We start from the raw sequence: 108,662 nt of genomic DNA, 5'->3' as shown, positions 1-108,662 counted from the left end.
GACAGGTGCCCGAAGGTCTTCCTCTCAGCAATCGCCATCGCAGCTCTCGTCATCTATTGGCTATGAGTCCTGACCCTAGAACCGCGCCTCTAATTGTCGAAGCTAATGCTCAGTTTATCTGAGGTAGCGATACTCTGGCAGGTTAAAATATCTCCTCGGGTGACATCGCTGTCTTCAAGGGCCATTCGAGCATGCATATGGACCTGACCTTTTGTTAGACGCGCTTTGCAGGCGCCGCATACTCCGGACTGGCAACTGAAAGGTGGTGTTAAGCCCGCCGACAATATTGCATTCAGTAGCGTTTGATCTACGGCAACAGGAACCTCGTGTGTCGCCCCGCCCAGTTCAACTTGTGCATTGGCGGCGATACCCGTCACACTGGAGGCTGTGACTGTAGCCCCGCCGAAGCTTTCCATATGAATTCGGCTCGCAGGTACGTCCAGTGCCATCAGCGCGTTGCTCACGTCCGCATTCATAGCTCCGGGTCCGCAAATCCAGTAGTGGACATCTTGCGCCACAGGTGGGGTTTCCTTCACGGCGGCTTTTATGGCATCTGCATCCACGCGACCTTTTCGCCACGAGCTGGACCAACTCCACAGCAAGGGTGCAGACAGGACATGGCGCAATGTGAACCGGACGACATGATCAGTTTTCAATATGTCTAATTCTTCGCCAAAGATGATGCTTTCGCCATCGGCGTTGCCATAAATCAGATGAGCCACTGAATGAGGTTCTTTTTCGAGGACAGAGTTGATCATTGCAAAAAGCGGCGTGATGCCACTGCCTGCGCCAAAGAAATAGTGGGTGCGGCGCTTCAACGGGTCCGGCGTCAGGGAAAATTGACCGAATGGCGGCATGACATCGACCGTATCGCCGGGCTTTAGATGGTCTCCGATATGATTGGACACCAGCCCACCGGCCACCCGTTTTACCGTGATGCGCAAAAGGGCACCCGGCGGGTTGGAAATGGTGTAGCTGCGGCGTTGCTCTTTCTCGTTGAGGTGGAATCGAAGAGTGACATGCTGACCGGCTTGCCAGCAAAAGGTTTCTGCCAGACTGGTCGGTAGATCAAAGGTCACGCTTGTGGCTTTGCCGTTGATCTCAGGCCGGATTTCAGAAATTTTCAGGGAAAAGAAATCTGGGTTCATGGTTTCCTCAACGATAATCAAACGTGGTGTCGAGAGCTCGGATTGCCAGCCGACCAGCTTGGGAGACGATGAAAAACCTATCCGTCTGGTTCATCGTTCCAGTTGTGTCGTCCCAGATGTAATCAATACTGGTCTTGGCGATGACACGCGTGCCGCCCTCGGTGGATTCCGAGGAAAACGTGGGCGCACCGCGCCTTGTTTCCCTGTATCCCTGCATCGCGTCGGCCAATGTGGTATCCTGATGCCAATCAGGAAGTGTTTCCCAATCGGCCACCGGATAGGAAAACGTCTCATCTGGCTGTCCAAGCCCGAATTTGATTGTGACAGTATGTACTGCCTTCGGGTGCCAGTCTTTCCACGTTGCGGCGATCGCTGCCTCATCTGTAGCATTGAGATAGCGCGCCGCCAGGTCCTTGGGTTCGTCTGACGGGTTGGCCAAGACCAGTCCGGTTGCCAGGATCGTACCGATCAAGGTTGCAATAATGCGTTTCATTTACTTTCCAAATTTGGCGGAGTGGATGGAAGTGTACGACCGGGCAATTGAAGGAGTGATCCGATATTGACCCAAGGCATCTGGCTAAGTTTCGGCTTCTTGTGTCGCAAGGAAGTCCAGGATTGCTTGTTGGTGTCTGACAACCGGGCTTTCTCCGTTGGCGGCAGGACCGACTTCAAAAAACGGGCTGGTCAAAGACTTTTGCTGTTGCTCACAGGCGTAAATATCTTCGGCTGTGAAATCACCTGACGCCATAGGATCATCTTCGCCGATTGCGTCGCTGTCAGGATATTTTGGGCCGCCGAAATCCTTCCAGAAACTCCAACTGCTCCATTCCTGTTTCTGAAATTCCCACCCTGAGGCATTCGCCAGTTTGGTGCGGTTTTCCACGCGCGTCAGATCAGGACCCAAGGGCGTGATAATGAAAATGTTCCAGCTATCCTCGCCCGCGCCAAGCCCGATACCGGGAAACAGCATTGGCACCCAGGCCCCAATATGGGGTTCTGGTATTGCCCGTGGTGTAGGCAGGTTTTTCTCCAAATCCTTGGCATAATCTGGCGCTGGCGGTTCCCAGAAGTGATAGTGCGGACCTTTCCAGCCGTATTCCGCCCGCGCATGATCATACATGTGCAGCGTATTCGAATGAAGATGGCTCAGGTGATAGACGTCGATATAGTTTTCAACCACGATCTTCCAGTTGGCCTTGATCTCATAGCTTTGCCGCGCATCGGAATATTCCATCAGGTCTTCCGGCTTGTGTGGCCCCAACAGCGGATCAACCGCACCAAACCATTCAGCAAGGCTTGGCGGATTCGGATCAGGATGCACAAAGAGCATACCGCGCCAGATATCCACACTGGCGGGTTTGAGGCTGAGGCAGGATTTGTCGACACCATTGGGGTATTCCTTTGCCTCATCCGGAACAGAAATCAGGTTGCCCTCCAGGTCGTATGTCCAGTCATGATAGGGGCACGTCAGCGCCTTTTGTGTTTTCCCAACGGCCCGGATCAATTGCGTGCCACGGTGACGGCAGATGTTATGAAACGCCCGCAAACGGTGATCGCGCCCCATCACGATAAAGATGTTGTTAAGCCCCGCCTGAACCGACACAAAATGACCGGGCCCTGGCACGTCTTCGGCCAACCCGGCATAGCGCCAAGTGCGCGAGAAGATCTGCCTTTGCTCGCGGTCGAACCAGTCTTGCGACGTATAGGCGTCAACTGGAAGGCGGTGGTACATTTGGGTCATGGCAACCTCTTAAACAAGCCAGATGGCGTAGGTCGGAAATAGGCTGGCCGCGATCATCATCAGGCCGAACACAGCCCAAAAGATAGCTACCGCCCAGAAAAGGATCGGATCGTGTTCGCGCGATATATCAAATACAAGTGCGGTCTGGCCGGTCATAACTGATGGCACCATCCACCACAGAAACAGCAGGCCCCAAACCCAGTAGAGCCCCAGCACAGCCGCAACCAAAATAACTGGTAATGCCATATGATTGACAAGGCGTCGGGTGCTCATACGTTCGGCTCCAAACTGGCGGCAAGGATCGTTGCAGCCTGTTTCAGCTCTTCGCGCCAGACCTCGGGCGGATTTAGCGGGGTCAGCGAATCCAGGTTCACATATGTTGCGGAAATCCCCTGCGAAACGGCACGGATCTGGGCAGGAGGGGCGTTCGGAAAGGCGCGTTTCAACACGACTTCAATCACCTCAAAGAACTGCTCCAAGCTGTCGACAAGGGGTTGTCGCATTGACGGATGATTGGCGACGGATGTGACAAGCGACTGGTAGGCCAGCATTACGCGCGGATCATTAGGGACAGATTTATCAAACAGCAGATCGATCAGATCAGCTGTTGTGCCCGTTGGTTCCAACGCGTCCCGAAGGGCGGTTGTCGCCTGCGCAAACCTGTCTACGACATGGCTTATAAGGGCCCCGGTCATCTCGTCCTTGTTGCCCAAATAATGACGCAGGATGGGTCGTTTGACACCTGCCTCAGTCGCGACGCGCTCTTGGGTAGCCCCCTCCAATCCGAAACGGGACACACATGTGAGATATGCATCAAGAATCTGTTCTGATCGCTGGTCTTTAAGACTGGGACGGGGCATCGCTTCTCTCGTTTATTGTCACATCTGACAAATAACTATTCAAAGTATATTGTCAATAATGACAATTAATAAATCTCTGCAAGAGCCGGTGCGCCCACAACCCCGAGAGGTTACTTCAATGCACTAAGGTTTCAGTGTTTGTTGTCGCTTCCGGTAGCTTTCGCCGCATTGAATCGGTGTCGACTTCAAGTTTGCCAAATAGTTTTTCGGCCCAATGGACGGCCCCGGATGTCAAAAGAAAAACCTCTGGCACCACAATCCACTCACCAATCCACACACCGCCGGAACGCTCATGCTGGTGCAAAGTCAATTCACCAATCTGCTCGGCGCGTTGACGTCCCAGTCTTCCGACAGCCTCGCCAAATTCTGACGCCCGTTGGTTCTGCTTATGCGCCATTGCAGATGAGGCACCCCGACCCGTTTCATGAGTTTCCGCGATTTCGGCAATGTCGGTTGAGGACAACAAATTCACGTTATGTGAGATTTTGCAAATGGTTGCACACAGTGCACCAAGCGCTGTCACGATGTCCGCTATTCCATCCCTCGCATTTTGCCAGTGCGGGTCGATGACGCCCAGTCCCAACGCATGTGCAACAGCACGTTTGATCTGTGACCCATCATCATTGTCATAGGCTCTCAGATCCCCAACTGGTCCTCCGATTTGAACATTCACCCCTCGCAACGCAGCGTCATCGATTGCGTTCTGTCGACGCACCAGCTCAGATTTCCAGACCTGCAGTTTGGTGGCGAAGCACATCGGAACGGCGTGCTGGCCGTTGGTGCGCCCCATCATCATCGTGCCCCCATGATGAACGATCTGCTGATCCAGCAATGTAAGGAGCCGCTGCAAGTCCAGACCGACCTCTGCGAGTCCGATCTTCATTTGCATTGCAAGAGCCGTGTCCATGATGTCTTGCGTCGTTGCACGGAAGTGAAAGTAATTCGCATGATCGCCAAGCGCTTTACGCATCTGTTGAATAAGCCCAACAATAGGTCGACCCACAATCAACATGTCCGCCTGCATTTGGTCCTTGTCGAGCATCTGCGGCGACAAAGCCTCAATCGCACGGGCTGCATCGCTGGGAATAAGACCCGCATCCGCCTGACATCGAGCCAAAGTTTGCTCAACCTTCAGCCAGGCTGAGATCGTACTGTGTTCTGACCAGATAACCCGCATGTCGAGGGTCGAGAAACAGTCGCGATAAAGACCGAAATCAAGCATCACCCAGCCCTCCCTGCGTCAGCTTTCGGTCTTTCAGGATACCCCGGACGCGGAAGGCGATCGCACCCGCGCCGATGATTATGAAAGCCAGCGCGATTGGGCGCTCGACAAAAATCAGTGCCCCCCCATCCGACATCAACAGCGATTGGCGAAAGCTCTCTTCGGCGCCTTTTGCCAGCACAAATGAGATGACAAAGGCGGCGATATTAAATTCGTGCTTTCGCATCAACCAACCAACAAACCCCGCCACGGTCATCACGGTCACGTCGAACATCGACCCGCGTGCAGAATAGGCGGCGACAAAGGCGGTCATGAAGATCATCGGATAGAGGACGTTTGTTGGAATTTTCAGGATCAACCGAGCCACTTGCGTCGCTCCGAAATAGCCGATCACGCCATACGCAATGATCCCCAGCATGCCGCAAGCGAACAGCTTATAGACCAATTCCTTATCGGTCAGGAAAAGTGTTGGTCCAACCTGAATGCCATGGATCAGGAACACACCCAGAAGGATGGCGCCAATGGTCGATCCCGGAATGCCCAACGTCAACAGGGGAGCCATAGATGGGCCGGAAACCGCATTGTTTGCTGCTTCGGGTGCTGCGACACCTTCCAATGCGCCCTTGCCCCATTGCTCGGGGTTCTTCGCCCGGCGCTTCCCTTCACCGTAGGATATGAAAGCGGCAATCGCTGAGCCCAGCCCCGGCAGGACGCCGATACCTGCCCCGATAAAGCCACCACGCAAGGCGTGCGGCAGGCAGGGTTTGTATTCCTCCCAGGTCAGATCATTGCCGTCTTGCGTGCTGTCGTTCTCTTTAGTCTCACCATGGGTTTTCCGACGTTCTTCCAATTGGGCAAATACTTCGCCTAGAACAAAGACGCCGATCATCAGGGGAACCAGTCCGATGCCATTGGACAAGTCGAAGGAGCCAAAGGTGTAGCGTTCCTCGCTCGAAATCGGGTCAAGTCCAACCATGGCGACCAGAATTCCCATCAGGGCCGAGGCCAATCCTTTGACTATGGATTTTCCGATCACCGATCCGATCACAACGAAGGCGGCAAAGTAGATTGCGAAGGTCTCTGGCGGACCCAGTTTCAATGCGATGGACGCAATGAACCCTACACCGATGACCAACAGGATATCGCCCATCAGGTCGCCAATAATCGACGAGATGGTGGCAACCTTCATCGCCTTTCCCGCCTTGCCAGCGCGCGCCAATGGATAGCCATCGATCTGTGTGGCAGCACTGGCGGCGGTGCCCGGAGTGTTGAACAGAATGGCCGCGATAGACCCACCATAGCGCCCGGATTTGCCGATCACGTAAAGAAACGCCAAGGCGAAAAGGGGCGACATATAGAAAGTGATCGGCAACAGCATTGCGATGGCGGCTGATGCGGTCAATCCGGGGGTCGCACCCACGATCATGCCAACAAACGCCGCCAATACGATCGCAAAAAGCAGCATCGGGTCAGTGATCACCGAAAGAAGAGCAGGAAAGATTTCCATAATTTGTTACCCCTGTATCCAGTTCAGCAGATCAAAGACCTCGCCATAGGGTGGGAATACGCCGAGCAGCACGAAGAAGATGATGTGAAAGACCAGCGGGCACAGAATGACTGACAGCGCCAATCCGATCCGACTACGGACGCAAAAAATATAGAGAACAAGCGGAGCAACAATCGCGGTCGGAACAAGATATCCGAACCAGCGGAAAGATTGCTGATAGATCAGCGCAATGATGAAAAGGCCGATGATCTCAAGCGTGGCCCCATTGTCGGGTTCGCCTTGTGCTTCACCTGCGTTCTGACGTGTGGCCCCGATGATCAGGAATCCGGACAGAGCAAGCAGCGCAACAGCTGCAGCAATAGGCACAATGCCAGCCCATGTATCACCGGGCGAGGCCGCTGGCACTTGCCAGGCACTCCAGATGGCAACACATGAAATGGCTGCCAGAACAAGCCCTTCGGCATAAGCACGCATAATTCCCTCCGTCACACATTGGTCGTTGAGAGAGATCGGGTGGCGATATCGCCACCTGATCCTGTCAGTCTCAGTTCGTCAGGCTATCCACCAAAGGCGCGGCGTCTTCTTTCATCGCCGAAAGTGTTGCCTTGGCATCTGCGCCGTTTTGATAGACCGGGCCGGTTCCGCGTGAGGCCAGAAGTTCGGCAAACTCAGGTTTCGCTGCGATCTGTTCCAGTGCGTCTTCCATGGCCGCAACCACCTCGGGCGGCGTGTCTTTTGGTGCGAATACAATCACCGGGGACGATACGGCAGCGAAGGGTATCCCTAGTTCACCAAATGATGGCACGTCCGACATAATCCCGTCGCGGTCCTGACTGTTGACCGCCAGCGCGCGCAGTTGATCCTCAAAACCAGCCAATTGCTGCACGCCAAGGAAACCGAAATCAGCTTGTTCGCCAATTAGTGCTGCACGGGTCGGACCACCACCTTTGAATGGTACATCCTGTGCCTCGATGCCGTTGTTGGCCAGAAAGCCCAGGCCGCCAACATGGTGAAACCCGCCGCGTCCCGAATGCGCCCAACGAAGCGATCCTGGATCAGCCTTTGCCGCGTCGATCACGTCTTGCACGCTTTGGAATGGGCTGTCCTTTGGCACCATCAGCGATGTCTGCAACTTACCGACCTGAGCGACAAAATTGAAACTTTCCAATGCGTCAATGTCGGTGTCCCGCGTCATGGTCGACAAAAGGAACGACCCACCCGACGTCATCATCATCGTGTATCCATCCGGACGCGCACCGACGACCGAGTTGGCGCCGTTCAGACCGCCCGAACCGGGCTTGTTCACGACTACAACTGGTACGTCCAATATGCCCTCGGCTGCCGCCGAGATGGCACGTGCATAAGCATCTGTACCACCACCGGCCTTGTACGGCACGATGAGGTTGATGGGGCGCTTGGGCCAGTCGGCAGCAAAGCTGGCTGTGGCTGTTGTCGCTACGGCAACGGCGGCAATGGCCGCGTTAAGTAGTGTTCTGCGTTTCATCGGGTCCTCCCATAAGCTCGACCCTAAACTATCTAAGTTTGGGTGTTGATAAAAATGCAAAGATAACATCTACTCTTGCAAAAAACGAAAGACTGGGTGAATGAACATCAAAGCTTTGCGCGCATTCAGTATCACGTTGTCCGAAGGCTCTCTGATTGCCGCCTCGGAAATATTGCACCTGAGCCAACCCGCTGTCAGCCGATTGATATCGGGATTGGAAGCAGAACTAAGGCTTACATTATTTGATCGAAGCGGCCGCAACCTTACCCCTACGCCAGAAGGGTTCGCATTCTACCGCGAGGCAGGTCGAATTCTGGAAAATCTGGATGAAGTGCCCAGGATCGCGGCGGAAATTCGTGCTGGGCGAACGGAATCACTGCGCATCGTCACGATGCCCAGAATAGCGCAAACCTTATCGGCCCGCTCAGTAGCGAGGTTTTTCAAAGAACATCCTGACATCAACATCAGCCTGGATGTCCGGGCACGGCGCGAAGCCGGAAAGTGGTTAGCAGGGCGCGAATACGACATCGGTATTGGAGCATTGCCCGTTGAACATCCGGGAATTCGCACACAACCGTTATTGAGAGTTCGGGCACAGGCGATCCTGCCTGCAGATCACAAACTTGCCAAACGACAGGAACTCTCAGCGACTGAGCTTGTGAATGAACCTATCATCCGTTTGATGCAGGGGTTGTTACTGCGAGATCAACTGGATGACATCTTTCATTCTGCTGGCGTTTCTCCTGGCCAGTCTTGCGAAGTTGCGTCTTCCCAACTGGCGTGTTCACTTGTTGCAGAAGGGGCAGGTATAACTATCGCAGATGAATTGGTCTCAGCTCAGTTTGGTCTCGAAAACTTGATCCTGGTGCCGGTTGTTCCCGAAAAATGGATGACATTCGGGTTGTTGTACCCCGTCTCGCAGGACAGAACTGAAGCTCTTTGCCGCTTTGAAACAGTTTTGCGCGATGTGGTTAGGGACTTGGCGGGTCAAAGCCCAACGTTGGAAGTGGCCATGGATTAGGACCATTCGATGATCAGATGCTCGGGGTTCAATCGCCCTTGAATGCGTCAGGCTCTACGCTGACGCAGTTGCAGAAATGATCCACATCGCAGTGTCGAGAAGGGCGACCAAGGTTTGTTCGTTTGATTGACAATGGGAGCTTAGTGAACTTATCCCCCATTTGTGGCGCGCGCAGCATTGGTAGGTGTGGGCTCTTTCAAGACCTTGGGTGCAGCGCAGCATTTCGGTTCAAGAACCACTCGCCATCAATTTGAACGGCCCATAGCCGACATCCATCAGCCCTTTGAAATACTGCGTTAGCAGCCCGCATTTCAGACATTCGCTGCGATTGCGAAAGCTAGTCTAGGTGAATTCTCACTCCGCGGTCGACAGTGGAATCGCTACCTCAGACTTGTCTCATTCATTGCTAGATTTCTATGGCTACAACAAACTCCAGCCAGCTATCGATGCCGGGGGTCAAGATCTGGGGCCAGGCACGAAAACAAATCTGAGGGCACATGCGAATTTGATTCTCTAAACCTTTTTACAATTGAATCGCGCCAATCAAACGACGTTCGTAACATCACAACCTTGTCTCGGGTTCGCCAACAAAGAATTTTAGAACCGATAAGTCGCGCCTAGCACAGGCCCCGACTGATCAAATGTAAAATCGTTGCCGTTGATTTCATGATCGAATGAGATATAGCGATAGCCACCGCGGATCAGCCACCTGTCGTTGATTGCGTAATCTGCCGTCAGCAGAATCTGCCAGGTTTCACTGTCGCTGCGGAAGCCTCCGTAGTCGACAAAACCGGAGCCCGACCACTTATCCGAGAACTGTACCCGTGCTCTGGCGCCGATGACAGGGTCGGTCCAGCTATCATCTGCTGTTGTTGTGCGCCCCGGTGCCGCGCCGGGTAGAAGGGTAAATTCCGTTTCAGTGCTGAACCACCGGAAACCCCCGGCGACGTCAACGGTGATAGTTGGCGCTTCATACACTCTGTAGCCAACATAGCCACTTAGGTATTGTGTGGTAAATGATGTCTCCAGACCCGAGCCGACAGGTCCAGGAGCGCTGTTGCTGAAAGATAAGTCTGTGTAGTTGTAATCTGCAAGTATCAGCCAACGTCCGTTGGTGGCCGAGAACGCACTCATAAAGGCAAAATCGAGGTTTTCCAACGCATCCGAAAAGCTGAGAGTACCGTCCAGAGTGCCCAAAGGTGTGTCCAATGTAGTCTCTGTTTCCGGCATGAACAGGTAGATTGTGGCCTCATATGACCAATCGGATTGTTGAGCCGAAGCCACTGTGGCCAAAGATGCAAAAAAAGCTACTCCGCAAGCGCAGCTTTTCACCCAAATTGACGAAGTCATTCTGTCCCTCCCGTCAAACAATCAAGTTTGAATAAATGGTCTTTGGTTTGTGGTTGTTTAGCCATGGGCCTCATTCTACAGCTCCTTCGGTTGCCATGGAACCGCTGCCGACACGATTAATATCTGTGTTCGGGAAGAACTCGGACCAGACATGCCAGAATGCGCCTGCGCGCAGGGTTTCGACACGTTTTAGCTGACCCTGATCTGAATGGCCCCAAAAATCGCAATGGCTCACAGGTTGACCAAAGTCGTTGTACCAAACGCCTAGGCTTTCATACTTTGGATCCAAGCTGACCACGACATCTCGTCCGCCGACATTGGAATTCACGATCCACTCGTTCTCGACGATGAAATCATCAGTCCAGCAAACCGCATCCTTACCGATCGTAATTCCCCAAACGTAGGTTTTATTTGGTAACCGATCGTCCGAACGATCCATGTTGTCCATCACGGGCGCGTCTTCCTGATGCTGGCGTCCGATGCCCCAGCCAAACGTGATCTCGGTCATCATATCCAGCAGGCGCAAAAATGGGTTCGGGGATGGCTTGTTCAGAAATACCTCACCGTCAGGATAGGCCTTCTGAAACCCGCGGAACGTCATTCGAAAGGTTGGCCAGGGCTCCATTTGCGCTTCGGGTCGAAGGGGGCAGGCAGGACCGTCGGAGTTAGGGTCGCGGTCCGCCTCGCGGAAACCATAGATGTGCTGGATCGGCTCGCCCATGTCGTTATCGCGCAGGATTAGGTTATTGCCATGCTGGGCCAAAACCTCGAGATTCAACCGTCGTCCTTCTATTCGCGGAATGTAACCCTGACCCAGATTGGCCATAGCGCAATAGGTCATGACCACGTCTTCGCCACCCAAGCCATCTACATTCCCGGCCAGATGAGGGCGCATAATCTGCGCATCCGGGTGCGCGCGGGCTTGGCCGTTGTTTTCGATGACAATGACGGGCGCAGTTGGTCCGACATATTTGCGGGCTTCTTTAATTGGAAAGTACTGTGCGTCATTGAGCTGGTTCCTTAGACCCAAATGCACCCAAACGTAGGGAAACCCATAAAGAAGAAGAGTAAGCACAGCCGCTATGAGCCAAAGCCAGAAAGGGCCACCGCCCAAAAGGAAATGCGCAAGTGTTGCCGCTGCGAACCCGCCAAGTCCGATACCGATCAGGCGATATTCATTGCGGATAAAGCGCACCATATTCTCGCGCTTTACCTTCAGCAACATTTGAGAGACGTCGCCCAGATCGCGAAAATAGACAAAGCCGATGCCGAAAGACACAATCAATCCCAGGGCGAATATTATGCTACCAATCATGCTGTGACCCTCGACCTTGATTAACACAGTCCTTCACAGGTTTATTGCGAAGGATTAGGCTTACTTCTGTGGCGACGCGCGCTTGATCATGAAAGCCTCAACTGCCTGTTGGGTTTCGGGGCGGATGTTCTCGATCCCTTCATAGGGCACGCCATAGGCGGGCGCGGTATCGGGGAATTTTTCTTTGCGGGCCATGTGGCGGCCCAAAATCCGTGCGAATTCCTGCCCTCCCCAGGCGCCAACCTCGGTCGAGACCGAGTATTCTTCGCGCGTGTCCCGATAGAGATCAAAGAACTTTGCAAGAATGGCGCTTTCGCCTGGTCCCGGCAGTTTCAGCTTTAGCTGGTCTTTCACGACCGCCTCGGGCTTGTTCACCGAATAGACGATGACGTGATCGCGGCGAGATTTGGATTCATCGGTGAACAACAAGGCGGCCGACTGGTCCACCCCATCTACAAGGCGATCCCGCGGAATATACTGATCTGCTCCGGCAAAGCGCGACAAAGTGGTATAGAGGTCCGAGACATGGATGATGCTGTTAAGCAACCCGTCAGCCTCGATCATACCGGGCCAGCGAATGAAGGCGTCAACTCGTATACCGCCTTCAGTCGTGTCACCTTTGCCGCCAGCATAGATCAGCGGGGTGAACCCGGATTGCGGCGCGTATTTGGTGAAATGGCCATTGTCACCCATGACCACAACCACAGTGTTTTCCGTCAAGCCCAACTCTTCCAGCCGCGCGAACAAGTCGCCCAACCACTGATCGAGCAACTGCATTTTGTCCACATACAGGCCACCATTAACGCTCTCTGGCCCCGACCGCCCGGCACGGGTGTTGTCCAGCGGGATCATCGGCCAGTATTGTAAGAAAAACGGGTCTTCACCACTTGCTAGGCGATCCAATTCTTCCATCGTCTTGTCCTGAAACCCCTGGTTCATCTCATCGTACTTCGCAGCGTTCCAGCGTTCGCCGGTTTCCATGCGAATTTCGCGGATGGGCCCGCCGGTTTCCCCTTCGATGACTGTCATCATCGCGGCAGAGTCCGGCCGGAACCAGCCGTCCAGCGTATATTTGTCGTCATAGTCACGGATCGCGACCGAGACCTGTTCTTTGATCGCATCATCATTGAAGATCGTCAGCTGGCCCTGTTGGTGGATGGCGTGCTGGGCATAGTCAAAACCCTGATTCATCGCCCAGCTTTCTGCGATATCGCCCATGTGCCATTTGCCGACATGGCTGGTCGCATAACCCGCCTGTTTCAGAATTTCGGCCAAGGTGACCTCGTTTTCCGGTAAGCCAAACCCGGCAATGTCCACCGTTGTGTCGCCCATACCCATGCGTACGGGCAACCGCCCGGTCATTTGTGCCACGCGGGTCGGCGTGCACGAAGGTTCAGTATACATGCGCACCATTCGCATCGCCTGATCGGAAAAGTCGTTGATATTCGGCGTTTCATAACCTCGCACAGCGTTTAGCTCGGGGATGCCCATGTCGCCGAAGCCCATATCGTCGATCAGAACGCTGACTATGTTTGGGGGCTGCCCATTGTTACCGTCACGAAAAGCGGCCAGAGCATCATCAACAGCGGTATCATCCTGTGCCCATTGTTCTGCATGTTGTGCCTGCAGAATATAGAATTCGGCATCGTGTTGAATTGGGTCTTCCTGCGCTTGCAAAGGTGGTGCCGTAACGCCTGCACAAAAAACCAGAAGCCATTGTAGTTTCATTCCGTCTCCCCCAGGTTTGAAGCCGAGCTTCGGTGTTTGATCTTTGATGCGTTAACCAATTGTAACATCGTTATATTCAGATATTTATTTAAATTTGCGACGTCACTGCCAGCTCATGAATACATCACGGGTCAGTTCAGTTTCCGGACGCAGGTTTTCGATGCCCTCATAGGGGGTACCTTTGCCGATCTCTGAATGTGGATATTTGGCGATCATCTTCTGGTGGCGCTTTATCATATCCTGAAAAGATGCACCGGCCCAAAGCGAGTAGCCAACCAACGGGTGTTCCTCACGAGGGTCCCGATAGATGTTATAGGTTGGAGCAGCCGCGCCGGGTTGACCAGGGGCAGGAAGGTGCATCTTGAATTCTTGTTTAACGACCGAGCGCAAGACAGGGCCTTCGTAGACATAGACATAGTCGCGCCGACCGTTCCCCTCGCCGTTCAACAGTAACGCCGTCTGGTCAATGCCGTCTATCACTCGGTCCCTTGGGATAAAGGCGGTGGCTCCGGCAATTCGCGCCATTGTGGTGAAGATATCTGAAACATGAACGATGTCGCCAGCTGCAGTGTTGGGTTCGATCACACCGGGCCAGCGAATGAACGCATCGGTTCTTACTCCGCCTTCAAGATGCTGAGTTTTGCCTCCGCGATAGATTAGTTGGTTCAGGCCGGATGAGCCTTCATAATGATACATCAGACCATTATCTGCCATCAGAACAACAATTGTGTTGTCCGCCGTGCCGGTTTCTTCAAGCTTGGCCAAGAGATCTCCAATCCATCCATCAAGCAGTTGCAGCTTGTCAGCATGAAACCCGCCATTTCGTGAAATTGCCTGATCCGGGTAGACGAAGTTCAACGGGTACAGCGGCCAGTATTGCAAGAAGAACGGCGCATCCTCGGAGGCTACACGTTCGAGTTGCTCCAGCGCCTGCCGTTGATATCGTTCGTTCATCTCTTCATATTTGGCCTGCGTCCAAACCTCACCGGCTGACATGTCTACTTCCAGGGCGGGCCCACCGGCTTCGGCCTCGACACCGGTGACAAGACCATATGGCTTGAAGCGCTCATCCAGCAGGAACTGATTGTTCTGCCCCTCGGGCACGTAACCGAGCATGGCGTTGGACCTCATTGCCTCGGGGATCATGAGGCTCAGCTGCACTTGCTGGTGTAGTGGAAATGCGGCCCAATCGAATCCTTGATTGTGTGGGTACGATTGCTCAATGTCACCTTGGTGCCATTTGCCGATATGCGCCGTATTGTAGCCGACTTGTTTCAGTATCTCCGGCAGTGTCACTTCGCTGGTCGGAAGACCTTCTCCGACCAAAGCCACTTTGACCTCTTCGACACCGGCGCGTATCGGGTGGCGCCCTGTCAGCATGGCGGTACGTGTGGGAGTACAAGAGGGTTCGGTATACATGCGCATCAGCGACATGCCTTCGGTAGCCAACTGATTGATGCTGGGTGTCTCGATCCCCATGACGTAATTCATCTTGCGGTCACCCATCTGACCAAAGCTTACATCATCGATCAAGATGTAGAGGAAATTAGGAGGTTTGCCGCCATTGGCCGCACGAATTTCGGTCAGCTTTGCGTCGACTTCAACGTCTTGCGCATCCCATGCCTCACCAAACTGCGCGCGAAGGAATTCGAACTCGCCGTCATGAACAATCGGGGTTTCCTGAGCAAGCGCGGAGCCGGCACCAATCAACAACGCAGGCAAAATGTATCTAAGTCTCATGTCAAACCTCCAAATCTTTGTTCCGTACCGATTCCGAATCAAGGCCATGCGCCTGCAGCCGTCCGTCAATACTGCTGCGCAGGTCCGAAAGGCTTTCTGCCAGATCGGCGAGATAGCGCATCTGAAGAACAGACTGCGACCTTGGCGGCACCGCCAGTTCGGCGAAGACCTCTTTGTAGTCGCGGCAAATTCGATCAAACTCTTGGTCTTTTGCCCGCAGGTCCCGCAGCAGGCGACCCGCTTCGGGAAATTGGGATTCAAAGAACTCATCATCCGTCATTGGCAGCGCCCTTCAGGCATTCGTTTGCCAAGCATGCACCCAACAGAAAATGTATTGAACGTATAAAGCCGCATGCTACCGTAGCACCATGGCGACAAACCCTTATTGCGAAAGGATAGTTCTTTGACCGTCAGCATGGACGATCAGGAACAGAATGACATTCAACAGTTCTCGGCCGAGCAGGTGCGCGATGCGTTGGATAGGGTTCAGAAGTCAGATGAATTCAAAGGGTCCGCCCGCATGCGGTCTTTTCTGTCTTATGTTGTGATGGAATCGCTCGAGGGTCGTTCCGAACAGATACGCGCCAAAACCATTGCGATGGATGTTTATGGATACGACGCGGATGAGCTATTGAAACGCGAAGGCGTCGTACGCGTGGATGCGGGACGTGTTCGGCGAAAACTCCAAGCTTATTATGAAAGTAAGGGGATTGCTGACGAATTGGTAATCTCATTGCCTGTCGGGAGTTACGCACCCGAGTTTTTGCCAGGCTCCAATCGACGCAGCCAACCATTACGCGGAAGGCGGCAGGCTTACGCAGCCGTTATCTCGCTTTCACTTCTAGTAGCCGGTATTCTAGTCGGTGTTCTGATCGGCCGCGGTTCGCAATCTGTTGCTCCAATAACTGGCAAAGCTGCGATCTACGACGTGTCGCCAGCCCGCGTCGAAGCAATGAACCTAAGCAACGCAGGCCGGGATCTGATTTTTCCGGTTACAGATTTGGCAGGCCTTCAACCAGCGTTGTTGATATTTCAAACAGCAACTGAACGAGATCCGTTTTATTACGGGGGGTATGCTGGCGCTTCTCAGGTCGAAACCATGTTCGCCATCATGAAATCTGGCGATCCCGGTTCTGATGAGTTTTTGCACGCGGCCGACAAGAATAGTGCTTATGCTTTGGAATTGGCTCCGGATGCAGCATGGCCGCTTTCAGCGCGAGCCTGGTTTGAATTTGGGGTGGGCAATTACGATAGCGCAGTTCGATTATCCCAACGGGCCGTAGGTTTGGCACCCGATGATTCACATGTTGCTGAATTCGATGCCTTGATTTCCCTTTATACATCTGATTTTGAACGAGTTTTGTCTCAATCAGCGCGATATAGAGTCCTGGCCTCACAAGGAGGGGGACTTGTATTTGACAATGCATTGGGTGCGGCTCAGTTCCATACGGGAGACTATGCTGCCGCAATCAGGACGTTTGATGAAACAATATCGCGTGGTGGGCCGTTCGGACCAATTTCCGCAGCTTACCTTATGGCAGCCCACTGGAGGAACGGAGAACAAGCAGAGGCACAGCGGCTTGCAAAAGTATTTTCGGACACTTGGCCAAGCTTCCCTCTCGAAGCACTGAAGGCTCGAGTGTTTGTAGACCCGCAGCCAGTTCAAGAGCTGATCAGTGCAATGAAGGCTGCGGGTTGGTCAGGAACCGTCAGGCCCTGATTCTACGCAGTAGGATGTGTCACAATCAATTTGCTTAGATTGGAATGACATAAAGACCAGCGTAAAAATGCCAGCGCCATGCCGCGAAGTAGAGTTTGTTTGCGCCGCCCTCGGACAGCACAGGTGTATCGGTAATAGTCATTTAGTGGCCTCCAAGCACAATCGCGCCGCATCCAGCGGGATACGGGCATCTTTGATTTCAATAGAAGGTAATGAAATCAGGCGTGAGGCAGGTCGCGGGTCAAACGCGCGGGATCGAGATCATTGCGCTCGGCAACGCGCTTGGCGATAAATTCGAAAGTTCGCGTTGCTGTGGTCTGTACGAAGCGTGGACGACTGTCTTGAATCAGAACGGACGTGTTGCTGATGCGGCAAGCTTCGCAATCAACGGTCACTGGTGCGCTGTCGCCATCTATATTTCCGCAGATGCCGCTCAACTGCCCGCCTGCCGCAATATAGGCGGTGAGTTCCGGGGTCGTAGGCATGGGAGCTGTCCGATGCGCAAAGCTCAGCATTCGTGACTTTGGGCTCAGAGCTGACCTCAGATGCGGCGCGGCATCTGCCAGTTTCGCAGAACTAGCATCGTGGCAGAACGGCCCATAAGAGACATTCTACAACCGAGCGGATTACTGAAATACAGCGTTGCAAACCGGCGTTTGCTGCCAGTGCATACCCATTCGCAGCAATATCTACACTATCCGGGAAAGACCGGAATTGGTCACGACAGCGGTCGTTCTAACATTTTGGCTGCAGACAAGCTGTCAGGCGGTACAAAAATCTCGCAGTATCGAATTAAAGAGCCCCGGCTTCTCTAAATGCGTCGCGTGAGCACATCCAGGTATCACGGCGAGGTTGGCGTCGGGAATTGATTGCCACAATTGTTCGGTTTGGCTCCATGGATAGGTCCGATCCCGGTCACCCCAAATCACCAACGTACGGGTCATGATATCCGCCAAATGTTTGGCGCCGCTCCAACTTTCCATTGCGTCGAGCCCAATTAGCATGGTTTGCAGGCTGCATTGTTCTGCAATCATAGCACAGTCCTCATAGGCCGCAGCTTTTCCCCGATCAAGAAACCAGGTTGCCGCAATACGTCTGGCCGTGGCTCTTGGTCCTTCTGTATTGGCCCGGCGCTTTGAAGTGTCGATCGTCTCAAACCGGCCGGGTAAAATGCCAATCGTTCCGGTGCCGTAAAGCACCAACCGGTCGATACGTTCGGGTGCGCGGGTAACCATTTCTTGGACGATCATCCCGCCCATTGAATGGCCGATCAGGATAAATCGCTCAATTCCCCGCCCGGTTAATTCGCACAGCGCCCACTCGGCAAATCCAGCAATACTGGTAGGGGCCTCGAGATGCGCATTCTCACCAAATCCCGGTAAGTCCAAGGCTACGACGTTGAAACCGGCCAGGGCTTCGACTTGCCCTAACCATTGTCGACTGCCGCCCAAAAATCCATGGACGAATACGACAGGTGTCATTTGCGCCCACCCTGTACAATGCGATCAAGGATCATGGCGCAGAAAAGGATCGCAAACCCGGCGAGGATGCCTTGGCCCACATTGGCATATTGCAATGCTTCCAGCACGTCCTCACCCAGCCCCTTGGCGCCAATAAGCGAGGCCACGACGACCATCGCCAGCGACAACATAATCGTCTGGTTGATCCCCGCGCGGATCGATGGGCTTGCTAATGGAAGATCTACCTTAGTGAGCAAGTACCACTTATTGGCACCGAAACTAATAGCTGCTTCGCGCACGCTTTCTGGTACACCACGCAGACCAAGAACGGTCAATCGTACCACCGGTGTGCCGCCAAAAATCATCGTGACCACAACCGCCGCTGGCTTTCCAACGCCGAAGAACGCAATCACAGGCACCATGAACACGAAGGCTGGCATGGTTTGCATAAAATCCATGATCGGCTGGATAAACGCATAGAACCGTGGGCGACGGGCAGCAAACATGCCGAGCGGAATTCCGATAACAATCGAGAGACACGCCGCTGTCCCCAACAAGGCCAGCGTCGTCATGGCACCTTCCCAGAAACCCAGCAGGCCCATATAGGCCAGAAATGCGCCCGAATAGATCGCCGTGCTGATGCCCGCTGTCAGCCAGGTCAGCAAAATAATCAAGCTCGCAATCACGATCCATGGCGTCTGAACCAGTATGACCTCTAGCGCATCCAACAGAGTGCGGATGCCGAATGTCAGCCCATCAAAGAAGGTCTCGCTGTTGCGTACGCACCAGGCGATGAAATCTTCTACCCAAGTGATACTGGTCAGGCGGATGTTTGGGTCTGTCGGAAAATGGCTAAGCAGTGAAAAGCGCCCTGGGAAGCTGTAATGCAACATTGCCGCGGCGACGATCAACGCCATGAAGATTGCGCTGAACACGATCTGCGACACCGGCATGGCCGAACGGATCGAACGATCCGATAGCCACTCCGAGAAACGCGCCTCAAGCGCCCAGTTCGCCACCTGTGACTGTATGAATTTGACGATGATCAGTATGATCAGGCCGGTTAGAATGATGTAAGGACCTTCAGCTGCCATCGCTTCGGCCTCGGCACGGATACCTCCTATGTTTTCTTCAAGCGAGTCCACCGTTCGCTGATAGACATCGATCTTGTCCGAGTTGTTTTCGATAGCCGCCGCCAATTGCTGACGGCGCAGTTCAAGCGTCCCTTCAATCGATGCAATACGCTCCATTGCCTCGGCTGCCAGATCGCCGAACAACCCTCGCGCAATCTGCACAAAGGCTATAGTTTCGAGGATCAGAAATGGTAACGCCCATGACCACAGACCTCGCGCACCGAACCAGACCGGACCAAACAATCCGGCCATCAGATTGAAAGTTGGTGTAAAGCGGGACGATGCACCAATCTTGTCGAAATTACGGATGTAGTAGTCAGGGCTGGTGCGCACAAATGTGCGAATGTTTTCACGCCGCTCTTCGGCATAGGCAAGGGCCGCTTCGCTTTCGGTATCTTCCAGCGGGTTCACATCAGAAATGCTCATGACACTTCGGTCCCTTCGATCACGGTGCGCAACAGATCGGCACGGGTTATGACGCCAACATCCACGCCGCCGTCCTCCACAAGGATTGCGCTGCTGTTGTCGATCGCCAGATTGATCAGCGTGCTCAGATTTTCGTCTTCATTCACGCGCGGGGCATCCGCCGATAGCCGCCCATGGGCCGCAATATGTTCTGGAATTGGCCGCATGACCGCATGGGCGCGCACAACTTTGAGGCGTGAAATACCCGCAACGAAATCAGCCACATAGTCATCAGCGGGGTTCATCACGATGTCTTCGGCTGTCCCGATCTGCACCACCTTGCCGTCCCGCATGATGGCGATCCGATTGCCGATGCGGACGGCTTCATCAAGGTCATGGGTAATGAAGATCGTAGTCTTCTTGAGAATCTTGCTCAGCCGGATGAATTCATCCTGCAATTGTCGCCGGATCAGCGGATCAAGGGCCGAAAACGGTTCATCCATCAAAAGCACGTCGGGGTTGGCGGCCAAGGCGCGGGCCAGACCCACACGTTGTTGCATGCCACCGGACAGCTCGTGTGCGAACTTTGACCCCCAGGCGCCCAGTTCGACAATATCGAGAATAGCAGCAGCCTGACGCATGCGTTCATTCTTGCTGACCTGTCGGATTTCCAGTGGCATTGCCACGTTATCCAACACCGACCGATGCGGCATCAGCGCAAAGTTCTGAAACACCATACCGATTTTGTTGTTGCGAAACTGCTGAAGCTCTTTTGGCCCCAAGGCCATGACATCAGTGCCTTCGATTTCGATCTTACCAGCTGTCGGCTCCAGCAATCGGTTGAAATGGCGAACCAGGGTGGATTTACCGCTGCCTGACAGACCCATGATGCAAAAAATCTCACCCCGGTTTACCGACAGGCTGACATCAGCGACGCCGACAACACAGTTGTATTCGGCCAGCACTTGGGACTTGTCCAACCCACGGTCGCGGATCGCCCGCAGCGCCACTTCGGGCCTGCCTCCGAAAATTTTCCAGACATTCGAAATTTCGATAACGGTGTCGTCGCTCATAGGTCCTCCAGAGATCTGCTTTTGGGTGGCGCCAGCAGATGCCGCCACCCTGTTTCTGGAAGTGGGATCAGAGACCCAGCCAAGCGTCGACGCGATCCGGGTTCGCTTCGACCCATTCGCGGGCAACCTCTGCCGGATCGCGACCTTTGCCGCTGATCTCATAGGCGAAACCGCTGACATCATCTGCAGTCAATGCGAAATTCGCGAAGAAATCAGCAATCGCAGGTGAGCGGTCTGGCAACGTATTGGACCATGCGATCTGGACGTTCTTCAGGGCGTCTTTGGTGGCAACACTGGATTTGCTATACCAATCCGGATCGTCCGATGGCTGCACCATCACGTATTTTGCCGGGTCGAACGTCGGCTCGCTCAGCATTTGAACGTCGAACATGTACCAGACCGCGTGTGGCTTGTAGCAATAGAAGGCATAGCCCTCGCCTTTGGCGATGCTGTCTTTGATACGCGCGGTCTTCACGCTTTCTTCTGCACGCACGGGCTCGATGAAATCAAGCAGACCGTAGTCGCGCGTTTTCACCTCGTTCACATTGGCCGAAGCCCAGCCGGGGGCGCCAATCCACATCTCACCCTTGCCGTTGCCATCGCTGTCCATCAGGGCGGCGACATCAGGGCGGCCCAGATCAGCTATGTCGGTGATATTGTTAGCCTCACCAAAGTCCTTGCTGACGCAAAAACCCTGATTGCCTTCGTAGGGGTTCGAGGACAATGTTACCGTACCGGCCTCGTCGACATATTTCTTGGTAAAGCTCTCCTGATTGGGCAGCCACACATCTGGATGCACGTCGATGTCACCTTTGCCCTGATCCATGGCTTGAAAGATGGTTGCATTGTTACCGGGCACATATTCAACCGTCCCGCCGATGCGCGTTTCAACAACGGCACCCAGAAGATGAGCGATTGCCTGCGCCCCGGTCCAAGACGGCACACCGATTTTAACCTCTTCCGCCGCGAATGCGGGCATCGCATAGATACCTACCGCCGCTGCCATACCAAATGCCTTTAGCTTGTTTCTCATGATAGTCTCCTCTGTTGAATTGCGCCGTATTTTGGCGTCGTTTTTTTAGTCAATCTCATTCCCATCGCTCGGCGGTGTCGTACAAAGTCGTCTCGGGCTGCGACTTCGGACAGAAGGGGAAAAGGGGGACAAACCGCCAGGCCCTAGCTTAAAGTCTAGAGCATGAGGTTTTCTGAGGGCCAATTCGAACATTTCATCAAACTATTCCCGCAATGCATAGTTTTGAGTATGCTCGACCAATGCTTCCTTGGAAATGCAGGTACACACATTGGATTTGAACTGGCTGCGCGACTTTGAATGCCTCGCCCGGACACTGAACTTCACCCGAGCCTCCGATGAACGCAACATCACACAATCCGCATTCAGTCGTAGAATCAAAGCGTTGGAGAGCTGGGTCGGGCTGCCTCTGGTCAATCGCGCCACCTATCCTGTTCAATTGACAGAAGCAGGTCAACAATTCTTGCCGGTCGCTTTAGCGGCGATCTCACAACTGTCAGAATCCCGTCAATCGCTGCGGGATGCCGATCGTGGGGATAGCCGTTTCATCCGGTTTTCGGTCCTCCACACGATCGCGGTTAATTTTTTGGCAAGTCGCATCGAAGAGTTGCAGATGCAAATTCCCGATCTGCGCACTCGAGTATTGTCCGATTCCCTAAGCACCTGCTGTGACCTGTTGGTCGAGGGCGCAGTGGACATTCTCTTGTGTTACAATCACCACTCGGTTTCACCGATGATTGATGAAACCGCATTTGAGCGAAAAGACCTGTTAAAGGATCGTCTGGTGCCAGTGGCTACAGCTGATTCAGCGCGTGCCATGGGTTGGAGTCTCGCAGAGCAGGATGGCCCACCCATCCCCTATCTGGCATATGATCGTTCTTCGTTTTTAGGCATGGTTGTAGAAAATACCATAGACCGCAAACCCCTGAACGCCGAGACGATTTATGTTGATAGTCTGGTTGAGACAATCAAGAGACGCCTGATTACCGGAAGCGGCTTTGCCTGGATGCCCGAAACCGCGATTTCGCCAGAGCTGGACGCAGGATTGCTGGTGCCAATCGGCGATGACGCGTGGTGTGCCACCTTGACGATTTCCGCATTTGCCAATCCGGCGACCTTTGATCAGACAGCGCAACAGCTTTGGGACCAATTATGAACAAAGGTATCTGTTGACTTGCAGATTGCCTCCGAACGCTGTGGCGCACTTATTTAATCGCCTAAACTTGCCCTGCGTGGGAAAATTCGACAATCGCCTGGACAAGCAGGTCAATCGTATCAATGGCATTGACCTCGGCCGCAACACTATCAGCGATGAGCGAGAATTCTGAGCAAGCCACAAGCTGCAGGTCGGCCCCTGCGGCAACAAGTTCTTTCGAGGCAACTCTTAGTGTTTCGCGCGCCTCTTCGCACGGACCGTCCGTCTTAATTTTCCGGATCGCTGCAAGCATCTTTTCATCACCTGCGGACCAAACCACCGACAGCCCGCGCCTGTGCAACGCTGTCTCGAATAGCTGCGTATGTCGTACGGCAGGCGAGGCAAGCATCCCGACACATCCCCCTGATCCAAGCCTTCCAGCGGCATGATCAGCCGTCAGTTCGACCACGTTCAGCAAGGGGATGTCCACGGCGTCGGTAATCGCTTTGGCATAGTAATGGGCGGTGTTGCACGGCATCGCCAGCGCCAAGGCTCCGGCATCCTCAAGGCGACGCGCCATCGCTGCAAGCGTCGGCCCTGGATCCTCGCCGACGCCCTCGATCAAATGACTGATCCGCGACGGCACCTGCGGGTTCATATCGATCAACAAAGGGATGTGATCCTGGTCATCGGTTGAGGGTACCGCCCCCACCAGCTTGCGCTGGAGGAGGATGGTTGCCTCGGGGCCCATACCGCCAAGAATTCCGACCGGGCGCAGTGTCATGGCCTAGACAGTCACCCAGCGGTTTTGATGATCAAAGGCAAAATCATATCCGCCAAGAGCTGCCGCCCCCCCGGTGTGCAGGAAAACAATCCGTTCGCCGTTGAACTCACCCTTGCGCGCAAGATCAATCAGACCGGCTGCGCCCTTGGCCGAATAGCACGGGTCGAGAAGGATACCTTCGAGCTCTGCAAACATCCGGATCGCCTCAATGCCGCTTTTGGTCGGCAGGCCATAGCCCTCGCCGACATAGTCAGTATTGGCCTTCACGTCTTCGCGCTTGACTACACCAGCACAGCCCAGTTTTTCAGCGGTTTTGCAGGCGAGGTCAAAAACCATCTGTTCTTGCTTGGGCTGAGGCGCCCTTGTGCCGATGCCCAGAACGGGCACCTGCGCATTCATAGCACACATGCCCGTCACCAATCCGGCCTGCGTTCCTGAAGAACCGGTTGCATGCACCAATCTGTCAATTTGCAAACCACTGTTATTTGCTTGTGCCAACAGTTCGAAGGCCGCGTTAACATAGCCAAGTGCGCCGGTCGGGTTCGATCCGCCGCCAGGAATGACATAGACATTGTGCCCTTCCGCGCGCTTCTTTTCGGCTGCTTTTTCCATCTCACCCGGCATGTCGTGGCCGCCGGGAAACTTCTCGGTAGTTGCGCCATGCAAATGTTCTAGAAGGACGTTACCGTTCGTATTGTAGTTTCCATTTTGGTAACCGGTGCGATCCTCCAAAAGGATGTGACAGGCAAGCCCCAGCTTGGCGGCAAATGCAGCCGTCTGCCGACCGTGGTTGGTTTGCGTGGCCCCTTGGGTCATCACCATGTCGGCACCCTGCGCCTCGGCCTCAGCCATTAGGAATTCAAGCTTGCGGGTCTTGTTGCCACCGGTCGACATACCAGTGCAATCATCGCGTTTGATCCATATTTCGACCCCCAGCTCTTTTGACAATCGAGTCATGGGTTCAAGCGGTGTTGGAAGATGTGCAAGATGCAGGCGGGGAAAACGGGCAAGGTGCATGTCGTGGTTCCTAATATTTGCTTTTGTCAACTTACTGCGCGCTGAAGCACATTCCTAATTCGAATTTCGGTACATAAATTGCAGGAATTGCATGTTGTCACGAACTGCACTATCGATCCGCCATGCGTCTTGAGTGGATCGATGATATATTGGCCGTGCTTGATAGCGGCTCTCTCGCCCGCGCCGCTGAAAAGCGATTGCTGACGCAATCTGCGTTTACTCGGCGGGTGCGGCTTATCGAAGACAACATCGGCGCAACGCTGTTTGATCGCCGCCGCAAGCCAGTCTCTTTGATGCCAGGCGTGCGGGAACTGGAATTTGAATTACGTGAACTCAGCACCCGGCTGCAGAGGCTTCGACACACCTTAAAGACAGCGAGTGATCAGACAGGCAAATCGCTGTCTTTTGTTTGCCAACACGCGCTCACCACGACAATTTCGCCCGAAATTGTTCGTGTTTTAACTGAAGGTGGCGAAATCTCGGTTCGCGTGCGGTCAGGAAATCAAGACGAGTGCCTGATGCATCTGATTTCAAAAGAAGTTGATTTTGCCATCATGTATGCGGTGCCCGATGACAGTATTCAAGAACCCGCTAACGCGTTTGAAACCAAAACGCTCGGGATGGATACTTTGATTCCGGTCTGTGCGCCCACTGTGCGCACGCAAGTGACGGAAGACGTAATTCCTACAATCAGCTACCCGCCCGAAGTCTTTCTCGGGCAGGTCTATTCCAGGATGATTGCGCCGCGATTACCTGAAGGTAAAACCGCAGTACCCAGAGCTGAAACCGCACTTACGTTGGCCATACTACAATACGCCTTGAATGAAATCGGCATCGCGTGGTTGCCCCACTCTCTAGTGGCGACCCACCTTTCTGAGGGCGCGCTTGTGTGCATTGACGATGTGCTGCCCACACAGCTTCTGGCAATCAGGATGGTCCGCTTGGCAGAATCTCAGCCAGATCATGCAGAGCAAATATGGAAACAACTTGAAGACATTTTCAGTTTCTAGTTTTCCCGCAGCACCCTCTATCCCAAATGGCAAGCCGCCCCTAATCAGAAGGGCTTGATTTTCCCTTACACACCCTTCGCCAGACCGAAAAAAACAAAGCCCACACGCAAAACGCTTCGTTATCGCAAAAAACTGCTACATCCTAAGCACCTGATCCTGGCAGCAGTCGTCTCTCGAACGTGCCCAGCTGCCAAAGATCCGGCGAATGACGGCATCGAATGGCACAGCCACTGGGTTGTGTTGACCCCGACCGAAGCGTGCGGACCCGACGCGCTTGCCGTACGTGACATCCCCGAGGGTTCCTCGCCCAAGCTACCTGCGACATGGCCTGGGTTCTCGATCTTTCTGGACAGCCCTGGGTTTACGCCTTTGTTCGACGGGCCCGAAATCTCGGTGAATGCCGGCTTTGCCAGCAAAGTAGAACTGGATTGTGTCGCTTTCCGGACTTTCACGTTACCCTCACGATGCTGCGTTCACTGCCCACATATGCGGCGACCAAGGCGAAAGCGGCCTTTTCGGCCAAGGTCGAAGCGTTGGGACGCATGCCGACTGCCGTTTTCGTGAACTCCACAATCACGCTGGAAGGTGTGTTCGACTGGCTGGCGCAGAACGAGAGTTCGGCGCTGGACACGATCCTTTTTGGCAGTTTCGACTGGGACCCGTTTGCCCAGTACATGGCCCAAAACCTCTTTTCGGTTCGCCAGGACGTCGGGGCCATGCTGGAAGCCATGTTCCGAGTGATCGACAGCGAGCGCACCCATCCGCCAGAAGTCATCCAGATCCCGCCGATCGTGTTGGCCGAAGGCAAAGGCCGCAGAATACCGACTGGTTAGGGCCGAACCTCGACCAAAGCCACAGAGATCGCGAACCACATCCTGATACACCAAAGAACGGATAGGATTATTTCCCGACAAAAGGTTAGTCGCATTGGCAATCGCAGACGCAATTGAAACATGGACAAGTCGACCTGCTGCTGGAAACGGCCCATAGCCGACTTTGAGCGCTTCGTTGGATTTCGCAGCCGCAGCCCGCATACCGGTCATTCGCTGCATTTGCAAAATTCAGCCCAGCTGGAACTAACAGATCTCGAACAAAGTGAGCTTTCGTTTCTGCTGCGCAAAGATTTGTTCTTGACGCGACCGCAGAACCAGCCCCAACGATGCCGGTTTGTCAGTTTGGCATGGTTATGTTGATCTACTACCGATATGCAGGGGTGGGAGGAACAGTGTGGAGCGCCAACTTGCAGCAATTCTGGCAGCTGACATGGTCGGCTACACGAGTAGGATGGAACAGGACGAAGCTGGCACTCTTTCCGCTTTTTCCGCCTATTTTGATGGCACAATAACTCCGCTAATCGATCGTCACCGTGGGCACATCGTCAAACTCATGGGCGATGGTCTTCTGGCAAGTTTCAGCAGCGCTGCCGATGCGGTGGCCTGTGCAGTCGAGTGGCAACAGACACCGGCAAAAACACCAGATCCGATGCAGTTCCGGATCGGCATCAATCTTGGCGATATTATCATGCAAGATGGGGATGTCTTTGGGTCTGGCGTTAACCTTGCGTCGCGTCTAGAGCAGCTGGCGCCACCCGGAGGTGTGCTCGTGTCCGACGCTGTTTATCGCGTGGTCGGCAACCGTATCCCGGTGATATGGAAAGACGCTGGAACGCACTCTATTAAAAACGTTGTAGAGCCGGTACGCGCGTGGCGCATTGGGGGAGAAAGACAAACTCAACCCGAACCGCCGCAGCGAAAAACAACACGCAAGGCGACTATAGCTGTTCTTCCTCTGCACAGCATGAGCGACGACCCCGAGCAGACGTTTTTTAGCGATGGAATCGCGGAAGACATTATTACTGGATTGTCGCGCTTCCGTACGCTTCAGGTCATTTCCAGAAACGCGTCTTTTCGGTTCCGAGCACAAGACAAGGATCCTGCGGAAATTGCCGAGGCGTTGGGCGCCGACTATCTTGTTGAAGGAAGCGTTCGTAAGGCTGGAAGTCGGGTTAGGATTTCTGTGCAGCTCGCCGAAGCCGCTGGTGGGACGCAGTTGTGGTCGGAACGCTTTGACCGCGAATTGGAAGACATCCTATCCGTTCAGGATGAGGTCACCCGCAGCATCGTAGCGGTCCTCCCAGGCCGTGTGCAGCATGACTTCGTCGACCGCTCAGCGCAGAAACCGGCAGATGAGATGAAGGCCTATGAACTGATGCTGAGAAGCAAGGCGCTCCGCGACGGCCTGAATGCCAGAGATACGGCCAAAGCGCGGGCTTTGCTGGAGCGCGCGGTGACACTGGATCCGTCCATCGCTCGATCGTACATGTACCTCTCTGACACCTATGTTATTGACCTCTGGCTGGGACTGGCTGACCCGGACGCTCCTGACCACGCGCTGCATATTGCGCGCAAGGGCGCGGCGCTGGACAACCGGGACCCCTACATTCAAGACCAGTTGGGGTTTGCCTATCTCTGTGCAAGGCTTTGGGACGAAACCGACACACAGTTCGAAAAGACAATTTCTCTGATCGAAAACGAAGCTGAATCTATGGCTTGGTGTGGCTACGGGTTTCTATTGCTCGGACGTCATGAAAAGGCACGAGAAGTGGTCTCTGAGGCGATGCGGTTGGACCCATTGCACCCACCTGCCATTGACTGGATTATGGGCCAGGTCGAATTCTTCTGCCGAAACTTCGATGCTGCACTCGGCTTGTTGATTGGAGAGGCGCGGCTTAACTCTTTGGCTGCGGCATTCGTGGCCGCCTCCTATGCGCATCTTGGCAGGCAATCGGAGGCGGCGACAGCCTTGCAGAATTTTATCGCGGAACGTCGAGATGAGTTTGGTAGCCGGGGCATTGAGGTGACCGAAGAGAACATCTCGTGCCTTGCGCGCGGATTCAAAAGCATGTGGCGCCGACCGGAAGATTTCGAAGTCCTGACGACGGGTCTGCGGACAGCTGGTTTGCCCGCCTGACTCATTTTATCAAGGGCCCGTGCAGCGCATTATGCCAGTCGATTGCGGTTTCTGACAGACCGGATTCTCTTCGTTCAACCCTGCTCATTCGCGTAGGATCGTTGCGTTTTGTGCAAAAAGCACTGAGCATACCTTTGATCTTTTCCTGGATGGCGAAGGGTTGTTCCGAGCCGGAAACCCTGGTCTTCTGTTGTGATGTAAACTCGCTTGGTTCTGCGTATATCATGGCTCTCTCCTGTTTTCAGGCGTAAACCTAAAATCGGGATCATTATGCAATTCTGCAAACTCAGTTTCTTGACATCTATTGTTCCAAAAAGTCACAATATATGATGCCAAGACTGTTACCTCCGTTAAATCCCCTGCGCGCTTTCGAGGCTGCCGGACGGTTGGGCAGCTTTACCCGGGCAGCGGAAGAGCTGAACGTCTCGCATTCTGCAATTTCCCGCCACATTCGCGGGTTGGAAAAACGACTGAATGTGCATCTCTTCCGGACGCAAAAATCTGGTGTTACCCTTACCGAACATGGGCAAACTTATTTGGCGCAGATTACGCCTGCCTTAGACCAAATTGCCTTCGCTACCGAAGCATTGACCCGTGCGCCCGAAGGCGTCGTCACCATGACGACAGAAAGTGCTGTCGCGCAAAAATGGCTGGTGCCGCGGCTCCCACGACTGAAAGCGGCGCATCCCGAGATAGACTTGCGTCTTTCGATAACAACAGATGTCATGGACATTGAGGCGCACGATTTCGATCTGGGTCTGAGGTATCTGCGAAATCAAAAAGACAATGGATATGACCTGCTGTTTCCGTGTCGGGTCAGAGCTTTTGCTGCCCCAGGTTTTGCGCCAATCTCTGGCTCAAAAGTCGACCTTGCGTCTCTGGCGTCACGACCATTGATAGAAGAGGCCACATTCCGCCTTTGGCCGGACTGGTTCTTGAAATCCGGTCTGAAAGAGGTTCCCGCGCTTGAACTTCCTCATCCACTGGGAGCGCTACTGTCAATTCAATCGGCTGTGGCTGGCTTGGGTGCAGTTCTGATGGATGAGCATCTCTGTCAAATTGAGGTTGAAACGGGTGCCTTGGAACGTATCAATGACGTAGAACTTCGTTTTGGCGGATATTACCTCGCCACGAACCAACGCGCAGGACGGGGTCGAGCCGTTCGTTGTGTGAAAGACTGGTTGCAACAGGAGGCGCAACTTGATGAAGAACCCCCCGTTGATTAGCCGTGCTGGGATAGCAGCACCAAACAGAATGTAACACTTTGCGGCTTCTGGCTCACTGCAGAAGACTCTTGTGCCGTGCATGAATTACTACAATTCGGAGTGAAGCCGCCGACAACTCATGGCGTAACGGCCAGAAACTTGTCTGGCCTTTCGCTGCAATTGGTTCTGATGGTTTGAGGACTGAGCACCGTGACCGAACGCGGTCATTCAGTAGCTGCGCAGCATTAAGCATTTTGGGCTCGAACCAGACATCGGAGGCGGCACAGGATCCTGAGTGGGAGATGGTCTTCAGACCACCACTCACGGCCCAGACCTGCCGTTGACCTACTGGTCAAGTTGCTGCAATCGCAGCCCGCTTAGCAGTCATTCGCTGCAAGCGCGAAATCCGGGCGTCGTCGAACTCACACATCGCGGGACTTTCCGGCTGTTCGCTGCGGGTGCATTGTGAACCGCCCGGCACGGCTGATACGCGCAGAAAGCGGCCTTTGCAAAGTTTAACGAACGGCCCAAAGCGTGGTAGGCCTGTTGCGTTGAGAACCGCTGAAATCAACCCAAAGCGGACGACGAAAAGATGGCCAATCGGCAAAGGTTTTTTGCGTTTTCCTAACAGCGGCTACTCAATTGCCTTGCGAAATGTCTCCGTCAGCCGTTTGTTCAAACCGTGATGAGGTTCGGCTGAAGAACCGTAGTGCAACTCCGCCAAAGCAGCGATGTCATTGAAAATGACTACGGAGCCGCCTTCTTCATTCGCGTAAACCAATAGTTTTTGGCAAAAGGCATCCAAACCAATTGCCGGAAAGTCCGCCATAGCCACACCACCGGGCGCTGGTCCGCCGAATAGCAAGAGAACAGCATCCGGCAGCTCCGTCCCCAGTTGGGACGCTTCGGCCGCAAAATCGATCTCCCCAAACCAGACTGTATCGTCCTGTCCCATCACAGCTGTCCTGACACGTTCCACTGCCTCTAGAACGCTGAGCTCAGATCGCAATTCGATGATGCCATGGTTTGCAACTAATCCTTTGGTCGGCGCTGGTGCTGCATCCAAGTCGTTCAGGACTTCGAGCAACTTGTTCTCAAATGCATTCAACGCTTGGGTATTGATTAGACCATGCCGAACTTTGAGAAACTGAGAGTCTGTGTATTCGATCTGCGGTCGACCATCCTGATCGAATGAAAGAACGCGAAAAGGAAGGTCCAGACCTGCACGTACGTTCTCCTCCAGTATAGGTGTGTTTACCTCTGGATCAGAGAAAACGAGTACACGAGATGCTGGCATTTCGACGCCTTCGGCCTTGGCCAGGCGCGCGTGATCTATCGATGCGATTGGAGCAGCTCCCGCTTCGGAAACGGCAGTCTCAAGCTCTAAGAAGTTTTCGTCCACCGCGGTCTGGACAGATGAAGATTGTGCAAAAGCGGATGCCGAAACTGATAAAGTTGCGATCATCGAGAAAACAAAGCCAGACCTCACCATTTTACCACTTCCTGTTTCCTCGTACTTTTTTCAGAGAAACCGCCGCCAGAGCTGCAAAAGCTATCTCGGCTGCAAGATAAAAGAGAAGTACCCCGTTCGGAACTCCATCGATAAGGATGCTTAGTATGCGCCCAACGGCCAGTCCTGACATAAACAAAAATAGAACCCACAGCGCGGGGCGTTGTAACTCTGGTTTCGAAGCAGCCGCCAACCAAAACAGAGCGTTTGCCATGTAAAGACCCATAATCGCTCGGAAAACATGCGTCAGGTTCGTCCCTTCCACTGGAAATCCCAGCAAAACTGGGATCGAACGGCCGGGCATCAGACCGTATGACAACGCAATTGGCACGAGGCCGACGGCAGCAAGCAGAAGGACTAATCTAGCACTCATGGAGGACTCCTTCTCGTAGAGGTTTCGCTTTTTGCGAAATTCCTAGTCGGTTATTTTGGGCATCCGATGATCCGAGCCGGATGCCCACGCTGCGGTGGGAAAGGCGTATTGGTTGCCTCGCTTCCTCTACTGAGAGATGCCGCCTTCGGTTGATGTTTGTTCTTCAACATGGTCTTGATTGGCGACCGGCTTCCCGCGCGGAGGGAACTCCTCGAAAGTAGCGAGATGTGCCTGCACTAACCGGGCGGCTGGGCCGAATGCCCACATTTTCTCACCCATCCAGCGGACGTACATACCGCTTTCCTCCGCAGCTTTTTCGTAGGGATCGCGGCGGAGGTTGAAAAGCAAGGGGGCGACCAATTCTTCCTTCGGGCCTGACCAGCCGTGGTTTTGAACGACAAAGTGCGCTTTCCAATCGTTGTAGCGTACTGCTTGGAGGTCTGTACCCTGATAGTAAATCAGCTCGCGGCGATTGCTCTCTTCATCCTCACCCGTCAGGTAAGATAGTTGATTGTAGCCATCGAGATGCACTTTATAGCCTTCATATCCCTCTAGGAGCTTTTCTCTTAGATCTGTCGGACCTCCAGCCGCAGCTACAAATGTTGGCATCCAGTCCATTCCGCTGAAGATGCCATTCAAGACTTGACCTTCTGGAATTTTGCCCGGCCAGCGAATAATCGCAGGAACTCTAAAGCCACCTTCCCAAGTAGTACCCTTTTCCCCATGAAACGGTGTCGTACCACCATCAGGCCACGTCAGTGTTTCCGGGCCATTGTCTGCGGTGAACATCACTATGGTATTATCGGCGACTCCCAGATCCTCAAGGTGGCTGAGAACGTTACCAACGTTGTTGTCCAACTCCTTCATGACAACATCCTGAAGTCCGCGCCCATTGCCCAACATAGCTTCGTATTCGGGGCTGAGGTGGGTCCAGACGTGTGCACGGGCTGGAGCCATCCAGACAAAAAACGGAGTGTCCGACTCTACTGCACGAGAAATGAAGTCCTTCGTGTAAGATGTCACTTCGTCATCCAAAGTCTTTTGGCGCTCAGGAGGCGCAGGCCCGTCATCAATAATGCGCTGCTTCCCGACTTTTCCAAATCGCGGGTCGACTGTTTCGTCTACCTCCTCTGTTGCAAATGAATGAATGATGTTGCGAGGCGCAAATTGCGCGTTGAATTCTGGGTCGTCTGGCCAATCCGGATCAGACGTATATTCCATAGCATTCAAGTGATAGAGCCAACCCCAATACTCGTCGAAACCTTTTGCAGTCGGTAGGAACTCATTGAGGTCGCCTAGATGGTTTTTTCCGAACTGCCCCGTCGTATACCCCAACTTTTTCAGGAACATCGGAAGCGTTGGGTCATCTGGGTTTAAACCTACCGGATCTCCCGGCAGTCCAACCGTGTGCATACCAGTCCGTATTGGCAATTGTCCGGTCATGAAAGCTGATCGACCGGCAGTACAACTTGGCTCGGCATAATAATCTGTGAGACGAGCACCCTCAGAGGAGAGGCGATCCAAGTTCGGCGTCTCGATGCTTTTGACACCTCCGTGGTAAACGCCGACGCTCGCCCAACCTACGTCATCTGCCATGATGACAAGAATGTTGGGCGGGGTATGTTCGTCGGCCCAAGCTCCAGTGAAAGCAAAGCAGACGGCACCCGTTACTGAGATAAGCTTGTTCATTAAGACCTCCCGACTTGGTACTTCTTACCAACCATAGGAAAAACATCGGCTTAGAGGAACGGTCTGATTTGTTAACTTTTTGGGCTCAGCACCTTGGTGCAAGAAATTTCTTCGACCAAAAAGCCCGCCAAGCCGGAATTGCAAAGTCCTGGGTTGAATGTCCGGTTTGGGCTGAGTGCGGTCGAATGCGCTTGCAGCATTAAGGTTGTCTCACTGGGGCTGCAACGGGCTCTTCGCGGCCATTGGTGAGCGCGCGGCATCTCAGTGCTATTCTTAAAGGTAAGGTTTGAAGGACGGCCCATACCCGACATCCAACATAGTCCGCCGATGCTGCGGTCGCAGCCCGCATTGCCGACATTCGCTGCAAGTGCAAAGTCTGATGCGGGTTGAACTCACATTCTGCGGACAATTCCGCCGTTAGCTACAACAAATTCCGATGACCGCTTTCGGCGTACATTAACACTACCAAGATATGTTCTCTTGTGTTGGCGGTAAAACACACATTACGCAAATGTGCCTGTTTCCAGCCATGGCTCGAAAAGGAATATCTTAAAACCGCCATCCCGCATCTGTTAAGGCTGAAATCACTTCGTCCGATAGATTTGGACTGGAATAAAATGCTGCTAGAACAAGATCTGGCCTGAACTCTGGCCACGACTGTTTCAGTTGATTCAAGGTTGCATGTGCGTCTTTGGCTTCGCCCAACCTTTGATAGGAAGCCGCCAAAAATACCAAAGACAGTGCACTGACGGGGTCACCATTGTCACTCGCAAATTTCAAGGACGCGATTGCTTCCCTAAACTCACCGATGTGAAAACTGGCAACCGCGTGAATGTTCCTGTGGGCAAACCGATGACTTCCCATCTCTCTGGGGTGGCTTGGGTCGCTGACGTCATACGCTTCTTCAAAGCGACCCATAACCAGTAGTATCACGCCGCGAAAGTCCAGAACGTTTCCGTCATTGGGTCGAAGCGACTGGGCGAGTGCTGAATAGTCCAATGCGCTGTCATAGTCGCCAGAAACGTAAGACACCCATGCCATTGCCGATTGGCTCCAGCCGTTTGAGGGCGCAATATCCACAGCTTTCTGTGCCATTTTTCCTGAATTCAGTATCAGCGCGTCACGCTCTTCCTCGCCTCGCGTTAGTAGAGCCTGGGTTCCCAGACTATGGGCCAATCCGGCATATCCACAGTAAAAATCGGGAGCCTCATTTATTGCCATTCTAAAAATGTCGCTGGCCAGGATCTGGTTATCGATAGTTGCGATTGGAAAGAGCAGGCCCCGAGCTTGATCGCAGTAATTTGACGCCTGTACTGCAGCGGGTGATTTAGCGGATAGAGCCTTTCGCTCAAGTGAGCGCGCAGATGTCTTTGGGTTGAGATCAACAACCTGTTCCATGCGCCCGCCCAAGACGTAAGCAAGAGCAATGATCGCTATGGTGACAGCAGGGATGCCAATCCGCCAGGGTAATCCTGGCCTGAATGGCGTATGATCGACATTGCTCTGAATTGTACCAGAGCGGTCCTCGAACCAAGGTGCGTAGCCGCCGCTATCAATGTGAATGCGCAGATCGTCTCCAGCACCTGCCGTTTCATAGTACTGCTGAAGTTTCCGCCGTAACCGCCCCGCATCCACACGAACAACGTTGATGTGGCCGTCATCACTGGCAAAACTCTTGAAGTAAACATCCTGAGCGATTGTTTTGCCAAGAATAGCCTCGGATCTACCCGCAATGGCTTCTTCGACAACGTAGCTCAGAAAATTCCGAAGGCGTTCCGCCTTGCCAAATATGTCACTCGCCAATACCTGGTCCAGCGCGTACTTCACACGGGTCGCGTGACGTTCCGGATCAAGGGTCAATTCTCTGTCGGGCATCTGAAACTTCAAGTTTCTCTGTATTTTCAACTCTATACTGTCAAATGAATATTTGAATGTCACCCTAATTTCACGGTGTAACCCTTCCGCGTCGCGCGATGTGCCCTCAGCCTAGTGCCCAGAGATGGACTAGGCGCCAGGGCAATGACGGACATCAACTTACTAGAGCTCGCTTTTCCGGACCAAATCAGCCGCATCCGCGTCATGCGAAAGAACCATCGTGGATTCGAGGCACTTTGCGGTGACTTCGAGTTGCTCTCAACCGAGTTGGAGAGGGTCCGGAAGGTCAATGAGCAGACGTCACCATGTCTGATCGATCCTGTCACCGAAAGCCTAGACGGGCTGGCCGAGGAAATCGCCGAGCATCTCTCTCGATTCACTAATTCAGAGATTGTCCCGAAAGCCATCTCAGAAGTGGCTCCCATATTCACCCAGGCTCGAACAAAGGACTGAAAATATGCTGCAAGACAGACAGAGGAAGTCAATTAAGTCACTCAGCGCACTCGCCGTCGCAGCGACATTGTTCGCCACAAATGCGTTCGGTCAGGCTCCTCCGGTACAGGAGCCCTCATCCCAAGAAGATATTGAGGCTGCACTGACTGGCGGCGTCCCAATGGGACGTTGGAAAGAGGGTCTGACCTTTGAGGGCATCTCTCCTCAACCGTGGTTGAAAAGTGCGGCGAACTGGTTCCCACGCACAGAAGATGTACAGCCCAACGAGATGAGAATTATCTTCATGGGATCTGCCCCGTTCATTCGCCCTGGGCAAATGAACACAGCGATTCTTGTTGAGCTGGGTAACGGTAAGATTTTCATGTTTGACATTGGTGAGGGCTCACCAGCGAACATCATTGCCAGTGGATATGCACTGAATGAAATTACCGATGTATTCATCACGCACCTGCACGTGGACCACTTTGGTGGGCTGCCGTACCTGTGGATGTTCGGAACCTGGGCAGGTGGATGGCACGAGCAGTTGACGGTCCACGGCCCATCCGGCCGCACCAAGGAGTACGGCACCGCAACGATGGTAGAAGGCATGAAAATGATGACCGGCTGGCACCGGGATGCGTTCAGCGTCTTTCCCGTTGGCAAAGGTTGGGACATCGAAGTCAACGAATTTGATTTCCGTGACAATGGTGGCGTGATCTATGATGAAGACGGGGTCAAAGTCACACACTGGCAAAGAAGCCATGCCAAGGACGGTGCGTCCGGATACCGGATGGACTGGAATGGCATGTGCTTCATCTGGACAGGTGACGGTCGACCCAACATGATCGACATTCCTTTCGCCAAAGGCTGCGATGTCTTCGTAACGGAACAGCAACAGGAAATCATCGAAATCTCATCCGGAGTTCAAGGCGTGCCGCCTTTCCTCGGGCGGTATACCGTCGACACCCATCACACGCCCAGCTATGCGGCCGGCTACATTGCCAATCTGGTGCAACCCAGGCTTCTGATGAACACTCACATGAGCTATGACCCCTATCAGATCGAGGAAACCGTAGCGGAGATCCGAGAGCACTGGAAAGGCCCCTATCACTTTGGAGCGCCTGACGGGATCGTTGTGAACGTCACCAAAGATCAGATATGGGTTCGCGAAGGCATATTGCCCGAGTTTCCAAACTCACGAGCGCCGCAGTTTGACTTTAGCAATGGTCAGTTGATCGTGCCGAAGCCGCCCCACCGGCGCGAAGACATTCAAGAACCCTACGTGCGGGATATGGAGATCGATCCTAAGCTGTACTATCCCGAGGGATATCATCCTGAGCTGCTGACAGAGTGGCCAGTTGATGACGACCTTGTTGTTCCTCTGGAAGCGCTTCCCGAAAATCTGAAAGAGAGTATGGGCGCGGCATGGCGCCATCGTGAAGCCAACCGCAAAGTGTTGGAAGAGCAAGGTGACAACTAAGTCATCATGACAAACAGGGCGATCACTCGTAAGTTTGGGTGGTCGTTCGAACTTTCCGGAAACATCACGAAGGAATGAAGTCTTGTTAATCGTACTTGGCCTCTACTTTGGAATAGTCTGGCTGGTCTTTTCCAAGTTTCACCTTCTCCCCTGGAATGGATTCTGGAAAACTCTGGTTTACTGTGTAGCCGGTGTTATCGCTCTGGTGGTCATCGGTGCGCTGAACCACACAACTCCGACTGGCCCGGTATCCATTCAGGGTGTTTCGACGAATATTGCTCCGAACGTGGCGGGCACGGTTACAGAAGTCGTTGTGGAGCCAAACCAGGAAGTTGCAATTGGCGAGACCCTATTCCGGATAGATAATGAGGTTTTCAAAGCCGAGGTTTCCCGGCTCGAAGCTGTCTTGGAAACTGCAAAGTCATTTGCCGATCAACTGTTATCAGATTTATCAGCTGCCGAGGCCGAGATTGAATCCCTGACTGCTCAGCTGATTTTCGGAATTCAGCGTCGTGATGACATCATCCGTTTGGAAGAACGCGGGGCATCAACCACGTTCCAACTGCAAGAGGCTGTCTCAACCATCGACCAGTTGACCGCGAATATCCGCGCAGCAGAAGCCCGGAAGACAAGCCTTGAGCGGCGTATCGCCGCGAAGATCGACGGGCGTGACGCAGGTGTTGTGGAGGCCGAACAGACACTTGCGCAAGCTCTTTGGGATTTAGAGCAAACAGTTGTAAAAGCGCCGGGAAACGGCGTTGTCACGGCTGTATCACTACGACCAGGTAACCGCGCCACTCCGCTACAAGGGGCAATAACTTTTGTCGAACCCGGAGACTTTGCAGTAATTGCTACTCTGCCCCAATCCAGTCGTGCCAATGTTTCGGTCGGTGACGAAATCCGGCTTGCATTTAGAACGGAACCCGGCGGAGAAATTACCGGCCGTATTTCCGATTTTCCGGTCGGAACTGTCGAAGGTACTGTTGATCTAAGGTCAGGCCTTCCCTCATTGCGCGAACTAACCGGGATATCCAGCTACATCGTATTGGTTGAACTACCTGCAGATGCAGACATAAATTACTTGCAATTTGGAACGTCAGGAACAGCTTTGGTCAAGACAGACGAGGCCGGAGCCATTGGTGTTTTGGCAGAGATCCTTTTCTGGGTCACCAAGAAGCTCAATTATCTTTGAAAAACCAAGCCAAAGCATCTGTGTCATCAATGAAAACTGTAGAGCTCAAATCCTTGGTGTTTCGGTGGCCCGGTCAACCTGACCCGGTTCTCTCAGTCGCTAGCTTCGATCTTGAGGCCGGGGAAAGTGTGTTTATGAAAGGCCCCAGTGGCAGCGGAAAGACCACATTGCTTTCGGCAATTGCTGGCGTGATCGATGTACCGCAAAGCGCGGTTCGCGTTGCAGGCACGGATGTCGGGGCTTTGGCCGGAGGTGATCGTGACCGTTTTCGTGTGGATCATTTGGGGATTGTTTTCCAGGTCTTCAATCTCTTGCCTTGGCTCAGTGCGCTTGAAAACACGTTGCTGCCCTGCCGGTTTTCAGCGCGACGTCGCAATCGGTCGGGGCCAGACCCCAAGGCTACCGCCACACGGTTGCTAAGTGAGCTGGGTCTTGAGGATACTGAGCTCATCAATCGACCTGCCAGCGCACTGAGTGTTGGGCAGCAACAACGCGTTGCGGCGGCGCGTGCTCTGATAGGGGCGCCTGAAGTAGTTTTGGCGGATGAACCCACCTCGGCTTTGGATGAGGAAGCGAAAGACACGTTTGTCCAGTTGTTGTTGAAGGAATGCAAAGCATCAGGGGCAAGTTTGTTATTTGTCAGCCATGATCGCAGCCTGGAAAAACACTTCGATCGGAGCGTTGACTTGCCGATGCTGAACGCGGGCAAAACGTGATGTTCAATCTTTGTTATAAAAGCCTTCTCAATCGCCGCTTTATCGCTGCGTTGACTGTTCTTAGCATTGCCTTGAGCGTGGCTTTGATTGTTGGGGTTGAACGACTGCGAACAGAGGCACGAGCGGGTTTTGCCAATTCTGCATCAGGGATCGACCTGATCATTGCGGCACGCGGAAACGATGTGCAGATCCTGATGGCAACGGTTTTTGGTGTCGGCACAACTGGCGCTGGTATCAGCTGGGACAGCTACGAGATGATCGAAGATCTGCCCCAGATAAGCTGGACAGTGCCAATCATGATGGGTGACAACCACCGAGGATATCCCGTGATCGGAACGTCCGAGCAATATTTTGACCACTTTCGTCATAGTGGCGGCCGGCAACTGATATTTGCTGAAGGTGTTCCGTTTAAATCTCCAGATGGCGCAGTGATTGGAGCAAAAGTTGCTCAGGCTTTCGGGTACACGTCAGGTACTGAAATCGTGAATGCCCATGGCTCAGGGGAAGTCGCCTTTGATGTGCACGACGAAGCGCCATTCACAGTGACCGGCGTGCTGGGGCATACCGGGACGGCCGTCGACAGAATGGTTTTTGTCTCACTCGAGGGTTTTGACGCCTTGCACGAAGAACCTGCATCAGAGGTTGCGGACCCATTCGTTTTGATCGAAGCACCAGAAGTCGCCGGAGAACACGAAGACCATGACCATGTGGAGTTAGACGAGCCTGACGAGCACGAAGAAGGGCATCAGGAACATGACGACCGTCATGCTCACGGAAGCGGCCATGAAGACGAGGGGCAAACTGTCACGACCTCTGACGGGCACGATCACGATGGCCATGATCATGAACCGGGGACCATCAACGCGATTTTTGCCGGGCTGGAGGAAAAAACGGCGGTGCTTTCAGTTCAACGGCAACTGGCAGACCATCGCGACGAGGCACTGACCGCCGTTCTTCCTAATGTTGCGCTGTTGCAGCTTTGGTCGATTACCAGTACGGCCGAGACTGCGCTGCGTCTGATGGCAGGCGCTGTGGCAGTGGCTGGAATGATCGGCATGGTGGTCATGTTGTCTGCTTCACTCGACAACCGGCGGCGTGAATTTGCGATCCTTCGATCCGTGGGCGCAACACCTGCCGGCGTCTTTTCCCTGATCTTGCTTGAAGCCGTTTTATTGTTGTCGGCCGGTATCGTGCTTGGAGTAATCGCGCTCAGCGCTCTCACGCGCGTGATAGATCCGATTCTTGCCGCAAATTTTGGGCTTCGCATCGGTGTTGGCCTGCCGAGTTTTCGCGAGGTTCTTCTCATAGCCATCGTTTTCTGCTCTGGTCTTCTTGCCAGTATTATACCTGCGTTAAGGGTGTACCGTATGACGCTATCAGACGGACTGTTGGTGCGGCTTTGAATAAGAGGATCCGCTGAAATGAAAACCATTGCGCATTTTCTGAATATCTTATTCGCCCTTGCGATTGCGGGGCCTCTTCTAGCAGCGGATCCGCGCAACATAAGTTGGCAGGATCTCCTTCCTGAAGAGCGGCCCTACCACGATCCTTTTGCCACCCTAGAATATTCTCAGGTCAATGCGTTGGCCATGCTTTATCGGATTGAGGTTCTGCATGCGGACACTGCGGATGACGAGAAGCGCGCAGAAGCGTTTCAGATCCGCGAAGGACTCGTATCTCAAGGCCTTGACCCAGATTGGTTGTTTGAACAACGCGAAATTGTGATGAACCAACGGTTGATTGCCGCGCGCGAACCGAACCTTGACCTTTTGGGAGAGAACGTGCGCCTTCCCGGCTATCTCCTTCCCCTGGATATTGTCGACCAGAAGGCGGTCGAATTCCTTCTGGTTCCGACAGTTGGAGCCTGCATTCACACACCAGCACCTCCAGCCAATCAGATGGTTTACGTGCGATACGAACAAGGCTTCGAAATCGATGAGTTATATAAGCCGGTTTGGATAAGCGGGGAAATGCGGGCACTGAGCAGGTCCCAGTCACTCAATTACGTGGACGGCCAGGCAAATATCGAAACCTCATATGCGATGGATGCGCTGTCGGTAGAAATCTATGACTGATCAGTCAGACTAGAGGTCTGTTCTATGGCTTCACCGGGATAAATCTTTGCACCGCACCCCTGTATCAGGATCTTTGGTTCGTGCAGATGTGACGCTGCAAATCTCCTCTGAAGCTCCTTGATGATCAATAGGGCGATTTTTTTTCACGATCCGCCATTTCGTGACCACACCATTCCACGCGTACGGGTTTTACAAGTACACCCGGCAACCCTCGCTGGTTAATCAGCTTATTATAAGTAGCAAGAACTCTTTTTCATTGCTCTTGATCGATCATGTTGTCTCTTTGACCTATTGATCAGTGTTCTTAATCGCATCGCATACCGCGCTTGTAAGCCGCCTTTCGTGCGTGTCGCAGCATCCGTTAGTTTGGGCTCACCGCCGACCTCGGAGGCAGCGCAGCATTCACAAGAAAACGTTGTCTGTACACTTCACTAGCGGCCCAAAGCCGACATTGCTGATGTAACTTTAGCTGCGCTGCAGCGTGCCTAAAGCAGACACCAAGACTCGCGAAGACGCATCACCGGTCCAACTTCAAGATTCCGGAACAACGGGGAGCGGCTCAACTCGATACATTTCAAGGGCAAGTCTTTGGTCCTCATCAGGCATATCAAGCGGTCAGTCAACTACTGAGAAATGCATGGGTATTAGTTTGCTTTCAGTACGCATTTCTCAGATCGGCGACGGTTGAGAATACTCTTCCGGGCCTTTTGCTTGAAAACTCGTAGCTTCCGTCTGCGTGGGATTTTACCAGACCCAAAGGACCGAGTCCGCCGTCAGCCGTGTAGCACTCTAGAAGTTTACGAGCGATTACGGGTATCATCTTGCTTTGGGGACCAAAGTGTTTCGCGTCGTGTGCGCTGAGCTTCATCACCAATCCATTGCGAAGGTCGGCAAGCGAGAATTGCGAGCTTGTGGCTCGGAACTCGCCCATGAAGTAGTTCCACGCCTCCGCACGCTCCGAATCAGCTGTCAGTTGCTGGTGAAAAAACCAAAGTGTTGGCTCTTTGCGGAACCCTGGGTCCTTCTCACGAAGCACCTCTCCGAAGGGTGTCGGGGTGATCGGAAACCGCAGTTCAATCACCCCAGATTTATGCAACCAGGAACGGTATGCCGCGGAAAACGGTGCGCCATACCCAAAGGGTTTCGCGAGGTCCTTGTCGCGATGTGCCGGGTGATCCAAGGCGCTGGCAAACACGCGAGACATGCGCTTTCTATTCAATCCAAAGTTGCCATGAAAGAACACAGTCACCCGTTGTTCCCTCCTATGATGCCCGATGACAATGGACGGTTGCGGACGCAGGGCCATCGCACGGAAGTTTCGACACCACGACAATAGTCAAAAGGATGCTGAAATGACAGATGAGCGCAGTTGAGCGGGTTCCGAGCGACGTTCAGGCCTTACACAGAACCATGAAACCAACCCATCGCGGCTAGGCCCGGTGGCGGCAAATTCGAGTGGGAAATCCACTTGCGAAACAGCCCGAAATTTTTCAAAGGAATCGAACCACCTCTTTGAACCGGTGGACTATCGAATTGTAACAGTTCACTTGGTCCTGCATGGTGTCAGTCAGAAACGTGCAACTCCAAAAAAGACTGTTGAATGAACGCGAAGCTAGAAAGAAATACTGGAGAAATCCAAAAGATCGCCTGCGAACAAAACTACGAAACGTTTCGATCGTTGAATCAGCAAATGTGGCAGATTCCTATCATATCGATGACTTTGACGGGCGGATTGTGGTTTGGCGTGTCAGGTGCTTCGGATTTTCCAGTGTTTCAGGTCGCCCTTTTGGTTTTGGCTTTCGTCGGAAATTTAGCGCTTGCTGTCATTATCGTGCGGTTGCGATACGTCATGGACAAACACTTGGATTGGCTGAACTTGAACCTTGGTGAAGACTTCGTCGAAGCGAAGGGCCCGGAGTGGTACAATCGACAGTTCGTAGTCCGCACAGCATTTCAGGTGGTGCTGCTCTTGGCAGCGGCTGTAAGTAGCGTGCTGTTGATCTTTACCGTCAGACAAACAGATTGGGGCAGGGAGTTTGCTAACATGACTGACAATCCCGCCCTTAGCTACTACCAAGATCATGCGGTACGTTTGGCGGACCAGTATGAAGTGGTTGACCCGATGGAGGCGCATCCGGAGCTCAATGCATACTTGGCCGCCCTCCCTGAAGGAACTCAATTGCGAGTTCTCGATGTGGGCGCCGGTTCTGGAAGAGACGCAGCGTGGTTGTCTAGGCTCGGTCACGATGTAACAGCGGTTGAGCCTTCCAGCGCAATGAGACGGATCGCTCAGCACTTGCACCCGGCAATGGCGATCAGATGGCTGCCGGATGAATTGCCAAGACTGACTCAAGTTGGTTCAGACAGTTTTGACTTGATTGTCCTGAGTGCTGTATGGATGCATGTCGACCCTGAAGATCAAGCTGCGGCACTGCAACGCCTTTCTGATCTTCTCGCAACGAATGGACGGATATATGTCACTTTGCGTCTAGGTCCGGCGGAGCCAGATCGAGGAATACTTTCAGTCAGTCTTGAAGGTCTCAGACTAGTTGCGGAACCCTTGGGTCTAGACGTTCAAGTGCTGGGGGAACAAGATGATCTGCTGGGCCGCAGCTCTGTTAAGTGGGTTTCAGTGATGCTGAGCGCCGCATAGTTGGCCGCCCTACGCATGCAGTTCATTGACCTTCAAGTGACCTGCGGCCGTAGTACCCTTTCTCATAACCGCCAAACGTGCTCCTGTTCTCTTCAACAAGCTGTAAAAGGCTCTCTCTGCTGATGCCCGACTGTCCTCCAAGAGCAAACACAATCTCGATAATATCTGCGAGGTTGGCCTTGCGCAGGTGATCTTCCTTTGTCTGCATCAGGTTAAGGTAGTCGATTTCTAGCTTCTCATAGAGCGCGGAAATTAAAGCTTGTCCCTCAAGTACTTTGAGTTCTGCTTCGTTGCCAGCGCCTTGATGATACGCTGGTACGCCGTCACGGACCACGGTTTCACGGCGCCTGAAATCTGTGTTGTCTTGGTTTCGTTTGGCTCGGTTACAGGAAAAGCAGAGCGCTTGCAGGTTTTCAGGATCGTTGACATCAATCAATTTTCCATGAAGCCGCACTTTACCTTCTTTGTTGGTCTTTGAGCGGGGAACAATATGGTCAATATCAATCGGGCGAACCTGAGAAGAGATCCCGCATAGTTGGCACTTTCCACCCGCCAACCTTAGTATTTCATAGCGGACCGAAGCACCTGCTTCTGGTGCCTTTTCTCGCGTCTTTTTCTTCTCGATCCAGTCAATGATCTTTTCTTCGCAAATGGCCAATGCTCGGTCTAGAGCTTGTTGGTTCGTTGGATAGGTTACGAGCCGAAACTTCGAGCCCTTACGCTCATACTCCACCATGCCATGCTTTGTCAGAGTGGATTTTGGCCACCGCATTACGATCCGTTCGTAATACTCTTGGACAGAAATGTCATAACCAGCCAAGGCCGTCGCCAGTTGTGCTTTTGTCCGTACCCCGTTGTTGAGTAGTAGTTCTTTAAGGACAACTGGCTGATAAACATCAGTCATTGACATTCTATCGCATAAGAATTCAAGCAGTAAATCTTTGGTCATGAATGCAACCTGAACCGTTTTTTTTTACCTTCTGATGTTTGGTATCTTTGCTTGCCTTGTACCCGTCACGTTTCTGTGCCGCCGCAAGTGTGCGCCTCAGCGCTCTCTACTTTGTGCACAAATCAACATAGGTTTGATGCTTGCTAGATCTGAAAGATCCTAAATAATTTTGACACCACGTCACCACGGCGATTTTGAAAATTGTTGATATCCCATGTTTCGTTGAGTGAAATATCCCTGTTGATCGCTAGGTCCGATTGCGCAAAAGCTGCTCGCTTTGCTGCAAACTCTCTATTGGCTACGGCATCGTTCTCCCCTTGGCTCATTATGGTCAAGTTGCCAATCGAGTTAATAAAAGGCCTAAGCTCAGGATCCATATTATCTGCGTTTTGTGCCTCTATGTGCTCTAGCGTAACCGTCTTAAAATCCACAACGCGCGTAGGATCCCGACATACAGGTCTCCCCTGGGCTCCATCGTCAAACCAGCGTTTCATGAGCTCCATCATGACTAGTGCGTAGCGAATGGCTTTGTTTTTATCTTGTCCATACTCCAAAGCCCTGAGTCGCTCTTGAAAGACATCGTCTCCAGCAAAATCGGAGAGTAAGGATGCCAGGTCACTCCTAAGATCGCCGACACCAAACTGATCGGGCGTTTCCCTTATGATTTGGATATGTTTCTCGAATATTACGCTGACTGGATAGATAGGCGCTTTGACCACCACACCGTATCGAAACGCAAAACGCTCTACGATGTCGGCGACCTGCACAAAGGTGCCGGGGCTTAGCAGCGACGCGGCATGCAGCATGGGAAAGCAATATTCTTGACAAAGGACTTTGGTGATAGCTTCAAAGCGCGATTTAAAAACCGGGGTGAAACTTGGGTGTTCCGCAACACAAATTTCACCACCGGCGATCTTTTGAATCGCAACCACGTCTTGCTCTAGTTGTTGAACAGCTTGCAAGACACTCTTGGCTTCACCTTCCGTCGCTTTTTCGTCGCCTTGAACGCTTGAAAACAGAACTTCTTCTATCTGGTCGACAGGCTGGTGTCGCTTCCGATGGATCCCCGTTCGAGATGTAAACGCAGCTTCAAGGGCGTCATCAGGTTTCAGGTTTCCGCCTGACAGGACATTGTCCCATGCCTGTTCCATTGACCCGACTTCGCCACTATCCAGTCTGGGCGACGCAAATTCCAGGGTAGACGCTCTTAGGAGGTCACAGTTGGATACAGGAACGCCCCGGCTGTTCAGAACTCTGTAGATGTGGTTGGCTTGGCTACTGGATCCAGCGGATAAATGAACAATGATGAGATCATTCAGGAACACCGAATACAGTGTTTCCAGAATTCTATGGGCATCTTGATTGTCCTGAGCCCGCTCAAAAAGGCTTTGCAGATACTCTACGATTGCAGCGTTTGCCTGCTCCAGCCTATGATGAGAAACCCTTGATGCTTCGCGGTCTTGTCCCGCCAATAGACGCTCGAAATATGGGTCGTCCACTTTGTTTAGCAGAAGCTTTCGGATCGACTTCTGTGACTTGAACTCGATATCACTAGTTTGTTCGAATGTTTGAATCAGGTTTTCGGCTCTTGCACCGAAAAAGTCTGCAAACTCTTGTGCATCGCCGAGCGCCGCAGCATTCCTAGCAGTCTCTTGATATTTTGTCCTCAATGCACAGAGGAACATATAAACAGTTGCAAGGCGTTGTTGTCCATCAATGACGATTTGATGCGGGCGTGAAGTGCCGGGAATCTCACCTGGCGATGTTACAATTGCTCCAAGAAAGTGAGGTCTGGGTGCTGCTGTAACCCGTTTCCTTCTACATTGGTCAACATCTCCCAAAAAAAGAGATACTGCGGCTTTGTCCCAAGCATAGTCTCGCTGAAAATGTGGCACCGCCAAGGTGCAGAAGCCTCCGAGAAACGAGGAAACCGTTGTTTGTGCCGAACGAAGGTTGAGAGAATCCTGCATTAAATCCGCCGATCTTGCCGTCAAACTGACACTCGCCGACCCCACATTTCGTGGAATCGTAGGAGGAAATCTTGCACACTGGTGGGCTTTGGTTGGAGGTGCTCTTCAAGATAATCAAAACCGCCTGCTGCATACAGGTTCGCCTTGTCCACCCCAGCAGTTTCACTCAGCCGAGTTGGCGAGTTCACATCGAGCAGTTTTGCAATCTCGCGCTCAAAATCTCGGCTGGTATAGTGCTCTGTGTCCAGTCGTCGTAGCTCAGCTTCTACGACGAGACCCGCGATGAACTCTTTGGATTCGCGAAATACTTCTGGGTAGCCACCCGGGAAAAAGGTGCTTCCTTCCAAATCGTCTTCACGACCCATTCCGGAAATACATGTGCCAACCATAAGGCACGCATAGAATGCATCGAACAGCAAGAAATCGCGACCCCTATCGTCATCCCGAGGGGTGTTTGAGAACATCTTCTGGTCTCGGTAACCAAAATACGACCTAACGCCCTTGTGTAACAAAAAACTCATCCTTTAGCTCCTACAGTCGCGTGGAACTTCTGGAATGCATCAATGCCATTCTCAACTTTTGGGCGGCCAGTAATCCCATCAATCGATATTGTGATATACTCAACATCGTCTCTTTCGAAGAAAGTATCGGAAAAACCTTCACGCTCGCTCGAGATGACAAAGATGATCATCTGCTCGAACAGTGGAGGTATCAGTTCACCGACTGTTCTGCGAATTTCGATGTCCAAGGAAACAGCAGGTGAATCTACGACAAAGGGTAGCTTGTGTGGTGCTTGAGCAAGCAAGGCCGTAAGAAAAGCATAAGACACTGCAAGTTTCTGACCTTCACTCACTGAAGTCTTGACCTGAACAGAGTCCGTCGTCAGGCGTAGGCTTCCTTCAATCGAAGAAACTCGTAGCTGTTCATTCGGAAGTATGCTCTCGAGGTTCTTGTTGGTCTTGTCTCTGATCCGTGTTCTTAGTCTCTTGACCGCACCAAGTTCAGTACTCTTAACCAAAGCCTTGAGTGCTTCAGTTTTTTGCATAAAATCATACGTACCTGAGACAGTATCTAGTTTCCTTTGGCGTGAATGGCGCTCTCGTTTGCAGGCCGGAATATTGTTCTGCCATGCCGTATCGGTTGAGCCAAGATAGTCCGCTGTGAGCTTTTCAATGGATTCATCCACCGTCTCAAGCCGACTCATAATCCTTGCTCGTTCAGCTTTGCACTTCTCGATTTCTTCAAATCGGGGTGCATTGGGGTCTGCTTCAATTCTTAGCTTTCTTTGACTAGCTAACTGCAGCGCGTCTCGCGCCATACTAAGCTGACCCAAAGCTTCTCCTAGCGAGGTCCTTTCTCGGTCAACGTCTCGCAGCGCCAGCTTCATCTGGTTTATGACGGCAATTTGGTCATTGCCCAGATAGTCTTTCGCTGTTGAGAGAATGGTTTGACGTTCTTCTTCTCCAATTGTCGATCCACAAACACATTTTTCTTGTTCGGCGAGTTGAAGGAAAAACTCTTCTGACATGGTGCGCGGAAGTTTGAGTGTTTGCATGGTCCCGCCAAGAGATTCCAGCCGATGGAATACAGTCTCATGGAGCAAAGGTGGTGATCTGAATAACTCGATCGACTGCGCTGTCAGGTCTGAAATGAGGTTGCTAGAACGTAGAATCTCACCCTCGATCTCCTTCAGCTCATCTGCATACTGGGTGTTTTGTCCGGTAAGTTCATCGATCCGCCGGTCCAGTTCATCAACTGCCCGTTCGCTTTCCTTCTTCTCAGATTTCAGACTTCGTTCGTCGCGCTCAAGTTGAGCTAAAGTGTTAAGAACCTCTTCGAGTTCATTTGTGAAACGCTCAATGGAGTTCTTGGTCGCTGCGGAGGAGATGGATGCTGCGCTTCGTTGGCGCTTCTTGGCTAGCGCATCTATTTCAAGTTCAAGCTCTCGTAGCTGGTCGAGCTTGTAGAGTGCTCTGATGGAGCTATCCGCACGATCTGCTCCCTGCTCAATTATTTCTGATGCTAGTTCGCCATCAAAAACGAACAGCTGAGTTGTCTTGTCTTCAAGAGTGTCGCGTAACACTGGAGGCAAGCGATGCCCGGGTTTATCCCCGCCTGCAACATCGCTCACGGATGTTGTAGTGAAGGTGCATCGACCGTTTCGAAAGTCGAAGTCCATTCGAACCCTCCAAGGATCATCATCAATCCTTAGCGCTAGTTCGAAAAACCCAGATTCGACACTATCGTCAACTTTTAGGGAATTGATATCTGTCGTCGTCAGGCTCTTACCTGTTAGGGCATCTCGGAAAAGACGCATGGTTGTCGTTTTCCCCGTGCCGTTCGGCATTTGGAGAAGAGTCCAGCGCTTAGGATGGCTAGAAAAATCGATATCAACATCTCTAAGGTAGCCACGAAGGTTTTTGGCACGCCAGCCAGTGATCTGAACTCTCATCCGGCTCGGCCCTACTCTTTGCTCGGCATATCATTGATTAAATCGAGTAGATCAGATTCGTGGAATTGACCGATCAGCTTATTCACAATGCGCTTTTCGAACTTTCGTGCATAGGGCGTATCTTCCAGCCCGCGCTTGCGAAGGGCGTCTGCAATGGCATCCAAGACCTCCGGGTCGATAGCGTTCTCATTATTCATTCTATTTCGTCCTGTTCCGGAACAACGTTTGAGAGTTGTGTGAACCAATTGTATCGGTCTACGTCGGCAGAGCCGTCGACCGCATCTTGGTTGGTGAAGTCAACAAAGTCCAACACATGTGCTCTCTTGGATGGATTTTCTGGGTCGGTCCTAAGGCATCGGCCAAGTCTTTGAATTGTCTCGAGTTTGGCTCGGGATGACGAGAACAAAACGATGTTCTGGACGGACTGAATGTCAATTCCTTCTGATAGGCGGTGACAACTTACCAAACATTCTAGTTTGCCTTCTGCAAAACGCTCTAAGTTAGCACTTTCATCGGACTGAAAGTAAGTATGGTACGGTATGCGAGCCTCCATGAGAAGTGATTGAACATCTCTGCCAAAAGCTGCGGTTTCGACAAAAATGAGGCATCTCTTGAATAGTTCTGGTTGCTCGCTGAGGAAGTCGTTGAAAGGCCTGATTTTCTCTTTTGTGGTTTTTCGGACGCGAGCAATATCACGGTAAAGAGCCTCGTCGCTCACAGCTTCACCCGCAGCTTGTTTGGCATGGTGTCGCTTGATTATTTGACGGATTTCAGCCTTGTCTTCGTCGGACAGTGTATAGCTCAGCGCGGTGTACTCGAAACCACAGAGGATCCCCTTTCTGATTGCATCTTCGAGCCCAAACTCGAAAATAACAGGCCCAATCTCGGCCGAAATGAAATCGTTGCCCTCACTATCATACTCTCTTTCGGGTGTGGCACTCAATCCAAGCCGATACTTGAATCTTCTCAGCTGTCCAGTCAAGTCGCGCACCATCGAAGGTGAACCCATTCCATGAACTTCATCGCAGACAAGTAGCGCCTTATTAACGTCTTCATTTTCAAGGAAAGGTAAGACGTTGCTGAGTTGTTGGCGTGCGATAATTAGCACTTTTGGCAATCGACAAGACAGAAAGGAAGAGGCTTCCTTCCATCTTCCAAAATGCCGGAACACGGCCAAGTCCGAACTCATGATCGCTGACTTGTGCCATTGTGTAAGCAAGTCTGTACCGGACATTGTTATCACGACCGAGTTTATTGCGCACCGCTCTGTGAGTTCGTCGATTATTTTGAAGGCCGTCCTCGTTTTTCCAGTTCCGGTCGCCATTTCCAAGACGCCATTTTTCTTCTCTAGAAACGTCTCTACGGCTGTGTCTTGGTGAACCCACTTATTTGATTTTTTGCTGACTTTTGGGGCTTTGGGTGCGTTGTAGGGTCTACCAAGAGTGCTTGTGAATTGGATCAAATTCTTCTTTATGGCGTCCGGCAACTGAAATACGCGTACATTCGGATCTTGGTTGTTCCAAAGTTTGTCAAATCGATTCTGGTGTTCTGCAACTCTTTCAGCTTCTCGTCCGTCTATCCAAGAATAAAACACACTAATGGATTCATAGTTTCGGAAAGCCTTGGCGCTATCATTTTGCGACCCATGGAAAGCGATACTATCACTAAGCTCATCGGAGAATATTCCGAATTTATCGTGAAAATCGCCGTCCAGGTCTCCTCTGGGCAATGCAATGCGTATGTCCAACAGACCGTCGGCTATCATCCATGACAGCGCCGCAAGCGTTTGGGTTTCAAGCGCGCTCGGAAGGTCGTCGATAACGCTCCTTAAGCTCTCATAAAGCAGCTGGTTTGATTTTGCTTGATCGCCTTGATTGAGTGCAGCCCAATCTTCTGCCCCCATGTATGGACTTACTACAAACCTCGCTCTTCCCCCGCTGCCGGCAAAGACCGCCAGACCTGACGCAGCCAGGCGTAACCAGTTTGATGTAAAGTATCCTACGCCGCGGTCATATTGATTTGATGCAGCCAGAGCTGGTCCATAGAATTCCGAAATCATCCCGTTCGTTGAAGTGTTTAGTGACGGAAGGGTAGGTAACTCTCGGAGGGGCATACTGGTTTGATTTTTCGATAAAAAGGTTCGTGGAGCGGCGGCCTAGTTACCGCTATTTGTAGCAGCAACAATGGGGTCAAGGAAGCTGGTAAGGAAAGAAAAGCAGCGAAACCCAGGAAGACCTTTGCCATGAAAATCATAAGGACCTGAAACAGTTGTCCAGTATGACCCGCCGCACGCTCGACGTGCTCAATCGAGATTTGCCTAACCGGTCTACGCAGTAGCCAACAACAGCAATTCAGCCGACGCATTGATGAAGAATTTGGCGATCATCGACATATCTTCACGGTCCGTTTGCCGACCCAGACCTAGCCGGAAGGCATTACGCGCTCTAGGAGTGTCGCCGAACATGGCGAGCAGAACGTGAGAGGTTTCAACATGTTCTGTGGCGCAGGCGCTCGATGCGGAAAAGCAGATGTCGTTTCTTAGCTTCTGCATCAGCGCTTGTGGTACAACGCCATCGATTGTGAGAGACATCGTGTTTGGCAACCGCGCCTCTGTGTTGCCATTGACCTGCACCGCTAAGGTATCTTTGAGTTCCCTTTCAAGCTGGTCTCGCAAGGCACCAATCCGATCCCGGTCATGGTCTATGTTTTTTGAGATGAGTTCAAATGCATGTCCAAGGCCCGCAATACCAGGCGTGTTCAGGGTCCCTGCCCTCAAACCCTTTTCCTGACCGCCACCAAACATCACTGGCGCTAGGTTGACACGCGGCTTTCGAATCGACCGGTAAAGGGCCCCTACCCCTTTCGGTCCATAGGCCTTGTGTCCTGAAAAGCTCGCCAGATGGATGGGGGCTTTCTTGAGATCAATTGGCACAAAAGCCGAAGCTTGCGAGAAGTCCGTGTGAAACAGCGCCCCAGCCTCCTCGGCAAGCTGGCCGGCTTCCAAGATGGGTTGTAAAACGCCCGTCTCATTGTTGGCGGCCATGATGGAAACCAATCCGGTCTCATCTGTCAAAGACTGGGCCAGCTCATCGAGGGAAATTTGTCCACCTTCATCAACACCCAGACGCGTTACCCGCGCGCCTTGGGTTTCGAGAATGTCGAAACAGGCTAGAACAGAAGGGTGCTCGATCTTGCTGGTGATCAGATGCGTGCGACCTGCCTCCTTGAGCCGAGGGAACGCTCCAAGGATCGCAAGATTGTTGGCTTCCGTGGACCCGGCTGTGAAGACGAGCTCGGTTTCCTTGCAATTGAGATGGCCCGCAATCTGCGCGCGCGCAGTCTCGACAACCCGAGCAGCTGCTGAACCTTGGCTATGCTCAACACTTGATGGATTCGCATATATGTCCCGACTGACACGTATGACCGTCTCCAAGACCTCCGGATCAATCGGAGTAGAAGCGTTGTGGTCCAGGTAAATTGGTGCCGACATTGCGTTACGTACTCCCCGCGATCAGCTCGGCCGCATCCGCCGGGGATTTAAGCCGGACCGAGAGTTGCCGCACACCACGATCAATGTGCAATCGCAAGCGCGCCAGCAAATCACTGTCGTCGGTTTCGATCTCCTCAGCTCCAAACTCGACGTATTTCAGAAGGTCGATGAAGAGAGGCTGGAAGTCCCCAAAGAGCGTATAGGCATTGAATTCTTGACCCTCGCCAGCGTCATCCGCGGCGCCGGATATGGGCCCGGCTTCAAAGGATGACAGCATGGCCATGCGGCAAACGAGGTTGGGTGTCAGACCTGATCTTTGTGAAATGATCCGCACCTGGCCGGTCGCCGTCGATGAGATTCGAAACTTGTTAATGTGCATCGGTTGTCTCCAGAACCTGTGCATCCGCTTCAGCACTCAACACCGTGATCTCCGTGCGTTGTCCACCACCCACAGCACCAATCTCAAAACGTCGGCTCACGTAAGGGCTGATGATTTTCGACAAATCCGGGGTCAACTCGGTGTCGGTGCACAGCATGACGACCTGCGCCGAGCTGCGCGGCACGTAATTTGCCATCAAGTTTGTACGGTGCTTCCGATCCAGACGTGACAAAGGCGTGTCGATGATCATCGGTAATTCGCGCCCACTTGTTCGGCCAAGCGCCCATAGCATCGAGATCGCAAAGAGCTGCCGCTCGCCGGCGGAGAGTTCGGACGGCGTAATCTCTCTGCCCTCTTTGCCCATGAGCTTCAGCTGAAAGCTGTTGGGGTCGACGATGACGTCATGCACGAGCGACTTCCGCGTAACCAGGCCGCTGAATGCTTCGATGAAATGCTTGGACAGCGAGGCGAGGCGCAGCTGAACAATCCGCTCCTCATACTCGTTGAGCGCGGCCTGTGCTCGCGTCGCCAGGTCTCGTTTCTCTTCGGCCCTTGCAAGTGCGAAGACGGCGTCCTGGGACTTACGCAACTCGCGCTCCAGCCGTTCGATCAGTGCACGTGCCTGGGTCGCCTCGCCTTGCTTGCGATTAAGCTCCGTTTCGACGGCGCCGAGTTCGAACTCTGCTTTTTTCAACTCCTCAAACGCGCCGGAGGCAGCACCGGGACGGAAGTTCTTCAACTGATCCTTCAAGGTTGCGCGTTGCTTTTGCAGCTCGGCCAGTTGCGCAGCCAATGTGGCCACCTTCACCCGTTCGTCCGCAACCTGCGAAAGTTTCGCCAAGACCCAGTCCGGTTCCGTGCTCAGAGCCACTTTCGGCCCGGTGCTTTGGCGGTCCCGGGCGAAGTCTTTGAGCTGCGCAAAATGCGTCTTCGTCCATGTCTTGTCGTCGTTGCCCACGGATGCCTGAAAACTCGAGACAAAGGCTTCGATTGCTGTCACGCTTTGCTGCCCGCGCGCCTTCTCCAGGTCTGCTGAGAACCGTTCGAGAAGTTTTGGAGCCAGGGCAAAAGGCGCGACGCCGTTTACAAGTGACTTTAACGCGTTGGTTTGTTTGGTTAGGTCAGCTTCGACCCGCTTTAGCTCCTCTGAAAGGGTGTCCCGGCTGAGCGCGATGCTTCCCCCCTCTTGTTGAAAGACTTTCTGTGACGCTTCGCTTCGCCGCGCAAGCTGGGTGCGCTTTGCTGATAGCGATCCAATCGCCTCTTCCGCCAAGACCAGATCAGACTTTGCGATCTCTAGGTCACGTCGGAGACCTTCTAAGTCGGTGTCACCGTCCCGGTCCATGCTGCGTGATTTGTAGAGGGCGAGATCGCCCCGAAGCTGATCGAGAATATCGATCCCCAGCAAGGATTTGATTGCATCTGTCAGCCCAGTGCTTTCCTGATCGTCAGCAATGTCTTGGATCTTCTCGCCATCGAAAAAGAAAAGCTGCGACACCCCAGCTGGAATGATGTCTTCAAGATAGTGGTTCCAATCCTCTCTTGGGATATCCTCCACCGGTACGCCATTGCGTTCAAACTCAAGGCTTTCAATGACGCTGGCACCGCGGGCCGCCCAAGAACGCCGCACGGTGTAGAGGTCCTCATTGCCGAGATGTTGGCTTTTGAAGGCCAGTTCGACAGAGGCTCTGCGGTCCTTGGCGAAGTTGTTGATCCGTTTAAGGAGATGCCGCTCATATTCGGCCTGCCCAACACGCGCACCGAGGGCGCGTTTGCCGTATAGCGCCAGACGTACGGACTCCAAGAACGTTGTCTTCCCGGCACCATTATGGCCAACAACCAAAACCACGGGTTTTTGCCCGTCTGGCTCGGGTGCAAGATCAAAGCGGTGCTCACCGCCATAAAGACCAAAATTCACGAGGCGTAGAGACTGCAAGATCATGATTCAGTCTCAAACAGAGGGTCAGACGAAGATGCCTCACGCTCTTTCAATCGCGCTTTGCGCTCGTTCAGGACTGTTGTTTCGTCTCGCCACTCTTGCTCAAGGATCGAAGCGATCTTTCGATGAATAAGTGTCCGGCGCTTCAGACCCCGCACAGAACGCTCTGCCTCCAGAAGCTGGGCCAAGAGACGTGGTGGCAAATCATGCGCGGCGCAGACATCTGCCAAGACCTTTGCGTCATCGGCTTGGAATTCAAATCCGTCGGTCGCATCGGCTGGGAGTTCTTTGCCCGTCACAGCTTTGAGGGTCTCTGAAACAGCATCGCCCCAGTCACCCTGTTCGCTCCGCCAGATTCTACGGATTTCCCGGAGTTCTTCGACCTGAATAAGGTCGGTCTTCTCGCCGGGTGGCGCATTGGCATTTACCTGCTCTTGCGCCTCCAGAAGTTTTCTCAAGAGCTCTTTGCGGTATTCAAAAAGATAGGGCCCCGGAATGGATGTCTCTGCATCGCCAACAAAGGTCACAGAGCCGTCCCGTCTGCGAAAATCCCGAAACTCTCGCTTCCGCTCGGGGTTTTGTGTTTCAGCCAGCTCGTCACGGAGATCAAGCAAAGGCTCTAGCCATTCCTCGCCATTCTCAACAAGCGCCTCCATGGCCTTGTCTTTTGTCACAACCGTGCACACCCAACAGCCAAAGCGGGAATTCCCGCAGCTTTCGGTTTGCTTATCGACCACAAGTGGGCACTCGCCAGCTTGCGCGTTTCGATACATCGCAAGCAAATCGCGGCTGTCCGATCCCCAAGGTGACTGGTTTTGCAGCAAGAAAGCCCAGACATCATCCACACTGAAAGTCTCGATCGGCGTGAAGACGAAAGCGCCGGGTAAGGTCGAATGGCGAGACAAAGCCGTCCCGTCGATCTTGTGCAGCGACATCACTTGCGCGCGTGTCGCGCTTTCCGAGGACCGAACGCCCAGAACCATGACCACCTCGCCATATTCGGCAACGCGGTTCTTGATGAAAGCATTGGCCGGATCGATCTTCAGCCGCTCCGTGCACCAGCGAAAGCGCTTTGACGGTGCAGGATATCCGCGGCCAATCAGGTTCACCCAGAAGCTATCTGAGATCTCCGGCACCACCTTTTGTGCGGTGATTGGCATGTTCTGGTCTGCCGCTGCCGCGTTGATCGCAGCCAAGGTCTCGTCGATGTAGTTTACGATCACGGGCGTTTCGACAAGCGTGTCGGAACTCAGGACGAAGATAGGCTTGCGTCGCTCGCCTTCCGGGAGCGCACGAATGGCACTCCAGATCAGCTGCAAGGCACAGGTTGAATCCTTTCCGCCGCTATACCCGATTACCCAAGGCCGGTCGTCTGCCGTGTAGACCGCGCGGATATGTTCCTGCAGAGCGACAACATCGAGCCCTGCCCGCTTTGTTTGGTCGGTATCCTTATTTGATGTCATGCGATGACTTTCTCCTCAGCCAATGACGCCAGGTAGTCGTCTTCATTCGCTTGTTCTTTTTCATTGAGCGGCAAGCCTACTGCCCCAATTAGGACGTTGGCCGCCAGATGTACGGATTTCACACTGCCATCCATGCCGCGCGCACCCATGACGCGTGGACGCCAGAGTTGTGCATTGCGCTTGCTCCAATTGATCTCCGTGAGCGGAGCCAGGCTTTCCGCCCACCCATCAGGTTTAGCTCCAATCAGTCTTGCCCCCAGGACACCAAACGCCTGCAACATGACGCCATGCGCATGAACAGTTTCTTTGCGCAAATCACCTGCCGTTGTCGCGCCGCGCATCAGTTTCTGCCAGTCCGGGATGACCTCAGAAACCTGACGCCAATATGCGATCACGGTACTTTCAGTGTTTTCACCGAACCGGTTTGCATCTTGTCCTGCGAGCCATTTGTTGGCTTGATTCAGGCTGGACAAGGTGAAGAGGTTTTTGGCCCGGTTTGAAAGAGATGTCTTTTCGAGCTCGGTGAATTCTTGGAAAAACGGAATCTCCTCTAGCACGCGCGTGCTCAGACGTGCCAAAGGATTTCTGCGGTCATAGAGGACGTTCAACGACCCGGATGGACGTACCGCATTCTTGTTGAGGTCTGCGAACATTTGCTGGCAGCGCTCGAGCCCTTCATCCACGAAAAGCACAACCGAAATGGTTTCGTTTTCGAGCTTGGGTCGCGTCTTGAGTGCTTCTTCGATTGCGGCGCGACGATGCTGTCCATCGTTTAGAATGATGCGCGCTGTCATTGAAAGCCGTAGCTCGCCTACATTACGGAACTGAAGACTATCGCTGGCTGGGGTAAACTCAAGATCACCATCCACGGACGCGCAGAGTGACGAGAGCGTATATTCCTCGAAGTTTTCCGAGAGGTAGGATGCGATTTGCGGAACGCGGACATTTGACAATACGCGTTGAGCGCGCAGGTCTGCCGGCAATTCCTGACTGTCGAACTCGAAGATCTTTGGCACCATTCTAAGAGGCACCATGATCACATAGTATTCGGTTCCAGCCTGAACGCCGCGTATAGCTGCAAAATTATAGAAGTAACCACTCATAAGACCCCCTGCCGTCACTATGGAAGTCTATGGAAGTCTGTCGGGAAGTCAACTCTCAAGGGGATACGATACGGCTTTGTCTCGTTGAATTGTGTCTTGGACGGATAACCCAGTTCGAAAACGAAAACGAGGACATTCGCATTGTGCAGAAAGATAGACGAGACAATTAGCAATCTTTTGTGTCCTCGTTCGTCAAGAATAACGTGGTTCCTCGCAGCTGCAGCGAAGGTCGGCTTCCCGCCCTCCCAGCAGGTTACTGTGCACAGGCAGCAGGTTTTTCGCGTGTGCAGCAAAAGTCCGCTTGGTGGCCCCTATTGCTTTTTGTAGTTTGACAGAATGGTACAATCGCAAATGGCGACGGGCCCTCTTTCCCCTTACTTTCCCTTCGTGGGCCAGCGGCAATTGGACATGCCAAACGCCCCTGGCCGTCAGGGTGAGGGCGCTGCCCTCCCCCTCGGGCAACCCTTTTAGACAGGGCCGTGTCCTCGGCTTTGCCTGCGGGCCGCACCACCCCTGTCGAATAACGTTGCCTCGCCCCCTCCCGCGTTCGCCACGTGGCAGATTAGCAGGAACAGGCAGCTTCGCTGTCTGACCTACAAATCAGCTCTGATTTTCCGAAAGGGAAGTCAGAACAAATCAAACTGCGTGCGGGAGCATTAAATGGGGGCGGTGTGTTAGTTGAAGGCGCAAAGGTCAAATTCAACTGATGTCCAACGTTGGGGGCGCCTTCTGATGTCGAACGTTCGCTGATTGTCTGGTCCAACTATGACGGTTGGGTCAGGTTCGTGTGACGTTCAACAGGAAACCAGTGGCGGACCGAGGAGGATTCGAACCCCCGACCCCTTGATTCGTAGTCAAGTACTCTATCCAGCTGAGCTATCGGTCCGCGTTGGTGAGGCGCTATGTAGACCCGGTATTCGGGACGTGCAAGTCGATTCTGTAAAAATAATTCAAAAAGCCCCATCGCCCCGCGGGAGGCGAATTTCAAAGGTGGTACCTGTTGACCCTGTCTCGGTCAGAACAAGGTCACCCCCATGGCCCCGCAACAGTTCCTGTGAGATCGCCAAGCCCAGACCCGACCCGCCTTTGCGGACGCCACCCTGAAAGGGTGTGAACAGATTTTCACGCGCTTTGGCCGGCAGGCCCGGCCCTGTGTCGCTGATCTGAATACACCAGTTGGCGTCCTGCTCTTGCCCGGACAAGGTGATCCGACCGGGCTTTCCTGATGCAACCAGCGCCTGACGGGCATTTCGAACGAGGTTCATCATGACACGGAAAATCTGTTCAGGATCAGCTCTTACGACCAACTCTTCCGGCACATCATTGATGATCTCGATACAGGCATCGGCAACGGCAAGTTTCTCGCTCGCAACCACATCCTCGGCCACAATGCGGAGCGGAACCAGTGTAAGCGACGGTGCAGGTTCTTCAGCGCGGCCAAATGCCAATGTGCTTTCGCACAGGGTTACCGCTCGGGTGATCGAGTTCACCAGCTTAGGGGCCATGCGACGCACCAATGGGTCTTCGCTGGATTCGATCCGGTCGGTAAACAGCTGGGCCGAGGTCAGAATGTTGCGCAGATCGTGGCTTACCTTGGCCACAGCCCCGCCCAGCTGCGCCAGACGCTCGCGCTGTTTCAGGGCCTGGGTCAGTTCGGTTTGCAACTGTTTCAGCGCCTCTTCGGCCTCGCGCAGCTCGGTCACTTTGGAATCCGGTGAGATGATTCCACGGGCATCTTCGGGGGCGCTGGCATAGCGCTGCATATATCCGACAACGCTTTTGATGGGCTTTACCAGAACCACCCGAACCGCAAGAAACAGGAAAAAAGCCGTGATGATCGAAATCACAAATGACAGGCCCAGAATGCGTAACCCATAATCCGTCATCGCCATACGCAACGGCATGCTGTCAGTCGTCACCTCAATCAGCAGACCTGCGCCTTTCACAGGCTCGCCAATAACACGGATGACTTCATTTTCCGGCGTGAACAACCGCACGACAGCATCCCGGATCAAAACCCATGGTCGCGCGTCACGCAGGTCATAGGTCTTGCTGATCTGCCCTGGAATAGGAGAGGACAGCATCAACTGGCGCATCTCGTCTCGCCGCAGAACCACGTTATAGACGCCCGCATTGGCCAGCAGTTCAGCCTCAAGGTCCTCGGCCAGCATATCATCGGCCAACAAAGCGAGCGAGGCGATCTGAGCGCGCTCCAGCCGGTTCAGCAGGAAATCTTCGCGGAATCGCGCAATCGAAGGGACAAAAATCAGAACCTCGGCCAACATCACGAAGACCGTCGTCAGGATCAGAAATCGGCCTGACAGCGAGTTCACATTGCTCTCCCTTCCAGGTCAGGGCATCCAGCGCTGGACGAACCTGACCACACGTTTAACCGTTTGATTCTCAAACAGCCTTGGTGAGAAATAGGCGCCCGCCACCCGTTTGTTAAGCTCTCCAATCGTCGGATAGGGCGAAACCATGGCGGCAACCTTCCCCATCTTCAGATTATTGGCCAGCGCCAGCGACCACAAGCTGATCAGCTCACCCGCCTGATGGCCAACAATTGTGGCACCCACAGGTCGGCCTTTGACGACCATGACCTTGATGAAACCATTCGTTTTACGCTCGGAAATGGCGCGGTCGTTGTGGTGATAGTCAAACCGCGCAATTTCCATCTTATCGCCATGCTCGGCGCGCGCCTGCACCTCGGTCAGGCCAACCTGCGCCAGCTCGGGGTCGGTGTAGGTCGCCCAGGGGATATGTGCGGTTTTCGCCTTGGAGGGCAGCCCAAACAGCGCCGAACGAATGATAATCCCCGCGTGATAGCCCGCCACATGAGTGAATTGCAGCCCACCCGCGACATCTCCGATCGCATAGACCCTGCGGTTCGTGGTGCGCAGGGTGTCGTCGACCTTGATGCCGGTTCGGGTGGGCTCGATCCCGGCAGCGGCAAGGTTGAGGCGGTCGGTATTGGCCTTTCGCCCCGCAGAGAGCAGCAGATGCGTGCCCAAGAAGATCTCGCCGTTCTCGGTCACCACTTCAACCGCGCCATCGGAGCCGCGAATCTGTGCCACCATCGCCTGTTCATGGATCGCAACGCCCTCGGCGCGCAAACTGTCCAGCACGACCTCTGCCGCCTCGGGGTCATCCTTGCCCAGCGCCTTTTGCCCTTCGATGACTGTGACCTTGCAACCGAGCCGAATATGCGCCTGCGCCATCTCCATCCCGATGGGGCCACCGCCGATGATCAGCAGATGATCGGGCTTGTCGCGCAGATCAAAGATAGTCTCGTTGGTATAATACGTCACCTTGTCCAAACCGGGGATCGACGGAATCAGTGGTGAAGAGCCTGTTGCAATCACAACCCGCCTCGCGGTGATCAGATGATCCCCCGCCTGAACCTGTGTCGGAGAGACAAAGCGGCCATATTCCCGGATCACCTTGACACCAAAGCTTTCGAACCGCTCTTGGCTGTCCATCGGCTCAATCTGCGCAATCACACCATGCACGTGGTCTTTGGCGGCGGCGTAATCCACCTGTGGCACCACATCCGCCACACCCAGCGCCGAGGCATGCGCCTGCCCATAGGCGGCCTTGCCGCTGGCAATCAGGGCCTTGGACGGGACGCAGCCGAAATTCAGACAATCGCCGCCCATCTTGTGACCTTCCAGCAGGATCACATCCGCACCCATCTGGCTCGCCCCCGCGGCGACCGACAGCCCACCTGACCCGGCCCCGATCACCAGGATATCGGATTTCAGTTCTTGCATGATCAGCTGTCCTTTTGGCCGCGCAGCGTTTTGATCAGAATGGGCAGAGCCGCCAGCACACACAAGCCGATGATGGGGCCGATGACAAAAGGCTCCCACAGCAGTGAGACATCCGGCGTTTCACCTCGGTCGAATACACCGCCCAGTCCGACGCCGATCCAAGTATAAACGATGCCACCGGGAATGATGCCCAGCGCCGTGGTGAACAGAAAATTGCGGAACTTCACCCCCACCAGCGCCGGCACCAGATTGGCCACAAAGAACGGAACCACCGGGACAAGGCGCAGCAGGAACAGGACCGAGATCTCATTCTCGCGCAGGCCGTCCTTCAGCTTTTTGATCGTGCCTTCCGAGGCCTCAAGACGCGCCGTCAAGGACGCCCCCAACCCCCAGCGCGCCGCCAGAAAGATCGCCGAGGCGCCGATGGTTGCTGCAAAAATGTTGAAGACCGTGCCTGCGAAAAGGCCAAACAGGAACCCTCCGGTCATCGAGGCCACCGCAGCGCCGGGCAGCGAGAACGCAACGATGGCAATGTAAATCGCTATGAACGCACCTGCCATTGCCCAGTAATTGGCATCACGCCAACCCAAAAGGGCCTCTCGGTTGTCGCGCAGGGTTTCAAAAGTCAGGTATTCACCCAGTGTAAAGTAACCCACTGCGGCTACGGCAAGAATCACCAGCAAAGGAATATGTCGCGCAAGCCCGCTGCGCGGGGCCTGAGTTGTATCGCTCATAATGGTGTCCGGTTTTGTGCGTCTCATTCTGGCCTCAACATGCGACGTCACGCGCCCGGGCAACAGGGGCCTCACGCTGCCTTGATCTTTTCGACAGTGAATGTGAGGGTTTTGTGCCTAAAATCCGTATTTTTGAAATCTTTTACCGCGCGGGATTATAGAATTGTTGCAAAAGGCTGCAAAACCCCCACCAAGGGGTTTGACTTACCCCCCGCTTGGCAGTAGAGGACGGGCTTCGAACACCACGGGCAGGCGAATCCGCGCTGCACCCGACCGAATAGATTGGAGACGGAGCGATGAAACGCACCTATCAGCCTTCGAACCTGGTTCGCAAACGCCGCCACGGTTTCCGCGCGCGCATGGCCACCAAGGCCGGCCGCAAGATCCTGAACTCGCGCCGCGCACGTGGCCGCAAGTCGCTGAGCGCATAAACCGCTCACCGATCAGGTTATGAACATGACGCCGCCGGAGGCCCCTGAGGATGGTAACTGCCAACCCGGGGATACGCCCCCGGCGGCGTCCGTTTGCGCATCCAAAACATTGATCATCCTCAGGAAACGATCCGATTTCCTGAACGCCGCGCGTGCGCGTCGGCAGGGCACATCATCAATGATGGTGCAGGCGCGCAAACGCGCCGAGGGCGAGGCGGACGGGATTCGCGTCGGTTTCACCTGTTCCAAAAAGGTCGGCAATGCCGTGGCTCGCAACCGGGCCAAGCGACGCCTGCGCGAAGCTGCGCGCGCGGTACTGCCTGAGAAGGGGCAGGACGGCTGGGATTACGTGCTAATCGGTCGCGCCGATGTCACAGCCGGACGCCCCTATGCAGCGCTGCTGGATGATTTGCGCTATGCTCTGCGTAAAGTCCATGCTGCGCGGAAATGACATTGCTCTCGCATATCCTTGCCTTACCCATTCGGGCGTACCGGTTGCTGTTCAGCCCTTGGGTCGGGTTCAACTGCCGCTATCAGCCTACATGCTCGGCCTATGCGTTGGAGGCACTGGAAAAACACGGTGCCATCAAAGGCACATGGCTGGCCGCACGACGGATTGGGCGCTGCCACCCTTTGGGTGGTGACGGGTATGATCCGGTTCCGGACCGTGAAGATCCCTCCTGACCCGTCGTCGGACTTGACCGGAGCGCACCTTCGCTGAACAGTTGTGCTGTTCAATTCGAGGGCCAGATGACATCTGACGCGCGCCATTCCCTACCCATGCATGACGTTCTGAACCAGCCGCCTGTGCGCGGAGATTTAGACCTTTGGGCCTCTGACCCAGTACTGCAAAATGTGGCAGGCGCGCGAAGCTCTATTCTTCGCAACTATGGTGCAGACCTTGGGCGTGCTGCAGTCAGAGACATGGCGCGCGAGGCCAATTTCCACTCCCCAGAACTTGTTCTGTTTGACCAAGGTGGACGCCGCCTGGATGAAGTGCGTTTCACTCATTCATACCATCACCTGATGCAACTCAGCCAATCATCCGGATACGCAGCCGTTGCCTGGTCTGACCTACCGAATGGTCACGCGACCCACGCCGCCATGGTCTACCTTGCCAGTCAGGTCGAACCCGGACATTGCTGCCCGCTGACCATGACTTACGCAGCCGTTCCAGCACTTGCGGCGAATGAAGAGATTGCCTCGATCTGGGTTCCCAGATTGACGGAATGGAACCACGATTCCTCTATCGCTCCTATCGCCTCCAAAAAAAGCGCCACGCTGGGCATGGCGATGACTGAGAAACAGGGCGGCTCGGACATTCGCGCCACTACAACGACGGCCACACGCGACGGAGATCACTGGCGGCTGCATGGGCATAAATGGTTCTGCTCGGCCCCGATGTCCGACGGTTTCCTGACACTTGCCCAGACCCCCGGCGGTCTGACCTGTTTCCTTGTGCCCCGCTGGCTGGACGGCGAACGCAATGCAATCCACCTGATGCGGCTGAAGAACAAGCTGGGCAATCGGTCCAACGCCTCGGCCGAGATTGAATACCATGATGCGCTGGCCTATCAGCTTGGAGATGAGGGCGCGGGTGTGCGCACAATCCTGGAGATGGTGCATCACACACGGCTCGACACTGCAATGGCCCCGGCAGGTCTGATGCGGGCGGCCCTCAGCGAAGCGCATTACTGGGTCAGCCATCGCAGCGCCTTTCAGCGCCGGTTGATTGACCAACCCCTGATGCGCATCGTTCTGGCCGATCTCGTGCTGGACTGGGAGGGGGCGCTGACACTGGGAATGCGTGTAGCCCGCGCCTTTGACGGAGACACCGCCGAAGACCGCGCCTTTGCCCGGATCGGGGTGGCGCTGGCCAAGTTCGTGTCGAACAAACGCTGCCCGGTCGTGGCGGTCGAGGCGATGGAGGTGCTGGGCGGCATGGGCTATGTCGAAGACACGCCGATGCCGATGATCTATCGCGAAGCGCCCCTGAACGGCATTTGGGAGGGGTCGGGCAACGTGATCTGCCTGGACATTCTGCGCAGCCTTGCGCGCGACCTGCTGGCCGCCCAGACCTTGCAGGCCGAACTGGACGCGGCAACCGGAGCCGACCGCCGTTATGACGCTGCCCTGAAGGCGCATCGCGACCGCTGGTCCACCCTGCCCCCCGAGGCCGAGGCCCGCTGGTTCGCCGAGGCCACCGCGCATCTGCTGACCGCCGCGCTGCTGCTGCGCCATGCGCCCGGTGCGGTGGCCGATGGATATATTGCCACGCGGGTTCTGGGCGAAAGCGGGCGCATACCCGGATCGGTCTCGGGGCTAGACACCGACGTCCTGCTGGGCCGGCTGTCCGGCTAGGCGGGCCTTGCCCGGTCGGCGCATCTGCGGTAGGGGCTGCGCATGTTCGACGAAGCTGACGATATCCATCCGCTGTTTGCCGGTGCGCCCTCGACCACCGAGTTCAAGAAGCTGCGCAAACGCATCGTGCGCCAGACGCGCGAAGTGATCGAGCAATACGGCATGGTTGACCCGTCGGCCCACGACAAGGACGGCAAGCCGCCGCGCTGGCTGGTCTGCCTGTCAGGCGGTAAGGACAGCTATACCTTGCTAGCGGTTCTGTACGAGCTGAAATGGCGCGGCCTACTACCGGTCGATCTGCTGGCTTGCAATCTGGATCAGGGCCAACCGGGTTTTCCCGCTACCGTCCTACCCGAGTTTCTGGAACGCATGGGTGTACCGCACCGCATCGAATATCAGGACACTTACTCGGTCGTCATGGACAAGGTTCCCCAAGGCCGCACCTTTTGCGCGCTATGTTCGCGCCTGCGCCGGGGCAACCTGTACCGCATCGCGCGGGAAGAGGGCTGCTCGGCCGTGGTGCTGGGTCATCACCGTGACGACATCCTTGAGACGTTTTTCATGAACCTGTTCCACGGCGGCCGTCTAGCAACGATGCCGCCAAAGCTGGTGAACGAAGAAGGCGACCTGTTCGTCTTTCGCCCCCTTGCCCATGTCGCCGAGGCGGATTGCGAGAAATTTGCCAATGCGATGAACTACCCGATCATTCCTTGTGACCTGTGCGGCAGCCAGGACGGGTTACAACGCCAACAGGTCAAACAGATTCTCGATCAGTGGGAAAAAAACAGCCCCGGACGGCGGCAAGTGATGTTCCGCGCCTTAACCAATGCGCGCCCTTCGCACCTTTTGGACCCGAAATTGTTTGATTTTGTTAATCTTTCCATCAATTCGAGCGAAAAAACTGAAAAAACGGATGATATTCCACAGCTGCGTTAACGAGTGACTCAGACTGATTTTTTACGGTTTGACCTGAGCGCAAGATGCTCAGGGTAAAGGCGAAGACGAACCGATGAGGAAATCTGTTTCCGTTGATCAATTTCTCGATACTCTCACCACGTATCTGAGTGGCCCGCCGGTGCTGGCCTTTGCTCCCGCCATTTCGCTTGCGGCTTTCTGGGTCGGTGGAGAACGTGCGCTTGTCGTTGTGGCACTAAGCCTTCCGTTGCTGATCGTCGCCTTCGCCTCAGTCAGACGCACGCAAACTGCACGCATCTCTCCACTGCACCATCACGGAAGACTCGCGCCAACGGATAAGTTTGCCGCCGAACTTGAAAATTTCTTTGACCGTACCGATCACAATAACATGGGATCGGCTTGTATGATCATAGCCTTAGACGGGTTCACAGAATTTGTTGACCTGCACGGAAATGCGGCCGCGACTCATCTGTCCAGCCAATTTTGTGACCGCATCTTCTCAGTCATTCGAACCGGCGATATTGCGACACGATTAGACGAGTGCAAAATAGCCATCGGCCTGCGCCCGTCACAGCATCTCGATCTCGAAGCCTGTATTCAGATGTCGGGCCGCATCCAATCCGCCGTTGAAGAGCCGATCACCCTAAACGGCACCACTGCCTATGTCTCGTGTTCAATCGGTTTTTGCCTGCAATCCGCAATTCGCGGATCCTGGTTTGAAAATTGGATTGATGCCGCATCTGCTGCGCTATGCGAAGCTCAGCGTAATGGACCCTCAACGATCCGCGCCTTTTCAAACGAAACCCGCCGTAGATCCAATATCAGGGCCAACCTTCGCAAAGAGTTCGAGGCTGCGCTGGACAACGGACAAATCCGCCCCTGGTTTCAGCCTCAGGTTTCCACAGATACAGGGCGGGTTACGGGGTTTGAAGCCCTGGCCCGCTGGGAGCACCCGGAAAAAGGCATCTTGAACCCACAGATATTTCTGCCTTTTGCCCAACAGGCCGAGCTTATGGAGAGGCTTGGCCAAACGATGCGGCATCATGCATTTTCCGCGATGTGCTGCTGGGACCGGAACGGGATTCACGTCCCACGAATCGGAATCAACTTTTCTTCGGACGAGCTACGAGACCCCGCTCTGCTGGACCGATTGAAATGGGAACTGGACCAAAACGACCTGACGCCCGACCGACTGGCTGTCGAAATTCTGGAAACCGTGTTTTCGCGACGTCCGGACGATGTGATTACCCGCAACGTGACCAGCCTTGCAGCACTTGGTTGTTGTATTGATTTGGATGATTTCGGCACTGGACATGCCTCGATCGCCTCGATCAAACGGTTTGATGTGACGCGGATCAAGATAGACCGAACTTTTGTGGCCAAGGCGGACAGTGATGCATCGCAACAACAATTGGTCAGTGCAATTCTCACTATGGCCGAAAGGTTGAATGTGGAAACACTCGCCGAGGGTGTTGAAACCACCGGTGAGCACGCGTTGATGGCACAGCTAGGTTGTGACCACGTTCAAGGCTTTGGCATTGGCAAGCCCATGCCGTTCGAAAAGACCATGGATTGGATCTCGGCCCATCAGAACAAAGTCAAAGGCATTCCCAAGATTGGACGGCAAGCGGGTTCTTGATCGCAGGTTTTCACCACAAAAGCCCAATCTGGAACCATAAGGCGGGCGAATCCGCTTGACCTTTGGGGCTGCACTCTGTTGAACCCACCGGGTGTGTTTCACTGCTTAAGGTGGCTGTCCCAGATGGACGATCAGAACAAGAATCTCATCCTCGCAACCGCGCTCAGCTTTGTCGTGATCCTGGTTTGGTTCGTGCTGTTTCCACCGCCCGAGCAAACCACCATTACAGATCAGGCTGAAATCAGCGCCATCGAAAGCGATGAGGTTCAGACCCCCAGCGCCTCTAGCGCGGGTACCGTAGGCGAAGCCACGGCGAGCGCAGAAGAAACGCTGCCCGGGTCCGAGGCCGCGCGGATCAAGATCGACACGCCCCGCCTTGAGGGCAGCCTGTCGTTGTCCGGTGGCCGCATCGATGAATTGTACCTGAAGGATTATAAAGTCTCGATTCAGGACAACGCACCGATTGTCGAACTGTTCTCTCCGGTCGGATCTGAATCTGCATATTATGCGCTCTACGGATGGGCACCTGGCGCTGGTGTCACCGGCACGGACGTACCCGGGCCGAACACGGTCTGGATGGTCGAAAATGGTGAAACACTTGGGGTGAACGCTCCAGTTACGTTGAAGTGGGAGAATGGCAATGGCCTGACCTTCCGCCGTACCATCTCGGTAGACGAGAACTATATGTTCGAAGTCACACAAGCGGTGGAAAACAACACACAAGCCGAGGTCGGCATGGCGCCATATGGCATCCTCGCCCGCCATGGCATCGGCGAAGATGGCGACCTGCCCGGACTTAAGAATTTCTTCATCCTGCATGAAGGCGTGATGGTCATGGCCGACGGTGTTCTGGATGAAATCGACTACGGCGATGTGCGCGACTTTGACATTGATCCGAACGAACGGGCGCAAGCCGAGGTCTTTCAGGTCAAAGACGGTGGCTGGGTCGGCTTTACTGATCACTATTGGATGACCACCCTGATCCCGGCTGAGGGCACGACCTTCAAGGCAGCAGCCAAATACGATGCCCGTCGCAAGATCTATCAGACGGAAACTGTACTGCCGACATTGCTTATCGCACCTGGGGCTACTGAAGAGGTCACAACCCAGCTGTTTGCCGGTGCCAAGGAATGGGAAACCATTCGTGAATATCAGGCCGAAGGCGTTCAAAAGTTCATCGACAGCATCGACTGGGGCTGGTTCTATTTCCTGACCAAGCCGATCTTCTGGCTGCTGCACAACATTAACGCCCAGATCGGCAACATGGGCTGGTCGATCATCGGCCTGACCCTGATCATCAAGGCGATCTTGTTCCCGCTGGCGTTCAAGTCCTATGTCTCGATGGCGAAGATGAAGGAACTGCAGCCGCAGATGGAGGCCCTGAAAGAGGCCGCTGGTGACGATCGTCAGAAAATGCAGCAAGGTATGATGGAACTGTACAAGAAGGAAAAGGTTAACCCCGCCGCGGGCTGTTTGCCGATCCTGATGCAGATCCCGATCTTCTTCTCGCTGTATAAGGTGATCTTTGTCACCATCGAACTGCGTCAAGCACCGTGGTTTGGCCCGTTTCAGGATCTCAGCGCACCGGATCCAACGTCAATCATGAACTTCTTCGGCTGGCTGCCTTGGGCCGGGCCGCAACCTGACACCCTTATGGCGCTGATCTTCATCGGCATCCTGCCACTGTTGCTGGGGATTTCGATGTGGCTGCAGCAAAAGCTGAACCCGGCACCAACAGACGCGACACAGGCAATGATCTTTGCCTGGATGCCCTGGGTCTTCATGTTCATGCTCGGTGGGTTTGCCAGCGGCCTTGTGGTGTACTGGATCGCGAACAACACGATCACCTTTACCCAACAGTATCTGATCATGCGCAGCCAGGGTTATAAACCGGATGTATTTGGCAACATCAAATCCGGTTTCAAGCGCGCCGCTAAGACGGATGACAAATGACGGCTGAAGTCACCCATATTTGGCGGCATCCTATGAAAAGCCACGGCCACGAAGCCGTGCAGACCGTGACAGTGACCCCCGGGCAGACAATGCCCGGGGATCGCGTTTGGGCAGTTGCGCACGAAGCGTCAAAAGCCGATGGCACGAAATGGGTACCCTGCGTCAATTTCAGCCGAGGGTCAAAAGCCCCAAACCTGATGGCCATTTCCGCCAATCTGGACGCGAATCTGCTGACCCTGACCCATCCCGATCGCCCCGATCTAACCTTTGACCCGGATCGGGAACAGGACGTTTTTCTGGATTGGGTGCGCCCGCTGATGCCCGCGGACAGGGCGGCATCTGCCCGGATCGTTCGGATACCAGGGCGTGGGATGACAGACAGCGATTTCCCGTCAATCAGCCTGTGCAACATGGCCTCTCACCGGGCGGTTGAACAAAAATTGGGGCAAGACCTGTCAATCAAACGCTGGCGCGGTAACATCTGGTTCGATGGTCTGCCCCTGTGGGAAGAATTCGACTGGCTCGACCGCGAGTTGCAAATCGGTGAGGCCGTGTTCCGCGTCCGCGAGCGGATTGTGCGCTGTTTGGCGACCACTGCGAACCCGGATACCGGCGACCGCGATGCCGACACTTTGGGCGCGCTGAACAGCTGGGGCCATCAGGATTTCGGCATCTATACCGAAGTGGTCCGCGGCGGGGTAATCTCGGTCGGTGACAAGGTGATACCGTTATGAGCACCCTACCCTTCCCTCTGGCCCAAGATCCCGATGAATTCTCGTTGGAGCGCGGGCGCAAGCTGTTTGCTGGCCCGTCCGAGTTTGTCAAAGGTGTCGTCGCCATGAGTGGGCTGCCCGACCCTGACCGCCTTGAGGTCTGCTTTGCGGGCCGCTCCAATGTTGGCAAGTCCAGCCTGATCAACGCGCTGACCGGCACCAAGGGGCTGGCGCGCGCGTCGAACACGCCGGGTCGAACGCAGGAAATCAACTTTTTCACTCAGGGCCCAGAGCTATATCTGGTCGACCTTCCCGGCTATGGCTATGCCAATGCGCCGGTTAAAGTGGTGGAAAAGTGGCAGCGGTTGCTGAAACAATATCTCAGTGGCCGACAGACCCTGCGCCGGGCCTTTGTCCTGGTTGACGCGCGCCATGGGGTAAAGCCTGTTGATGCCGAGATTATGAAGCTGCTGGACACTAGTGCCGTAACCTTTCAATGCGTGCTGACCAAGGCAGACAAGGTCAAGGCCAATGAACGCGAAAAGGTTCTGAACCAGGTCCGCTCGGCCCTGTCAAAACACCCCGCCGCTTTCCCCGAAATCGTGCTGACGTCGTCCGAAAAAGGGGATGGTATCCCAACGTTGCGCTCGATCATCACGCATCTGGAATAGCTTGGCCCTTGGCAGCACCTTTCAAAGGCCCTAACACGGTGGGCCAGAGGGACCTTAGCCATGAAGACAAGAGATATGAACCGGGATTGGATCGCCACCGCCGCCACATTGAACAGCGCACTGCCCTATCTGCAGCGCTATGACGGGGCCATTGTCGTCATCAAGCTGGGCGGGCACGCCATGGGCAGCGATGAAGCGATGGAAAGCTTTGCCCGTGACGTGGTTCTGATGCGCCAGGTGGGCATCAACCCGGTTGTGGTACATGGCGGCGGTCCCATGATCAACGCGATGCTGGACAAGCTCGATATCCAATCCGATTTCGTGAACGGTAAGCGTGTGACGGACAAGGCGACTGTCGAAGTGGTCGAGATGGTGCTCTCGGGCCTCGTGAACAAACGCATTGTTCAGGCCATCAACGGACAGGGAGGGACTGCGGTTGGCCTGTCGGGCAAGGACGCCAACTTGATGATCTGTGATCAAACCGATGCCTCGCTGGGGTTTGTTGGCTCTCCTTCCGAGATGAAACCCGAAATCCTGCACGATCTGTTTACGCATGACGTGATCCCGGTAATTGCGCCTCTGGGCGCCGGGCGCGAAGGTGAGACGTTCAACGTCAACGGTGACACCGCCGCCGGTGCCATCGCCTCGGCCTTGAAGGCAGACCGTCTTCTGTTGCTGACCGACGTATCAGGCGTCAAGAACGCTGCCGGAGAGGTCGTGACCGAGCTAAAAGCCGGTCAGATCCGCGAGATGACCCTGGACGGGACCATCGCAGGCGGAATGATCCCCAAGACCGAAACGGCGCTGGACGCACTGCATAGTGGGGTGCGGGCCGTAGTCATTCTGGATGGGCGCGCGCCCAATGCGGTGCTACTGGAACTGTTCACCGAACACGGAGCTGGGTCGCTGATCCGACCCGATTGATCGACTGCGACGGAGGTGACATGACAGTTCAAACCGCACCTTCCCCGAACATTTATCAACGTGTCGACAGCGCGGCTGCTGAGGTTGGGCTTATCGTGATGGGTGCGTTACATCCTGGGCGCGCTAATGCCAAGCAATTGGACAGCGGCACCCTGATCCTGCTAGGTGCAGGGCCCACGTTCTGGCCTGTTTTGAAATCAGCCCCTGAATGGCAAGGTCCCGACCCTGTTGACCGGTGGTCGTACCGCGTCGTCAATCAGATGGCGCAGGATTTGGGGGCGCAAGCCTATTTCCCATTCGGTGGCCCACCCTATGTGCCGTTTATCGACTGGGCGCTGAAATCGGGGCGTACATTCAGCAGCCCGGTTGGCGCCTTGGTGCATGACACGGTCGGTATGATGATCTCGTATCGCGGCGCGCTGCATTTTGATCAGGAATTCGAGATTCCCGGTGCCCATAATTCATCGCCCTGTGTTACATGCGATGCCCCTTGCGCTCAGACCTGCCCAGTCGGGGCCCTGAACACCCACAGCTTCTATGACGTTGAGGCCTGCCACGGGCATCTGAACACAGAGCAGGGCCAAACCTGCATGACCGGTGGCTGCCTTGCGCGCCTGGCCTGCCCTCTCAGCCCCGGGGCCGGGCGGGACCCAGAACAATCCGCCCACCACATGAGGTCTTTTCACCCGTCATGACTCGCACCCTGATCCTGACCCGCCATGCCAAATCCAGTTGGGATGAGCCGACGCTCAGCGATCATGATCGGCCACTGAACAAACGTGGACGCTGCTCCGCACCTGCTGTGTCCGGCTGGCTACTCAGGAATGGCTGGCTACCGAATGAGGTGCTCAGCTCTACCGCCCTCAGAACCCGCGAGACGTGGGATCGAATGGGGCTGCAGGCTGATCTGATCCAGTTCGAACGCGCGCTGTATCTGGCCGGTCCCGATCTCATGATGCGGACCCTATCACAGGCTTCTGGCCAAACCGTGCTGATGCTGGGCCACAACCCCGGGATCGCTGAATTCGCCAGACAACTTGTGCGGCAAGCGCCAGATCACGGCCGTTTCGATGACTACCCGACCTGCGCAACAACAGTCATACAGTTCGAGATCAACTCCTGGGCCGCGCTTCGGTGGCACAGTGGGGATGTCTTGGGGTTCGTCATTCCACGCGAGTTGCCGGAATAAAAAAGGCGGGGCAAAAACCCCGCCTTTCAAGGTTCTTCCGATCGGGATCAATGGCCCAGAATCTGGCTCAGGAACAGCTTGGTCCGCTCGCTTTGTGGGTTGTTGAAGAACTCTTCTGGTTCGTTCTGTTCCACAATCTGACCGGCATCCATAAAGATCACGCGGTTGGCGACCTGACGGGCAAAACCCATCTCGTGGGTCACACAAAGCATGGTCATGCCTTCTTCGGCCAGCTCGATCATAGTGTCGAGCACCTCTTTGATCATCTCAGGGTCCAGCGCCGATGTAGGTTCATCGAACAACATGATCCGCGGCATCATGCAGAGCGAACGGGCAATCGCAACACGCTGCTGCTGACCACCCGAAAGCTGGCCAGGATACTTGTCGGCCTGTTCTGGGATTTTCACCTTCTCTAGGAAGTGCATCGCACGCTCTTCAGCCTCTTTCCTGGGCGTCTTGCGCACCCAGATCGGGGCCAGCGTACAGTTTTCCAGAATGGTCAGATGCGGGAAGAGGTTGAAGTGCTGGAACACCATCCCGACCTCGGACCGGATCTTGTCGATGTTTTTCAGGTCATTCGACAGTTCCGTCCCATCCACCATGATCGTGCCTTGCTGGTGTTCCTCCAGCGCGTTCAGACAGCGGATCAGGGTGGACTTACCCGACCCTGACGGCCCCGCGATAACAATCCTCTCGCCCTGATTGACGGTCAAATTGATGTCGCGCAGCACATGGAAAGACCCATACCACTTGTTCATGTTGTTGATTTCGATGGCGACCTCGTCGCTCACCTGCATCTTGGATCGGTCGATTTCGCGGTCTATTGCAAGTTCAGACATGTGTTGAACTCCTTAACGATGGCCAGTCTGAAGCTTGCGCTCCAGATACATGGAATAACGGGACATGGAGAAGCAGACGACGAAGAACAGCGCCGCAATGAATGCGAACAGTTCCCAGTAGATGCCGTTCCAGGCGGTGTCGGCGCGGATAGCGGATGCCAGTCCGATAACGTCGAACAGTCCGATGATCGACACCAGCGTCGTATCCTTAAAGATCCCGATGAATGTGCTCACGATGCCCGGAATTGAGATTTTCAGGGCTTGCGGCATGATGATCAGTCGCTGTGCCTGCCAGTAGTTCAGGCCCAAACTGTCGGCGCCTTCGTACTGACCGCGTGGCAATGCAGCCAGGCCACCCCGGATCACTTCGGCCATATAGGCGGCTGAGAACAGGGTCATCATGATCATCACCCGCAAGATGATGTCAAAGTTTGTACCCGGCGGCAGGAACAGGTTCAGCAGCAGCGAAGCAACGAACAACAAGGTGATCAGCGGCACTCCGCGAATGAACTCGATAAAGCCCACACACAGGTATTTGACGATCAGCAGGTCGGACTGGCGGCCAAGCGCCAGCACAACACCGATCGGCAGCGAGACACCAATGGCCACAACACCCAGCAGGATCGCCAGCATGAAGCCCCCGAACTGACGACTTTGCACCGCCTCAATGCCAATGGGCAGGATCGAATCCATTGCACCGGTGAAATAGCTGGACAGTACCAGCCACCAAATCACCGCGGCGACGGCACCACCAATCATCCCGATCAACTCACTCATTTCTTTACTGAGGACTTGGTAAACGCCCCAAGCGGCGACAAATCCTAACGCAGCTGAAATCGGTCCCCAGATGGTGCCACCCCACATCAGGAACGGCATCAGGAAGGGGTAAGCAGCAGTCAGGATCAACAGCTTTTTCGGTACACGCTCTGAGTACAGAATCGGTGCTAACGCAACTAGCAACAGGATCAGCGATACAATCGGGCGCCAATACAGGTGGCTCGGATAGAACCCAAATAGCAGTTGCAGCCAACGGTCGTTGATTACGCCCCAGCACGCGTGCCCGTGGGTAGAACCCCAGTTGGCCAACATGATCTCGCGGCACTCGTTCAGCGAGTTGGCATTCCAGACAGACTGAAACACCCACGCCAAGACACCCGAAAGCACATACCAAACCGCATAAAGCGATACCAAGGTCAGGATCGAGTTGAACCAGCCGGAAAACAGGTTGTGTTTAACCCAACCAATGACACCAACTTCGGACGCTGGTGGCGCTTTCTCCGGCAACATTTCCGCGCGGACAAATGAAACATCACTCATATTACCGCTCCACCAATTTGACACTATTGTTGTACCAGTTCATCACTGCCGAGATGCTCAGCGAGATGCACAGATAGACCAGCATCAGCAGTAGAACGCATTCCAGCTCGCGGCCGGTTTGGTTCATGGTGATGCCACCTAGGGTACCTGTGATATCCATATATCCCACCGCAATCGCCAGAGACGAGTTCTTGGTCAGGTTCAGGTAGTTCGAGATCATTGGCGGGATGATCACGCGCAACGCTTGCGGCAGGATCACCAGACGCATAATCCGGCTCGGGCGTATACCCAGCGCGGCGGCGGCCTCGGTCTGCCCCTTGGAAATGGCGAGAATTCCGGCCCGCACGATCTCAGCGATGAAAGCTGCAGTGTAAAGGGACAGGGCCAACCACAATGCGATAAGCGAGTTCCGCAAATGGGTGCCGCCTTTGAAGTTGAACCCTTTCAGTTCCGGGTATCCCAAATGGAATCCCAACGCAGTCAGCAGGATCAACATCGGCACAAACAGTATACCCAACTGAATGTGCCAGATGGTTGGGCGATCACCAGTTGCTTCCTGTTTTGCAGCGGCATTAGCGGATACTTTGCGCATCACAAAAATGCTGCCCACCAAAACGACCAGAAAGGCGACCAGATCCAATGAAATGTCGAAGCGTAAGCTGGACGCACCAAACAAGTGGATATCGCCAAGACTGCGTGAAAACAGGAGCTCTGGGATATAGACACCGCGATTGGTGACGGCGACAGAGTTGAAAAAATCCATCGTGGCCGTCGGGGTTTCGCCTCGGAATGCATTGGGTGCCGGTAAACCTTCGATCAGAATGGCCATAGCCAGAACGATCCAAAGCAGCACAGGCACGTTACGGAACATCTCGACATAAACAGTCATGATCCGCGCGATCAACCAGTTGTTGGAAAGTCGTAATACACCAACGAAAACACCGATAATTGTCGCCGTGATACAGCCGAGAACTGCAACAACAAGTGTGTTAAGCAATCCGATAAACCCAGCACGCAAGTGGCTGTCTCGAGAATCGTATTCCAGCAGGCGTTGGTTGATATCGTAACTTGCAGGTTCGCCGAAGAACCCGAATTCTACGGGTTTACCAAGTGCTTCGAGGTTCTGAATGGTGTTGGAAATGATCCAGGCTGCCAAAAGCATGAAACCGATCATTGCAATGACCTGGATGGTCGCAGATCGGTACCGCGTATCGTAAAGGAGCATGGACAGCCGGAACTGCTCCTTTGGCGGGTCAGTGAGAGTCGACATGACCTATGTATATCCCCGTGTCATCCCGTTATTCGCAGACAGAGTTGATCTCTGTTCAATCTAACCGGGACTGTTTCTTATGGATTGAAAAAGGGCGCAGGATGAACTGCGCCCTCTTCAATGGATATTAGCGGAACGGCGGCGAGTACAGCAGGCCGCCATCGGTCCACTGACCGTTCAGGCCGCGTGCCAGACCGATTGGCGTTTCTTCACCGATGTTCTTGGCAAAGACCTCACCATAGTTACCACCCGCCTTGATAGCGCGCATTGCCCACTGTGCGTCCAGACCCAGCATCTCACCCAGAGTGCCTTCGCTGCCCAGCAGACGGTTCACTTCGGGGTTGTCGGTGCCAGCAGACATCTCGTCGATGTTCGCCGAGGTCACACCCAGCTCTTCAGCCGAAACCAGTGCGTTCAGTGTCCAGCGAACAACGTCGCCCCACTCGTGGTCGCCATGACGGACCAGCGGGCCCAGCGGCTCTTTCGAGATGATTTCGGGCAGCAGGATGTGATCACCGGGGTTTTCGAACGTGGCGCGAGTTGCGGCCAGGCCCGATGCGTCGGTGGTGTAGACGTCACATGCGCCAGCCAGATACTGCTGCTGCGCTTCTGCGTTGGTTTCGATCGGAACCGGCTCGTAGCTGATGTTGTTCGAGCGGAAGAAATCCGCCAGGTTCAGCTCGGTGGTGGTGCCGGTCTGGATGCAGACAGTCGCGCCGTCCAGTTCCTTGGCCGAGCTTACGCCCAGCGCTTTGGGAACCATAAAGCCCTGACCGTCGTAATAGTTTACACCGACGAATTCGAACTTCAGATCTACGTCGCGGCTGAAGGTCCAGGTGGTGTTCCGGGCCAGCATGTCGATTTCGCCCGAAGCCAGCGCGGTAAAGCGTGTCTTACCTGTGGTCGGAACGAATTCAACGGCGCTTGCGTCACCCAGAACCGCAGCGGCAACGGCGCGGCACAACGAAACGTCAAAGCCCTGCCATTCACCATTTGCGTCGGGCGCGGCAAAGCCGACCAGACCGGTGGTCACACCGCAGTTCAGCTTACCGCGCGCCTTGACGTCGTCCACGGTTCCCGCCATGGCTGCGCCTGCGGCCAGACCGGCAACTGTGGCCGCGCCCAAGATTACGGATTTTTTCATTTTTACCTCTTCCTGATTGTCCATCCCGTTCAGGGACGGTTCTATCCGGCACCTCAGGTACCAGAAAGGTTTCCCCAAAGGTGTCTCCCCTTTAGTGCGCACGAGTTTGGTCGCATTCATAAACAAACGTCAAGGGTCGGATCAGGGAAAACGATGGATCAACTCACAGATGTCCAACAGAGCGGTAAAAATTCAGAAATCTAAGATCAATCAGAGACGTCGTAGAAGCGTTTAGCGTGTAAAAAGGCAGAACGTTTGACTTCGGCTGCTTCATGCGCCTCGTCGTCATGGCCCCATTGTTCGATTTGCCACTGCTCGTCCAACCGCGAAATCCGCCAGATCTCTTGCGCATCACACCAATCGGAAGTGGCCGCAAACCCAAGGATCAACGAGCCCGAAAGGCTGACCAGATCGTGGAAGGCAGCCAGTTGGAAGTTGTTGAAATCATGCACTCGCCGGCGCAACTGATCCAGCGCCGCCACGTCTTGCGGCTGATGCAGGATACCTGTGACGGGCTGCAGGCGAACCGACATGGCTTCCGCGGCCCAGTCCAACACCGGGTCCCACTGCTCAGCTTGCCGCTGCTGCAACTCTTGCGGGTGAGCGGCGCGATAGCACAGCAAATCCGAATCGCCATAATCGGCCAGCATGTCTGCAACTTCGGCGTGCTGAATCAGTACCTTGTCGATGGCTGCATTGGCCGAACGCGTGTAGGGCATCGTCCCTGGGTCAACCTGTTCTTCCTGCGCGTCCCATTCGGCCGCAACGGCCTGAGCCATCGGCAAGGTCGGCAGGATCAGTCCGGCCCGCGCAGGTGTTTTGACCCGACGACCGTCCAGTTCGACCGTAAATCCGCCATCGGCCTCGACCACCTGACATGCAGTCCAAAATCGTTTCGGTTTCCAGTCACTCATGTCTTCAGGTCCAGATATCGTCCAGTGCGCCCGGCAACTGGTCAAACGTTTCGATAATACGAGAGGCAGCGGCCAGGGCAGGCCGTTCGTGATACCCCCAGGTGACGCCAATTCCCGTGACACCGGCGGCGGCGGCCATATCCATGTCGAATCGGGTATCCCCGATCATGACAGTATCAACCGCATCGACGCAGGTTTCGGCCCTAGCCGTGTCGATCATCGAAGGATGCGGTTTTGACGGGTGGTGATCTGCGACCTGCCGGGTCACGAAATAGCCTTGCAGACCGTGACCTTCGATCAAAGCATCCAGACCACGTTGCGATTTGCCTGTCGCCACGCCCAGCAACATCTCGGGGATTGCATGCAGTGCCTCGATAACCTCACGGGCTCCGGGGTAGAGCGGCGAACTGGCCATTCCCTGTTCCAGCCGATGTGCGTGATAGGCCTGTTTATAGCCCTCTACCAACCGCGCCTGATCCACAGCAGAACACTCGGGCACCAACTGTGCCATGGCTTGTGGCAGAGATAATCCGACTATGGACAAGATCCCCGCCCTATCCGGTACCGGAAGAGACAAGGCATCAAAGCTGGCGGTCATGGCCGCGATAATGCTGCCCTGGCTATCGACCAGGGTACCGTCCACATCAAATAGTACCAGACGCAAGGGTCTGCTCATTGCAAAGACTCGAACGGATCATCCGCAGCCAGGTCTTCGGCCCATCCGAATGTGTCCCAGCTGTGTTTCATATGATCGGGCAAGGGTGCGGTGACCGTGATCTTCTTACGCGTCACCGGGTGCTGAAACGAAGCCTGCCGCGCATGCAGGTGCAGCTTTTTGCTGATCACACCGCCCAACTGCGCACCCCAGCCATCGCCAAGGTTCTCTTGACCCGAACCGCCGTATTTTCCATCCCCGATGATTGGATGCCCAATCGCTGCCATATGCGCACGCAACTGATGAGTGCGGCCGGTGATCGGCTCCATCGCGACCCAGGCGGCGCGTCCGGCCACGCGGTATAGCGTAGCGTAAAGTGTATGGGCCCGCTTCGCGCCTGGCGTATCGTTGATTTCGTTAAGATGAACGGGGATCATCTTTTCGCCCTCGCCCTGGCTGCCATGGCCCGGGGCCTTGACCAAACCGGTCTTGATCTCGCCCAGATAAGGGGTCGGCACCCCAGCGACCAGGGCCCAATATATCTTGCGCGTGTCCCGGTGGCGGAAAGCGGCGGTCAGTGCTTTGGCGGCCTCGCGTGTGCGGGCCAGCAACAGCACGCCCGAGGTATCCTTGTCCAGACGGTGCACCAGTCGCGGGTTTTCGTCATATCCAAAGCGCAGCGCCTCGGACAGGCCGTCCACATGCCGGGTCTGGCCGCTGCCGCCTTGCACCGGCAAGCCTTGCGGTTTGTTCAGCGCGATCACGTGATCATCGCGATAAATCACGCAAGCCTGCATCATCTCGGCATCCGCATCTGTGATCCGCGGTTTCACCTCGACCGGTTTGTGGTCCGCATCCGGCAGAGGTGGCACGCGTACAACCTGGCCGACCTCAAGCCGGGTCGAGGCCTTGGCCCGTCCGCCATCCACACGCAGTTCGCCCTTGCGGCACATTTTCTCGATGCGCCCCTGGCTGACATGCGGAAACAGACGCCGCAGCCAGCGGTCCACCCGCTGATCGCCATCCCCATCCGCAACCGTAATCATCTGCACGCCACTCATGCCATTGCCCCTTGCGCCGCGCGGCAGACCCGCCCGGACCACGCTGTAAACATTGTCCCAGAAAACATGCGCGTCTGTCGCGCGCATCGGCCAAAGAGTCAAGCCGGTGCTAGTCTGGTTTCCGTTGCGAACGCAGCTTGGCAAAGTAGTCCAACCGTTTCTTCAGCTCACGTTCAAACCCACGCTCGACAGGTTGATAGAGAACAGGGCGCGATATGGACTCGGGAAAGTAGTTCTGCCCAGAAAACCCATCCTCGGCATCGTGATCATAAGCATAGCCCGCACCATAACCCTGATCTTTCATCAAAGAGGTTGGTGCATTCAGAATATGTTTGGGCGGCGGCTCACTTCCTGATTGCTTGGCCAGGCGCATCGCTGCCTTGTAGCCCACATAGGCCCCGTTCGATTTCGGAGCCAGAGCCAGATAGACCAGCGCCTGCGCCAAAGCCAACTCGCCTTCGGGACTGCCCAGCCGCTCATAGGTTTCCCAGGACTGCATACAGATCGCCTGAGCCTGCGGATCAGCCAGACCAATGTCCTCGACCGCCATTCGCGTGATCCGGCGCGCCAAATACCTTGGGTCCTCGCCTCCTGTCAGCATTCGCGCGAACCAGTACAGGGCTGCATCGGGGTCGGATCCTCGCACCGATTTGTGCAAGGCCGAGATCAGGTTGTAATGCTCATCCCCCGACTTGTCGTATTTCGCAGCACGGCGCATGAGCCGGGTCGACAAAGCGTCAGTGTCTAGCGGGCCATCCACTTTCCACGCGGCCACCTGTTCGATCAGGTTTAACAGCGCGCGCCCGTCGCCATCGGCCATTTCCTGCAGCGCACCTCGGGCCGCAGAGTCCAGTGGCAACCCACGGTCCAGTTCCTGCTCAGCGCGTTGCGTCAGGCGTTCTAGATCGGCAGGGCTGAGCCTTTCCAACACCAACACCTGCGCCCGGCTGAGCACAGCAGCGTTCAGCTCGAACGATGGATTTTCCGTGGTCGCCCCGACCAGGAGGATCGTACCATCCTCCATATGCGGCAGAAACCCGTCCTGCTGCGCCTTGTTGAAGCGATGGATTTCGTCAACAAACAGCAACGTCCCCTGCCCGTTCTGACGCCGGATCTTCGCAGCTTCGAACACTTTCTTCAGGTCGGGAACACCAGTAAAGATGGCACTGATCTGCACAAAATGCAGGTCCGTCTCTTGCGCCAAAAGCCGCGCGATCGTGGTCTTGCCGACGCCGGGCGGCCCCCAGAATATCAGGCTCGACAGACTGCCCGAGGCCAGCATCACGCCCAAAGGCGCATCCGGGCCCAACACCTGTTCCTGCCCGATCACCTCGGCCAGCGTTTGCGGGCGCAATCTGTCGGCCAGCGGGCGATGTACAGGTGGCGCAGGGTCAGGTGACCCGGTATCGAAAAGGTCACTCATCCGGTCACAGCCTGAACCGCAAGGAAACCGGCCGGCCGCCCCTGAGGATATCCAGATTGATCCGACGCCCCGGATCGGTCAGCGCCTTCACGACATCAGCAGGTCGCTCGACCCGCGCGCCGTTTATCCCATCGACCACATCGCCCGGACGCAGCCCGGACCGACCGCCATAGCGGCCCGCGTCGACCACAACCACCCCCGTCTGCGACAGCAAAAGCCCCAGCCGCGCGATAACAGCAGGGTTGATCCGCGACACGGTCAGGCCTGGCATCACGGTTTCATCGTTAAGCGTCGTCACTTCCGCTGCCGGAACCTCGGGCGCTTTGACCAAAGCGACCTCAAGTTCAGCTCGGTCCTCGCCGCGCAGTCGCGTCACCACCGACGTGCCGCCCACACCGGCCACTGACATGCGGAATTTCATCTCTGCCGGCGAGTTCACCTCATCCCCGTCGACATGGGTCACGACGTCCCCAACCTGCAACCCTGCCTCGGCCAACGGGCTGAGCGCATGGAGATCCGAAATCACCACACCCTGCGGGATGACCAAGCCCAGAGACTCAGCGATATCCGCACTCATGTGCTGCCCGGCCATTCCGGCCCAGGGGCTGACAAAACTGTCATTGCCGGCTTGCGCTTGCCGCAGGAATTCGGCAACCAGATTGGCAGGGATGGCAAAGCCGATCCCGTTCGATCCGCCAGAACGTGTCAGGATCGAGGTGTTGATGCCAATCAGATCACCGTTTACATCGATCAGCGCCCCGCCCGAATTGCCGGGATTGATCGCCGCGTCCGTCTGAATGAAATAGCCCCGCGCATTGCCCGTCGCCGTACCGGTCCGCGCCAGCCCCGAGATAATGCCCGATGATACTGTCTGCCCGACGCCGAACGGGTTGCCGATGGCCAGAGCCAATTCACCCACCTCAACCAAATCGGAATCCCGCATGTCGATCGAAGGCAACGCCTCGGCATCTTTCAGACGCAGAATGGCGATGTCGCTTTCCTGATCGCCCAGAACCACCTCGGCCGAAAACTCGCGCCGGTCCGTCGTGACGACCCGTATTTCGGTCGCCGAACCCACGACATGGTAGTTTGAGACCACATAACCGTCATCCGTCAGGATCACACCCGACCCCAGCGAATTCTGAACGCGCGGTCGCGGTTCGCCAAAGCCGCCGCCAAAGAAATCCTGAAAGAACGGGTCAGAGAACAGTGAATTCGAGCGCCCTTCGCGCACGATCTTGGCGTAGATATTCACCACAGCCGGCGCGGCTTGCTTCACCACGGGCGCAAATCCAAGGCTGATTTCGACCTGCGTTTGAGGTACTTTTGTTTCGGCCTTGGCTGAAACCGCAGCAACAGTCAGCAAGAGTGAACACAAGACTTTCCGCATGATCCATCCGTCTATTGGGCGCCCTTCGGATATGCGAGGCCCGCGCAGGGATTGCAAGCATCTTAAGGCACTGGGCGCGTTGACTTGGGGCGGAATGGCTGGGAATGTCCGACGAACACAAAGTGCATTTGAAGGAAATATTGTTTTGAGGTCATTCACTCTGAAATGCCTGTCGCGCGGGCGGCTTTTCTCGCTCGCGTTGATCACAACCCTTGGGATAGTCGCCCCGGCGGTACAGGCGGATACCAAACTGGCCATGGGAACCGGAGCGAAAACTGGGTACTATTTCAGCGTCGGCAATCTGCTGTGCAAGTCATTTGTCAAAGCGATGAGCGGTAATAAATGCAGAGCTCGAACCACGGACGGCGCGCTGGAAAACCTAGCAAAGCTGCGCCGCGGCAAATATGACATCGTCGTTGTTCGGTCTGACTGGGCGCTAAATGCACGGGATGGATCGGGTTTTTTCGAAAACAAGAAGCCGGACGCTGCCTTACGCTCGCTTTTCTCAACTCACAGCGTACCCTTGACCGTTATTGCGCGCACGGGGTCAGGGATTACGTCCCTCAAAGACCTGAATGGCAAACGTGTACGTTTGGGCGGGTCGGCATCCCGCTTGGCCAGAAAGCTCCCCTATGCCGAAAGCTGGGATATCTCGGGATTTTGCACAATCAGTTTCGGAGAGATGGACGACCAGCGCAAGGCGTTGTGTAAGGGCGAGATTGACGCCGTCGCCAGTGTCGTCGGCTATCCGTCAAGTCTGATTCAAAAAACAGCCCAGACATGTGCGATTCAACTGGTTGAACTTTCCGGGCGCGATATCGACCGTCTGGTTTCCGGCTCCGACGCGCTCAGCGAAGTGACCATTCCTGCCAATACGTATAAAGGGGTGACGTCACCAACCAAAACTTTTGGCTATAAGGCCATTCTTCTAAGCAGTGCCAACGTGCCCGATGACGATGTCTATGCCTTTGTGAAATCCACCTTTGAAAACCTGCCGCAACTGACGGCCGGCCACCCGGCGCTGAAAGGTTTGCAACCAGCTGATATGATCCGCGATGGCTTGCCAGCGCCACTGCATCCAGGGGCGGCCCGATATTATCGAGAGCGCGGCTGGATCAACTAGGCCAGAGATAGAGTTGTGAAAAAGAAAAACCCCCGCGTCCGAGACACGGGGGTTTTCACATGAAAGCCAGGCTTTCTTATTCTTCGTCTGCGGCCTCTTCGGCGGCGGTACGCGCTTTGTCTGCAGCGCCTTTGGCGTCCAGATCGCGGTCAACGAATTCGATGATCGCCATCGGGGCCATGTCGCCATAGCGGAAGCCTGCTTTCAGGATCCGGACATAACCGCCCTGACGCTCGGCGTAACGGGGCCCCAGGATTTCAAACAGCTTTGCGACGTCTTTGTCTTCTTTCAGCTGCGATGCGGCCTGACGACGGGCGTGCAGGTCGCCGCGCTTGCCCAGAGTGATCAGTTTTTCAACGATCGGGCGCAGTTCTTTTGCCTTGGGCAGAGTTGTCTTGATCTGCTCATGTTCGATGAGCGAGCCAGCCATGTTCGCAAACAGAGCCTTGCGGTGCTCATGAGTACGGTTCAGGCGGCGGTAACCACGTGCGTGACGCATTTTCTAGTTCCTTCTTTAGCGTTTTGCTTTGTCTGGCCGGCGATGCGTGTCACCGACTCTCCTTGGGGCAAGATCGCCCTTGATTCCCCGGCAGCCCGGGCATTGGGGAAGACGCGCTTAAAACGCGTCTTCGAATTTCTTCGCCAGATCTTCGATGTTGTCGGGCGGCCAATCCTCGACATCCATGCCAAGGTGCAGACCCATGCCGGACAGCACTTCTTTGATCTCGTTCAGCGACTTGCGGCCGAAGTTCGGGGTGCGCAGCATCTCGGCTTCGGTCTTCTGGATCAGGTCGCCAATGTAGACGATGTTGTCGTTCTTCAGACAGTTTGCCGAACGGACCGACAGTTCCAACTCATCTACTTTCTTCAGCAGCAGCGGGTTGAACTCCAGACCATCATCCTCGTCCTGACGACCAGCCGCTTCCGGCTCATCGAAATTGACGAAGATCGACAGCTGATCCTGCAGGATTCGCGCAGCATAGGCCAACGCGTCCTCGGGGGTGATCGAACCGTCAGTCTCAATCTTCAGGGTCAGCTTGTCATAGTCCAGAACCTGACCTTCACGCGTCGGCTGAACATCATAGGCGACCTTTTTAACCGGCGAATAGATCGCGTCGATCGGGATCAGGCCGATAGGCGCATCTTCTGGCTTGTTCTTTTCAGCCGAGACATAGCCCTTACCGGTGTTGACGGTCAGTTCCATGAACAGGTCGGCACCATCATCCAGGTGACAGATGACGTGATCGCGGTTCAGAACTTCGATGCCAGCGCTTTCGCTGATGTCCCCTGCGGTGACGATTGCCGGGCCTTTAGCATTGATCGACAGACGCTTGGGGCCTTCGACCTCCATGCGCAGGGCGACTTGCTTAAGATTCAAAATGATGTCGGTGACGTCTTCACGCACGCCCGCGACCGAGCTGAACTCGTGCAGGACGTTGTCGATCTGAACGCTGGTGATGGCCGCACCTTGCAGCGAGCTCATCAGAACGCGGCGCAGTGCGTTGCCCAGAGTCAGACCAAAGCCACGCTCCAGCGGTTCTGCAACCAGCGTTGCCTGGCGCGCAGGGTCGTTGCCCGGCTTGCTTTCCAGCTGGGTTGGCTTGATCAATTCTGCCCAATTCTTGTGGATCATGTAATCCCTCCATTCCTGTCCGCGCCCCATGACCAACAAGGTGCAGACGCCCGAGGTTCAAAATGACGTGCTGGGGCCGTGCGAAAATGCGGGCCCCAGCTCAATTCTAATTCGCTTAGACGCGGCGGCGCTTCGGCGGACGGCAACCATTGTGAGCGATCGGGGTCACGTCACGGATCGACGTGATGTTGAAGCCCACTGCAGCCAGTGCGCGCAGAGCCGATTCACGACCCGAACCGGGGCCCTGAACTTCGACTTCCAGCGTCTTGACGCCGTGATCCTGTGCTTTCTTGCCTGCGTCTTCCGCAGCCATCTGAGCAGCATACGGAGTAGATTTACGCGACCCTTTGAAACCCATGGTCCCGGCCGACGACCATGCAATGGCGTTGCCTTGCACGTCCGAGATCAGGATCTTGGTGTTGTTGAAGGTCGAATTCACATGGGCGACGCCCGATGCGATATTCTTGCGCTCTTTTTTCTTGGTACGAGTCTTTTCGCGTGCCATCGGTCAGACCCCCCTTATTTCTTCTTACCGGCAATGGCCTTTGCGGGGCCTTTGCGGGTACGAGCGTTGGTGTGAGTACGCTGACCGCGAACGGGCAGGTTACGACGATGGCGCAGACCGCGATAGCAGCCCAGATCCATCAGGCGCTTGACGTTCATCTGAACTTCACGACGCAGGTCACCTTCAACGGTGAAGTTAGCGTCGATATGTTCACGGATGGCCAGAACTTCGGAATCCGACAGCTCATTGACGCGACGGTGCGCTTCAATGCCTACGGCTTCGCAGATGGCCTGCGCCGAGGTGTTGCCGATACCGGTGATATATGTGAGGGCGATAGGTACCCGCTTTGCAGTCGGGATGTTTACGCCGGCAATACGTGCCACGTGTCACTTTCCTTTTTGTTGCGGTTCCGTAGCTCCGGAACCTTTTTTCACAACACTTGACCGTGGCAGTGACGCCAGAGGGCCCAGTATTATTCGAGGTGGTCGGGGCAGTTAGGACGAATCCTGCCTGCGATCTTGATTCCCTTTAGGGATGGGGGTCGATATGGGCTTTTGCGCTTGGCGTCAAGGCCATATTGGAGCTAGCCGAGTACGGCCTCGATCGACGCAGTCACTTCCTTGATATCGGCCAACCCATTGACCGGGCGAAGATCGCCTTTGGCGTAGTAATAACCAATCAGCGGCGACGTCTTTTTGTAGTACTCCATCAACCGCGTGCGCAGGCTGTCTTCGTTGTCGTCGGCGCGACGCGTGAACTCTTTTTGCTCACCACAGTTGGTGCAGCGACCATCTGCCGGGATCGGCTTGGTCTTGTCATTATAAACTTCGCCACAGCCCGAACAGGTCGAACGTGCGGTGATCCGATCCACCAGGGCATCGTCATCCACCCGCATCTCGATCACAGTGTGCAGTGACTGGCCCAGCTTGGTCAGCAAAGCCGCCAATGCGTCGGCTTGTGCCAATGTGCGGGGGAAACCGTCAAAGATGAAACCGGCACCGGTTTCGGTGGTCAGCTTCTCTTCGATCAGGCCGATGACAATCTCATCGGTGACCAGCTTGCCGGCATCCATGATGGCTGCGACCTTCAGGCCCATCTCGGTGCCCGAGGTTTTGGCTTCGCGCAGCATATCTCCGGTGCTCAACTGCACCATGCCGCGTGTTTCAACAAGATGACGCGCTTGCGTTCCTTTACCCGCCCCCGGGGGGCCCAGAAGAATGATGTTCATCGACGAGCGGGTCCCTTCCTGCCGCGTTTCTTACCCTTCCCGCGCAGTTGGGACTTTTCGATAAGCCCTTCGTATTGATGCGCCAGCAGGTGGCTCTGAACCTGTTGGATCGTATCCATGGTCACAGAGACGATAATCAGAACCGAAGTACCACCGAAATAGAACGGAATGGCAAACTGGCCCCGCAGGATTTCAGGCAGCAGACAAACCGCCGCCAGATAAGCCGAACCCAGAACCAGAACGCGGTTGACCACGTATTCCAGATACTCGGCGGTTTTCTTACCCGGACGGATACCCGGCACAAAACCGTTCTGCTTTTTCAGGTTATCCGCCACGTCATCCGGTTTGAACGAGACGTTGAACGTGTAGAAATAGGCAAAGAACACGATCATCGACGCGAAGAACAGCAGGTACAGCGGCTGACCCGGACCAAAGTTGGCCAGCAGCCAGGACATGATCGGCCCGTTGGTCGCACCCGATGAGAAGGTTGAGATCGTCACCGGCAGCAATAGCAAAGAGCTGGCAAAGATCGCCGGGATAACGCCAGCCGGGTTCACTTTGACCGGCAAGTGGCTCGAGCCGCCTTCATAGATCTTCATACCGGCCTGACGGCGCGGGTATTGAATATGGATCTTGCGCAAAGCGCGCTCCATGAACACCACAAAGGTGATCACGGCGATGACCATGACGATCACCCCGATGATTACTGCGGGGCTGATTGCGCCGCTGCGGCCACTTGCGAAGAACTGAGCCAACGCTGCCGGAACCTCGGCGATGATGCCAACGAAAATAATCAGAGAGATACCGTTGCCGATGCCGCGCGCGGTGATCTGCTCACCCAGCCACATCAGGAACATGGTGCCGCCAACCAGTGTAATCATAGTCGACAGACGGAAATAGAGGCCCGGATCAGTCGCCAGATCGCCCGACTCCAGCGAAACGGCCAAGCCATAGGCCTGAACGGTGGCCAGCGCCACGGTGCCGAAACGGGTATATTGGTTGATCTTCTTACGACCCTGCTCGCCCTCTTTCTTGAGCTGTTCGAGCGCGGGAACCATCGAGGTCAGCAGCTGAATGATGATCGAGGCCGAGATGTAAGGCATGATGCCGAGGGCAAAGATACCCATCCGCCCAAGCGCCCCGCCGGTGAACATCGAAACCATACCGCCGATGCCCTGCCCCGCTTGCTCCATGAACTCACGCAGGGCCTGTCCGTCGATCCCCGGCACCGGTATAAAAGTGCCCAGGCGATAGACGATCAACAAACCCAGTGTGAACAGGATGCGGTTGCGCAGATCGGTGGCTTTGCCCAAAGCAGCCCAGCTAGTGTTGGCTGCCATTTGTTCTGCTGCTGATACCATAAATCGGTCTCTCTTATGAAAACACCGCCCGGAACCGTTTTCCGGCTCGGGCGGCGTCTTGGAAAACTCTGAGGTCTATGTAAGCGGGTCTTGGCCCGCTCACAAGCGCTTACTCTGCCGCAGCGGCTTTTGTGACCGTCAGTGAACCGCCCGCTTTTTCGACTGCCTCAACGGCAGCTTTCGAAGCACCAGTTACTTCCAGGGTCACCTTGGCGCTGATTTCGCCTTTGGCCAGAACGCGGATACCGTCCAGTTTACGGCGAACCAGACCGGATGCAACCAGTGCGTCCTCGGTGATCGCGGCTTTGGCGTCCAGCTTACCGGCGTCGACGAATTTCTGGATCAGGCCCAGGTTGATAACGGCAAACGCCTTGCGGTTCGGCTTGTTAAAGCCACGCTTGGGCAGGCGTTGGTACAGCGGCATCTGGCCACCTTCGTAGCCATTGATGGCCACACCCGAACGGGATTTCTGACCTTTGATACCACGGCCACCCATTTTACCTTTACCGGAACCGGGACCACGGCCGACGCGGGTCCGTTTCGGTGTGGCGCCTGGGTTGTCGCGCAATTCATTCAGTTTCATTTCGCTTCTCCTTCGCCGGAAATGACCCCGAAGCGTGATGGGTCAAACACGGCATTTCTTGGTTTTGATTCTTGCGGCGCAGTACGCCACCGGAGCCCGATACAGCTTTGTGGCTGAGGATGCAAGTTTTGAAGTGAACAACACCCAAACTGTCTAGCCTTCAGCATTTTGGATTGGCGCGTCCAGTGGATTAATCCGGTGTTTGGCCAGAAGCTTACCCACCAGGCTGTCTGGATCTGGCAGGCCATTATACCTGTTCCTCAGGATCGAACGCATCCGGCGACCATAAAAGTGAATTGAAACTGTGTCCTCGTGGAAGAACCTGGATAAATCGGCGTTTGGGCGTGCCAAAGCGCGCCGTCTGGTAAAGTTCACCGGATAGAACACATGCTCAGGCAGAACAAATTGGTGTTCGCCGGTTTGCCGTAAAGCCCAGGCAAAGGCTGACGGACCCCATGCGCCCCAATATTGCGCGGGCACATTGATCGGATCACCTGCATCCTGTGCCGCACGAAGGGGTTCCTGATATCGTTTGGGCAGCCATGGCGGAATCCGATATGGGTCCGTTGTATATTCGATGAGCAGATCCAGCGCCGGGCTGTCTGACGGAATGCCCAATACGCCGATCGCAATCTCTCCTTCGAGCATTCCGTAAAAATGCCCGGTCTCCGTTGTGAATGGACGCATGCAATAGGCGTCCGTATCCGCCCATATCAAATCGGGCTCCTGCGCCAACATGCGGAATCGGAACTTGTCCGAATGCGGCGCCGGGCTACCAGTACGGCTATGCGCAATGAATTCTGTGCCAGGCATCACATCGCGCGCATCGCGGGTATCCACACCTTCAGGTATCCCTGAGACATTCCCATGGGTGTAGAGGCGAACGGATTGACCGGCATCCAGATAGGATTTGATGCAGAGCTGCTCGAGAAAGCACAGCGGGCCATCCACCCACAACATGCCGATCTGGTAGTCTCGCACTGTGTCAGCCTCGTCATCGCGTTATTGGGACATAGCCTCCTCTAATAATTCTCATGGAAAATTTCCAAACGATCCACAATGCAGAGCGACCAATTTCACCGTGCTTGTGCCTTTCAAGCATGCAGAATCAAAAGAGGCGCCAAATGGCGCCTCGGTGTTGTTCATCCTGCCAGGTTCTCAGCAGTAGACGTGCTTATGCGCAATATCACTTATATCGCACCGGCGGATACCAATGTCGTTCAGTTCACGATCAGTCAGGTTCTGAAGCTCTGAATAGGTGCGGCCGAATTCGGCGCGCAGGGCATAGGCCTCTTTCACGCGGGCAATCAGAGTTGCGATGCGGGCGGTCAGACCAAAGCCTTCGCGGGAAAAAGTTGCTGTGTTTGCCATTTCTATATTCCTTTCTAAACCGGAGCGTATTCTCCAGATTTCGTTTGCGTTCCTATTTTGGACAAAGCTCAAATAAGAACGCCAGATAACGCTAACAACAGAAGATTCGGTCTGGCCGGTATGCATTGGGGGAATGGCAGTGAAAACACTGTTTAGACATCCCACTACAGGCTTTCGTTGAAATAGTCCTTTGGATTTCTCGGCTAAAGATAAGATTTATCAAATTTATATATTTTAATATCTTTTTTCTTTTACGGACCCATATTTTCACTATTCTATCACGTATCCGTGAACTATCGGGCTATTTCGGCCTGTTTTACCATTTTCGCCTCGCACGTTTAGGGCGTCCTCGGCTTCATGAATGAGGATACTCCATGCCTTTGGTTTCAAGCGTTATTAGAAGGTTGCGCTGGATTCAGCGCCGTCCTTCCTTGAAGCAATCGGCAAACCTGTTGCGCAACATTCGGGGCTATCTTCTTCACTCTCAACAAGCCGCCCCGCTGCCGTCTTTGGTGAAAATTGATATTTCGCCGCTGTGCTCACTAGCCTGTCCACATTGCGTCCATGCGAATCCGGCAGGTCGTGACCGACCCTTGCTCAGCGATCAGAAGTTCGGGAAACAGGACAAACTCAGCATTCAGCAGTACCGGCATATCATTGACCAGATCAAAGATCGCGCGCTTGGTGTAAGCCTGTTCTACTATGGCGATCCTCTGGCACACCCGGACCTCACCGACATGATCCGGGCCACGACCGCAGCCGGTTTGGAAAGCCATATCACCACCCATTTCAGCTATCGGCTAAAAGCCGAGAGGATTCATGACCTGGTCGATGCCGGGCTTAGGCATATCACAATCTCTGTTGATGGCGCGACGCAGGAAAGCTTTCAGGTTACCCGTGTTCGCGGACGCCTGGATTTCGTTCTGAACAACCTGCGACTACTGGCTGGCTATAAAAAGAGGAAGGGTCTGAAATCTCCGTTCATAGAAATACAGCATATCTCTTTCCCCCATCACGCCGAGGATGAACTGGATCAGGTGAAGGCCATCGTAGACGAGATTGGTATCGACGCCTTTACCACGTTTGAAGGGCTACGGTTCGATGCAAATGGAGATCTGTACAACGTCGTAGACGACGATCCCGATCGGATTGAAAATGGCCCGCCCCTGTCATCATCCCTCACCCCAAGGTGCCATTGGCCCCACAGCAGCACGGTCATTCGCTTTGATGGCGATGTGATTCCCTGCTGTCTCTGGCGATCCGGCCGCCAATATGTTTCCGACAAGAACCGTGATCCGCATGTGTTGGGAAATGTTTTCGACGAACCACTTGAAACCATCTGGAACAACGAAAAATACAAAGCTCTGCGCCGGCAGGTCTGGAACCCGCGTGCTCATTCCAAACGCGAAGCAGCAGCCAGTTTTTGCGATGGATGCCCCAGGCTGTACGAAAAACCAGGCAGAGAACCCCCGTTGCGCCATGAAGTCGACATTGAGTTTGCAGAAAAAAAGGCGCTCGGGTCATAGCCGAGTTTGCGCCGAGGCACTGAACAGCACCATAAGACGAGCCGGAAAAAAAACGACCGGCCAAACAAGAAAACGCCCCCGATCAGATCGGAGGCGTTCTTAAGTCTTCAAAGAACTCGCGATTAGCCGCGTTCTTCGATGATCTCTACCAGATGCGGGATCTTGTTGACCATGCCGCGGACCGAAGGAGTATCCTCCAGCTCACGGGTTTTGTGCATCTTGTTCAAGCCCAGACCGATCAGGGTCGCGCGCTGTTCGGCGGGGCGGCGGATCGGGGAACCGATCTGCTTGACGACGATGGTTTTTGCCATGGGTCGCTCTCCTTATGCTTCTGCTTCAGCAGCAACAGGCGCTTCGTCCCGCTTGGGCAGGATGTCAGCAACTTTCTTGCCGCGACGCTGTGCAACCGAACGCGGGCTCTGCTCTTTTTGCAGGCCGTTGATGGTGGCGCGGATCATGTTGTACGGGTTCTGCGAGCCCAACGACTTGGACACAACGTCCTTGACGCCCAGCATTTCGAACACAGCACGCATCGGACCACCGGCGATGATACCAGTACCTTCAGGTGCCGAGCGCATAACCACTTTACCGGCGCCGTGACGGCCTTCAATATCGTGGTGCAGGGTCCGACCTTCGCGCAGCTGCACGCGGATCATCTGACGCTTGGCTTGTTCAGTCGCCTTACGGATGGCCTCGGGTACTTCTTTTGCTTTACCCTTGCCAAAGCCGACGCGGCCCTTCTGATCGCCGACAACCACCAGAGCGGCGAAGCCAAAGCGCTTACCACCTTTTACGGTTTTCGACACGCGGTTGATCGCGACCAGACGGTCTGCGAATTCCGGAGTTTCGTCGCGGTCGCGGCCACGGCCCCGACGGTTTTCACGTTCTGCCATTTGGCATCCCTTTTCTCATGTGGCGCATTACGGCGCCGTTGTTTCAATCCAAGTGAGCCTCGACTATTGCCGAGGCCCCCGGATCATCGGGGCAGCTGAGGCGCTGCCCGCAAGTCTTAGATCTTCAGACCACCTTCACGCGCAGCGTCGGCGACAGCCTTCACTTTGCCGTGGAACAGGAAGCCGCCACGATCGAAATAAGCCTCTTCGACGCCTGCCTTCTTGGCACGCTCGGCGATGGCTGCGCCCACTTTCGTAGCCGCTTCGACGTTGTTTGTGCCAACTACACCCAGATCTTTTTCCAGGGTCGAGGCCGAGGCCAGGGTCACACCACGAACGTCGTCGATCAGCTGAGCGCTGATGTTCTTGTTCGAACGGTGAACCGACAGGCGCACACGACCTGCATTGACCTTGCGAAGTTTGTTCCGAACGCGCAGGCGGCGCTTCAGAAACAGGGTTCTTTTGCTGTTTGCCATTGTTTGCGTCCTTACTTCTTCTTGCCTTCTTTGCGGAAGATGAATTCGCCCTTATAGCGGATACCCTTGCCTTTATACGGCTCGGGACGGCGCCATTCGCGGATTTTCGCCGCGACTTCGCCCACCTGCTGCTGGTCGTTACCTTCCACAATGATCACGGTCTGCTTCGGTGCGGTGATGGTGACACCTTCCGGAGCAACGAAATCAACGTCGTGGCTGTAGCCCAGGTTCAGCTTCAGGGTGTTCCCCTGCATCTGAGCCCGGTAACCAACACCCTGGATCTCCAGCTCTTTTTTGAAGCCTTCGGTCACACCGGTTACCAGATTGGCAACCATGGTGCGGCTCATGCCCCATTGCTGGCGGGCACGTTTGGACATGCCACGCGGGTTGATTTGAACCACATTGTCTTCGACCGACAGCGTAACGTCATCAGTCGCAGTGAAGCTACGGGCACCTTTCGGGCCTTTGACTTCGATGGTCTGGCCGGAAACCGAGGCGGTTACACCGCTAGGCAGTTCGACCGGACGTTTACCAATACGAGACATTGACAGACCTCCTTAGAAGACGGTGCAGAGCACTTCGCCGCCAACATTGTTGGAGCGTGCATTCTGGTCCGACATCACACCTTTCGGAGTGCTGACAATCGACACACCCAGACCCTGACGGACCTGCGGGATGTCATTGACGCCCATGTATACGCGACGACCGGGCTTGGAGACCCGCTTCAACTCGCGAATGACAGGGGTGCCTTCGTAGTATTTCAGGCTGATTTCGATGGCCGGATGACCGTTTTCACCGGTCATCTTTTCGTAGCCACGGATGTAACCTTCGTCCGCCAGCACGTCCAGAACCCAGGCGCGCAGTTTCGACGCCGGAGTGTTTACAGTGGACTTGCCGCGCATTTGCGCGTTGCGGATACGGGTGAGCATATCGCCGATAGGATCGTTCATATCTATGTCTCCCTTACCAGCTCGATTTCACCATGCCGGGGATCTGACCTGCAGAACCCAGCTCGCGCAGCATGATACGGCTGACCTTCAGCTTACGATAGTAAGCATGAGGACGACCTGTCAGCTGACAGCGGTTGTGAAGACGAGTTGCCGAGCTGTTGCGCGGCAGTTTCGCCAGTTTCAGACGCGCTTTGAAACGCTCTTCCATCGGCTTGCTCTCGTCATTCGCGATTTCTTTCAGCTCGGCACGCTTTGCGGCATATTTGGCCACCAGGCGTTCGCGCTTCTTCTCGCGTTCGATCATTGCTTTTTTAGCCATGTCTCAATCCTCCCGGCGCTTAAGCGTTGAACGGCATGTTGAACGCTTTCAACAGGCTTTTCGCTTCAGCGTCGGTTTTCGCTGTGGTGGCAATTACGATATCCAGGCCCCAGACCTCGTCGACCTTGTCGAAGTCGATTTCCGGGAACACGATGTGCTCTTTCATGCCCATGGCAAAGTTGCCACGACCATCGAAAGAAGGCTTAACACCGCGGAAGTCACGAACGCGCGGCAGCGCGATGGTGATCAGACGATCCAGGAATTCATACATCCGGTCACCGCGCAGGGTAACTTTCGCACCCAGCGGCATGTCTTCACGGACGCGGAAACCCGCGATCGACTTCTTCGCCAGTGTTGCAACAGCCTTTTGGCCTGCAATCGCGGTCAGATCTTCAACAGCGGCTTTCGCCTTCTTCGAGTCTCTGACGGCCTCTGCACCACAACCGATGTTCAGAACGATCTTTTCCAGCTTGGGCAGCTGCATATCGCTCTTGTAACCGAACTCTTCTTTCAGAGCGGCACGGATGGTTTCAGCGTACTGAGCTTTCAGACGCGGGGTGTAGGTTGCGGTATCAAGCATCGATCACGTCCCCCGTGGTCTTGGCAAAACGAACTTTCTTGTCACCTTCCATGCGGAAGCCAACGCGGGTTGCTTTACCGTTTTTGTCCAGCAGAGCCAGGTTCGACAGCTCAATCGGGTTTGCCTGAGGCAGGCGACCACCTTGCGAGGTCTGCGACTGGCGGGTGTGGCGAATGGCGATGTTCACGCCATCAACAACGGCTTTACCGGCTTTCGGGTCGACCGAGGTGATAGTTCCCTCTTTGCCCTTGTCCTTGCCAGCCAGCACGACGACCTTGTCGCCTTTGCGGAGTTTAGCAGCCATGATTACAGCACCTCCGGAGCAAGCGAGATGATTTTCATGAAGTTTTTCGCGCGCAGTTCACGAACAACAGGGCCAAAGATACGGGTACCTACGGGCTCGTTGTTGTTGTTCAGAATGACGGCGGCGTTGCGATCGAAACGGATCGCGGTGCCGTCTTCGCGACGGACTTCTTTGGCGGTGCGTACGACGACGGCCTTACGGACGTCACCTTTCTTTACGCGGCCGCGTGGGATGGCTTCCTTCACCGAGACGACAATGATGTCGCCTACAGAGGCGTATTTACGCTTGGAACCACCCAGGACCTTGATGCACTGAACTCGGCGTGCGCCGGAGTTGTCAGCGACATCCAGATTGGTCTGCATCTGGATCATGTGGTTTCTCCCGACCTGTGGGGGCTGGTCTTGTTAGATCCCCCAGGGTTTCGACAAATGGGAAAATCCCGGAGGCTTACGCTTCCAGAACTTCCCAACGTTTCGTCTTCGATTTCGGCGCGCATTCGATGATGCGAACTGTATCGCCGACCTTGAAGGCGTTCTTTTCATCGTGAGCCCGGTATTTCTTGGACTTACGGATGGTTTTCTTCAGAACCGGATGCGTAAAGCGGCGCTCGACGGATACGGTTACAGTCTGTGCGTTGGCATCGCTGGTTACGGTGCCGGACAGGATACGCTTAGGCATAGGATTACTCCTCCGATGCCGCAGCAGCGGCCTTTTCGTTCAGGATGGTTTTAACGCGGGCGGCGTTGCGGCGGGCCGCTTTGATGCCAGCGGTGCTTTCCATCTGACCGGTTGCCTGTTGAAAGCGCAGGTTAAAGCTTTCTTTCTTCAGGTTGGCCAGTTCCTCGCGGAGCTGGTCAGGGGTCTTGTCACGCAGTTCTTGGGCGTTCATCGCCTTTTCCTTTGCTCAAAACACCAGAAGGCCCCTATGCAGGGTCACCTTTGACCTGGTGGATGAATGATAGACATACGAATCCCCCGACTCGGCCGGGGGAACGCAAGATGCCGCTCTATAGGGGGTTCAGGAGTGGGTGGCAAGGGAAACTTTGGGAAGACACAAGCAGCTACTCTAAGCACGCTATTCCTTGCTTACTTAACTAAGCCCAAATGTCGTGCGATGGTGGCGCTGTCGTAATAGTCTCTTCCCTCAACAACCATGCCACCTTTCACCCGCATCACCGAGCAATAACGCACTTCGTATCGCTTTCCGGTCGGTTCGAATTCACCAAGGCTTGAATGCAGCACACCTGTATGAGTGCCGGTGTTGTGGAACTCGACGATAGCCCATTCACCGCAATCGCTGACGATCACATTGTCAACGATGCATTCTCCATCTGGGAATGCCAGTCGCCAGCGCTCGTAGTCCTCTTTGTATGCTAACTTGCCATGTTGTTTTTCTTCACGAGCAACATCCTCAAACTGGCAATCTTCGGCAATTACCTCGGCTCCGCGATCAGGATCGCGCATACCCCAACTCTCGTGGAATTGGCGAACCACTCGTTCAGCTTCTTTCACAGCAAACACCCCCCATGATCCAAGGAGCATACAAGATTCTATATGAGCTGGCTCCAGATTTTCTCAGATTGTGTTACTGATCATTCCAATCGAAGGTGTGTGGCAACTCAGTCAAAAATCTAGCTAGGTCTAAATTGAAACGAAAAACGCGGCCTCGTTTGCACGAGACCGCGTCTTCAACTGTCTAAGTCTAAGTGACTTACGCCAGAGCGATGTTCACAGCCGACTCACGACCGTCACGGCCGGGTTCGATGTCGAACGTTACTTTCTGGTCGTCGGCCAGGCCGGTCAGACCCGAGCGCTCGACAGCAGAGATGTGCACAAACACGTCTTTGCCACCGGTCTCCGGTGCGATGAAGCCAAAACCTTTAGTTGTGTTGAACCATTTTACGGTGCCATTGGCCATATCCGTAGTCTCCTATTAAATTGCTGTCCGCGGAATTGCGACAGCTCGGCGTTGTCGGTCTGGATCGAAAGACTGAACGCCGATATTCGGGAGACAGTGGTCGAAAAAGAAAAACGTAAGCGCCCTCCACATCGTTTATCTGACGACACAATGCAAGAACTTTTCACACATTCCTTTGAATCAGAGTCCCTTAAACAACCGTGCTAGTCCCATTTATAGTTAAAGCTGACGGAAATCCGCTCATCCTCGGCCATGTTCATCGGCACCTCGTGGCGCAACCAGCTCTCCCATAGCAAAACATCGCCAACCTGAGGCTTCACATAGATGAAAGGCTGCAGGTCTCGACGGCCCCCTTTCATACGCGTGGGCGCTGCCATCATGCGGCCCGAGCGCGGGTCTTCAAGCTTCAGCGCGCTAGCACCTTCGGGCATCGAAACATAAGTCGTGCCCGAGATCACACTATGTGGGTGCAGGTGGCTGGAGTGCATTCCGCCCTCGGGCAAAATGTTGATCCAAAGGTCTTCAAGCTTTAGTTCACCCTCACCCAGATCAAACTCCAGATCCTTAGCAAAAGCTGCAACGTGCTGGTCCAGCACCTTAACCAGATCGGCAAAGATCGGAAACCGCCAGGGCAGATCCGTCAGCGAGGCATAGCTGGTATAACCGGGATAGCCGTTTTCTTCGCACCATTCCTGCCCGGCCTCGTCATCCTCGGCGATGACAAGACAGGAGCTTTCCAGCTCCTCCGGGTCGATCTTGGGATCAAACTCGGACAAAGCTGCACGATAGAGACGGGTGACAAAAAGTGATTCAATCTGTGCCATGGGTCTGTCTTAAACCAGCCTCTCGATGAAGGCGATGGGTGTTTTGCGAGGCTGTCGCGGGGGCAGCGCCATCAAACCAAAAACCCCCGCCGGTTTCCCGACGGGGGTCAATCTTGTCGCGAGCGGGGTCGCCCCCGGGTCGCTTACCAGTCTTCGCGAACCACGACGCGAGTCTTGATCGGCAGCTTCATCGCAGCCAGGCGCAGGGCCTCGCGGGCGATGTCGTCATTGACGCCGTCGATTTCGAACATCACGCGGCCAGGCTTGACTTTGCATGCCCAGCGGTCGACCGAACCTTTACCTTTACCCATACGAACTTCGATCGGCTTAGCCGTAACCGGAGTGTCGGGGAAGATGCGGATCCAGACGCGACCCTGACGCTTCATGTGACGCGTCATGGCACGACGTGCAGCTTCGATCTGGCGTGCAGTTACACGCTCAGGCTCAAGAGCTTTCAGTCCATAGGTGCCAAAGTTCAGATCAGAGCCGCCCTTGGCTTCACCCTTGATCCGGCCTTTGTGCATCTTGCGGAATTTAGTACGCTTTGGTTGAAGCATATCTTTCCCTCCTTAGCGACGACCGCCACCAGCACCACGAGGTGCAGGGCCGTCCTGGAGTTCCTGTGCTTTACGGTCACGTGCCTGCGGATCGTGCTCCATGATCTCACCTTTGAAGATCCAGACCTTGATCCCGATGATCCCATAAGGAGTCATCGCTTCGGCTTGTGCGTAATCGATGTCGGCGCGCAGCGTGTGCAGAGGCACACGGCCTTCGCGGTACCACTCGGTCCGTGCGATTTCGGCGCCACCCAGACGGCCAGCGACGTTCACCCGGATACCCAGAGAGCCCATACGCATGGCGTTCTGAACAGACCGCTTCATCGCGCGACGGAACGAAACCCGGCGCTCCAGCTGCTGAGCGATAGACTCGGCAACCAGCTGTGCGTCAAGCTCGGGCTTGCGCACTTCGACGATGTTCAGGTGCAATTCGCTGTCTGTCATCAGGGCGATTTTCTTGCGCAGAACTTCAATGTCCGCGCCTTTCTTGCCGATGATGACACCCGGACGTGCAGTGTGGATCGTAACGCGGCACTTCTTGTGCGGACGTTCGATGATCACACGGGCGATGCCGGCTTGCTTGCACTCTTTGTTGATGAACTCACGGATCTTCAGATCTTCCAGCAGAAGATCACCGTAGTCCTTGGTATCGGCGTACCAGCGGCTGTCCCAGGTGCGGTTCACCTGAAGGCGCATGCCGATCGGATTTACTTTATGACCCATTAGGCTTGCTCCTCAACTTGACGCACCTTGATGGTGATCTCCGAGAACGGCTTCATGATCTTGCCGAAACGGCCACGGGCCCGGGGGCGACCGCGTTTCATGACCAGGTTCTTACCAACCCATGCTTCTGCAACGATCAGCTCGTCAACGTCCAGGTTGTGGTTGTTCTCAGCGTTGGCGATTGCGGACTGCAGGCACTTTTTGACGTCCTGCGCGACACGCTTGTTCGAGAAAGTCAGGTCGGTCAGAGCCTTCTCAACTTTCTTGCCGCGGATCATCTGCGCAACCAGGTTCAGTTTCTGCGGGCTGGTACGGAGCATGCGCGTTTTTGCCATTGCTTCGTTTTCAGCCACGCGGCGGGGGTTCTTTTCCTTGCCCATGACTTACTTCCGCTTCGCTTTTTTGTCAGCGGCGTGACCGTAATAGGTGCGAGTCGGCGAATACTCACCGAACTTCTGACCGATCATGTCTTCCGAGACGTTGACGGGGATATGCTTCTGGCCGTTGTACACACCAAAGGTCAGACCCACGAACTGGGGCAGAATGGTGGAACGACGCGACCAGATTTTGATAACTTCGTTGCGGCCCGACTCGCGCGCTGCTTCGGCTTTTTTCAGCACGTAAGCATCGACGAAAGGACCCTTCCAAACAGAGCGAGACATGGATTAACGTCCCTTCTTCTTGGCGTGCCGCGAGCGGATGATCAGCTTCTGGGACGCTTTGTTTTTGTTGCGAGTACGCTTACCCTTGGTGTCCTTACCCCAAGGCGTAACCGGTGTACGGCCACCCGAGGTACGGCCTTCACCACCACCGTGCGGGTGATCGATCGGGTTCATTGCGACACCACGAACCGACGGACGCACGCCTTTGTGGCGCATACGGCCGGCTTTACCGAGGTTCTGGTTGCTGTTGTCGGGGTTGGACACGGCACCAACGGTGGCCATGCATTCCTGACGAACCATGCGCAGCTCGCCCGAGCTCAGACGGATCTGAGCATAACCGCCATCGCGGCCTACGAATTGCGCGTAAGTACCGGCCGCACGTGCGATCTGACCACCCTTGCCGGGCTTCATCTCGATGTTGTGGACGATGGTACCAATAGGCATACCCGAGAACGGCATTGCGTTGCCCGGCTTGATGTCAGCCTTGGCGGATGCCACGACTTTGTCACCAACAGCCAGACGCTGCGGAGCCAGGATGTATGCCTGCTCGCCGTCTTCGTATTTTACCAGTGCGATGAATGCGGTCCGGTTCGGGTCATATTCGATCCGTTCAACGGTTGCCGCGACATCAAATTTATTCCGTTTGAAGTCAACGATCCGGTAGAGACGCTTTGCGCCACCGCCGCGGCGGCGTGAAGTGATCCGTCCGGTGTTGTTCCGGCCGCCCGATTTGGTCAAACCCTCAGTGAGAGACTTGACCGGACGTCCTTTCCAAAGCTCCGAACGGTCGATCAGCACCAGCCCGCGCTGGCCCGGCGTCGTCGGCTTGTACGACTTGAGTGCCATGCTTTCTGTCTTCCGTTTAGCAAGTGCAGGGATTTCCCCGCTATGTGATAGGCCCCCGTAGGTGCCAAAGGTATAGGGCCCCGAAGGTCCCCGGTTTCAAATATCAGAAGCCCCGGAACGAATCCGAGGCCGCAAGATTGGGTGCATATAGCCGTGTTGGGGGTGGGTGTCTATAGGGTGCTCTATGAATTTCGAAAACTTCGATACTCTATGGTTCCCTCCAAATTCATTTTCTTAAACCACGAAAGAATATTGTTCAAACTTGGTGACGGCAACGGCTGTGCGCAGCTCACAACCAAGACCAGTATAGAATATTGGCAACATATATAGTTATTTACGCACTGCTAGTTGATGCCGGAATCTCTTCATCTACTGACTTTTCCCACATTTCAACTAGGAGGTAAAAGATGATTAAGGCCATATTCCCCATCTTTGCAATTTGCGGAACAGCATTCGTTTCTGCGTGCAGCACAGCAGATTTACCGGAGGCTTCGGAAGGCCAAAAGACCAGCGCGAAATCAGATTTGGATATTGTGCTGGAATGCGCCGCGGAAGCTGGGATTGGATCAAATTTTCGAGTCACAAAATACATTGTAGGCGGTCGCACCGGGTACTCAATTGATCCACCGAACACAGTACACTATGAACTGGCCAACAAAGCCAACGCATGCATCGCAGACAAAGGTGCCGGTATACCGAGATACTAGAGAGTTTTGAATGAGAGCCAGAATTGCCATTAAAGGAATTCGACACTCGCATCTGACCTATTGAGTTAGACGTTTGACGGATGGCTTAGGTTAACTTCGGTAGCTTCACTTTCCTCCCAAGCATACTTGTTCTGACAATTTCTTTCAGTTCGCCCAAAAGGTGCGTAGTCAAGGCCGAAGGCCGCCGCGCCAGCGACTGCCCGTCCCGGCGGGCTGGCGCTTTGGGGACTATTGCGCCTCGCTATAAGTTCGGATGTAATTGGCACTATAAAGCGCGCAGATCAGTCGCTGCGGCGCCATCCCACGGTCAGTCACCGGCGCGGCTTGCGGATAGAGACAACAAAAAAACTCGCTTGCGCGGGGGCCAAATATCTCTCTCCAAAGACGAGGCCGACCAGAGGCTGGCGAACACGTCAAAGGATGCCATTTTCCAGTGTTACACCAGAAGCCTCAACGCTCACCCAAAGCCCCGCACGATCACTTCTTGTCGCGCGCGGCCTTCTCTTCCTTGGTCAGCTTGGCGTTCCAGACATTCTTGCTCAGACCCAGCTCTGCTGGCGCAGGTTTGGTTTTGCCGATGCTGACTTTGCCTCCTTTATCCAGGAACTCCTGAATAAGGGCCTCATCTGTTGTTTCTTTGGGGACATGTTTCATAAGAGCGACCGTATCCGCATCACACGCCGGGGGCAACGACCGGATTTCCGGCTATCGTTCACACCATCTGACCGATCCCGTCACCCATACAGCGCGCGCGCTTCGGCAAAGGACAGCAGGCGGCGGTTCTTTTCATCCCACAGGTGCAGCCGCGCGTTGGCGAGGCTCTCGCGGATGGTCATCCGGTTGCTGTTGGCCAATTCCTCATGATCCCGCAGCACTTCGGTCAGGCGATAGAACGGGATGCGACTGTACAGATGGTGTACGTGGTGGATGCCGATATTGGCCGTGAACCACTGCAATACGGATGGCAGGATGTAATGCGAACTTCCGTGCAGGGCGGCCTCGTGCAGTTGCCAGTCCTGATCAGGGTCCCATTGCGTCTCTTCGAATTGGTGTTGGACATAGAACAACCAGACGCCAGCGGTCGCGGCGATAAGCGTCGAGGGCAGGAAAATCAGCAGCACCGGCATCAGGCCACCAAAATAGTAGATGGCCCCCAGTGCGGCCAGAATGGCCAGGTTCGTCGCCATCGCGCTGACCCAGAATTTCGGAATACCGGTCAAGCCAAGCGGGAGGCGGTTTTGAAACAGGAACAGATAGCCGGGCCCAAAGCCAAACAGGGTGATCGGGTGGCGATAGAGCCGGTAAAATAACCGGTTCAAGGGCGTCAGCGCCCGGTATTCGGCCACCGTCAGCGTATGGATGTCCCCCATCCCGCGCTTATCCAGATTGCCAGATGAGTTGTGATGGGAGGAATGTGTGCGCCGCCAAACATCGTAAGGCGTCAACGTCAGCACCCCGAGCCCCCGACCGACCCAGTCACTGACCGTCCGGTTCGTAAAAAATGCCCCGTGACCGCAATCATGCTGAATGGCAAACAGGCGCAGCAGAAAGGCCGCGTTCAGAACCGAGATCGCAAGCGCCAGCCAATAGCTCACCGACAAAGACATCCAGGCCAAGGCCCAAAGCGCTATGAAGGGAACACAGGTAACCCCCAGCTCGAACCAGCTACGCGGTTGGCTTGGCTCCCGATATTTGGCCAGCGTCGACACCCAGTCCCGCGCGACAGTCACATCCGGGTTGTCCCGGGTCGAGAGAGTGGATTGGGTCATGCGCCTGCCATATCGTTTGTTTGTTGCATACCGGATAGACGACCCCACCGGCATAGCAATCATTTTCTGTTCGAGACGCTGGGAATGGCGCTCAACTTTTGGTGTCACTACCTAAAGAAAAACCCCCGCTTTCGCGGGGGTCTTAATGGTTTGTCCAAAGACAGGCCCGATCAAAGACCGGTGGAAATGTCGATGGTGTTACCCTCTTCAAGGGTCACATATGCTTTTTTGACGTCTTTCCGCTTGCCCAACTGGCCGCGGAACCGCTTGACCTTGCCTTTGGTCACAGAGGTGTTCACCGCTTTGACCTTCACACCAAACAGTGCCTCAACGGCCTCTTTGATCTGTGGCTTGTTGCTGTCAATCGCAACCTCAAAGACAACCGCGCCGTTTTCGGACGCCATGGTCGACTTTTCGGTGATGATCGGCTTGCGGATCACGTCGTAGTGTTCTGCCTTCGCGCTCATTTCAGTCGAGCCTCCAGTGCTTCGACAGCCGCTTTGGTGAGCACCAGAGTGTCACGCTTGAGGATGTCATAAACGTTTGCACCCATCGACGGCAGGATATCCAGACCTTCGATGTTGCGCGACGCCTTCAGGAACCCTTCGTTCACGGTCGCCCCGTCGATGACCAGAGCGCGTTTCCAACCCAGGTTTGCAACCTGCTTGGCCAGAGCGGCGGTCTTGCCTTCGGCTTCGGCGTTCTCGATCACGACCAGTTCACCAGCTGCCATTTTGGCAGACAGCGCGTGGCGCAGACCAAGTTTACGGAACTTTTTCGGCAGGTCATGACCATGCGAACGCACGACCGGACCTTTGTAAACGCCACCACCCCGGAAGATCGGTGCCGAACGGGCGCCGTGGCGTGCGCCACCGGTGCCTTTTTGGCGATAGATCTTCTTGGTCGAGTAGGACACTTCCGAGCGGGTCTTGACCTTGTGGGTGCCAGCCTGCGCGTTGTTACGCTGCCAACGGACCACACGGTGCAGGATGTCCGCGCGCGGCTCCAGGCCGAACAGGTCCGCATCCAGCTCGATGTTGCCGGCTTTGCCGCCGTCCAGTTTGATTACATCAAGTTTCATGCTTCACCACCTTCCGCGGGAGCTTCTTCCGCAGGTGCTTCGGTTGCAGCCGATTTCACAGCAGCCGGGAAAGGCAGGCCTTCCGGTGCTTTCTTCTTGACGGCGTCCTTGACGGTAACCCAACCGGATTTCGGTCCGGGAACGGCGCCTTTGATGAAGACCAGACCACGGTCGGCGTCGGTTTTGACGACTTCCAGGTTCTGGGTGGTTACACGGGCAGCACCCATGTGACCGGCCATCTTTTTGCCTTTGAAAACCTTGCCCGGATCCTGACACTGGCCAGTTGAACCGTGCGAACGGTGGCTGATCGAAACACCGTGTGAGGCGCGAAGACCACCGAAGTTCCAGCGCTTCATTGCACCGGCAAAGCCTTTACCGATCGAAGTACCCGAAACGTCAACTTTCTGACCTTCCAGGAAATGTTCTGCCGAAATCTCGGCACCCACTTCGATCAGGCCATCTTCAGAGACACGGAACTCGACCAGCTTACGCTTGGGTTCAACCTTGGCAGCGGCATAGTGACCGCGCATGGCTTTCGAGGTGCGTTTTGCCTTGGCAGCACCGGCACCCAGCTGAACAGCAGTATAGCCGTCCTTCTCGTCCGTGCGCTGTGCAACAACCTGCAGGTTGTCCAGGTGAAGAACGGTCACAGGGATCTGCTTGCCGTCTTCCATGAACAGGCGGGTCATGCCGACTTTTTTTGCGATAATACCAGAGCGCATAATCTATACCCTCCGATCTTACGACTGCAGCTTGATCTCGACGTCCACACCAGCAGCGAGGTCGAGCTTCATCAGCGCGTCAACGGTCTGGGGGGTCGGATCAACGATGTCGAGCAGACGCTTGTGCGTACGGATCTCGAACTGGTCGCGGGATTTCTTGTCAACGTGAGGACCACGGAGAACCGTGAACTTCTCGATCTTGTTCGGCAGCGGGATCGGGCCGCGCACGTTCGCGCCGGTCCGCTTGGCAGTGTTGACGATCTCTTGCGTGCTGGCATCCAGAACGCGATAGTCAAATGCCTTCAGCCGAATACGGATATTTTGGCTTTGCATAATAACAGCCTTTTATCAGGCGTTGAGGTTGAGAGGAGGACAAGCGCGCATCGCCAACCCTCATCGAACCCAAAAGGCGGGAATCACCCCGCCTTGATGTTCTTATAGAGAACTCGCGCGATCTACAGGGGTGTGAGGGGTTTGGCAAGGGGGGAAGTTCAAACAAGTCGAATGCGCTCACCTGGCTCATACCCTATGCGTAGATTTTCTGAATTTGGGTGTCGTGACAAGATCAACTCAATCTAAAATGGTCCACCAGATTCCTGTACTGAATGCTTAGGGATTTTCTTGGACAGACACAAAAAGCCAAAGCAAGATAATTGCCCCAAACGGGTTGATAAACAGTGCTGCCACTTGCCAAAGTAATCGATTTTGTCCGCGCCGCTCTGCCATATCCCCCACTAGCGCAAACAGTTGCCAGATCGCCCAGAGCAAAAAGGCCAAAAACAAGAGGATGAATATTGCTTCCATCGTGTGTCTTCACTCTGCCCTTGTTCGTAACGTTCGATATGTCATCAGTGCAACTGAGGCGATACATGTTTCTAACTTCAAATTGTTTGAGGCTTGCACGACCTCTTTCAGATTTGTGGGCGCAGAGTAACCTCATCTCGATCCGAACCTCTGTAAAGGCCGTCCTTTGAGGAGCGGCCACTTTCACGGATAGCGAAAAGCGGGGCGTCTCCCAGCGCGATTGGCTCAACGCCTTCGCGGGCAACACAACTCGCGTTGCATGCGGAAAGATGCCCTTAGACTATGTCTTGGCTACCCGTGCCGCCATACGAGACAGTCTGGTATCCTGATAGTCGAACACTGAGCTTTCGAATGGGGCAAAAATGGCATCGCAATCGGTCGCTTCTGCAGACGGTGGCCTGACGAATTCGTGTAGCTCAAACCCGTGATCTGCCATCGCGGCGACAAAATCGCTGAACCTATAACCGCCATGATACCGGCGCCGTACAGAGACTTCAGCCAATACAAAGGTGCATTTTTTCAGCATCTCCGATGCACCTTTAATAACCTCGATTTCAAAACCTTCCGTGTCGATTTTCAATCCGAAAGGTTCCTTGTAGGAAGACGCAATCTCATCCAGTGTTTTTACCGGGACTTGTCGCTCTTCAACTTGCGAGGTGTGCTGGATTGCCGCTTCGTCAAACTCCTGCATCGTTGCCCGTGTGCCGAGCCAACGATCGCCAACTGTTGGAATTCGAAGAGTCGTCTGTCCGCTTTCGGCACCAACTCCGCAAGCATGGAAATCAAAATCGATCTTGTCGCCCCAGTTTTTCGTACCTTGGTTTCGTAATCCGAAATGGGCTCAACCAACACAAACTTGGCTGCAGGGAAAGCTTCGTACAAATGCTCGGTTCCCGAGGCCACCCCGACGTCGAATACTGTCTCGACCTCAAAACCCAGATTACCGATATAGGCACCCGTCTCCTTCATTGGCGAAACCTGATATCCTCGCCGCTTCAGGCGTTTGGACAGTCGTTCTACGGTTTCGTCCATGTCGAAGTATCCTTCTTGCGGTTTCGCCCGATGCAATCCACTGAAACCAACTAGAGAGCACTTCAACGGCAAAAGCGCAATCTGGTATACTGTGTCGCTGGCAAGCTAGCCTAGGCGTGGCGAAATGCTATCGACCCGGGCCGTCCCCGACCAGTTCAACTTTTCTGAAAGTTACTCAAGCGGTTTCCGTTTGCCATGCGGGGCATCTTATGACCATGAACGCGTGCATCAAACAGGAAACAGCGAGATCACTCCAATGATAGAACGCATCGAAACCGGCGAGAGATCGTCCAAAATCGTTAAACATAATGGTGTGGCCTATTTGACCGGGCAAGTCGCCGAAGGTGATACCATTCAGGAACAGGTGCGTATTTGCCTTGGGAAAATTGACGACCTGCTAGAGCGCGCAGGTTCATCACGGGAAAAGATGCTGCGTGTGACCATCTGGCTGGCCGATATGAAGGACTTTGCTGGTTTGAACGAGGTCTGGAATGCTTGGGTTCCTGCAGGATACGCACCTGCGAGGGCGTGTGGCGAAGCAAAACTAGCGCGGCCCGAACTGAAGGTGGAATTCATAGTGGACGCCGCATACGACTGAAGCATGCTGCTTCTTTAGGAATTCCCCCGTCTTGAACTACCAAATTCAAACAGAAAAAGCCCGCCCCGTTTGGGGCGGGCTTTTTTTGTTTCGACGGTTAGGTCTGAGACTATTCGACGAACGATCTCATCACCGCCTCCGATCACTCAACACTCATTGGTGTACGACATGGGTGCGTCGCGGGCTTGTCGAGATCAAACGAGAAAGGGCGCCGGATGGGCGCCCTTTCCATTTGATCATTCGCTTGCGCGAATTACTCGACGATTTTCGACACAACGCCGGCGCCGACGGTGCGGCCGCCTTCGCGGATGGCGAAACGCAGGCCGTTTTCCATCGCGATCGGTGCGATCAGCTCAACTTCGAACGACACGTTGTCGCCGGGCATAACCATCTCGGTGCCAGCTGCCAGGGTCACGGTGCCGGTCACGTCAGTTGT

At 54.8% G+C, this 108,662-nt stretch carries 118 protein-coding genes and 1 tRNA gene; 29 read left to right on the top strand and 90 right to left on the bottom strand.

What is annotated here, in order from left to right:
- Positions 1-89 precede the first annotated feature (89 nt).
- The 9 genes from AC2FH2_RS16235 to AC2FH2_RS16195 form a co-directional block, all read right to left on the bottom strand.
- A complete protein-coding gene (locus AC2FH2_RS16235; RefSeq protein WP_496824403.1) occupies positions 90-1,148 on the bottom strand; it encodes a 2Fe-2S iron-sulfur cluster-binding protein in 1,059 nt (352 codons plus the stop codon).
- Positions 1,149-1,155: 7 nt separating this feature from the next.
- Positions 1,156-1,641 carry a hypothetical protein gene (locus tag AC2FH2_RS16230; protein ID WP_271952831.1) on the bottom strand — a complete coding sequence of 162 codons (486 nt, stop codon included), beginning with the start codon at positions 1,639-1,641 and terminating at the stop codon, positions 1,156-1,158.
- A gap of 84 nt (positions 1,642-1,725) precedes the next feature.
- A complete protein-coding gene (locus tag AC2FH2_RS16225) occupies positions 1,726-2,889 on the bottom strand; it encodes an aromatic ring-hydroxylating oxygenase subunit alpha (protein ID WP_496824401.1) in 1,164 nt (387 codons plus the stop codon).
- A 9-nt stretch (positions 2,890-2,898) separates the two neighbouring features.
- A complete protein-coding gene (locus AC2FH2_RS16220) occupies positions 2,899-3,162 on the bottom strand; it encodes a hypothetical protein (RefSeq protein ID WP_496824399.1) in 264 nt (87 codons plus the stop codon).
- Entirely contained in the window at positions 3,159-3,749 is a 591-nt protein-coding gene (locus AC2FH2_RS16215) for a TetR/AcrR family transcriptional regulator (protein ID WP_271952836.1), read from the bottom strand. The genes AC2FH2_RS16220 and AC2FH2_RS16215 overlap by 4 nt, the downstream gene beginning before the upstream one ends.
- A gap of 115 nt (positions 3,750-3,864) precedes the next feature.
- Positions 3,865-4,971, bottom strand: a complete 1,107-nt coding sequence (locus tag AC2FH2_RS16210) for a lyase family protein (protein ID WP_496824396.1) — start codon at positions 4,969-4,971, stop codon at positions 3,865-3,867.
- On the bottom strand, positions 4,964-6,478 hold the full coding sequence (locus tag AC2FH2_RS16205) for a tripartite tricarboxylate transporter permease (RefSeq protein ID WP_496824394.1): 1,515 nt from the start codon (positions 6,476-6,478) through the stop codon (positions 4,964-4,966). Before AC2FH2_RS16205 ends, AC2FH2_RS16210 begins: the two co-directional genes overlap by 8 nt.
- A 6-nt stretch (positions 6,479-6,484) precedes the next feature.
- Positions 6,485-6,952 (bottom strand): tripartite tricarboxylate transporter TctB family protein, encoded by a 468-nt coding sequence (locus tag AC2FH2_RS16200; RefSeq protein ID WP_496824392.1) that lies wholly within the window; start codon positions 6,950-6,952, stop codon positions 6,485-6,487.
- A gap of 70 nt (positions 6,953-7,022) precedes the next feature.
- On the bottom strand, positions 7,023-7,982 hold the full coding sequence (locus tag AC2FH2_RS16195; protein WP_496824390.1) for a tripartite tricarboxylate transporter substrate binding protein: 960 nt from the start codon (positions 7,980-7,982) through the stop codon (positions 7,023-7,025).
- 100 nt (positions 7,983-8,082) lie between these two features.
- Between AC2FH2_RS16195 and AC2FH2_RS16190 the strand changes: the two genes are divergently transcribed.
- Positions 8,083-9,003 carry a LysR family transcriptional regulator gene (locus AC2FH2_RS16190; protein ID WP_496824388.1) on the top strand — a complete coding sequence of 307 codons (921 nt, stop codon included), beginning with the start codon at positions 8,083-8,085 and terminating at the stop codon, positions 9,001-9,003.
- 597 nt (positions 9,004-9,600) lie between these two features.
- On the opposite strand, the gene AC2FH2_RS16185 is transcribed toward AC2FH2_RS16190, so the two are convergent.
- The 5 genes from AC2FH2_RS16185 to AC2FH2_RS16165 form a co-directional block, all read right to left on the bottom strand.
- Positions 9,601-10,353, bottom strand: coding sequence for an outer membrane protein (locus AC2FH2_RS16185; RefSeq protein ID WP_496690405.1), 753 nt, complete (start codon positions 10,351-10,353; stop codon positions 9,601-9,603).
- Between the two features lie 70 nt (positions 10,354-10,423).
- A complete protein-coding gene (locus AC2FH2_RS16180; RefSeq protein ID WP_496824386.1) occupies positions 10,424-11,668 on the bottom strand; it encodes a DUF3179 domain-containing (seleno)protein in 1,245 nt (414 codons plus the stop codon).
- Between the two features lie 60 nt (positions 11,669-11,728).
- Positions 11,729-13,396: a sulfatase-like hydrolase/transferase gene (locus AC2FH2_RS16175; protein WP_142639690.1), complete on the bottom strand. Its 1,668-nt coding sequence runs from the start codon at positions 13,394-13,396 to the stop codon at positions 11,729-11,731.
- 102 nt (positions 13,397-13,498) lie between these two features.
- Entirely contained in the window at positions 13,499-15,136 is a 1,638-nt protein-coding gene (locus AC2FH2_RS16170) for a sulfatase-like hydrolase/transferase (protein WP_142639693.1), read from the bottom strand.
- 1 nt (position 15,137) lies between these two features.
- Positions 15,138-15,416: a hypothetical protein gene (locus AC2FH2_RS16165; RefSeq protein WP_282027685.1), complete on the bottom strand. Its 279-nt coding sequence runs from the start codon at positions 15,414-15,416 to the stop codon at positions 15,138-15,140.
- 135 nt (positions 15,417-15,551) lie between these two features.
- On the opposite strand from AC2FH2_RS16165, the gene AC2FH2_RS16160 reads away from it, so the two are divergent.
- Positions 15,552-16,856, top strand: a complete 1,305-nt coding sequence (locus AC2FH2_RS16160; protein ID WP_496713872.1) for a tetratricopeptide repeat protein — start codon at positions 15,552-15,554, stop codon at positions 16,854-16,856.
- A 218-nt stretch (positions 16,857-17,074) separates the two neighbouring features.
- Here the strand turns inward: AC2FH2_RS16160 and AC2FH2_RS16155 are convergent, their stop codons facing one another.
- The 5 genes from AC2FH2_RS16155 to AC2FH2_RS16135 form a co-directional block, all read right to left on the bottom strand.
- Entirely contained in the window at positions 17,075-17,341 is a 267-nt protein-coding gene (locus AC2FH2_RS16155; RefSeq protein ID WP_496679022.1) for a hypothetical protein, read from the bottom strand.
- 276 nt (positions 17,342-17,617) lie between these two features.
- Positions 17,618-18,337, bottom strand: a complete 720-nt coding sequence (locus tag AC2FH2_RS16150) for an alpha/beta fold hydrolase (RefSeq protein ID WP_271952030.1) — start codon at positions 18,335-18,337, stop codon at positions 17,618-17,620.
- Positions 18,334-19,875, bottom strand: coding sequence for an ABC transporter permease (locus tag AC2FH2_RS16145; RefSeq protein ID WP_282022304.1), 1,542 nt, complete (start codon positions 19,873-19,875; stop codon positions 18,334-18,336). Before AC2FH2_RS16145 ends, AC2FH2_RS16150 begins: the two co-directional genes overlap by 4 nt.
- Entirely contained in the window at positions 19,872-20,927 is a 1,056-nt protein-coding gene (locus AC2FH2_RS16140) for a quaternary amine ABC transporter ATP-binding protein (protein ID WP_496824382.1), read from the bottom strand. The genes AC2FH2_RS16145 and AC2FH2_RS16140 overlap by 4 nt, the downstream gene beginning before the upstream one ends.
- A 67-nt stretch (positions 20,928-20,994) precedes the next feature.
- Positions 20,995-21,960 (bottom strand): ABC transporter substrate-binding protein, encoded by a 966-nt coding sequence (locus AC2FH2_RS16135; RefSeq protein WP_142639707.1) that lies wholly within the window; start codon positions 21,958-21,960, stop codon positions 20,995-20,997.
- Between the two features lie 253 nt (positions 21,961-22,213).
- On the opposite strand from AC2FH2_RS16135, the gene AC2FH2_RS16130 reads away from it, so the two are divergent.
- Complete coding sequence (locus AC2FH2_RS16130) at positions 22,214-23,113, top strand: LysR family transcriptional regulator (RefSeq protein ID WP_281973759.1); 900 nt, start codon at positions 22,214-22,216, stop codon at positions 23,111-23,113.
- Between the two features lie 61 nt (positions 23,114-23,174).
- Here the strand turns inward: AC2FH2_RS16130 and cuyB are convergent, their stop codons facing one another.
- Both cuyB and cuyA read right to left on the bottom strand, forming a co-directional pair.
- Positions 23,175-23,876 carry a cysteate racemase gene (gene cuyB / locus AC2FH2_RS16125; RefSeq protein WP_496824380.1) on the bottom strand — a complete coding sequence of 234 codons (702 nt, stop codon included), beginning with the start codon at positions 23,874-23,876 and terminating at the stop codon, positions 23,175-23,177.
- Between the two features lie 3 nt (positions 23,877-23,879).
- A complete protein-coding gene (gene cuyA / locus AC2FH2_RS16120; protein ID WP_496824378.1) occupies positions 23,880-24,893 on the bottom strand; it encodes a D-cysteate sulfo-lyase in 1,014 nt (337 codons plus the stop codon).
- 122 nt (positions 24,894-25,015) lie between these two features.
- Here cuyA and AC2FH2_RS16115 point away from each other — a divergent pair, with 122 nt between their 5' ends.
- The 3 genes from AC2FH2_RS16115 to AC2FH2_RS16105 all read left to right on the top strand — a co-directional run bounded on the left by AC2FH2_RS16115 (position 25,016) and on the right by AC2FH2_RS16105 (position 28,873).
- Positions 25,016-25,903, top strand: coding sequence for a LysR family transcriptional regulator (locus AC2FH2_RS16115; RefSeq protein WP_496824376.1), 888 nt, complete (start codon positions 25,016-25,018; stop codon positions 25,901-25,903).
- A gap of 464 nt (positions 25,904-26,367) precedes the next feature.
- Positions 26,368-26,736 (top strand): hypothetical protein, encoded by a 369-nt coding sequence (locus AC2FH2_RS16110; protein WP_496824374.1) that lies wholly within the window; start codon positions 26,368-26,370, stop codon positions 26,734-26,736.
- Between the two features lie 394 nt (positions 26,737-27,130).
- Positions 27,131-28,873: an adenylate/guanylate cyclase domain-containing protein gene (locus AC2FH2_RS16105; RefSeq protein WP_496824372.1), complete on the top strand. Its 1,743-nt coding sequence runs from the start codon at positions 27,131-27,133 to the stop codon at positions 28,871-28,873.
- A gap of 1 nt (position 28,874) precedes the next feature.
- Here the strand turns inward: AC2FH2_RS16105 and AC2FH2_RS16100 are convergent, their stop codons facing one another.
- Positions 28,875-29,099, bottom strand: coding sequence for a hypothetical protein (locus tag AC2FH2_RS16100; protein WP_496824370.1), 225 nt, complete (start codon positions 29,097-29,099; stop codon positions 28,875-28,877).
- 103 nt (positions 29,100-29,202) lie between these two features.
- On the opposite strand from AC2FH2_RS16100, the gene AC2FH2_RS16095 reads away from it, so the two are divergent.
- Positions 29,203-30,099, top strand: coding sequence for a LysR substrate-binding domain-containing protein (locus AC2FH2_RS16095; RefSeq protein ID WP_496824368.1), 897 nt, complete (start codon positions 29,203-29,205; stop codon positions 30,097-30,099).
- Between the two features lie 613 nt (positions 30,100-30,712).
- Here the strand turns inward: AC2FH2_RS16095 and AC2FH2_RS16090 are convergent.
- The 4 genes from AC2FH2_RS16090 to AC2FH2_RS16075 form a co-directional block, all read right to left on the bottom strand.
- Positions 30,713-31,543 carry a DUF302 domain-containing protein gene (locus AC2FH2_RS16090; RefSeq protein ID WP_496824366.1) on the bottom strand — a complete coding sequence of 277 codons (831 nt, stop codon included), beginning with the start codon at positions 31,541-31,543 and terminating at the stop codon, positions 30,713-30,715.
- A gap of 28 nt (positions 31,544-31,571) precedes the next feature.
- Positions 31,572-31,961: a DUF4345 domain-containing protein gene (locus AC2FH2_RS16085; protein WP_170582982.1), complete on the bottom strand. Its 390-nt coding sequence runs from the start codon at positions 31,959-31,961 to the stop codon at positions 31,572-31,574.
- A 126-nt stretch (positions 31,962-32,087) separates the two neighbouring features.
- Positions 32,088-33,650, bottom strand: a complete 1,563-nt coding sequence (locus AC2FH2_RS16080) for an arylsulfatase (protein WP_480489018.1) — start codon at positions 33,648-33,650, stop codon at positions 32,088-32,090.
- A 549-nt stretch (positions 33,651-34,199) separates the two neighbouring features.
- Positions 34,200-35,588, bottom strand: coding sequence for a tetratricopeptide repeat protein (locus AC2FH2_RS16075; RefSeq protein ID WP_496708102.1), 1,389 nt, complete (start codon positions 35,586-35,588; stop codon positions 34,200-34,202).
- Between the two features lie 81 nt (positions 35,589-35,669).
- Here AC2FH2_RS16075 and AC2FH2_RS16070 point away from each other — a divergent pair, with 81 nt between their 5' ends.
- The 6 genes from AC2FH2_RS16070 to AC2FH2_RS16045 all read left to right on the top strand — a co-directional run bounded on the left by AC2FH2_RS16070 (position 35,670) and on the right by AC2FH2_RS16045 (position 41,420).
- Positions 35,670-35,978, top strand: coding sequence for a hypothetical protein (locus AC2FH2_RS16070; RefSeq protein ID WP_496824363.1), 309 nt, complete (start codon positions 35,670-35,672; stop codon positions 35,976-35,978).
- Positions 35,979-35,982: 4 nt separating this feature from the next.
- Positions 35,983-37,437, top strand: a complete 1,455-nt coding sequence (gntH, locus tag AC2FH2_RS16065; RefSeq protein WP_109312726.1) for a guanitoxin biosynthesis MBL fold metallo-hydrolase GntH — start codon at positions 35,983-35,985, stop codon at positions 37,435-37,437.
- Positions 37,438-37,519: 82 nt separating this feature from the next.
- The gene (locus AC2FH2_RS16060) at positions 37,520-38,629 is read left to right on the top strand and encodes an HlyD family secretion protein (RefSeq protein ID WP_496824361.1); all 1,110 of its coding nucleotides are present in this window, start codon (positions 37,520-37,522) and stop codon (positions 38,627-38,629) included.
- Positions 38,630-38,658: 29 nt separating this feature from the next.
- Entirely contained in the window at positions 38,659-39,345 is a 687-nt protein-coding gene (locus AC2FH2_RS16055; protein ID WP_037321629.1) for an ABC transporter ATP-binding protein, read from the top strand.
- A complete protein-coding gene (locus AC2FH2_RS16050) occupies positions 39,345-40,748 on the top strand; it encodes an ABC transporter permease (protein ID WP_260027312.1) in 1,404 nt (467 codons plus the stop codon). Before AC2FH2_RS16055 ends, AC2FH2_RS16050 begins: the two co-directional genes overlap by 1 nt.
- Before the next feature lie 18 nt (positions 40,749-40,766).
- Positions 40,767-41,420, top strand: coding sequence for a DUF3299 domain-containing protein (locus AC2FH2_RS16045; RefSeq protein ID WP_010442259.1), 654 nt, complete (start codon positions 40,767-40,769; stop codon positions 41,418-41,420).
- Between the two features lie 655 nt (positions 41,421-42,075).
- On the opposite strand, the gene AC2FH2_RS16040 is transcribed toward AC2FH2_RS16045, so the two are convergent.
- The gene (locus tag AC2FH2_RS16040) at positions 42,076-42,726 is read right to left on the bottom strand and encodes a DUF4007 family protein (RefSeq protein ID WP_496824358.1); all 651 of its coding nucleotides are present in this window, start codon (positions 42,724-42,726) and stop codon (positions 42,076-42,078) included.
- A 294-nt stretch (positions 42,727-43,020) separates the two neighbouring features.
- On the opposite strand from AC2FH2_RS16040, the gene AC2FH2_RS16035 reads away from it, so the two are divergent.
- On the top strand, positions 43,021-44,073 hold the full coding sequence (locus AC2FH2_RS16035) for a class I SAM-dependent methyltransferase (protein ID WP_496824356.1): 1,053 nt from the start codon (positions 43,021-43,023) through the stop codon (positions 44,071-44,073).
- 22 nt (positions 44,074-44,095) lie between these two features.
- Here the strand turns inward: AC2FH2_RS16035 and AC2FH2_RS16030 are convergent, their stop codons facing one another.
- From AC2FH2_RS16030 to AC2FH2_RS15960, 15 genes are all read right to left on the bottom strand, one after another.
- Complete coding sequence (locus tag AC2FH2_RS16030; RefSeq protein ID WP_496824354.1) at positions 44,096-45,022, bottom strand: HNH endonuclease; 927 nt, start codon at positions 45,020-45,022, stop codon at positions 44,096-44,098.
- A 143-nt stretch (positions 45,023-45,165) separates the two neighbouring features.
- A complete protein-coding gene (locus tag AC2FH2_RS16025) occupies positions 45,166-46,992 on the bottom strand; it encodes a DUF262 domain-containing protein (RefSeq protein ID WP_496824352.1) in 1,827 nt (608 codons plus the stop codon).
- A 20-nt stretch (positions 46,993-47,012) separates the two neighbouring features.
- Positions 47,013-47,513: a hypothetical protein gene (locus AC2FH2_RS16020; RefSeq protein ID WP_496824350.1), complete on the bottom strand. Its 501-nt coding sequence runs from the start codon at positions 47,511-47,513 to the stop codon at positions 47,013-47,015.
- A complete protein-coding gene (locus AC2FH2_RS16015) occupies positions 47,510-49,444 on the bottom strand; it encodes an AAA family ATPase (protein ID WP_496824348.1) in 1,935 nt (644 codons plus the stop codon). Before AC2FH2_RS16015 ends, AC2FH2_RS16020 begins: the two co-directional genes overlap by 4 nt.
- Positions 49,445-49,455: 11 nt before the next feature.
- Positions 49,456-49,641, bottom strand: coding sequence for a hypothetical protein (locus tag AC2FH2_RS16010; protein WP_496824346.1), 186 nt, complete (start codon positions 49,639-49,641; stop codon positions 49,456-49,458).
- The gene (locus AC2FH2_RS16005; RefSeq protein ID WP_496824344.1) at positions 49,638-51,503 is read right to left on the bottom strand and encodes a DEAD/DEAH box helicase family protein; all 1,866 of its coding nucleotides are present in this window, start codon (positions 51,501-51,503) and stop codon (positions 49,638-49,640) included. The genes AC2FH2_RS16010 and AC2FH2_RS16005 overlap by 4 nt, the downstream gene beginning before the upstream one ends.
- 267 nt (positions 51,504-51,770) lie before the next feature.
- Positions 51,771-52,934 (bottom strand): cysteine desulfurase family protein, encoded by a 1,164-nt coding sequence (locus AC2FH2_RS16000; protein ID WP_496824342.1) that lies wholly within the window; start codon positions 52,932-52,934, stop codon positions 51,771-51,773.
- 4 nt (positions 52,935-52,938) lie between these two features.
- Positions 52,939-53,313 (bottom strand): DNA sulfur modification protein DndE, encoded by a 375-nt coding sequence (dndE, locus tag AC2FH2_RS15995; RefSeq protein WP_496824340.1) that lies wholly within the window; start codon positions 53,311-53,313, stop codon positions 52,939-52,941.
- Positions 53,303-55,255 (bottom strand): DNA sulfur modification protein DndD, encoded by a 1,953-nt coding sequence (gene dndD / locus AC2FH2_RS15990; protein ID WP_496824338.1) that lies wholly within the window; start codon positions 55,253-55,255, stop codon positions 53,303-53,305. The genes dndE and dndD overlap by 11 nt, the downstream gene beginning before the upstream one ends.
- Positions 55,252-56,715: a DNA phosphorothioation system sulfurtransferase DndC gene (gene dndC, locus AC2FH2_RS15985; RefSeq protein ID WP_496824336.1), complete on the bottom strand. Its 1,464-nt coding sequence runs from the start codon at positions 56,713-56,715 to the stop codon at positions 55,252-55,254. The genes dndD and dndC overlap by 4 nt, the downstream gene beginning before the upstream one ends.
- Positions 56,712-57,818 carry a DNA sulfur modification protein DndB gene (dndB, locus tag AC2FH2_RS15980; protein ID WP_496824334.1) on the bottom strand — a complete coding sequence of 369 codons (1,107 nt, stop codon included), beginning with the start codon at positions 57,816-57,818 and terminating at the stop codon, positions 56,712-56,714. The genes dndC and dndB overlap by 4 nt, the downstream gene beginning before the upstream one ends.
- A gap of 809 nt (positions 57,819-58,627) precedes the next feature.
- A tRNA-Arg gene (locus tag AC2FH2_RS15975) sits at positions 58,628-58,704 on the bottom strand.
- A gap of 64 nt (positions 58,705-58,768) precedes the next feature.
- Complete coding sequence (locus AC2FH2_RS15970; protein ID WP_496713834.1) at positions 58,769-60,151, bottom strand: ATP-binding protein; 1,383 nt, start codon at positions 60,149-60,151, stop codon at positions 58,769-58,771.
- Positions 60,152-60,169: 18 nt separating this feature from the next.
- Positions 60,170-61,588 (bottom strand): dihydrolipoyl dehydrogenase family protein, encoded by a 1,419-nt coding sequence (locus AC2FH2_RS15965; protein ID WP_496824331.1) that lies wholly within the window; start codon positions 61,586-61,588, stop codon positions 60,170-60,172.
- Between the two features lie 2 nt (positions 61,589-61,590).
- A complete protein-coding gene (locus AC2FH2_RS15960) occupies positions 61,591-62,322 on the bottom strand; it encodes a TVP38/TMEM64 family protein (RefSeq protein ID WP_496694400.1) in 732 nt (243 codons plus the stop codon).
- Positions 62,323-62,618: 296 nt separating this feature from the next.
- Between AC2FH2_RS15960 and rpmH the strand changes: the two genes are divergently transcribed.
- The 12 genes from rpmH (at position 62,619) to AC2FH2_RS15900 (ending at position 73,118) form a co-directional block, all read left to right on the top strand.
- A complete protein-coding gene (rpmH, locus tag AC2FH2_RS15955) occupies positions 62,619-62,753 on the top strand; it encodes a 50S ribosomal protein L34 (RefSeq protein WP_005632162.1) in 135 nt (44 codons plus the stop codon).
- A gap of 25 nt (positions 62,754-62,778) precedes the next feature.
- On the top strand, positions 62,779-63,204 hold the full coding sequence (gene rnpA, locus AC2FH2_RS15950; RefSeq protein WP_496694399.1) for a ribonuclease P protein component: 426 nt from the start codon (positions 62,779-62,781) through the stop codon (positions 63,202-63,204).
- Positions 63,201-63,437: a membrane protein insertion efficiency factor YidD gene (gene yidD, locus AC2FH2_RS15945; RefSeq protein WP_281973741.1), complete on the top strand. Its 237-nt coding sequence runs from the start codon at positions 63,201-63,203 to the stop codon at positions 63,435-63,437. Before rnpA ends, yidD begins: the two co-directional genes overlap by 4 nt.
- Positions 63,438-63,503: 66 nt before the next feature.
- Positions 63,504-65,114, top strand: a complete 1,611-nt coding sequence (locus AC2FH2_RS15940) for an acyl-CoA dehydrogenase family protein (RefSeq protein WP_496824328.1) — start codon at positions 63,504-63,506, stop codon at positions 65,112-65,114.
- A 42-nt stretch (positions 65,115-65,156) separates the two neighbouring features.
- Complete coding sequence (gene ttcA, locus AC2FH2_RS15935) at positions 65,157-66,050, top strand: tRNA 2-thiocytidine(32) synthetase TtcA (RefSeq protein ID WP_496824326.1); 894 nt, start codon at positions 65,157-65,159, stop codon at positions 66,048-66,050.
- A 73-nt stretch (positions 66,051-66,123) separates the two neighbouring features.
- Positions 66,124-67,668, top strand: coding sequence for a putative bifunctional diguanylate cyclase/phosphodiesterase (locus tag AC2FH2_RS15930; RefSeq protein WP_496824324.1), 1,545 nt, complete (start codon positions 66,124-66,126; stop codon positions 67,666-67,668).
- Positions 67,669-67,791: 123 nt separating this feature from the next.
- Positions 67,792-69,621 (top strand): membrane protein insertase YidC, encoded by a 1,830-nt coding sequence (yidC, locus tag AC2FH2_RS15925; protein WP_281973745.1) that lies wholly within the window; start codon positions 67,792-67,794, stop codon positions 69,619-69,621.
- Positions 69,618-70,355 carry an MOSC domain-containing protein gene (locus AC2FH2_RS15920; protein WP_496824322.1) on the top strand — a complete coding sequence of 246 codons (738 nt, stop codon included), beginning with the start codon at positions 69,618-69,620 and terminating at the stop codon, positions 70,353-70,355. The genes yidC and AC2FH2_RS15920 overlap by 4 nt, the downstream gene beginning before the upstream one ends.
- Positions 70,352-71,005, top strand: coding sequence for a ribosome biogenesis GTP-binding protein YihA/YsxC (gene yihA / locus AC2FH2_RS15915; protein ID WP_142639735.1), 654 nt, complete (start codon positions 70,352-70,354; stop codon positions 71,003-71,005). Before AC2FH2_RS15920 ends, yihA begins: the two co-directional genes overlap by 4 nt.
- Before the next feature lie 60 nt (positions 71,006-71,065).
- Entirely contained in the window at positions 71,066-71,929 is an 864-nt protein-coding gene (gene argB / locus AC2FH2_RS15910; RefSeq protein ID WP_142639737.1) for an acetylglutamate kinase, read from the top strand.
- Positions 71,930-71,949: 20 nt separating this feature from the next.
- A complete protein-coding gene (locus AC2FH2_RS15905) occupies positions 71,950-72,624 on the top strand; it encodes a ferredoxin (RefSeq protein WP_496824320.1) in 675 nt (224 codons plus the stop codon).
- Positions 72,621-73,118, top strand: coding sequence for a SixA phosphatase family protein (locus tag AC2FH2_RS15900; protein WP_496824318.1), 498 nt, complete (start codon positions 72,621-72,623; stop codon positions 73,116-73,118). Before AC2FH2_RS15905 ends, AC2FH2_RS15900 begins: the two co-directional genes overlap by 4 nt.
- Before the next feature lie 47 nt (positions 73,119-73,165).
- On the opposite strand, the gene AC2FH2_RS15895 is transcribed toward AC2FH2_RS15900, so the two are convergent.
- From AC2FH2_RS15895 to AC2FH2_RS15855, 9 genes are all read right to left on the bottom strand, one after another.
- Positions 73,166-73,957: an amino acid ABC transporter ATP-binding protein gene (locus tag AC2FH2_RS15895; protein WP_142639743.1), complete on the bottom strand. Its 792-nt coding sequence runs from the start codon at positions 73,955-73,957 to the stop codon at positions 73,166-73,168.
- 12 nt (positions 73,958-73,969) lie between these two features.
- Positions 73,970-75,274, bottom strand: a complete 1,305-nt coding sequence (locus AC2FH2_RS15890) for an amino acid ABC transporter permease (protein WP_496824317.1) — start codon at positions 75,272-75,274, stop codon at positions 73,970-73,972.
- Position 75,275: 1 nt separating this feature from the next.
- Positions 75,276-76,544, bottom strand: a complete 1,269-nt coding sequence (locus AC2FH2_RS15885; protein ID WP_496824316.1) for an amino acid ABC transporter permease — start codon at positions 76,542-76,544, stop codon at positions 75,276-75,278.
- A gap of 127 nt (positions 76,545-76,671) precedes the next feature.
- Entirely contained in the window at positions 76,672-77,688 is a 1,017-nt protein-coding gene (locus AC2FH2_RS15880; RefSeq protein ID WP_142639749.1) for an amino acid ABC transporter substrate-binding protein, read from the bottom strand.
- Positions 77,689-77,894: 206 nt separating this feature from the next.
- Positions 77,895-78,602 carry an ATP12 family chaperone protein gene (locus AC2FH2_RS15875; protein WP_281973748.1) on the bottom strand — a complete coding sequence of 236 codons (708 nt, stop codon included), beginning with the start codon at positions 78,600-78,602 and terminating at the stop codon, positions 77,895-77,897.
- A 4-nt stretch (positions 78,603-78,606) separates the two neighbouring features.
- Complete coding sequence (locus AC2FH2_RS15870; RefSeq protein ID WP_281995978.1) at positions 78,607-79,278, bottom strand: HAD-IA family hydrolase; 672 nt, start codon at positions 79,276-79,278, stop codon at positions 78,607-78,609.
- Complete coding sequence (locus AC2FH2_RS15865) at positions 79,275-80,318, bottom strand: RluA family pseudouridine synthase (RefSeq protein WP_281973760.1); 1,044 nt, start codon at positions 80,316-80,318, stop codon at positions 79,275-79,277. The genes AC2FH2_RS15870 and AC2FH2_RS15865 overlap by 4 nt, the downstream gene beginning before the upstream one ends.
- A 109-nt stretch (positions 80,319-80,427) precedes the next feature.
- Complete coding sequence (locus tag AC2FH2_RS15860) at positions 80,428-81,741, bottom strand: replication-associated recombination protein A (RefSeq protein WP_496824315.1); 1,314 nt, start codon at positions 81,739-81,741, stop codon at positions 80,428-80,430.
- A 4-nt stretch (positions 81,742-81,745) separates the two neighbouring features.
- A complete protein-coding gene (locus AC2FH2_RS15855; protein ID WP_142639757.1) occupies positions 81,746-83,131 on the bottom strand; it encodes a trypsin-like peptidase domain-containing protein in 1,386 nt (461 codons plus the stop codon).
- Positions 83,132-83,276: 145 nt separating this feature from the next.
- Between AC2FH2_RS15855 and AC2FH2_RS15850 the strand changes: the two genes are divergently transcribed.
- The gene (locus AC2FH2_RS15850) at positions 83,277-84,254 is read left to right on the top strand and encodes a TAXI family TRAP transporter solute-binding subunit (protein ID WP_496824314.1); all 978 of its coding nucleotides are present in this window, start codon (positions 83,277-83,279) and stop codon (positions 84,252-84,254) included.
- A 76-nt stretch (positions 84,255-84,330) separates the two neighbouring features.
- Here the strand turns inward: AC2FH2_RS15850 and rplQ are convergent, their stop codons facing one another.
- From rplQ to AC2FH2_RS15805, 9 genes are all read right to left on the bottom strand, one after another.
- A complete protein-coding gene (gene rplQ / locus AC2FH2_RS15845; RefSeq protein WP_142639761.1) occupies positions 84,331-84,753 on the bottom strand; it encodes a 50S ribosomal protein L17 in 423 nt (140 codons plus the stop codon).
- A 117-nt stretch (positions 84,754-84,870) separates the two neighbouring features.
- On the bottom strand, positions 84,871-85,887 hold the full coding sequence (locus AC2FH2_RS15840; protein WP_281995981.1) for a DNA-directed RNA polymerase subunit alpha: 1,017 nt from the start codon (positions 85,885-85,887) through the stop codon (positions 84,871-84,873).
- A 115-nt stretch (positions 85,888-86,002) separates the two neighbouring features.
- Entirely contained in the window at positions 86,003-86,392 is a 390-nt protein-coding gene (gene rpsK, locus AC2FH2_RS15835) for a 30S ribosomal protein S11 (RefSeq protein WP_037311698.1), read from the bottom strand.
- Between the two features lie 14 nt (positions 86,393-86,406).
- Positions 86,407-86,775 carry a 30S ribosomal protein S13 gene (rpsM, locus tag AC2FH2_RS15830; protein WP_142639766.1) on the bottom strand — a complete coding sequence of 123 codons (369 nt, stop codon included), beginning with the start codon at positions 86,773-86,775 and terminating at the stop codon, positions 86,407-86,409.
- A 200-nt stretch (positions 86,776-86,975) separates the two neighbouring features.
- The gene (locus tag AC2FH2_RS15825; RefSeq protein WP_142639768.1) at positions 86,976-87,620 is read right to left on the bottom strand and encodes an adenylate kinase; all 645 of its coding nucleotides are present in this window, start codon (positions 87,618-87,620) and stop codon (positions 86,976-86,978) included.
- Complete coding sequence (gene secY / locus AC2FH2_RS15820) at positions 87,617-88,981, bottom strand: preprotein translocase subunit SecY (protein ID WP_271951986.1); 1,365 nt, start codon at positions 88,979-88,981, stop codon at positions 87,617-87,619. Before secY ends, AC2FH2_RS15825 begins: the two co-directional genes overlap by 4 nt.
- Positions 88,982-89,090: 109 nt before the next feature.
- Positions 89,091-89,564, bottom strand: coding sequence for a 50S ribosomal protein L15 (gene rplO / locus AC2FH2_RS15815; protein ID WP_142639772.1), 474 nt, complete (start codon positions 89,562-89,564; stop codon positions 89,091-89,093).
- 153 nt (positions 89,565-89,717) lie between these two features.
- Positions 89,718-90,545: a hypothetical protein gene (locus AC2FH2_RS15810; protein WP_496824313.1), complete on the bottom strand. Its 828-nt coding sequence runs from the start codon at positions 90,543-90,545 to the stop codon at positions 89,718-89,720.
- A gap of 177 nt (positions 90,546-90,722) precedes the next feature.
- Complete coding sequence (locus AC2FH2_RS15805) at positions 90,723-90,935, bottom strand: DUF1127 domain-containing protein (RefSeq protein ID WP_496691902.1); 213 nt, start codon at positions 90,933-90,935, stop codon at positions 90,723-90,725.
- A gap of 512 nt (positions 90,936-91,447) precedes the next feature.
- Between AC2FH2_RS15805 and AC2FH2_RS15800 the strand changes: the two genes are divergently transcribed.
- Positions 91,448-92,461 carry a radical SAM/SPASM domain-containing protein gene (locus tag AC2FH2_RS15800; RefSeq protein WP_496824312.1) on the top strand — a complete coding sequence of 338 codons (1,014 nt, stop codon included), beginning with the start codon at positions 91,448-91,450 and terminating at the stop codon, positions 92,459-92,461.
- A gap of 122 nt (positions 92,462-92,583) precedes the next feature.
- On the opposite strand, the gene rpmD is transcribed toward AC2FH2_RS15800, so the two are convergent.
- From rpmD to AC2FH2_RS15655, 29 genes are all read right to left on the bottom strand, one after another.
- The gene (gene rpmD, locus AC2FH2_RS15795) at positions 92,584-92,772 is read right to left on the bottom strand and encodes a 50S ribosomal protein L30 (protein ID WP_008757946.1); all 189 of its coding nucleotides are present in this window, start codon (positions 92,770-92,772) and stop codon (positions 92,584-92,586) included.
- Between the two features lie 12 nt (positions 92,773-92,784).
- Positions 92,785-93,354, bottom strand: a complete 570-nt coding sequence (gene rpsE, locus AC2FH2_RS15790) for a 30S ribosomal protein S5 (protein ID WP_142639778.1) — start codon at positions 93,352-93,354, stop codon at positions 92,785-92,787.
- 116 nt (positions 93,355-93,470) lie between these two features.
- Positions 93,471-93,830: a 50S ribosomal protein L18 gene (rplR, locus tag AC2FH2_RS15785; RefSeq protein WP_142639780.1), complete on the bottom strand. Its 360-nt coding sequence runs from the start codon at positions 93,828-93,830 to the stop codon at positions 93,471-93,473.
- An 11-nt stretch (positions 93,831-93,841) separates the two neighbouring features.
- A complete protein-coding gene (gene rplF / locus AC2FH2_RS15780) occupies positions 93,842-94,375 on the bottom strand; it encodes a 50S ribosomal protein L6 (protein WP_058272374.1) in 534 nt (177 codons plus the stop codon).
- 12 nt (positions 94,376-94,387) lie between these two features.
- Positions 94,388-94,780: a 30S ribosomal protein S8 gene (gene rpsH / locus AC2FH2_RS15775; RefSeq protein WP_142639782.1), complete on the bottom strand. Its 393-nt coding sequence runs from the start codon at positions 94,778-94,780 to the stop codon at positions 94,388-94,390.
- A gap of 13 nt (positions 94,781-94,793) precedes the next feature.
- Positions 94,794-95,099 (bottom strand): 30S ribosomal protein S14, encoded by a 306-nt coding sequence (gene rpsN, locus AC2FH2_RS15770; protein ID WP_142639784.1) that lies wholly within the window; start codon positions 95,097-95,099, stop codon positions 94,794-94,796.
- Positions 95,100-95,118: 19 nt separating this feature from the next.
- On the bottom strand, positions 95,119-95,679 hold the full coding sequence (rplE, locus tag AC2FH2_RS15765; RefSeq protein WP_142639786.1) for a 50S ribosomal protein L5: 561 nt from the start codon (positions 95,677-95,679) through the stop codon (positions 95,119-95,121).
- Positions 95,672-95,983, bottom strand: coding sequence for a 50S ribosomal protein L24 (gene rplX / locus AC2FH2_RS15760; RefSeq protein ID WP_142639787.1), 312 nt, complete (start codon positions 95,981-95,983; stop codon positions 95,672-95,674). The genes rplE and rplX overlap by 8 nt, the downstream gene beginning before the upstream one ends.
- A 2-nt stretch (positions 95,984-95,985) precedes the next feature.
- Positions 95,986-96,354 (bottom strand): 50S ribosomal protein L14, encoded by a 369-nt coding sequence (gene rplN, locus AC2FH2_RS15755; RefSeq protein WP_005621870.1) that lies wholly within the window; start codon positions 96,352-96,354, stop codon positions 95,986-95,988.
- A 76-nt stretch (positions 96,355-96,430) separates the two neighbouring features.
- Positions 96,431-96,661, bottom strand: a complete 231-nt coding sequence (gene rpsQ / locus AC2FH2_RS15750; protein ID WP_037311742.1) for a 30S ribosomal protein S17 — start codon at positions 96,659-96,661, stop codon at positions 96,431-96,433.
- 4 nt (positions 96,662-96,665) lie between these two features.
- A complete protein-coding gene (gene rpmC, locus AC2FH2_RS15745; protein ID WP_074736205.1) occupies positions 96,666-96,872 on the bottom strand; it encodes a 50S ribosomal protein L29 in 207 nt (68 codons plus the stop codon).
- Between the two features lie 197 nt (positions 96,873-97,069).
- Complete coding sequence (locus AC2FH2_RS15740; RefSeq protein ID WP_496824311.1) at positions 97,070-97,495, bottom strand: ester cyclase; 426 nt, start codon at positions 97,493-97,495, stop codon at positions 97,070-97,072.
- Between the two features lie 199 nt (positions 97,496-97,694).
- Positions 97,695-97,901 carry a cold-shock protein gene (locus AC2FH2_RS15735; protein ID WP_010437077.1) on the bottom strand — a complete coding sequence of 69 codons (207 nt, stop codon included), beginning with the start codon at positions 97,899-97,901 and terminating at the stop codon, positions 97,695-97,697.
- A gap of 203 nt (positions 97,902-98,104) precedes the next feature.
- Positions 98,105-98,725, bottom strand: coding sequence for a 2OG-Fe(II) oxygenase family protein (locus tag AC2FH2_RS15730; RefSeq protein WP_496691900.1), 621 nt, complete (start codon positions 98,723-98,725; stop codon positions 98,105-98,107).
- Positions 98,726-98,868: 143 nt separating this feature from the next.
- The gene (gene rplP, locus AC2FH2_RS15725; protein WP_085823145.1) at positions 98,869-99,282 is read right to left on the bottom strand and encodes a 50S ribosomal protein L16; all 414 of its coding nucleotides are present in this window, start codon (positions 99,280-99,282) and stop codon (positions 98,869-98,871) included.
- A gap of 12 nt (positions 99,283-99,294) precedes the next feature.
- On the bottom strand, positions 99,295-100,005 hold the full coding sequence (gene rpsC, locus AC2FH2_RS15720; RefSeq protein ID WP_037311761.1) for a 30S ribosomal protein S3: 711 nt from the start codon (positions 100,003-100,005) through the stop codon (positions 99,295-99,297).
- Positions 100,005-100,385 (bottom strand): 50S ribosomal protein L22, encoded by a 381-nt coding sequence (gene rplV / locus AC2FH2_RS15715; protein ID WP_039538267.1) that lies wholly within the window; start codon positions 100,383-100,385, stop codon positions 100,005-100,007. Before rplV ends, rpsC begins: the two co-directional genes overlap by 1 nt.
- A gap of 3 nt (positions 100,386-100,388) precedes the next feature.
- A complete protein-coding gene (gene rpsS, locus AC2FH2_RS15710) occupies positions 100,389-100,667 on the bottom strand; it encodes a 30S ribosomal protein S19 (RefSeq protein WP_005980699.1) in 279 nt (92 codons plus the stop codon).
- Between the two features lie 3 nt (positions 100,668-100,670).
- The gene (gene rplB, locus AC2FH2_RS15705; RefSeq protein WP_008757664.1) at positions 100,671-101,513 is read right to left on the bottom strand and encodes a 50S ribosomal protein L2; all 843 of its coding nucleotides are present in this window, start codon (positions 101,511-101,513) and stop codon (positions 100,671-100,673) included.
- 334 nt (positions 101,514-101,847) lie between these two features.
- On the bottom strand, positions 101,848-102,105 hold the full coding sequence (locus tag AC2FH2_RS15700; RefSeq protein ID WP_496690422.1) for a hypothetical protein: 258 nt from the start codon (positions 102,103-102,105) through the stop codon (positions 101,848-101,850).
- Positions 102,106-102,697: 592 nt separating this feature from the next.
- Positions 102,698-102,874 (bottom strand): hypothetical protein, encoded by a 177-nt coding sequence (locus tag AC2FH2_RS15695; protein WP_176797675.1) that lies wholly within the window; start codon positions 102,872-102,874, stop codon positions 102,698-102,700.
- A gap of 80 nt (positions 102,875-102,954) precedes the next feature.
- Positions 102,955-103,989, bottom strand: a complete 1,035-nt coding sequence (locus AC2FH2_RS15690; protein WP_142639792.1) for a fatty acid desaturase — start codon at positions 103,987-103,989, stop codon at positions 102,955-102,957.
- A 170-nt stretch (positions 103,990-104,159) separates the two neighbouring features.
- Positions 104,160-104,456, bottom strand: a complete 297-nt coding sequence (locus AC2FH2_RS15685) for a 50S ribosomal protein L23 (protein ID WP_142639794.1) — start codon at positions 104,454-104,456, stop codon at positions 104,160-104,162.
- The gene (rplD, locus tag AC2FH2_RS15680) at positions 104,453-105,070 is read right to left on the bottom strand and encodes a 50S ribosomal protein L4 (protein WP_050605826.1); all 618 of its coding nucleotides are present in this window, start codon (positions 105,068-105,070) and stop codon (positions 104,453-104,455) included. The genes AC2FH2_RS15685 and rplD overlap by 4 nt, the downstream gene beginning before the upstream one ends.
- Positions 105,067-105,792, bottom strand: a complete 726-nt coding sequence (rplC, locus tag AC2FH2_RS15675; RefSeq protein ID WP_142639796.1) for a 50S ribosomal protein L3 — start codon at positions 105,790-105,792, stop codon at positions 105,067-105,069. The genes rplD and rplC overlap by 4 nt, the downstream gene beginning before the upstream one ends.
- A gap of 18 nt (positions 105,793-105,810) precedes the next feature.
- Positions 105,811-106,125 carry a 30S ribosomal protein S10 gene (gene rpsJ, locus AC2FH2_RS15670; RefSeq protein WP_008756422.1) on the bottom strand — a complete coding sequence of 105 codons (315 nt, stop codon included), beginning with the start codon at positions 106,123-106,125 and terminating at the stop codon, positions 105,811-105,813.
- 276 nt (positions 106,126-106,401) lie between these two features.
- Positions 106,402-106,596 (bottom strand): hypothetical protein, encoded by a 195-nt coding sequence (locus AC2FH2_RS15665; RefSeq protein ID WP_282022291.1) that lies wholly within the window; start codon positions 106,594-106,596, stop codon positions 106,402-106,404.
- Between the two features lie 280 nt (positions 106,597-106,876).
- The gene (locus tag AC2FH2_RS15660) at positions 106,877-107,329 is read right to left on the bottom strand and encodes an FkbM family methyltransferase (protein WP_496824405.1); all 453 of its coding nucleotides are present in this window, start codon (positions 107,327-107,329) and stop codon (positions 106,877-106,879) included.
- On the bottom strand, positions 107,221-107,628 hold the full coding sequence (locus AC2FH2_RS15655) for a hypothetical protein (RefSeq protein WP_496824309.1): 408 nt from the start codon (positions 107,626-107,628) through the stop codon (positions 107,221-107,223). Before AC2FH2_RS15655 ends, AC2FH2_RS15660 begins: the two co-directional genes overlap by 109 nt.
- A gap of 256 nt (positions 107,629-107,884) precedes the next feature.
- Between AC2FH2_RS15655 and AC2FH2_RS15650 the strand changes: the two genes are divergently transcribed.
- Positions 107,885-108,226: a RidA family protein gene (locus AC2FH2_RS15650; protein WP_142639802.1), complete on the top strand. Its 342-nt coding sequence runs from the start codon at positions 107,885-107,887 to the stop codon at positions 108,224-108,226.
- A gap of 253 nt (positions 108,227-108,479) precedes the next feature.
- Here the strand turns inward: AC2FH2_RS15650 and AC2FH2_RS15645 are convergent.
- Positions 108,480-108,662: EF-Tu C-terminal domain-related protein (locus AC2FH2_RS15645; protein ID WP_496691896.1), on the bottom strand; the 183-nt coding region annotated here is incomplete at its 5' end.

The organism is Ruegeria sp. YTSA105, assembly GCF_059610225.1.
Note: the sequence above shows the minus strand (reverse complement) of the source record. Positions and strands in the feature narration are given on the sequence as shown.

Bases quoted from the DNA above. Each gene is read 5' to 3' on its own strand.
- AC2FH2_RS16235 (WP_496824403.1), bottom strand. From the start codon at position 1,148: ATGAACCCAGATTTCTTTTCCCTGAAAATTTCTGAAATCCGGCCTGAG.
- AC2FH2_RS16230 (WP_271952831.1), bottom strand. From the start codon at position 1,641: ATGAAACGCATTATTGCAACCTTGATCGGTACGATCCTGGCAACCGGA.
- AC2FH2_RS16225 (WP_496824401.1), bottom strand. From the start codon at position 2,889: ATGACCCAAATGTACCACCGCCTTCCAGTTGACGCCTATACGTCGCAA.
- AC2FH2_RS16220 (WP_496824399.1), bottom strand. From the start codon at position 3,162: ATGAGCACCCGACGCCTTGTCAATCATATGGCATTACCAGTTATTTTG.
- AC2FH2_RS16215 (WP_271952836.1), bottom strand. From the start codon at position 3,749: ATGCCCCGTCCCAGTCTTAAAGACCAGCGATCAGAACAGATTCTTGAT.
- AC2FH2_RS16210 (WP_496824396.1), bottom strand. From the start codon at position 4,971: ATGCTTGATTTCGGTCTTTATCGCGACTGTTTCTCGACCCTCGACATG.
- AC2FH2_RS16205 (WP_496824394.1), bottom strand. From the start codon at position 6,478: ATGGAAATCTTTCCTGCTCTTCTTTCGGTGATCACTGACCCGATGCTG.
- AC2FH2_RS16200 (WP_496824392.1), bottom strand. From the start codon at position 6,952: ATGCGTGCTTATGCCGAAGGGCTTGTTCTGGCAGCCATTTCATGTGTT.
- AC2FH2_RS16195 (WP_496824390.1), bottom strand. From the start codon at position 7,982: ATGAAACGCAGAACACTACTTAACGCGGCCATTGCCGCCGTTGCCGTA.
- AC2FH2_RS16190 (WP_496824388.1), top strand. From the start codon at position 8,083: ATGAACATCAAAGCTTTGCGCGCATTCAGTATCACGTTGTCCGAAGGC.
- AC2FH2_RS16185 (WP_496690405.1), bottom strand. From the start codon at position 10,353: ATGACTTCGTCAATTTGGGTGAAAAGCTGCGCTTGCGGAGTAGCTTTT.
- AC2FH2_RS16180 (WP_496824386.1), bottom strand. From the start codon at position 11,668: ATGATTGGTAGCATAATATTCGCCCTGGGATTGATTGTGTCTTTCGGC.
- AC2FH2_RS16175 (WP_142639690.1), bottom strand. From the start codon at position 13,396: ATGAAACTACAATGGCTTCTGGTTTTTTGTGCAGGCGTTACGGCACCA.
- AC2FH2_RS16170 (WP_142639693.1), bottom strand. From the start codon at position 15,136: ATGAGACTTAGATACATTTTGCCTGCGTTGTTGATTGGTGCCGGCTCC.
- AC2FH2_RS16165 (WP_282027685.1), bottom strand. From the start codon at position 15,416: ATGACGGATGATGAGTTCTTTGAATCCCAATTTCCCGAAGCGGGTCGC.
- AC2FH2_RS16160 (WP_496713872.1), top strand. From the start codon at position 15,552: ATGGACGATCAGGAACAGAATGACATTCAACAGTTCTCGGCCGAGCAG.
- AC2FH2_RS16155 (WP_496679022.1), bottom strand. From the start codon at position 17,341: ATGCCTACGACCCCGGAACTCACCGCCTATATTGCGGCAGGCGGGCAG.
- AC2FH2_RS16150 (WP_271952030.1), bottom strand. From the start codon at position 18,337: ATGACACCTGTCGTATTCGTCCATGGATTTTTGGGCGGCAGTCGACAA.
- AC2FH2_RS16145 (WP_282022304.1), bottom strand. From the start codon at position 19,875: ATGAGCATTTCTGATGTGAACCCGCTGGAAGATACCGAAAGCGAAGCG.
- AC2FH2_RS16140 (WP_496824382.1), bottom strand. From the start codon at position 20,927: ATGAGCGACGACACCGTTATCGAAATTTCGAATGTCTGGAAAATTTTC.
- AC2FH2_RS16135 (WP_142639707.1), bottom strand. From the start codon at position 21,960: ATGAGAAACAAGCTAAAGGCATTTGGTATGGCAGCGGCGGTAGGTATC.
- AC2FH2_RS16130 (WP_281973759.1), top strand. From the start codon at position 22,214: ATGCAGGTACACACATTGGATTTGAACTGGCTGCGCGACTTTGAATGC.
- cuyB (WP_496824380.1), bottom strand. From the start codon at position 23,876: ATGACACTGCGCCCGGTCGGAATTCTTGGCGGTATGGGCCCCGAGGCA.
- cuyA (WP_496824378.1), bottom strand. From the start codon at position 24,893: ATGCACCTTGCCCGTTTTCCCCGCCTGCATCTTGCACATCTTCCAACA.
- AC2FH2_RS16115 (WP_496824376.1), top strand. From the start codon at position 25,016: ATGCGTCTTGAGTGGATCGATGATATATTGGCCGTGCTTGATAGCGGC.
- AC2FH2_RS16110 (WP_496824374.1), top strand. From the start codon at position 26,368: ATGCTGCGTTCACTGCCCACATATGCGGCGACCAAGGCGAAAGCGGCC.
- AC2FH2_RS16100 (WP_496824370.1), bottom strand. From the start codon at position 29,099: ATGATATACGCAGAACCAAGCGAGTTTACATCACAACAGAAGACCAGG.
- AC2FH2_RS16095 (WP_496824368.1), top strand. From the start codon at position 29,203: ATGCCAAGACTGTTACCTCCGTTAAATCCCCTGCGCGCTTTCGAGGCT.
- AC2FH2_RS16090 (WP_496824366.1), bottom strand. From the start codon at position 31,543: ATGATCGCAACTTTATCAGTTTCGGCATCCGCTTTTGCACAATCTTCA.
- AC2FH2_RS16085 (WP_170582982.1), bottom strand. From the start codon at position 31,961: ATGAGTGCTAGATTAGTCCTTCTGCTTGCTGCCGTCGGCCTCGTGCCA.
- AC2FH2_RS16080 (WP_480489018.1), bottom strand. From the start codon at position 33,650: ATGAACAAGCTTATCTCAGTAACGGGTGCCGTCTGCTTTGCTTTCACT.
- AC2FH2_RS16070 (WP_496824363.1), top strand. From the start codon at position 35,670: ATGACGGACATCAACTTACTAGAGCTCGCTTTTCCGGACCAAATCAGC.
- gntH (WP_109312726.1), top strand. From the start codon at position 35,983: ATGCTGCAAGACAGACAGAGGAAGTCAATTAAGTCACTCAGCGCACTC.
- AC2FH2_RS16055 (WP_037321629.1), top strand. From the start codon at position 38,659: ATGAAAACTGTAGAGCTCAAATCCTTGGTGTTTCGGTGGCCCGGTCAA.
- AC2FH2_RS16050 (WP_260027312.1), top strand. From the start codon at position 39,345: ATGTTCAATCTTTGTTATAAAAGCCTTCTCAATCGCCGCTTTATCGCT.
- AC2FH2_RS16045 (WP_010442259.1), top strand. From the start codon at position 40,767: ATGAAAACCATTGCGCATTTTCTGAATATCTTATTCGCCCTTGCGATT.
- AC2FH2_RS16040 (WP_496824358.1), bottom strand. From the start codon at position 42,726: ATGGCCCTGCGTCCGCAACCGTCCATTGTCATCGGGCATCATAGGAGG.
- AC2FH2_RS16035 (WP_496824356.1), top strand. From the start codon at position 43,021: ATGAACGCGAAGCTAGAAAGAAATACTGGAGAAATCCAAAAGATCGCC.
- AC2FH2_RS16030 (WP_496824354.1), bottom strand. From the start codon at position 45,022: ATGACCAAAGATTTACTGCTTGAATTCTTATGCGATAGAATGTCAATG.
- AC2FH2_RS16025 (WP_496824352.1), bottom strand. From the start codon at position 46,992: ATGCAGGATTCTCTCAACCTTCGTTCGGCACAAACAACGGTTTCCTCG.
- AC2FH2_RS16020 (WP_496824350.1), bottom strand. From the start codon at position 47,513: ATGAGTTTTTTGTTACACAAGGGCGTTAGGTCGTATTTTGGTTACCGA.
- AC2FH2_RS16015 (WP_496824348.1), bottom strand. From the start codon at position 49,444: ATGAGAGTTCAGATCACTGGCTGGCGTGCCAAAAACCTTCGTGGCTAC.
- AC2FH2_RS16010 (WP_496824346.1), bottom strand. From the start codon at position 49,641: ATGAATAATGAGAACGCTATCGACCCGGAGGTCTTGGATGCCATTGCA.
- AC2FH2_RS16005 (WP_496824344.1), bottom strand. From the start codon at position 51,503: ATGATTTCGGAATTCTATGGACCAGCTCTGGCTGCATCAAATCAATAT.
- AC2FH2_RS16000 (WP_496824342.1), bottom strand. From the start codon at position 52,934: ATGTCGGCACCAATTTACCTGGACCACAACGCTTCTACTCCGATTGAT.
- dndE (WP_496824340.1), bottom strand. From the start codon at position 53,313: ATGCACATTAACAAGTTTCGAATCTCATCGACGGCGACCGGCCAGGTG.
- dndD (WP_496824338.1), bottom strand. From the start codon at position 55,255: ATGATCTTGCAGTCTCTACGCCTCGTGAATTTTGGTCTTTATGGCGGT.
- dndC (WP_496824336.1), bottom strand. From the start codon at position 56,715: ATGACATCAAATAAGGATACCGACCAAACAAAGCGGGCAGGGCTCGAT.
- dndB (WP_496824334.1), bottom strand. From the start codon at position 57,818: ATGAGTGGTTACTTCTATAATTTTGCAGCTATACGCGGCGTTCAGGCT.
- AC2FH2_RS15965 (WP_496824331.1), bottom strand. From the start codon at position 61,588: ATGCAAGAACTGAAATCCGATATCCTGGTGATCGGGGCCGGGTCAGGT.
- AC2FH2_RS15960 (WP_496694400.1), bottom strand. From the start codon at position 62,322: ATGAGCGATACAACTCAGGCCCCGCGCAGCGGGCTTGCGCGACATATT.
- rpmH (WP_005632162.1), top strand. From the start codon at position 62,619: ATGAAACGCACCTATCAGCCTTCGAACCTGGTTCGCAAACGCCGCCAC.
- rnpA (WP_496694399.1), top strand. From the start codon at position 62,779: ATGACGCCGCCGGAGGCCCCTGAGGATGGTAACTGCCAACCCGGGGAT.
- yidD (WP_281973741.1), top strand. From the start codon at position 63,201: ATGACATTGCTCTCGCATATCCTTGCCTTACCCATTCGGGCGTACCGG.
- AC2FH2_RS15940 (WP_496824328.1), top strand. From the start codon at position 63,504: ATGACATCTGACGCGCGCCATTCCCTACCCATGCATGACGTTCTGAAC.
- ttcA (WP_496824326.1), top strand. From the start codon at position 65,157: ATGTTCGACGAAGCTGACGATATCCATCCGCTGTTTGCCGGTGCGCCC.
- AC2FH2_RS15930 (WP_496824324.1), top strand. From the start codon at position 66,124: ATGAGGAAATCTGTTTCCGTTGATCAATTTCTCGATACTCTCACCACG.
- yidC (WP_281973745.1), top strand. From the start codon at position 67,792: ATGGACGATCAGAACAAGAATCTCATCCTCGCAACCGCGCTCAGCTTT.
- AC2FH2_RS15920 (WP_496824322.1), top strand. From the start codon at position 69,618: ATGACGGCTGAAGTCACCCATATTTGGCGGCATCCTATGAAAAGCCAC.
- yihA (WP_142639735.1), top strand. From the start codon at position 70,352: ATGAGCACCCTACCCTTCCCTCTGGCCCAAGATCCCGATGAATTCTCG.
- argB (WP_142639737.1), top strand. From the start codon at position 71,066: ATGAAGACAAGAGATATGAACCGGGATTGGATCGCCACCGCCGCCACA.
- AC2FH2_RS15905 (WP_496824320.1), top strand. From the start codon at position 71,950: ATGACAGTTCAAACCGCACCTTCCCCGAACATTTATCAACGTGTCGAC.
- AC2FH2_RS15900 (WP_496824318.1), top strand. From the start codon at position 72,621: ATGACTCGCACCCTGATCCTGACCCGCCATGCCAAATCCAGTTGGGAT.
- AC2FH2_RS15895 (WP_142639743.1), bottom strand. From the start codon at position 73,957: ATGTCTGAACTTGCAATAGACCGCGAAATCGACCGATCCAAGATGCAG.
- AC2FH2_RS15890 (WP_496824317.1), bottom strand. From the start codon at position 75,274: ATGAGTGATGTTTCATTTGTCCGCGCGGAAATGTTGCCGGAGAAAGCG.
- AC2FH2_RS15885 (WP_496824316.1), bottom strand. From the start codon at position 76,544: ATGTCGACTCTCACTGACCCGCCAAAGGAGCAGTTCCGGCTGTCCATG.
- AC2FH2_RS15880 (WP_142639749.1), bottom strand. From the start codon at position 77,688: ATGAAAAAATCCGTAATCTTGGGCGCGGCCACAGTTGCCGGTCTGGCC.
- AC2FH2_RS15875 (WP_281973748.1), bottom strand. From the start codon at position 78,602: ATGAGTGACTGGAAACCGAAACGATTTTGGACTGCATGTCAGGTGGTC.
- AC2FH2_RS15870 (WP_281995978.1), bottom strand. From the start codon at position 79,278: ATGAGCAGACCCTTGCGTCTGGTACTATTTGATGTGGACGGTACCCTG.
- AC2FH2_RS15865 (WP_281973760.1), bottom strand. From the start codon at position 80,318: ATGAGTGGCGTGCAGATGATTACGGTTGCGGATGGGGATGGCGATCAG.
- AC2FH2_RS15860 (WP_496824315.1), bottom strand. From the start codon at position 81,741: ATGAGTGACCTTTTCGATACCGGGTCACCTGACCCTGCGCCACCTGTA.
- AC2FH2_RS15855 (WP_142639757.1), bottom strand. From the start codon at position 83,131: ATGCGGAAAGTCTTGTGTTCACTCTTGCTGACTGTTGCTGCGGTTTCA.
- rplQ (WP_142639761.1), bottom strand. From the start codon at position 84,753: ATGCGTCACGCACGTGGTTACCGCCGCCTGAACCGTACTCATGAGCAC.
- AC2FH2_RS15840 (WP_281995981.1), bottom strand. From the start codon at position 85,887: ATGATCCACAAGAATTGGGCAGAATTGATCAAGCCAACCCAGCTGGAA.
- rpsK (WP_037311698.1), bottom strand. From the start codon at position 86,392: ATGGCACGCGAAAAGACTCGTACCAAGAAAAAAGAGCGCAAGAATATC.
- AC2FH2_RS15825 (WP_142639768.1), bottom strand. From the start codon at position 87,620: ATGAACATCATTCTTCTGGGCCCCCCGGGGGCGGGTAAAGGAACGCAA.
- secY (WP_271951986.1), bottom strand. From the start codon at position 88,981: ATGGTATCAGCAGCAGAACAAATGGCAGCCAACACTAGCTGGGCTGCT.
- rplO (WP_142639772.1), bottom strand. From the start codon at position 89,564: ATGAAACTGAATGAATTGCGCGACAACCCAGGCGCCACACCGAAACGG.
- AC2FH2_RS15805 (WP_496691902.1), bottom strand. From the start codon at position 90,935: ATGGCAAACACAGCAACTTTTTCCCGCGAAGGCTTTGGTCTGACCGCC.
- rpmD (WP_008757946.1), bottom strand. From the start codon at position 92,772: ATGGCAAAAACCATCGTCGTCAAGCAGATCGGTTCCCCGATCCGCCGC.
- rpsE (WP_142639778.1), bottom strand. From the start codon at position 93,354: ATGGCAGAACGTGAAAACCGTCGGGGCCGTGGCCGCGACCGCGACGAA.
- rplR (WP_142639780.1), bottom strand. From the start codon at position 93,830: ATGGCAAACAGCAAAAGAACCCTGTTTCTGAAGCGCCGCCTGCGCGTT.
- rplF (WP_058272374.1), bottom strand. From the start codon at position 94,375: ATGTCTCGTATTGGTAAACGTCCGGTCGAACTGCCTAGCGGTGTAACC.
- rpsH (WP_142639782.1), bottom strand. From the start codon at position 94,780: ATGAACGATCCTATCGGCGATATGCTCACCCGTATCCGCAACGCGCAA.
- rpsN (WP_142639784.1), bottom strand. From the start codon at position 95,099: ATGGCTAAAAAAGCAATGATCGAACGCGAGAAGAAGCGCGAACGCCTG.
- rplE (WP_142639786.1), bottom strand. From the start codon at position 95,679: ATGCTTGATACCGCAACCTACACCCCGCGTCTGAAAGCTCAGTACGCT.
- rplX (WP_142639787.1), bottom strand. From the start codon at position 95,983: ATGGCTGCTAAACTCCGCAAAGGCGACAAGGTCGTCGTGCTGGCTGGC.
- rplN (WP_005621870.1), bottom strand. From the start codon at position 96,354: ATGATCCAGATGCAGACCAATCTGGATGTCGCTGACAACTCCGGCGCA.
- rpsQ (WP_037311742.1), bottom strand. From the start codon at position 96,661: ATGCCTAAGCGTATCCTGTCCGGCACCGTAACCAGCGATGCCAACGCA.
- rpmC (WP_074736205.1), bottom strand. From the start codon at position 96,872: ATGAACGCCCAAGAACTGCGTGACAAGACCCCTGACCAGCTCCGCGAG.
- AC2FH2_RS15735 (WP_010437077.1), bottom strand. From the start codon at position 97,901: ATGGCCAATGGCACCGTAAAATGGTTCAACACAACTAAAGGTTTTGGC.
- AC2FH2_RS15730 (WP_496691900.1), bottom strand. From the start codon at position 98,725: ATGGCACAGATTGAATCACTTTTTGTCACCCGTCTCTATCGTGCAGCT.
- rplP (WP_085823145.1), bottom strand. From the start codon at position 99,282: ATGCTTCAACCAAAGCGTACTAAATTCCGCAAGATGCACAAAGGCCGG.
- rpsC (WP_037311761.1), bottom strand. From the start codon at position 100,005: ATGGGTCATAAAGTAAATCCGATCGGCATGCGCCTTCAGGTGAACCGC.
- rplV (WP_039538267.1), bottom strand. From the start codon at position 100,385: ATGGGCAAGGAAAAGAACCCCCGCCGCGTGGCTGAAAACGAAGCAATG.
- rpsS (WP_005980699.1), bottom strand. From the start codon at position 100,667: ATGTCTCGCTCTGTTTGGAAGGGTCCTTTCGTCGATGCTTACGTGCTG.
- rplB (WP_008757664.1), bottom strand. From the start codon at position 101,513: ATGGCACTCAAGTCGTACAAGCCGACGACGCCGGGCCAGCGCGGGCTG.
- AC2FH2_RS15700 (WP_496690422.1), bottom strand. From the start codon at position 102,105: ATGTATTTTGTGACTCGAAAATTTGATCCAATCCCAGCTTCCGCGGCG.
- AC2FH2_RS15695 (WP_176797675.1), bottom strand. From the start codon at position 102,874: ATGAAACATGTCCCCAAAGAAACAACAGATGAGGCCCTTATTCAGGAG.
- AC2FH2_RS15690 (WP_142639792.1), bottom strand. From the start codon at position 103,989: ATGACCCAATCCACTCTCTCGACCCGGGACAACCCGGATGTGACTGTC.
- AC2FH2_RS15685 (WP_142639794.1), bottom strand. From the start codon at position 104,456: ATGAGCGCGAAGGCAGAACACTACGACGTGATCCGCAAGCCGATCATC.
- rplD (WP_050605826.1), bottom strand. From the start codon at position 105,070: ATGAAACTTGATGTAATCAAACTGGACGGCGGCAAAGCCGGCAACATC.
- rplC (WP_142639796.1), bottom strand. From the start codon at position 105,792: ATGCGCTCTGGTATTATCGCAAAAAAAGTCGGCATGACCCGCCTGTTC.
- rpsJ (WP_008756422.1), bottom strand. From the start codon at position 106,125: ATGCAAAGCCAAAATATCCGTATTCGGCTGAAGGCATTTGACTATCGC.
- AC2FH2_RS15665 (WP_282022291.1), bottom strand. From the start codon at position 106,596: ATGGAAGCAATATTCATCCTCTTGTTTTTGGCCTTTTTGCTCTGGGCG.
- AC2FH2_RS15655 (WP_496824309.1), bottom strand. From the start codon at position 107,628: ATGGACGAAACCGTAGAACGACTGTCCAAACGCCTGAAGCGGCGAGGA.
- AC2FH2_RS15650 (WP_142639802.1), top strand. From the start codon at position 107,885: ATGATAGAACGCATCGAAACCGGCGAGAGATCGTCCAAAATCGTTAAA.